At 62.8% G+C, this 101056-nt stretch carries 100 protein-coding genes and 1 pseudogene (1 of these 101 running past the window's edge); 50 read left to right on the top strand and 51 right to left on the bottom strand.

Annotated features, from left to right (window positions below):
• The 3 genes from SAB01S_RS18735 to SAB01S_RS02020 form a co-directional block, all read left to right on the top strand.
• Positions 1-184: hypothetical protein (locus SAB01S_RS18735; RefSeq protein WP_245646383.1), on the top strand; the 184-nt coding region annotated here is incomplete at its 5' end.
• The gene (locus SAB01S_RS18580; RefSeq protein WP_218016138.1) at positions 172-1104 is read left to right on the top strand and encodes a hypothetical protein; all 933 of its coding nucleotides are present in this window, start codon (positions 172-174) and stop codon (positions 1102-1104) included. The genes SAB01S_RS18735 and SAB01S_RS18580, both read left to right, overlap by 13 nt.
• A gap of 84 nt (positions 1105-1188) precedes the next feature.
• Entirely contained in the window at positions 1189-2853 is a 1665-nt protein-coding gene (locus tag SAB01S_RS02020; protein ID WP_157078245.1) for an ATP-binding protein, read from the top strand.
• A 48-nt stretch (positions 2854-2901) separates the two neighbouring features.
• Here the strand turns inward: SAB01S_RS02020 and SAB01S_RS02015 are convergent, their stop codons facing one another.
• The 3 genes from SAB01S_RS02015 to SAB01S_RS18360 all read right to left on the bottom strand — a co-directional run bounded on the left by SAB01S_RS02015 (position 2902) and on the right by SAB01S_RS18360 (position 5082).
• Positions 2902-3582: a hypothetical protein gene (locus SAB01S_RS02015; RefSeq protein WP_062731458.1), complete on the bottom strand. Its 681-nt coding sequence runs from the start codon at positions 3580-3582 to the stop codon at positions 2902-2904.
• 293 nt (positions 3583-3875) lie between these two features.
• The gene (locus SAB01S_RS02010) at positions 3876-4775 is read right to left on the bottom strand and encodes a TIGR02391 family protein (protein ID WP_245646382.1); all 900 of its coding nucleotides are present in this window, start codon (positions 4773-4775) and stop codon (positions 3876-3878) included.
• A gap of 130 nt (positions 4776-4905) precedes the next feature.
• Positions 4906-5082 carry a hypothetical protein gene (locus SAB01S_RS18360; RefSeq protein WP_245646381.1) on the bottom strand — a complete coding sequence of 59 codons (177 nt, stop codon included), beginning with the start codon at positions 5080-5082 and terminating at the stop codon, positions 4906-4908.
• 189 nt (positions 5083-5271) lie between these two features.
• On the opposite strand from SAB01S_RS18360, the gene SAB01S_RS02000 reads away from it, so the two are divergent.
• The 3 genes from SAB01S_RS02000 to SAB01S_RS18355 all read left to right on the top strand — a co-directional run bounded on the left by SAB01S_RS02000 (position 5272) and on the right by SAB01S_RS18355 (position 7074).
• On the top strand, positions 5272-5736 hold the full coding sequence (locus tag SAB01S_RS02000) for a DUF736 domain-containing protein (protein ID WP_062731455.1): 465 nt from the start codon (positions 5272-5274) through the stop codon (positions 5734-5736).
• A gap of 74 nt (positions 5737-5810) precedes the next feature.
• Positions 5811-6833 carry a DUF2493 domain-containing protein gene (locus tag SAB01S_RS01995; protein WP_062731454.1) on the top strand — a complete coding sequence of 341 codons (1023 nt, stop codon included), beginning with the start codon at positions 5811-5813 and terminating at the stop codon, positions 6831-6833.
• Between the two features lie 7 nt (positions 6834-6840).
• A complete protein-coding gene (locus SAB01S_RS18355) occupies positions 6841-7074 on the top strand; it encodes a DUF6117 family protein (RefSeq protein ID WP_218016137.1) in 234 nt (77 codons plus the stop codon).
• Positions 7075-7122: 48 nt separating this feature from the next.
• Here the strand turns inward: SAB01S_RS18355 and SAB01S_RS01990 are convergent, their stop codons facing one another.
• The gene (locus SAB01S_RS01990) at positions 7123-7587 is read right to left on the bottom strand and encodes an SRPBCC domain-containing protein (RefSeq protein WP_062731453.1); all 465 of its coding nucleotides are present in this window, start codon (positions 7585-7587) and stop codon (positions 7123-7125) included.
• Positions 7588-8002: 415 nt separating this feature from the next.
• Here SAB01S_RS01990 and SAB01S_RS01985 point away from each other — a divergent pair, with 415 nt between their 5' ends.
• Positions 8003-8977 (top strand): DUF2493 domain-containing protein, encoded by a 975-nt coding sequence (locus SAB01S_RS01985; protein WP_062731452.1) that lies wholly within the window; start codon positions 8003-8005, stop codon positions 8975-8977.
• A 173-nt stretch (positions 8978-9150) separates the two neighbouring features.
• On the opposite strand, the gene SAB01S_RS17995 is transcribed toward SAB01S_RS01985, so the two are convergent.
• The gene (locus SAB01S_RS17995; protein ID WP_083951083.1) at positions 9151-9411 is read right to left on the bottom strand and encodes a hypothetical protein; all 261 of its coding nucleotides are present in this window, start codon (positions 9409-9411) and stop codon (positions 9151-9153) included.
• Positions 9412-9941: 530 nt separating this feature from the next.
• On the opposite strand from SAB01S_RS17995, the gene SAB01S_RS01980 reads away from it, so the two are divergent.
• The 4 genes from SAB01S_RS01980 to SAB01S_RS01965 are packed head-to-tail and all read left to right on the top strand — an operon-like array spanning position 9942 to position 15709.
• Positions 9942-10244 (top strand): hypothetical protein, encoded by a 303-nt coding sequence (locus SAB01S_RS01980; RefSeq protein ID WP_062731451.1) that lies wholly within the window; start codon positions 9942-9944, stop codon positions 10242-10244.
• A complete protein-coding gene (locus tag SAB01S_RS01975; protein WP_062731450.1) occupies positions 10241-12247 on the top strand; it encodes a type IV secretion system DNA-binding domain-containing protein in 2007 nt (668 codons plus the stop codon). Before SAB01S_RS01980 ends, SAB01S_RS01975 begins: the two co-directional genes overlap by 4 nt.
• Entirely contained in the window at positions 12244-15189 is a 2946-nt protein-coding gene (gene mobF / locus SAB01S_RS01970; protein WP_062731449.1) for a MobF family relaxase, read from the top strand. The genes SAB01S_RS01975 and mobF overlap by 4 nt, the downstream gene beginning before the upstream one ends.
• Entirely contained in the window at positions 15173-15709 is a 537-nt protein-coding gene (locus SAB01S_RS01965) for a lytic transglycosylase domain-containing protein (protein WP_369405236.1), read from the top strand. The genes mobF and SAB01S_RS01965 overlap by 17 nt, the downstream gene beginning before the upstream one ends.
• 132 nt (positions 15710-15841) lie before the next feature.
• Here SAB01S_RS01965 and SAB01S_RS01960 read toward each other — a convergent pair whose 3' ends face one another.
• A complete protein-coding gene (locus SAB01S_RS01960) occupies positions 15842-16486 on the bottom strand; it encodes an IS630 family transposase (protein ID WP_157078242.1) in 645 nt (214 codons plus the stop codon).
• Positions 16487-16535: 49 nt separating this feature from the next.
• Positions 16536-17759: an IS256 family transposase gene (locus tag SAB01S_RS01955; protein ID WP_062731446.1), complete on the bottom strand. Its 1224-nt coding sequence runs from the start codon at positions 17757-17759 to the stop codon at positions 16536-16538.
• Positions 17760-17817: 58 nt separating this feature from the next.
• Between SAB01S_RS01955 and SAB01S_RS01950 the strand changes: the two are divergent.
• The 5 genes and pseudogenes from SAB01S_RS01950 to SAB01S_RS01930 form a co-directional block, all read left to right on the top strand.
• Positions 17818-18015: pseudogene (locus tag SAB01S_RS01950) on the top strand (integrase core domain-containing protein); the annotation flags it as partial.
• Positions 18016-18064: 49 nt separating this feature from the next.
• Positions 18065-18958, top strand: a complete 894-nt coding sequence (locus tag SAB01S_RS18775) for an AraC family transcriptional regulator (protein WP_228227147.1) — start codon at positions 18065-18067, stop codon at positions 18956-18958.
• A gap of 136 nt (positions 18959-19094) precedes the next feature.
• The gene (locus tag SAB01S_RS01940; protein WP_228227148.1) at positions 19095-20240 is read left to right on the top strand and encodes a sulfotransferase family protein; all 1146 of its coding nucleotides are present in this window, start codon (positions 19095-19097) and stop codon (positions 20238-20240) included.
• Entirely contained in the window at positions 20227-21402 is a 1176-nt protein-coding gene (locus SAB01S_RS01935) for a hypothetical protein (protein WP_228227149.1), read from the top strand. The genes SAB01S_RS01940 and SAB01S_RS01935 overlap by 14 nt, the downstream gene beginning before the upstream one ends.
• Positions 21403-21514: 112 nt before the next feature.
• On the top strand, positions 21515-22264 hold the full coding sequence (locus SAB01S_RS01930) for an SDR family NAD(P)-dependent oxidoreductase (protein WP_026149569.1): 750 nt from the start codon (positions 21515-21517) through the stop codon (positions 22262-22264).
• 9 nt (positions 22265-22273) lie between these two features.
• Here SAB01S_RS01930 and SAB01S_RS01925 read toward each other — a convergent pair whose 3' ends face one another.
• The 3 genes from SAB01S_RS01925 to SAB01S_RS01915 all read right to left on the bottom strand — a co-directional run bounded on the left by SAB01S_RS01925 (position 22274) and on the right by SAB01S_RS01915 (position 26387).
• On the bottom strand, positions 22274-23764 hold the full coding sequence (locus SAB01S_RS01925) for an aldehyde dehydrogenase family protein (RefSeq protein ID WP_062731445.1): 1491 nt from the start codon (positions 23762-23764) through the stop codon (positions 22274-22276).
• Positions 23761-25383: a GMC family oxidoreductase gene (locus SAB01S_RS01920; RefSeq protein ID WP_062731444.1), complete on the bottom strand. Its 1623-nt coding sequence runs from the start codon at positions 25381-25383 to the stop codon at positions 23761-23763. Before SAB01S_RS01920 ends, SAB01S_RS01925 begins: the two co-directional genes overlap by 4 nt.
• A gap of 92 nt (positions 25384-25475) precedes the next feature.
• Positions 25476-26387, bottom strand: a complete 912-nt coding sequence (locus SAB01S_RS01915; RefSeq protein ID WP_062731443.1) for an SMP-30/gluconolactonase/LRE family protein — start codon at positions 26385-26387, stop codon at positions 25476-25478.
• A gap of 338 nt (positions 26388-26725) precedes the next feature.
• Between SAB01S_RS01915 and SAB01S_RS01910 the strand changes: the two genes are divergently transcribed.
• From SAB01S_RS01910 to SAB01S_RS01870, 9 genes are all read left to right on the top strand, one after another.
• A complete protein-coding gene (locus SAB01S_RS01910) occupies positions 26726-29098 on the top strand; it encodes a TonB-dependent receptor (protein WP_062731442.1) in 2373 nt (790 codons plus the stop codon).
• 119 nt (positions 29099-29217) lie between these two features.
• Complete coding sequence (locus SAB01S_RS01905) at positions 29218-30612, top strand: phosphotransferase (protein WP_062731441.1); 1395 nt, start codon at positions 29218-29220, stop codon at positions 30610-30612.
• Between the two features lie 296 nt (positions 30613-30908).
• Entirely contained in the window at positions 30909-33341 is a 2433-nt protein-coding gene (locus SAB01S_RS01900) for a TonB-dependent receptor (protein ID WP_062731440.1), read from the top strand.
• Positions 33342-33476: 135 nt separating this feature from the next.
• Positions 33477-33755, top strand: coding sequence for a hypothetical protein (locus SAB01S_RS01895; RefSeq protein WP_439646642.1), 279 nt, complete (start codon positions 33477-33479; stop codon positions 33753-33755).
• A gap of 378 nt (positions 33756-34133) precedes the next feature.
• A complete protein-coding gene (locus SAB01S_RS01890) occupies positions 34134-35417 on the top strand; it encodes a spinster family MFS transporter (protein WP_062731439.1) in 1284 nt (427 codons plus the stop codon).
• Positions 35418-35501: 84 nt separating this feature from the next.
• Positions 35502-36389 carry a helix-turn-helix domain-containing protein gene (locus SAB01S_RS01885; protein WP_062731438.1) on the top strand — a complete coding sequence of 296 codons (888 nt, stop codon included), beginning with the start codon at positions 35502-35504 and terminating at the stop codon, positions 36387-36389.
• Positions 36390-36546: 157 nt separating this feature from the next.
• On the top strand, positions 36547-37962 hold the full coding sequence (locus SAB01S_RS01880) for a long-chain-fatty-acid--protein ligase (RefSeq protein WP_062731437.1): 1416 nt from the start codon (positions 36547-36549) through the stop codon (positions 37960-37962).
• Positions 37963-37970: 8 nt separating this feature from the next.
• The gene (locus SAB01S_RS01875; protein ID WP_062731436.1) at positions 37971-39428 is read left to right on the top strand and encodes an acyl-CoA reductase; all 1458 of its coding nucleotides are present in this window, start codon (positions 37971-37973) and stop codon (positions 39426-39428) included.
• 15 nt (positions 39429-39443) lie between these two features.
• Positions 39444-41156, top strand: coding sequence for an N-acyl-D-amino-acid deacylase family protein (locus SAB01S_RS01870; RefSeq protein WP_062731435.1), 1713 nt, complete (start codon positions 39444-39446; stop codon positions 41154-41156).
• Here the strand turns inward: SAB01S_RS01870 and SAB01S_RS01865 are convergent, their stop codons facing one another.
• From SAB01S_RS01865 to SAB01S_RS01855, 3 genes are read right to left on the bottom strand one after another with little or no spacing between them, the layout of a single operon-like run.
• Positions 41157-42236: an aldo/keto reductase gene (locus SAB01S_RS01865; RefSeq protein ID WP_062731434.1), complete on the bottom strand. Its 1080-nt coding sequence runs from the start codon at positions 42234-42236 to the stop codon at positions 41157-41159.
• Positions 42233-43645, bottom strand: coding sequence for an acyl-CoA reductase (locus SAB01S_RS01860; RefSeq protein WP_062731433.1), 1413 nt, complete (start codon positions 43643-43645; stop codon positions 42233-42235). Before SAB01S_RS01860 ends, SAB01S_RS01865 begins: the two co-directional genes overlap by 4 nt.
• Before the next feature lie 16 nt (positions 43646-43661).
• Positions 43662-45038: a hypothetical protein gene (locus tag SAB01S_RS01855; RefSeq protein WP_062731432.1), complete on the bottom strand. Its 1377-nt coding sequence runs from the start codon at positions 45036-45038 to the stop codon at positions 43662-43664.
• A gap of 219 nt (positions 45039-45257) precedes the next feature.
• On the opposite strand from SAB01S_RS01855, the gene SAB01S_RS01850 reads away from it, so the two are divergent.
• The 5 genes from SAB01S_RS01850 to SAB01S_RS01830 all read left to right on the top strand — a co-directional run bounded on the left by SAB01S_RS01850 (position 45258) and on the right by SAB01S_RS01830 (position 49071).
• A complete protein-coding gene (locus SAB01S_RS01850) occupies positions 45258-45632 on the top strand; it encodes a limonene-1,2-epoxide hydrolase family protein (protein WP_228227151.1) in 375 nt (124 codons plus the stop codon).
• 12 nt (positions 45633-45644) lie between these two features.
• A complete protein-coding gene (locus SAB01S_RS01845) occupies positions 45645-46667 on the top strand; it encodes an LLM class flavin-dependent oxidoreductase (protein WP_037543856.1) in 1023 nt (340 codons plus the stop codon).
• Positions 46660-47712 carry a class I SAM-dependent methyltransferase gene (locus tag SAB01S_RS01840; RefSeq protein ID WP_062731431.1) on the top strand — a complete coding sequence of 351 codons (1053 nt, stop codon included), beginning with the start codon at positions 46660-46662 and terminating at the stop codon, positions 47710-47712. The genes SAB01S_RS01845 and SAB01S_RS01840 overlap by 8 nt, the downstream gene beginning before the upstream one ends.
• Positions 47713-47783: 71 nt before the next feature.
• Positions 47784-48590, top strand: a complete 807-nt coding sequence (locus SAB01S_RS01835) for an SDR family NAD(P)-dependent oxidoreductase (protein WP_062731430.1) — start codon at positions 47784-47786, stop codon at positions 48588-48590.
• Positions 48591-48630: 40 nt separating this feature from the next.
• A complete protein-coding gene (locus tag SAB01S_RS01830; protein ID WP_009823805.1) occupies positions 48631-49071 on the top strand; it encodes a nuclear transport factor 2 family protein in 441 nt (146 codons plus the stop codon).
• Between the two features lie 5 nt (positions 49072-49076).
• Here the strand turns inward: SAB01S_RS01830 and SAB01S_RS01825 are convergent, their stop codons facing one another.
• Genes SAB01S_RS01825 through SAB01S_RS01815 form a run of 3 tightly spaced genes read right to left on the bottom strand, consistent with a single transcriptional unit; the run spans position 49077 to position 50629 of the window.
• Positions 49077-49334: a cytochrome C oxidase subunit IV family protein gene (locus SAB01S_RS01825; RefSeq protein ID WP_017183047.1), complete on the bottom strand. Its 258-nt coding sequence runs from the start codon at positions 49332-49334 to the stop codon at positions 49077-49079.
• A 12-nt stretch (positions 49335-49346) separates the two neighbouring features.
• A complete protein-coding gene (locus SAB01S_RS01820; RefSeq protein ID WP_062731429.1) occupies positions 49347-49928 on the bottom strand; it encodes a cytochrome c oxidase subunit 3 in 582 nt (193 codons plus the stop codon).
• Positions 49928-50629 (bottom strand): hypothetical protein, encoded by a 702-nt coding sequence (locus tag SAB01S_RS01815; protein ID WP_062731428.1) that lies wholly within the window; start codon positions 50627-50629, stop codon positions 49928-49930. Before SAB01S_RS01815 ends, SAB01S_RS01820 begins: the two co-directional genes overlap by 1 nt.
• 161 nt (positions 50630-50790) lie before the next feature.
• On the opposite strand from SAB01S_RS01815, the gene SAB01S_RS01810 reads away from it, so the two are divergent.
• The 4 genes from SAB01S_RS01810 to SAB01S_RS01795 all read left to right on the top strand — a co-directional run bounded on the left by SAB01S_RS01810 (position 50791) and on the right by SAB01S_RS01795 (position 54293).
• On the top strand, positions 50791-51183 hold the full coding sequence (locus SAB01S_RS01810; protein WP_062731427.1) for a nuclear transport factor 2 family protein: 393 nt from the start codon (positions 50791-50793) through the stop codon (positions 51181-51183).
• Complete coding sequence (locus tag SAB01S_RS01805) at positions 51180-52553, top strand: phosphotransferase (RefSeq protein WP_062731426.1); 1374 nt, start codon at positions 51180-51182, stop codon at positions 52551-52553. Before SAB01S_RS01810 ends, SAB01S_RS01805 begins: the two co-directional genes overlap by 4 nt.
• An 80-nt stretch (positions 52554-52633) precedes the next feature.
• Entirely contained in the window at positions 52634-53476 is an 843-nt protein-coding gene (locus tag SAB01S_RS01800; RefSeq protein ID WP_062731425.1) for a dehydrogenase/reductase SDR family member 1, read from the top strand.
• A gap of 34 nt (positions 53477-53510) precedes the next feature.
• Complete coding sequence (locus tag SAB01S_RS01795) at positions 53511-54293, top strand: hypothetical protein (RefSeq protein ID WP_062731424.1); 783 nt, start codon at positions 53511-53513, stop codon at positions 54291-54293.
• Positions 54294-54297: 4 nt separating this feature from the next.
• Here SAB01S_RS01795 and SAB01S_RS01790 read toward each other — a convergent pair whose 3' ends face one another.
• On the bottom strand, positions 54298-54930 hold the full coding sequence (locus tag SAB01S_RS01790; RefSeq protein ID WP_009823797.1) for a glutathione S-transferase family protein: 633 nt from the start codon (positions 54928-54930) through the stop codon (positions 54298-54300).
• Positions 54931-55089: 159 nt separating this feature from the next.
• On the opposite strand from SAB01S_RS01790, the gene SAB01S_RS01785 reads away from it, so the two are divergent.
• Genes SAB01S_RS01785 through SAB01S_RS01775 form a run of 3 tightly spaced genes read left to right on the top strand, consistent with a single transcriptional unit; the run spans position 55090 to position 57185 of the window.
• Positions 55090-55902 carry an SDR family NAD(P)-dependent oxidoreductase gene (locus tag SAB01S_RS01785; RefSeq protein ID WP_228227152.1) on the top strand — a complete coding sequence of 271 codons (813 nt, stop codon included), beginning with the start codon at positions 55090-55092 and terminating at the stop codon, positions 55900-55902.
• Positions 55903-55918: 16 nt separating this feature from the next.
• Positions 55919-56299 (top strand): VOC family protein, encoded by a 381-nt coding sequence (locus tag SAB01S_RS01780; protein ID WP_062731422.1) that lies wholly within the window; start codon positions 55919-55921, stop codon positions 56297-56299.
• 58 nt (positions 56300-56357) lie between these two features.
• Positions 56358-57185, top strand: a complete 828-nt coding sequence (locus SAB01S_RS01775; protein WP_062731421.1) for an SDR family NAD(P)-dependent oxidoreductase — start codon at positions 56358-56360, stop codon at positions 57183-57185.
• Positions 57186-57198: 13 nt separating this feature from the next.
• On the opposite strand, the gene SAB01S_RS01770 is transcribed toward SAB01S_RS01775, so the two are convergent.
• Positions 57199-58293, bottom strand: a complete 1095-nt coding sequence (locus tag SAB01S_RS01770; protein WP_062731420.1) for a phosphotransferase — start codon at positions 58291-58293, stop codon at positions 57199-57201.
• 139 nt (positions 58294-58432) lie between these two features.
• On the opposite strand from SAB01S_RS01770, the gene SAB01S_RS01765 reads away from it, so the two are divergent.
• Positions 58433-59647 carry an aromatic ring-hydroxylating oxygenase subunit alpha gene (locus tag SAB01S_RS01765; protein ID WP_062731419.1) on the top strand — a complete coding sequence of 405 codons (1215 nt, stop codon included), beginning with the start codon at positions 58433-58435 and terminating at the stop codon, positions 59645-59647.
• Between the two features lie 69 nt (positions 59648-59716).
• Here the strand turns inward: SAB01S_RS01765 and SAB01S_RS01760 are convergent, their stop codons facing one another.
• The 5 genes from SAB01S_RS01760 to SAB01S_RS01740 all read right to left on the bottom strand — a co-directional run bounded on the left by SAB01S_RS01760 (position 59717) and on the right by SAB01S_RS01740 (position 65697).
• Complete coding sequence (locus tag SAB01S_RS01760) at positions 59717-60865, bottom strand: protein kinase family protein (protein WP_062731418.1); 1149 nt, start codon at positions 60863-60865, stop codon at positions 59717-59719.
• Between the two features lie 138 nt (positions 60866-61003).
• Positions 61004-62146 (bottom strand): epoxide hydrolase family protein, encoded by a 1143-nt coding sequence (locus SAB01S_RS01755; RefSeq protein WP_062731417.1) that lies wholly within the window; start codon positions 62144-62146, stop codon positions 61004-61006.
• 15 nt (positions 62147-62161) lie between these two features.
• Positions 62162-63256: a phosphotransferase gene (locus SAB01S_RS01750; protein ID WP_062731416.1), complete on the bottom strand. Its 1095-nt coding sequence runs from the start codon at positions 63254-63256 to the stop codon at positions 62162-62164.
• 3 nt (positions 63257-63259) lie between these two features.
• Complete coding sequence (locus tag SAB01S_RS01745; RefSeq protein WP_062731415.1) at positions 63260-64837, bottom strand: phytoene desaturase family protein; 1578 nt, start codon at positions 64835-64837, stop codon at positions 63260-63262.
• A 23-nt stretch (positions 64838-64860) separates the two neighbouring features.
• The gene (locus tag SAB01S_RS01740; protein ID WP_062731414.1) at positions 64861-65697 is read right to left on the bottom strand and encodes an SDR family NAD(P)-dependent oxidoreductase; all 837 of its coding nucleotides are present in this window, start codon (positions 65695-65697) and stop codon (positions 64861-64863) included.
• Between the two features lie 222 nt (positions 65698-65919).
• Between SAB01S_RS01740 and SAB01S_RS01735 the strand changes: the two genes are divergently transcribed.
• From SAB01S_RS01735 to SAB01S_RS01725, 3 genes are read left to right on the top strand one after another with little or no spacing between them, the layout of a single operon-like run.
• Complete coding sequence (locus tag SAB01S_RS01735; protein ID WP_228227154.1) at positions 65920-67170, top strand: acyl-CoA dehydrogenase family protein; 1251 nt, start codon at positions 65920-65922, stop codon at positions 67168-67170.
• Between the two features lie 17 nt (positions 67171-67187).
• Positions 67188-67553: a nuclear transport factor 2 family protein gene (locus tag SAB01S_RS01730; RefSeq protein ID WP_009823784.1), complete on the top strand. Its 366-nt coding sequence runs from the start codon at positions 67188-67190 to the stop codon at positions 67551-67553.
• Positions 67554-67560: 7 nt separating this feature from the next.
• Positions 67561-68268 carry a TetR/AcrR family transcriptional regulator gene (locus SAB01S_RS01725; RefSeq protein WP_062731412.1) on the top strand — a complete coding sequence of 236 codons (708 nt, stop codon included), beginning with the start codon at positions 67561-67563 and terminating at the stop codon, positions 68266-68268.
• 53 nt (positions 68269-68321) lie between these two features.
• Here the strand turns inward: SAB01S_RS01725 and SAB01S_RS01720 are convergent, their stop codons facing one another.
• Complete coding sequence (locus SAB01S_RS01720) at positions 68322-68768, bottom strand: hypothetical protein (protein ID WP_231736686.1); 447 nt, start codon at positions 68766-68768, stop codon at positions 68322-68324.
• Between the two features lie 106 nt (positions 68769-68874).
• Between SAB01S_RS01720 and SAB01S_RS01715 the strand changes: the two genes are divergently transcribed.
• From SAB01S_RS01715 to SAB01S_RS01705, 3 genes are all read left to right on the top strand, one after another.
• Entirely contained in the window at positions 68875-69594 is a 720-nt protein-coding gene (locus SAB01S_RS01715) for a GntR family transcriptional regulator (RefSeq protein WP_228227155.1), read from the top strand.
• Positions 69595-69596: 2 nt separating this feature from the next.
• Positions 69597-70760: an acyl-CoA dehydrogenase family protein gene (locus tag SAB01S_RS01710; RefSeq protein ID WP_009823780.1), complete on the top strand. Its 1164-nt coding sequence runs from the start codon at positions 69597-69599 to the stop codon at positions 70758-70760.
• Between the two features lie 80 nt (positions 70761-70840).
• Positions 70841-72064: a cytochrome P450 gene (locus SAB01S_RS01705; RefSeq protein ID WP_062731410.1), complete on the top strand. Its 1224-nt coding sequence runs from the start codon at positions 70841-70843 to the stop codon at positions 72062-72064.
• A 42-nt stretch (positions 72065-72106) separates the two neighbouring features.
• Here SAB01S_RS01705 and SAB01S_RS01700 read toward each other — a convergent pair whose 3' ends face one another.
• The 9 genes from SAB01S_RS01700 to SAB01S_RS01660 form a co-directional block, all read right to left on the bottom strand.
• Positions 72107-72706, bottom strand: coding sequence for a malonic semialdehyde reductase (locus SAB01S_RS01700; RefSeq protein ID WP_062731409.1), 600 nt, complete (start codon positions 72704-72706; stop codon positions 72107-72109).
• Positions 72707-72716: 10 nt separating this feature from the next.
• Positions 72717-73301 carry a gamma carbonic anhydrase family protein gene (locus SAB01S_RS01695; RefSeq protein WP_062731408.1) on the bottom strand — a complete coding sequence of 195 codons (585 nt, stop codon included), beginning with the start codon at positions 73299-73301 and terminating at the stop codon, positions 72717-72719.
• A 4-nt stretch (positions 73302-73305) separates the two neighbouring features.
• The gene (locus SAB01S_RS01690) at positions 73306-74226 is read right to left on the bottom strand and encodes a quinone oxidoreductase family protein (protein ID WP_062731407.1); all 921 of its coding nucleotides are present in this window, start codon (positions 74224-74226) and stop codon (positions 73306-73308) included.
• 88 nt (positions 74227-74314) lie between these two features.
• Positions 74315-75541 (bottom strand): acyl-CoA dehydrogenase family protein, encoded by a 1227-nt coding sequence (locus SAB01S_RS01685; RefSeq protein WP_228227156.1) that lies wholly within the window; start codon positions 75539-75541, stop codon positions 74315-74317.
• 4 nt (positions 75542-75545) lie between these two features.
• Positions 75546-76178, bottom strand: a complete 633-nt coding sequence (locus SAB01S_RS01680; RefSeq protein ID WP_009823774.1) for a TetR/AcrR family transcriptional regulator — start codon at positions 76176-76178, stop codon at positions 75546-75548.
• A complete protein-coding gene (locus SAB01S_RS01675; RefSeq protein ID WP_009823773.1) occupies positions 76175-76987 on the bottom strand; it encodes an SDR family NAD(P)-dependent oxidoreductase in 813 nt (270 codons plus the stop codon). The genes SAB01S_RS01680 and SAB01S_RS01675 overlap by 4 nt, the downstream gene beginning before the upstream one ends.
• Positions 76984-78153, bottom strand: a complete 1170-nt coding sequence (locus SAB01S_RS01670) for an NAD(P)/FAD-dependent oxidoreductase (protein ID WP_062731405.1) — start codon at positions 78151-78153, stop codon at positions 76984-76986. Before SAB01S_RS01670 ends, SAB01S_RS01675 begins: the two co-directional genes overlap by 4 nt.
• Before the next feature lie 14 nt (positions 78154-78167).
• The gene (locus SAB01S_RS01665; RefSeq protein ID WP_017180899.1) at positions 78168-78743 is read right to left on the bottom strand and encodes an aromatic-ring-hydroxylating dioxygenase subunit beta; all 576 of its coding nucleotides are present in this window, start codon (positions 78741-78743) and stop codon (positions 78168-78170) included.
• A gap of 28 nt (positions 78744-78771) precedes the next feature.
• A complete protein-coding gene (locus SAB01S_RS01660) occupies positions 78772-80157 on the bottom strand; it encodes an aromatic ring-hydroxylating dioxygenase subunit alpha (protein WP_017180900.1) in 1386 nt (461 codons plus the stop codon).
• Positions 80158-80253: 96 nt separating this feature from the next.
• Between SAB01S_RS01660 and SAB01S_RS01655 the strand changes: the two genes are divergently transcribed.
• Both SAB01S_RS01655 and SAB01S_RS01650 read left to right on the top strand, forming a co-directional pair.
• Entirely contained in the window at positions 80254-80460 is a 207-nt protein-coding gene (locus SAB01S_RS01655) for a ferredoxin (RefSeq protein ID WP_062731404.1), read from the top strand.
• 113 nt (positions 80461-80573) lie between these two features.
• On the top strand, positions 80574-81722 hold the full coding sequence (locus SAB01S_RS01650) for an NADH:flavin oxidoreductase (protein ID WP_083951079.1): 1149 nt from the start codon (positions 80574-80576) through the stop codon (positions 81720-81722).
• Between the two features lie 30 nt (positions 81723-81752).
• Here SAB01S_RS01650 and SAB01S_RS01645 read toward each other — a convergent pair whose 3' ends face one another.
• The 5 genes from SAB01S_RS01645 to SAB01S_RS01625 form a co-directional block, all read right to left on the bottom strand.
• Positions 81753-82478, bottom strand: a complete 726-nt coding sequence (locus tag SAB01S_RS01645; protein WP_017180903.1) for an SDR family oxidoreductase — start codon at positions 82476-82478, stop codon at positions 81753-81755.
• Positions 82479-82500: 22 nt separating this feature from the next.
• A complete protein-coding gene (locus SAB01S_RS01640) occupies positions 82501-83502 on the bottom strand; it encodes an NADP-dependent oxidoreductase (protein WP_062731402.1) in 1002 nt (333 codons plus the stop codon).
• Positions 83495-83938 (bottom strand): nuclear transport factor 2 family protein, encoded by a 444-nt coding sequence (locus SAB01S_RS01635; protein WP_174302225.1) that lies wholly within the window; start codon positions 83936-83938, stop codon positions 83495-83497. Before SAB01S_RS01635 ends, SAB01S_RS01640 begins: the two co-directional genes overlap by 8 nt.
• 141 nt (positions 83939-84079) lie before the next feature.
• Positions 84080-86416 (bottom strand): membrane-bound PQQ-dependent dehydrogenase, glucose/quinate/shikimate family, encoded by a 2337-nt coding sequence (locus SAB01S_RS01630; protein ID WP_017180906.1) that lies wholly within the window; start codon positions 86414-86416, stop codon positions 84080-84082.
• Between the two features lie 39 nt (positions 86417-86455).
• On the bottom strand, positions 86456-86911 hold the full coding sequence (locus SAB01S_RS01625) for a nuclear transport factor 2 family protein (protein ID WP_017180907.1): 456 nt from the start codon (positions 86909-86911) through the stop codon (positions 86456-86458).
• Between the two features lie 162 nt (positions 86912-87073).
• Between SAB01S_RS01625 and SAB01S_RS01620 the strand changes: the two genes are divergently transcribed.
• Positions 87074-87598 carry an ester cyclase gene (locus SAB01S_RS01620; protein WP_017180908.1) on the top strand — a complete coding sequence of 175 codons (525 nt, stop codon included), beginning with the start codon at positions 87074-87076 and terminating at the stop codon, positions 87596-87598.
• Between the two features lie 85 nt (positions 87599-87683).
• Positions 87684-88742: an alpha/beta fold hydrolase gene (locus tag SAB01S_RS01615; protein WP_228227157.1), complete on the top strand. Its 1059-nt coding sequence runs from the start codon at positions 87684-87686 to the stop codon at positions 88740-88742.
• 15 nt (positions 88743-88757) lie between these two features.
• Here the strand turns inward: SAB01S_RS01615 and SAB01S_RS01610 are convergent, their stop codons facing one another.
• From SAB01S_RS01610 to SAB01S_RS01560, 11 genes are all read right to left on the bottom strand, one after another.
• Complete coding sequence (locus SAB01S_RS01610) at positions 88758-89513, bottom strand: SDR family NAD(P)-dependent oxidoreductase (RefSeq protein ID WP_062731400.1); 756 nt, start codon at positions 89511-89513, stop codon at positions 88758-88760.
• Entirely contained in the window at positions 89510-90349 is an 840-nt protein-coding gene (locus SAB01S_RS01605; RefSeq protein ID WP_228227158.1) for an alpha/beta fold hydrolase, read from the bottom strand. The genes SAB01S_RS01610 and SAB01S_RS01605 overlap by 4 nt, the downstream gene beginning before the upstream one ends.
• A 14-nt stretch (positions 90350-90363) precedes the next feature.
• Positions 90364-90918, bottom strand: coding sequence for a VOC family protein (locus SAB01S_RS01600; protein WP_228227159.1), 555 nt, complete (start codon positions 90916-90918; stop codon positions 90364-90366).
• Positions 90919-90938: 20 nt separating this feature from the next.
• Entirely contained in the window at positions 90939-91328 is a 390-nt protein-coding gene (locus SAB01S_RS01595) for a MaoC family dehydratase (protein WP_062731398.1), read from the bottom strand.
• On the bottom strand, positions 91325-91783 hold the full coding sequence (locus SAB01S_RS01590) for a hypothetical protein (RefSeq protein WP_062731397.1): 459 nt from the start codon (positions 91781-91783) through the stop codon (positions 91325-91327). The genes SAB01S_RS01595 and SAB01S_RS01590 overlap by 4 nt, the downstream gene beginning before the upstream one ends.
• Before the next feature lie 9 nt (positions 91784-91792).
• Positions 91793-92956, bottom strand: a complete 1164-nt coding sequence (locus SAB01S_RS01585) for an acyl-CoA dehydrogenase family protein (RefSeq protein ID WP_062731512.1) — start codon at positions 92954-92956, stop codon at positions 91793-91795.
• A 62-nt stretch (positions 92957-93018) separates the two neighbouring features.
• The gene (locus tag SAB01S_RS01580; RefSeq protein ID WP_062731396.1) at positions 93019-93573 is read right to left on the bottom strand and encodes an NADPH-dependent FMN reductase; all 555 of its coding nucleotides are present in this window, start codon (positions 93571-93573) and stop codon (positions 93019-93021) included.
• Position 93574: 1 nt separating this feature from the next.
• The gene (locus SAB01S_RS01575; RefSeq protein WP_062731395.1) at positions 93575-94351 is read right to left on the bottom strand and encodes an SDR family oxidoreductase; all 777 of its coding nucleotides are present in this window, start codon (positions 94349-94351) and stop codon (positions 93575-93577) included.
• A complete protein-coding gene (locus SAB01S_RS01570) occupies positions 94348-95088 on the bottom strand; it encodes an alpha/beta fold hydrolase (RefSeq protein ID WP_083951077.1) in 741 nt (246 codons plus the stop codon). Before SAB01S_RS01570 ends, SAB01S_RS01575 begins: the two co-directional genes overlap by 4 nt.
• 5 nt (positions 95089-95093) lie before the next feature.
• The gene (locus SAB01S_RS01565; protein WP_062731394.1) at positions 95094-96050 is read right to left on the bottom strand and encodes a VOC family protein; all 957 of its coding nucleotides are present in this window, start codon (positions 96048-96050) and stop codon (positions 95094-95096) included.
• Positions 96051-96102: 52 nt separating this feature from the next.
• Positions 96103-96954: a fumarylacetoacetate hydrolase family protein gene (locus SAB01S_RS01560; RefSeq protein ID WP_009823750.1), complete on the bottom strand. Its 852-nt coding sequence runs from the start codon at positions 96952-96954 to the stop codon at positions 96103-96105.
• Positions 96955-97082: 128 nt separating this feature from the next.
• Between SAB01S_RS01560 and SAB01S_RS01555 the strand changes: the two genes are divergently transcribed.
• The gene (locus tag SAB01S_RS01555; RefSeq protein ID WP_228227160.1) at positions 97083-97793 is read left to right on the top strand and encodes a GntR family transcriptional regulator; all 711 of its coding nucleotides are present in this window, start codon (positions 97083-97085) and stop codon (positions 97791-97793) included.
• Positions 97794-97800: 7 nt separating this feature from the next.
• On the opposite strand, the gene SAB01S_RS01550 is transcribed toward SAB01S_RS01555, so the two are convergent.
• Positions 97801-98583 (bottom strand): SDR family NAD(P)-dependent oxidoreductase, encoded by a 783-nt coding sequence (locus tag SAB01S_RS01550; protein WP_062731392.1) that lies wholly within the window; start codon positions 98581-98583, stop codon positions 97801-97803.
• A 41-nt stretch (positions 98584-98624) separates the two neighbouring features.
• Positions 98625-100295 (bottom strand): class I adenylate-forming enzyme family protein, encoded by a 1671-nt coding sequence (locus tag SAB01S_RS01545; RefSeq protein ID WP_062731391.1) that lies wholly within the window; start codon positions 100293-100295, stop codon positions 98625-98627.
• A gap of 152 nt (positions 100296-100447) precedes the next feature.
• Here SAB01S_RS01545 and SAB01S_RS01540 point away from each other — a divergent pair, with 152 nt between their 5' ends.
• A protein-coding gene (locus SAB01S_RS01540) for an acetyl-CoA C-acetyltransferase (protein WP_062731390.1) crosses the window boundary here: on the top strand, positions 100448-101056 show its 5' portion. Its footprint extends 594 nt past the window's final position; 609 of the gene's 1203 nt are visible here — the first part of the coding sequence; it begins with the start codon at positions 100448-100450; the stop codon falls past the right edge of the window.

Below are 101056 nucleotides of genomic sequence, written 5' to 3'. Positions count from 1 at the left end.
AACATTGTCACCTTTGCGAGCGCGTCTTGCGTCCTTCGAACATGCCTATCGGCTTGCAACTCGCCTCCGTTGTGCCACGGGCGCGACGCAATATGTCGTCGCCACGGGCGAATTGTTGCAGCCCGTGCGTGTGACGGACACGCCGCCCGGCAAGCCGACATCCGTGCTCGCATGGATCTTGTGATGAAGCGCCAGTCACCTGTTCTCGCAGCCTGGGGCGCTGGTGTCGAACCGACGGCAATGATAATCGAGCTTATCGCCCGAGGTGAGCCACCTGACGCCGTGCTGATGGCTGATACCGGGAGCGAGCGCCCTGAGACGGATCGTTTTGTCCCGATCTTTCGCGCCTGGATGGATGATCACGGCATTGAGAACCATGTGGTGCGCTACGAACCCAAGCGGTTCCGCCATTGGCCGCCTTATTATTCGCTTCTCGAAAATCTGCTGACGAACGGAACACTGCCCTCCATCAGCTTTGGTCGTCATAGTTGTTCCGCGAAATGGAAGATCGCGCCGCAGGATCGCTGGGCGGCAAACTGGCCGCCAGCCCTTGAAACATGGGCGCGAGGCGAGCGGGTGACAAAGCTGATCGGCTATGATTGTTCGCCGGCCGATACGCGGCGCTATGCTGATCGCGAGGGCTATGACGACCCTCGTTTCCATTGCCGCTATCCGCTGCGGGAATGGGGATGGACACGCGCAGATTGTGTCGCGCGCATCGGCCAGGAAGGTCTCCCGGTGCCGGTCAAATCATCCTGTTTCTTCTGCGCCGCGATGAAGCCAGACGAGGTGCGAACGCTTCCACCTGAGCTTCTGCGGCTCATCGTGCTGATCGAAGCGCGGGCGAAGCCACGCCTGCGCAATGTCGATGGTCTCTGGCGTAAGCCCGTTCAAGGCTGCAGGGGCGTTCAGGCACGCCCCGGCGCGATGACTGAGTTCATCCGCGATGAGACCTTGTTGCCCCATGAAGAGATCGAGGCGATCGAGCGGCTCGCTCCGCATGATCTCCTGGCCTTCCAGGATCGGGCTGCCGGCATCGACCTGTACAACCGACCGACGATGCGAAGCTGGCTCGATCGCTTCCATCAATCCCCAGTCGTTTGAACCTGGTGATCGCGCGGTGGGACGAGGAGGGAAGTGGGATGTGTGGAAGCGGCGCGCAGTGCTGCCAAAGAAGGAGATGATCCCATGCCGTTGCCCACCACTATACGCTCCTTAGTGAGCCAGGAAGCGATCACGAAAGTCACGCGCCTCTTCAACGGCACCGTGAAGGACGTCCTCCATGAGCTGTTGCAGAACGCGCGGCGCGCCGGTGCATCGCGAGTCGATATCGACCTTGTCGAACAGGGCGACAGGACGATGCTGAGCATCCGCGACGATGGAAGGGGTATCGCCGACCCTTCGGTGCTTCTGTCGCTCGGTCGGTCGGATTGGACGACGCAAACGCGGCAGAATGAAGATCCTGCCGGCATGGGCGTCTTCAGCCTTGCAGGGCGCTCGGTTGAAATCCGTTCTGCGCCATGCGGTATCCAAAGCTGGCGTGTCGTGGTCCCGGCGGAGGCATGGGAAGACCAGCGGGCACTTCCGATAGAAGCCTGCGACATCCTGCGTGGAACCCAAATTCTGATTGAGGCACCCGAAACATGGGTGACGGCGCTGAATGGCGCGGGGGCGGATTGCGCGCGCTTCTACCCATTGCCGGTCTTCCTTGACGGAGAGCCTCTAGCCCGTGCCGACTTCCTCGCGGACGCTGTCTATTGCGAATATTGGGAAGGCTGTGTCATCGGCGTTTTCCAAGGCGCGCAAGCGCCCATCGGCCGACAAGGACGCCTCAATTTTCACGGGCTGACCGTAGACTGCCATTTGCCGCATATCGGTGACGTGGACAGGGCAGGCGGATGGACCGTCAAGGTCGACATACGCGACACGCCCAATCTGCGCCTTGTGCTTCCCGCGCGGAAGGAGGTGATCGCAGGTCCGGCGCTGGACGCTTTGCTGGATGCGTGCCGGCGCGCCATTTACCGGGTGGTCCTGGGCCAGGACCACCATCGACTTTCCTATGCTTCATGGAGTGAAGCGCGGGCGCTGGGTATCATGCTGCCCGAGCCTCTGCCCTGTCTTGAAGCCTGGACGCCGGAGACTGCCGAACCCTATGCTCGACTGAGGGGATCTGCCGTGCGCGACCAAGCCATGATCATTGTGCCCGACCAGGAACCCGATGTTGCGCAAAGCGCGGCGCCCATCCTCAACGATCACCAGCTCATCGGGGCAACTGCGGTTTGTGCCGAGCGCGGTTTCGAAGGTTATAGCTGGTATGACGCGCTGCCACGACTTGCGAGCCTGCGCTTCGGCTTCAAGCGGGGCGGCGCTCAGACGTGGATCGATGACGCCGAGCTTGCCTCGCCTCGCGAGACAGGCTCGGTCACCGCCCTTCGCCTCGAAATGACGATCGCCGTGGCCGCAGGGTCTGAACCTGCAATCAGCACCCGCGAGGCACCCCTGCGGATGATGGTTCGATCGGTCGATTGCTATGGCATCGACGATGCGACGATCCTTGTCGACGATCAGGCTTCCATCGACCCCGATGAGCTTGCAGAGCTTCTCGAGGCGAGCCTCTTTTCGCCGGATGAAGACCGGGGCGCCGACAGCTGGGAAACCCAGCGCTCCGACTTCCAGATGGAAGCGCGCCACATGGCGAACGCCATCCTGCTGGGCGACGAAGAAGCCCTGAGGGCGCAGCTGGCCGAGGCGATCCGCCGCGATGTCTCCTGGCTCGTCCCGGCCGGCTGCACCATGACGGCGACCGTGACGAGGGGAGCGGTGGAAATCATCATGGCGTCCGCGGCGCCGTGATGCGGTTCCTTGTCTGGCACTGCTGGGTCGCCGCGGTCGCCGCCGTTTTTACAAATAGGTGTAGCCTGATCGTTTGGCCGCGCGCCGTTCCTCTTCCCAGCGCCGGTCCTGTGCACGGGCTCCGTCCGGTCGTATCTCACAATCGAGATCGTACAGTGACGTCTTGGCCATGTTGAAGCCTGCGTTGAGCTTCTCTCGCCCATAGTCGTCCCTATGCGGTTTCACATCGAAGCCGGCATGAATGGCGGCGGCGATTAGGAGGCCATTAGGGACATAGACCGGTCCGAGAGGTTCGCCGTCAGGATATGTGCACTCGTAATCCTCGGCGACGTGCTTGAGCCAATAGCTGTTTGTCGCGGGACGGATCGTTTTCGTCCGCTCTACGCGCGAAACGAAGGCGAGGCTCGCGAGGAACGGCGCAGCGGCATATTCGCTGACGAGGTCGGCGCGATCCTGTGCAAATCGCGCGCGCCGCTCCTGGGGTGTTTCGTCGGATCGCCACTGGCCCATCCCGAAGCCGGCCGCCGTCAGGGTAGGAAATCGCTCGGCGACGCCGATGAGCGCGGCTTGCGCGGCCGCGCGGTAAAGCGTCGATCCCGCCACGTTGAAATCATGCCTGGCAAGATATTGTGCAAAGGCCGTCCCATCTACTGTGGCCGCCTCGGCTCGTCCCGATCGCGCGCGCTCCAGAAATGCAGCATGCGTGCGAAAGCCAAAGCCCCGCGCCATGGCCTCTGCCCGGTGAGACGATTTGACAGCGCCGAGCGCCTTGGTGAGCGCAAGCTTGGTGGCATCGAGAGTCGATTGGGTAACAGGGATCGTAAGCTGGAACAGGTAACACCTCCGATTTGAGCATGCCGTTCGCCGATTACGCAGCAGCCCATCGGGTGGGTTGCGTGATATCCATAAAGAGTATCAGACGTTTGACCCGGCGACAGGTCGGTGGTGTCTAGTCCGAGAACAGGCATATAAATATCGATCGCGCCTGGCAAGGGTGATTGCGTCGGCTCCGTTCACATCACTCAAACGCGCGGCGGCATATGGCTGGCGTCAAGTCGTCGGTGGATCAGCGAAACCAGGGACAGCAGATCCTCGGCATCCGCCTTCGTCATCGGCCAGTGAATGCGGGCTTCATGCGCTGTAGGATTGCGGAACATGCCAAAGGCGCCGCGTACCAGGTTTGCAAAACCACTTTGCTCGCTGCGCTCGCTCGCGCTCACGAGCGCGTTGACGGCCAGCATGGGAGGATTGCCGGACAGCGCGCGATCGACAAGCGCTGCCCCGTCATCCGTAAGACCGGTCCTGTCCCGGATTTTGCTGGCGACGCTTTTGACGGCCTCCAGAACGGCATGGAAATAATTGTCAGTGAGAAGCTCTGCGCGGCAGAAGCGCAGAACATCGGGATGGACGCCGCGGGTCTCCAGATCGCTTCTTAATTCCTGCGCCCTTCGCTGCGCCTCGGGCAGGGTCGTTGCCTGCTCAGCCTTTTGCAGCATGCCTGCTTCCGTCACGACTAGCCCTGCAAAGGCCAGTGCCCGGTTGAGATTGGCGCGCATGGGCTCGAAGCGATGGGGTTCTCGGGCATATCGCACCGGCTTCATCGCATGCCGGATGAAGCCAAGAATCCGCGTCCGATCCTGGAGGCGGTTCTGACATTCGGCGAAGGCCTGGTAGATGCGGTGTCGCTTCGTCATGGCGCCGGGATCGACCATTGCACAGGTTTCGATCAGTCTGCCGATCTCCGGATTGGTAAGACCCTCGGCGGTGTCGCCCAAAGCGCCGGCGATCGCTTCCAGTTCGGCTTGTTGAAAGAGCTGTCCCATAGCTTGTGAGGTGCAGCAGAGATGGGCGGTTTTGCCAAGAGGCGATGCATCTGGCTTTGGCAAGAAGGTTGGCAGGCGGCTGCCCGCTGACGCGGGCACCGCCGCTCTATCTGCGCGGCGCTTGCAGCGCCGCTCCGACCAAGCTCCGGCTGCGCCGGATCTCGGCCCTGCGGGTTACGATCGGCTGCCGAAGGTGCGGTCGCGGGTGACGGTGCGACCGGGATAGGGGTCAGTCCTGGGGACGGAAATCCTGGGGATGGCGTTCGAACTCTTCAGCCGTGGCGTCAAGATCGGCTGCAAGCTGGCGAAGGGCGCGCGCGGCACCCAGCCGCTCCAGGCCGTCGCGGTGAGCGGCAGAGCTTCCGAGCTCTGCGCGGGATCGCGCCAACTGCGCGATGGTTCGCATCGTTTCGGGATCCATGATGGCATTATAGCGCCGATCGGGTTTGCAAGCGAGCGGGGATAAGGGGGGTAGCATTTCGCTTCGCCGCATGCGGCAGCGCCGGCCGATGGGTCGGGACAGAGAGGAGAGAGGGATTTTGGCGAGTGTCGCTTCGGGTGGTCCGAGAGCGATGTACGTCAAAGGAAATGTCCCATGAATATCGGTGAATTCAACGTCCGCAACGATCGTCTCCAGGGCTGGATTGCAACCAACACCATCGACCTGCCGCGGCTGGGGCTGCGTCCGGTCCAGAGCAATCATGAACGCGCCCCCGTCTACGAGATCATCGCGCTCAATGTCGGCAATCGCTGGGTCAAACTCGGCGCCCTGTGGGAAGCAGTGGCCACCCGCACCACCGGCGAAGCCTTCCTTCAGGGTTCGATCGATGATCCGAGCCTGCCTGAGCCGCTCTCCATCGCACTGTTCGGGACGGAGCAGGATGGGTTCCGTGTCGCATGGCGGCGGCCCCAGCGTCGCGACGACTTCGGACCCACGACGCGGCCGGAGCGCAGCGGTTATCCGGCCGACGGCGAGGGTGGCGGCTTTGGCGACAGCACGGCGGGCATGAGTGGCGGGCTCGCGACCGACAATACGCTCGATGAAGAGGTTCCCTTCTGACGGCTTGCCTCTCCTTTGGCCGGGGGCATTCGCGCTCCCGGCCCCTTCATTCTTCTATTCCGAAAGGGCAGGATATGACCCGCACGCGACCCGCAAGCGTCGACCGCTTTGCCGACCTCAAAACCCTCTATGCAGAAGCCATCGCCACCCCGGAATTCCAGGCAGTGTTCGGCGATCCCATGCCGCTCTCGATCATCGAACCGGGCGATGAGCCGGGCGAACATGATATGCCAGAACCCATTGCGGCCCAAGCCGAATGCGGCGGGATCGTCGCTGCCATCTTCGATCTCTTAACCGGTACACGGCTTGAACCCTTCGCGCCGGAAATTGCTTGGGGCATCGTCAATTCCTTCCATTTCGTCGCAGGAAAGATCGAGCGGCGGGAGGATGCCGTTGCCCAGGAACTGGGCGATCTCGCCCGCAGACCGGATCTGAGCGAAGTCTATTCGAACGAGCTTGAGGAAAAGCAGATTCTCTGCCGATCGCTCGCCGAGCAGCGCGATGCGATCGAATGCATGCGTGACTATGCCGCTGAGATGTATCGGGCGCTCTCGGGCTGGCCCTGGTCTCCGGCGAAGGGATCGCGTGCATCGAGCGTCTCCATTGCCAGCCAGATCGCGGTCCAGGATTTCCTGCGCGAGCGGCAACTGGTCGCGCGCGAGCGACACCTCCCGCAAGGGCCTATCGTTATTTTTTCAGGTCCCGCGCAATGGGAGAACTGGCAGCCTATCTGGGACCGGCTCGATCAGATCAAGGCGCGGCTGCCCCACATGACGCTGGTGACGACGGGACAGCGCAAGGGGGGCGACGCAATCGCCGCGGCATGGGCAGCGCGTCCCGGCAATGGCGTGCCGCTCGTGGCCTATGGCCTTTATGGCGTGGGCAAGAAGGTTGCCTTCAACCGTAACCGCAAGCTCGTCGAATTGAAGCCGGTGGAAGCGCTGCTCTGCGAGGGATCGGGGCTTCAGGCCAATCTCTATCAGCTGCTTCGTAAGGCAAGCGTACCCATCCACGCCTTTCGCAAGAGCGAGGCGGGGATACCGGCGGGCGCGCTGCGGCGGCCCGGTGCGGTGCAACCGCTCGCTCAAGCGGCGTGAGGTGGCCATGGCTTTCCCTGGCATTTGCATCCGCAACTATAGCTTGCTTTTGCGTGCCGCGGAGCGCGGCGATCTGGCGCTGATGGAGTGCACCGGTCGGGATACCGGCGCTCCTGTCTATGTCGTCTGCGATATGTGGCGTGAGGGTGCTGTTCAGGGTGTCACGCCGCTGGCGCAGCTCCATCTCGGTAACTCGGCAGACCTCATCTGGCCGCCCGGACCCAGGCCGACAGTCAACTGAAAGCGATAAAGGCGGCCCTCCAATCCGGAGCGGTCGCCTTTTTCTTTTTCATTCGGTAAGCAGCGCCAGGCGCCGCAGCGAAGCCGCGAGCGCATGTTCATGGTCTTTTGCATCGATCGCATCGGGTAGGGACGTCGCGCGCAGCGTCACCTGGGTTCCAGTGGGGGCTGGGCTGATCAGGGTCTCGAACATCATGGTGCCGGCAGTCTGTCCATCCCTACCGATGAAGCGGACCTGCTCGACGACGCGTTCGTCAGGTTGATATTCGACGAAGCGTCCTTCGATCAGGTCCATGCCCGGCGCGGAAATGCCATAGCGCTCATCCCCGTATTGGAGCTTAAGCTGATAGCCGCCGCCGGTCCGCGGCTGGAGCGCCGTGAAGCTGCCAATGACGCCGTCGGGAACCCGCCAAGCCTTCAGCGTCTCGGTGTCGCGGAAGGTTCTGAACAGGATGCGGGGGCTCGCCAGTATGACGCGCGACGCGCTGTCGACCCGTTCTGCCTGCTCACCCATATGCAATGTCCTGTCATTCGTTGTTCGAGCCGTCTTCATGACCCGCGACCTAGTCGGATTGTGACCATCGCACCAGTAGCGCGCCGATCGTCTGTGAGCATGAGGGGTGGTTATCGACGGGTCAGCGCGTGAGGCACCCATTTGCGAATCAGGGGCATCGAGCCCCCGATTCGCAAGCCTCCTCTTCTCTCTCAACTCTTTTAAGTGTGGCACGGGGACAGCGCCGGCCTCAAGGACGGCGGGGCCCCACCATTTTCTTTGGCGGGGCGAAGATGGCGCTTCGCGTTCGGGCCTTGATAGCCGCCAAAGAAAATCGTGACCCCCACCGCCGCGTCGCGGTCGCTACGCGATCCTTGACCCCGTCACTCAGAGCCCGTGCCGAAGAAAAGACCTCTTTCAATTCAAGGAGGTTCCCATGACGACGATCACCACCATCCGCAGCACCGAAGAAATCGCCGACCTCATCGCCGAGGAGTCCGCGAGTCCAGCCTTCGAACAGGCCTTCATGCAGACCATCGACGGGTTCCGGATGAGCCATGCCGACGATGAGATCGACGCCGGGCTTCCGCTCGCCCGTGAGGCGGAATTGGCTACCGAACTCGTGGTGCGCACCTTCTTCGATCTGCTGCGTGATACGAGGCTCGAAGCGATAGCGGACCGGCTCGCCTGGGGGATCGTGCACAGCCTCCACAAGGTCACCGATCAGCTCGATGGCGAGGCGGACAAGGCGGCACGCAAGGTTCGCGATCTGATCCGTGACGCAGACGGCAGCGAAGTGCTGACGGCGCAGCTGGAGGACGCGCAGACGATCTGCCAGTCCCTCGATGAAGCACGCGAGGCGGTCGCTTGCATGCGCGACCATGCAGCCCAGACCTTCGCCGCCGAAACCGGCCGCCCCTGGTCCGCGCCCAGGGGATCGATGGTATCGAACAAACGCACCGCAGCGGTGGTCTCGGCGGCCGACTTCCTTGCCGCACGCCGCCAGCGCCGGATCGACCAGCACGCGCCCAAGGGACCGATCGTCCTGTTCTCCGGTGGCAAGATGTGGGAGGATAGCCAGCTCCTGTGGGACAAGCTCGATACCATCCACACGCGGGTCCCGATGATGGTGCTTGCAACCACCGCGCAGGACAAGGGATGCGACGCGATTGCCGCCGCCTGGGCCGCGAGCCGCAAGGTGCCGGTGATCGCCTTCACCCTCGCCAAATGGCGCCATCTGGGCGACCGCGCCGGGTTCGCGCGCAACGACGCGTTGCTGGCGTTGAACCCCGTCGAGGCGCTGGTCTGCGAAGGGAGCGGGGTTCAGTCGCAACTTGCCCGCGCGATCCGCGGAAAGGGTGTGCCCGCACATTTCTTCCGACTTGCAGATCAACGCAGGGCAGCTTGCTAAACAACATTGCTGGGGTCGGTCCGGAGTTAATCCGGGCCGGCCCTTTTTTTGTTGGCGAGGAGAGGTCGCCCAGTCTCAGGACCCCTAAATGGGGTCCGTCGTCAGGGCGATGCGATGCCTTGTCGGCATCGGCCTCCTGCGCGCGGCTCCGCCGTGCTCGTCGCAGGGACGCCCTACGGGCGCTTGGATGGTTCGGTTTGCTGGAAATGCGGTAGCGGTTTCAGAGCTGCGAGACAGGCTGCGCCGCCGACCCGGATGGCGTGCGTCAAAATGTCCCTGAACTCTTTATCCGACAGTTGTTCGATCTCCAGATCGGAGATGGCCGCAGCATATTTGCCGCGCAAAGCGCGGCGGGCCGCGAGGATATCTTCGGCGAGTTTCTTCTGTCGCGCTTCAAGGTCGGCAAGCCGTTCACGCTCATTCATTTTGGGCATTGATCATCCTTTCAAAGGGATGGTCTGCCCGCCAGTTCAGATATTGGCGCATTCACCGCAGGATGCAAGCGGCGCTCTGCGCAGCGGGTCTAGACTGCCAGGTCGCGGCCCTTCATCTCTTCATTTTCTTGAGCCGATTGGAAAGCAATTGATCATTTGCAGGAAACCCCTTCGGGGTGCCCCGCGCCTTCCGGCACGAGGCAGCGCAGCGCGGGAAAGCGCTGCGAAGAAAGGACGCACGCCGGAGGCGTTTTGTAATGCACCGTACGCACGGGTGCTGCGGGCGCGATTCGCCAGCATTCGCGCGGGTTTCCGGCCGAATACACGTCTTACGCGGATGGCACTGATTGACGCCCCCCGGCACGCTTCGGCTGTCGTTTCGGACGGCCAAGCAGGTAAATCCTTGATCTTCCTTGGCATCGTTTGGCTGCCACTCTGAATACATGTAATCAATTGAGATCGGGCTGAAATCCGGCTATAAGGGCCGCGCTTCATCACGATTGGCCAGGCGACGAACAGGAGTTCGGCGCTTGCCCAGAATTACCATCAGGTTCAAGGACGCGCTCTTCGGGCGTCTTGTTGTCGGCGCTCAGGCAGCTGGCACGACCATACCCGACTATGTCCGGGACATTCTCAACCGCTATGAAGGCATGGACGCGGCGGGCTATCATGGCCGCTTCGACGAAGTGCAGGCGATCCTCATCCAGGTCTTCACCATCCTCGCCGCCTCGGTCAGTGCGCGCCAGCCCGATATTCTCGAGAAGGGCATGGACGATGCGCGCGCCCTGCTGTTGGAAAGAGGCCTTCTCGATCCCGAGGAGGTACTCCAGTGAGCATCTTCAGGAACGACACGCTGGGTTCCTGGACGAGGGGCGGTCAGGCCATCGTCCACAATGTCCGCATGACCACGCAGGTCTTCTTCCAGACCCTGCTGGCGGGGATCGCCATCTGGGTCGGCGGCACCATCTGGTATGTGCTGGAGAAGTCCACCGACTATCAGCGCTTTGTCGCCGTCAAGATCGCCGAGGCGACGCTCAAAAGCGACGTGCCTGGCGGCGCGCCGCTACTCTTTCGGACTCCGTCTGGTCGCCAATATTGGACGACGTCCGATGCCTTGCTGGGCTCCCGCGTCGCCAGAAAGACCATGCAGGCGATGGAGCATCATCTGGTGTACGGCGCGGCACTTGCGGGCGCCTTTGCTCTCCTGATGCTGGCTTGGGCCTGGTTCTATTTCACCCGGACGGGGAAGGGCCTTGGTTCCAATCAGTTCCTGCGCGGTGCGCGCTTTGGCACCGCGCGGCAACTGCGGCGGCAATTGTTGCGCAGCCGGAAGGGCAGCTTTGCGATCGGCGGCGTGCCTGTTCCCGACGCTTTCGAGCCTGAGCATATCCTCATCTGTGGTGCACCCGGCACGGGCAAGACCAACATCATCGTCAAGATGCTGGGTGGCATGCGAAAGCAAGGCAAGCGGGCGATCGTCTATGATACCGCCGGCACCTTCGTCGAGAAATTCTATCGGCCGGGGCACGACATTCTGCTCAATCCACTTGACGACCGTGCCGACTGCTGGTCGCCCTGGGTCGATGTGCCGCGCGACTATCATTATGACCAGATCGCGGAGTCGACGATCCCAGACAAGGGTGGCGATCCCTTCTGGGCGAAGGCCGCCCGCGGCACGCTGGTGGCGGTCCTGCGCAAGCTTGCCCGACATGAGCGGACGCTGGTTTCCGGGCTCCTGGAAACGGTGCTGCGCAGCCCCCTGAAGACGCTGGCAAGCTTTGCCGAAGGCACCGATGCCGCAGCCTTCATCTCGATGGAAGGCGACCGTACGTCGGCCGGTATCCGGGCTGAACTGGCCTCGGTGATGCGCAGCTTCTCCTATCTCGATGACACGGCCGACGGCTTCTCGATCCGGGACTGGGTCGCGAACGAGGAGGATGACAGCTGGCTCTTCATCACCGTGAAGGCGGACCAGCTCCCCTCCCTCCGGCCTCTTGTGACCGTCTGGCTCGACATCGCGATCAGCGCCATCATGAGCCTCCCGCCGGATCGTAAGCGCCGCCTTTACTGCGTCATCGACGAGCTCCCGACGCTGCAGAAACTGCCATCGCTCAGCGACTTTCTCGCCCGCGCGCGCAAATATGGCGGCTGCGGCATTTTGGGGTTTCAGTCCTACCCGCAATTGGAGGCGACTTACGGTATTCAGGATGCCGCGGCGATTACCGGCTATTGCTCGACCTGGGTGGCGCTACGCGCCAACGACACGCCCACCGCCAAGCATGTTTCGGAAAATCTGGGGCAGGTCGAGCAGGTCGAAGCCAATGAGGGCATGTCCTATGGCGTCAATGATATGCGGGATGGCGTCAACCTCTCGCGGATGCAGGTGACCCGACCGCTGGTGATGCATACCGAGGTCACCAATCTTCCCAATCTCGTCGGCTTCCTCCGGTTCGGCCGTAACCTTCCCGTCGTCCGCTTTACCGATAGCTACAAGGTTCTGCCCAGCCCGGAGGCCGCATTCGTCGAGCGGCTGGTGCCGCCCGTTCGTCTCGACCCGGAAGAACAGGGCGCGCGCGCCACCGAGCCCCCGGGATCGCCACCCAGGCGGCGGCGGCCGAAGAAGTCGGAAGCGCCCGAACTTCCCCTCGAAGCGGACGAAGGCAGCCCGCCCGCGAATGACAAGATCCCTCCGGAAAACCCCGCGCTCGATCGCACGGAAGGGGGAATGGGAAACGCCTGCAGTGGACTGCCCAAGCTCCTTGGACCGGCGAGCGGGTTCCGGCTTAGGCAACATGGCCGCGCATCGGGCGACCATAATGATGCGAGGCCGGCATGATGCATCCGCGCCGCTTGAAGGGTTCGGCCGGCAATATCGCGCGCTACTACGCGATTGGGGATTATTATACGAAGGGGGAGGCGGAGCGTTCGTCCTGGGGCGGCGCCCTGGCGAACGAACTCGGGCTCTCCGGCGATATCGACCCCGAAACCTTTCGCACTCTGCTCGCCGGCAAGGTCGTGGGGCAGCAGCTTGGCCGACATCGCGCCGACGGCATCCAGCATCATCCCGGCTGGGATTTTGCGATCAGTGCGCCCAAATCCGTATCAGTGATGGCGCTCGCCTTGGGAGATGAGCGGATCGTCCAGCTCCATGAGCGATCGGTCGATGTCGCGCTCGCCTATCTTGAAGAGCATGCCCAGCTGCGAAAACGGGAGGAGGGTGGCATCGTCCATGAAACCACCGGCCGATTGCTGTGGGCGCGGTTCACCGAACATGCCAGCCGCGAACTTGATCCCCACCTCCACACCCATGTCGTCGTCCTCAACATGACCAACGGGCAATCGGGCGATCCGATGGCGAGCCTCGAAACCCGCGCCATGTATGCCGAGCAGATGACCAGCGGGCAGATCTACCGGAACGAACTCGCCCAGGGCCTGCGCGAGCTTGGCTATGAGATAGACTTCGATCCGCGACGGGGTCTGTTCGAAATCAGAGGTGTTCCCAAGGCGCTCATCGATGAGATGTCGCAGCGGGCCGAGCAGATCAATGAACATGCACAGCAGCATGGTCTGGTCGGTCAGGCGTCGCGCCGCCAATCCTTCTACGCCACCCGCGGCGCCAAGGTGAAGACCGGGATCGATACGCTGCTCATCCAGTGGCGCGGGCGGCTGGGGCCATATGAAAAGCCGCTTGAAGCGGTGAGAAAGGGCGCCGCCCGATCGGGCGAGCATCCCGTCCCGGTCGACCGCGCCGATGCCGCCCGCGCCGCTCTGTTCGGGATAAGGCAATCGGAGGGGAAGGAGGCAGTGAACCCGCTCGGCCGTCTCTATACCGCAGGGCTTGCCTCCCATGTCGGTGAGGTCCGGTTTCAAAATTTACGGCCCCTCATCGATGCGCATGAAGAACGGCGCAAGCTCCTCGTTACCCGTGGCCAGACTGGGGATGAGATACTGACACGGGGCCGGACGACCCGCCGAACAGTGCGGCTCGAGCAGTCGCTCGCCATGCATCTGGCGCTTGCCGTCGGGGACGGTCGGCCCGTGGCGAGTGCCGATCGCCTGCTTCCCATATTGGAGCAAGCGGGGCTTTCTCCGGCGCAGGAACGGGCGCTGGTGGACATGGCGACCTCGCGTGACCGGGTCACCGGCCTTCACGGCGGCGCGGGTGCAGGAAAATCGACCCTCGTCCGCTCGCTGAAGGACGCCGCGCTGCCGGGTAAGACCTTGATCGCCCTGGCGCCGACATCTTCCGCCGCTGCCGAACTGGGGGAGAAGGCGCAGATCGAGTCGCGCACCGTCGCGAGCCTGCTTGCGGGCGGTGGCTATGGGATCAGCGGCAACCATGTGCTGGTTCTCGACGAGGCGGGGCAGCTGGGAAGCCGGCAGGCTTTACGGATGCTGGAGATCAGCCGGGCCACTGGCGCTCGCCTCATTCTCCTTGGCGACAACAAGCAGACGGGCGCGATCGAGCAGGGCAAGGCCTTCTGGCTCATGCAGAAATTGGGCATGGAAACGGCTGAACTGACCGAGTCGCGTCGGCAGGAAACCGAGGCGATGCGACAGGCTGTCGCGCATGCGCGGGCAGGGGATTACGCAGCCTCGATTGGCCGGCTCGACAAGGTGGTGGGCGGTGAGGATGCCGCTACGCTGGCTGCAGGAGTGGTCGCGGAATGGACGCGCCTCAGCCCCAGGAGCCGCGCTGCGACCAACATTCTCGTTCTCGACAATGCGTCGCGCCTCATTGTGAACAGCCATATCAGGGAGGTCCTCCAGCGCGAAGGTGTCGTCGCAACCGAGGAGACCGGGCTTTCGGTCCTGACACCCGGTGGGCTGAGCGATCAGGAAAAGCGCATGGCGCGCTTTTATTCAGGCGGACAGGTGGTGACCTTCGGCCGCGATCAGCCAGGAGCGGGATTGGGGCGGACAAGCGAATATCGCGTCGCTGGGATTGTGCGGGACGGTCGAGGTCGGCAACTGGTCCGGTTGGTCGATGGGCAGGGTAGCGTCCATCTGTGGGATCCGGGCTCGACCAAAGCCTCGCAGGTCAACGTCTTCATGGAAGAGAAGAGAGACCTCAGCGAGGGCGACCGAATCCAGTGGCGCCTGGTCTCGAAGGAGCTTCAGCTCAAAAATGCGGAGCGGGGGACGGTCGAGACGCTCGATGGCTCGCTGGCAACGATCCGCTGGGATCGCGACAAACGGGTTCAGACGATCGATCTTTCCCGGCACAGGACCTGGGATCATGGCTATGCCGAGACCATCTATTCGGCCCAGTCCAAGACCTATGACCGGGTCTATGTCCTTGCGCCTATCGGGTCGCCGCTGGTGAACGCGCAGAATTTCTATACCGCGATCACCCGCGCCCGATATGGGGTAAAGCTCTGGACCCAGAATCCGGAAAAACTGGTCGAGAGGCTCGATGAGCGATCGGGCGAGAAGACGTCAGGCTTGGAAGGCCTCGGGCGCCTGGAGCTCGATCATCGCGACCGAATGGCCTCGCGACGAGGATCGCATCTCCAGCAACTGAAGGACGACCAGGACAGGGAGAGACGCCTGCGCAGTGATCGCCGGCTTGAACGCGAACTTTGGGCTCGACACACAAGACCTCAGGGAGTGGCCGACAAGCTCGCTGGGCGGGCTCAACAGGTTTTTGAGGCGCTCGACCAGCATCTTCAAACTTTGCTGAGCGACCGTCACAGAAATCGGGTCACGCTTGCTCCTGCGCGCGAGCAGCAGACCCGCGAGAATGGAAGGGAGGGCGGCCGTGGTCTGGATCGCTGATCGCCGCTTCTTCTACATCGCCCTGCTGGTGCTGATGGCGGCATCACCGTGCACAGGCGCTGTAGCGGCAATGCCGCCGGAGCCCGAGGTGGCCCGGTGCATCCGGCAGGCGGCACGCGGTCAGTCCTGGCTTGAAAAGACACTTTGGGGATTGCGTGATCAGGAAGCAGGCTGGATTGGTGCGGAGATCCTGAACAGAAACGGAAGCCATGACCTGGGACCGCTTCAGATCAATAGTTGGTGGGTGCCGAGGATCGCCGCGCTGCTGTCGCGGCGCGAGAATGAGGTTCGTCGCTGGCTGCAATTTGATCCCTGCTTCAACGCCGAGGCGGCACGCTGGATCTTTCTCGACGCGCTCAAGATGAGCGGCAGTTACTGGAAGGCGATGGGCATTTATCATAGCCCGAACGGCGCCCGCCAACGCCGCTATGCTGCTCTGGTCGCGATCCATCTGCAAAAGCGGTTCGGGTCCGATGTCTTCGGATCGCGTAGGGACGTTCAGGCGAGGTCGGTTCCCTGACCTTCATACATATTAGCGCGGGCTCGATCGCTAGACGGCGGTGGAGATAGCGGATCATTATTCGTCTAACAATCGTGAGCACGATCAGCTAGTTTTCGAGAAGATATTTGGTGACCGTATTCTAGAGCATTTTCAGCATGAGCGTTGATATCCTGCGGCGAGGAAGAAGTTGGCGCATTCGTCTGGCAGGAAGCGATCGAGCAGCGTGCCGATACGTTCGACGAGCGCGTCGGCGGTGCGCGCCGGTTCCTGCCTTAGGAGCGCCTTGAGTTTGGCGAACGCCATCTCGATCGGGTTCATGTCGGGGCTGTAAGGCGGCAGGTAGAATATCTGAGCCCGACGTTCGGCGATCGCTTCGCGGATGCCGGTGACCTTGTGCGCGGGCAGGTTGTCGAGAACCACTACATCGCCGCGTTTGAGGGTCGGCGCGAGGACGTGCTGGACGTAGATGCGGAAAGCATCGCCATCCATCGCGCGATCGAGCACCCAAGTCGCGGTCATGCCGGTGAGGCGCAACCCGGCGACGAAGGTCATTGTTTTCCAATGTCCAAACGGCACCTTGTCGCGGCAGCGCTCGCCAACGGGCGACCAGCCATAGAGCCGCGCCATCTTGGTGTTCACCCCGGTTTCGTCGAGGAAGACCAGGCTTTCAGGATCAAGGAACGGTTGCGTCGCTCTCCACAGCTTGCGCCGTGCGGCCACGTCGGGCCGGTCCTGCTCGGCCGCGCGCAGGTCTTTTTTAAACGACAGCCCAAGGCGCCTGGCGGCATTCCAGATCGCTCCAGGGGACTGTCAGGAATTTCGTGTGCGGCGAGGCGGTTGACCATCAGGCCGTCATGGCCCTGATGAAACGTTCGCCGAAGAGCACGGCAAATTGCGCTGTTGCCATGTTCCACTCACGCGGCGGCATTTTCCACTCTTTCTCCGATCGGTTCAAGATCAGATAGAGGAGCTTGGTGGCGGCCTCATCATTGGGGAAATGGCCCCGGGCACGAACAGCGCGGCGGAGCTTGGAATTGAGGGCCTCTATTGAATTTGTCGTATAGACGATCCGCCTGACCTCGTCGGGAAAGGCGAAAAACGGGATAACCTCGGGCCATGCCCGGCGCCAGCTCTGGCCGATGGCGGGATAACGCTGCCCCCAGAAGCTGGCTTCGAACGCTGTCAGGGCTTCTTCGGCGGCTGCAGCATCAACGGCCCGATAGATGGTCTTCAAGGCCGTTCCGAGCGCCTTGCGATCTTTCCACGCCACGAAATCCATCGAGTTGCGCAGCAGATGGACAATACAGGTTTGGACCATCGCTTCGGGAAAGACGGCGGTGATGGCGTCGGGGAAGCCCTTGAGGCCGTCGACGACGGCCAGCATGATATCCTCAACGCCGCGGTTGCGCAGTTCGTTCATGACGCGCAACCAGAATTTGGCGCCTTCATTCTGCTCCAGCCACAACCCCAGGACCACCTTGGTGCCGTCGGCCATGACGCCCAGGGCAATATGAATCGCCTTGTTGCGCACCATCCCCTCGTCGCGGATCTTGACCCGGATCGCATCGAAGAAAACCAGCGGATAGGCTGGGTCCAGCGGCCGTTGCTGCCAGGCTGCGACTTCCTCCAGCACCGCGTCGGTGATCGTGCTGATCAGATCGGGCGAGGCGTCGATCCCATACAGGTCGCGCAGATGACCGGTGATCTCCCGCGTACTCATACCCCGAGCATACATTGAGATGATCTTGTCATCAAAGCCGGGGAAACGGCGCTGATATTTGGCGATCAGCTGCGGATCAAAACTGCCCGCTCGATCGCGCGGCACCTCGATCTCGATCCGTCCCCCGTCGGTCGTCACCGTCTTGCGGCCATAGCCGTTCCGGCTGTTGTTCCCTTGCTCCTCCTGGCCAAGATGGTGATCCATCTCAGCGTTGAGTGCCCGTTCGGCGAATGCCTTCTTCAGGGTATCGAGCAGGCCGCCCTGGCCGAGCGCCGCCGCCGCGTCAGTGCCGGCCAGCAACTGGTCGAGAATGTCGTTCGGTATCGAGGGTTCTTTCCGTCGTGACATATTGGGTCTCCTTGTTGCCCTTTATGCCTCGCCGCACACGAAATTCCTGACAGTCCCTGGCGAGATCTTCTACAGCCTCGCGGAGGCCAAGGTGCTGATCGAAACCTGGCGGCGGCATTACAACACCGTGCGCCCGCACAGCAGCTTGGGTTACCGACCGCCGGCGCCAGAAACGGCGACACCGCCATATCCGGCCTCCGGTTCCGCTTCGCTCCACCTCCATCCGGATATGGCGGCGGCGCGAATAATCCACTAACAAAGAAACCGGTCCACTCGGTGGGGGCAGATCAGGAGCAACAGCTGATATGCTTACAAGACCTTATGATTCTGACCGTCATCCTGAGGGTACAAGCCTGGACTTCATATTCCCGCAGGAATTCGAAACGTCTCTCGAAGCGGCGAGGGCTACAGTTGGTGCGCGCTTTGAAGTCCGGCGGTTTTTCTGGCGAGAACGAAACGAGATCGTCTTCACGCCGCCCTGCAGCTATTTCGAATTGACCCGCTTCCCGTCTATGGGCAGATATCTCGCATCTGCTCGCGACTTTTGCGAGCAGGGCGAGGTACGCTTTTATCCGGCCGCGTGTCCGTTCCAAATGCATTGGCAGGAACGCGAGCAAAGATCGCTATTTTGCAGAATAGATATTCCCGCGATCACTGGATTGCCCATGGAACTTTCCAATCAACAATTGCGCGACACCATAGACATGCGCAATCCCCATGTCAGAGCACTGCTTCTAAGGGCCCAGCAGGAACTGGTGGCGCCGGGGCTGTGTTCGCAACTCATTCTGGATTCGATCAGCGTCGGCCTCGCAGCCGAAATGGTGCAGCAATTCGGTCCAGAAAGCCAACCAGAGTTCACCAGTCGCCGGACGTTCGACCAGCGCTATCTGGCTGGCCTTGTTGCACATATCCGGGAGCAGCCCGGCAGGGTCGAGATCGGGCAGTTGGCGGCGGAACGCGGCATCAGCGTCCGTCATTATGAACGCCTGTTCCGCACCGCGACGGGCGAAAGTCCCGCAGCCTTTTGTCGTCGTCATATGCTCGCTCTGGCGAAGGACCTACTGATGGACCGATCGCTTCTGGTCAAGGAGATCGCCTATCGCTGTGGTTTCGCCAATACGGCAAGCTTCAGTGTGGCGTTCCGCCAGATAGAAGGGTGTTCGCCGCGGCAATTCCGTGACCGGCTTTTGATCCACTGAGCGCCCACTGATGTAGCCGCAATTTTCGACATCTGTTTCCGATAGGCGACATCGATGGCACCTGGGCTTTTCATCGGTGTCCGGACCAGTCATCCTGCCCAAAATGGTCGTCAGACCAGTTTGAGAGAGGATGGCAATGACATTTGAATTTCCGGACGCGGACGCGCTGTTGGCGCAGTATCCGCTGCCCGATTATTTACGCGACAATGTGCGGCCGGGGCTGGAGCAACTGCTTGCCTCAATGGCGGAAGACCGGGCACTTAACGCCAATGGCCATGTGCGTGCACTGCATATCATTGCCGATGACTTGTCCCGGCTGAAGGCGATCGCCGACGACCGAGCGCGCTATCCTGACATTGCCGATGTCGAAATCAGGCAGCCGCTTTTCATCCTCGGCCTCCCCCGGTGCGGCACCAGTTTCCTGCACGCCCTGATGGAAGGCGACCCGCAGATCCGCACGCCGCTGATGTGGGAAGTGGCCGAACCATCGCCTCCTCCCGAAGCGGCAACCGCCGACACGGACCCGCGCATCTCCCGGTTCGACGAACATTTGCGCGCGCAATTGGGCGGTGATGCCGACGAATTGCTCAAAGCCCATCCGCTGGGCGCCAAAATCCCGCAGGAATGCGGATCGTTCATGACGACCTCCTTTCAGAGCAGCAATCCGTGCATGTTCCAGCATCTCCCGCGCTTCTACGACTGGTTCAAGGGCATCGACGCGACCTTTCGCTACGAGGTCCACAAGATGTGGCTTCAGCATCTGGGTTGGCGGCATCCCGGCAGGCATTGGGTGCTCAAGATTCAGGAGCATATGTATAAGCTCCCCGCGCTGCGTAGCGTCTATCCCGATGCGATCTTCATTCAGCCCCATCGCGACCCGACCACCGTCATCGCCTCGATCTCCCAACTGATCAGCGTCATTCGTGGACCGTCCTACGACCAACTCGATCTGCATGCGCTGGGCGCCGAGTTCCTGCAACTCTGGTGGGATGGGGTGAAGTTCTGCATGGATTATCGCAGGGCGCATCCGGACCTGCCGATTTACGACATGCGATACAAGGACATCGTCGCCGACCCGGTCTCGACCATCCGGGCCGCCTATGACCATTTCGGCTGGGATTTCACGCCGGAGTCGGAAAAGGGCATGCTGGGCTGGCTGCGGGAGAATCCGGCGGGCAAGCATGGGCCGCGCAGCTATAGTCTGGCCGATTACGGTCTGACCGCCGAACAGGTGAGCGACAGGTTCGCCGAATATATCGAGACCTACCATGCCTATCTCTGAAACGTCCCAGTGGCGCGCCTGGCTGGAGCGGATGGTGGGGGCGGAAGGCATGCTGGACAGGCTGGCCGATCCCGATGATCCACAGGCCCGGGCCGAGGCGCACCGCCTGTTGTTCGCTATCCTCGCCACCGGCTATCAGACGGCCTTCGCCGACCCCGATCATCCCGATTTCGTACCCTCGGTCAGCAGCATCCTCAACACGGTCGGGGTCAATCCCGATTTCATCTATGGCGCGGCGCGGATCGACGGCAGCGGCGTCTACAGGCTGTCGGGCACGCGGGGGGACGGGGTTTTCGTGTTCCTTGATCTGGTCGCGGGCGGTCTGGGACCGATGGAAGATCTCGGGCCTTCGGTGGGCATGATCGATCTGGATGCCTGCACATTGGGACCGGACGGGGCGTTCGACATCGTGTTGGGCGGGGAGCGGCCGGATCATGCGGGCGACTGGTTTCCGCTAGACCCGCGCGCGGTCACGATCGGCTTGCGCCATGCCTATTATGACTGGGGCGTGGGGCGCGATCTACGCATCGCGATCGAACGGGTCGACCGGCGCGTGGGCGGCGGTCCGGTGCCCGCAGCCGAGATCGTCCATCGGCTCGATCGCCTGTCAGCGTTCGTCGAACGCTATGCCGCATTCGCCCTGGGTTATGGCCAGCGGCAGCGGGCGCAGGGCTTCGTCAACAGGCTGGAATATGATGACTGGGCCGGTCGCGGCGGCGTGGCCGGGCAGCATTATTATCAGGGCATCTTCCGGTTGGAGCCGGGGGAGGCGATGATCATCGACACGGCGGTGCCCGATCAGGTGCGTTACTGGAACGTCCAGCTCAACGATCCGCTGTGGAACACGATCGACTGGATGAACCATCAGAGCAGCCTCAACGCGGCGCAGGCGCGTCTGGACGGCGACGGCCGCTTCCGGGCCGTCATCGCACTGGACGATCCGGGCGTGCCCAACTGGCTTGATCCGGCCGGACGCAATGAAGGATCGCTGATGCTGCGCTGGACCGGCGCGAGTTCCGGGCCGGAGCCGACGCTCAGGATCGTGCCGGCTGCGGAACTCCGTTCGCATCTTCCTGCCGACACGCCGCTTGTCACGCCGGAGCAGCGGGATGAGATGATCCGTAACCGTCGGCGCGGCGCGCAATGGCGACGGCGCTGGTGAGGGGATCAACCCCATCCGGGGAAAGGTTGGCCACGCCGTAATCACCCTTATGGCAGACATCAGCGTGGCATTCTAACCCCGCCGACGGCCCGTTTTGGAAGAGGATATGCGGATGGACTTTGCAGGCAAGGTCGTACTGGTCACCGGCGCCGGGTCGGGCCTGGGCTGCGCGGCGAGCCTCGCCTTCGCGCGGGAAGGCGCGGCACTGTGCCTTGTCGGGCGCAGCCGAGCCAAGCTGGAAGAGACCGGGCGGTTGATCCGCGACGCGGGTGGCCGGTGTGTCGAGCTGGCTTGCGATCTTGGCGAGCCGCATGGCTGTAGGGAGGCTATCGAAGGGGCGATGACGGCATTCGGCCGGCTGGATGTGCTGTGCAATATCGCCGCCGATGTCATGTTTCACCGATTGGCGGACATCAAGGAGGAGGAATGGAACCGGACCATTGCCTCCAACCTGTCCGGCCCCTTCTTTCTCATGCAGGCGGCCATGCCGCACCTGATCGAGAGCGGCGGGAATATCATCTGCGTGGCCTCCACCGCCGGTTTCATGGGGCAGGCCTATCTGGCGCCGTATACCGCCTCCAAATTCGGACTGGTCGGTTTGACGTTGTCGCTCGCGATGGAGATGATGGACAGTCCCGTGCGGATCAACATCCTCTCGCCTGGCCCGATGCGGACGGAAATGACACAGGGCATGTCCTTCCCCGATTTCGCCGATCCCCGGCTCCTCGCGCGCTACACCGGCATGCGGCCGCCCTGTCCGCCCGAGGATGTGGCCGAGCCGCTTCTGTTCCTGGCTTCCGATCGGGCGCGTCATGTGCATGGCGCCTGCTGGGCGGTCGACGGCGGCATTACCGCAGGTTAGGCAGCGGCTCTATCCGCCGATAGGATAGAAGACCGACTTTTGATTTTGATATTCGTGCAGCCAGTCGGGACCATATTCCCGGCCCACGCCCGAGCGTTTGTAGCCGCCGATGGGCGCATAGGTCATACGCCCAGTGCCACCATTGAGCATGACGCTGCCCGCACGGATATGCATCGCCATCTCATAGCCTTTGGCAGCGTCTGCGGTTTCGATGCCACCATTCAGGCCATAACGGCTGTCGTTGGCGATGCGGATCGCCTCTTCGTCGGTATCGAAGCCGATGACGCAGCCGACCGGACCGAACACCTCTTCCTGGGCGATCGTCATCTTGTTGTCGACATCGTCGAAGATCGTGATGTCGGTGAAGAAGCCCTTGTCGAGACCGGCCGGACGCCCGCCGCCATGCACGATCCGCGCGCCCTCGTCGCGGCCGATAGTGATCAGTCTTTCGACCTTTTCCCGCTGGGATTCGCGGATCAGCGGCCCCATCGCCACGGTGGGATCGGCAGGATCGCCGATTTTGAACTGGCTGGCGATGGCACAGGCGGTTTCGACGAACGCTTTCCTGATGCTGTTATGGACGACGAGGCGCGTGAGCAGGGCGCAGCCCTGGCCCGCATTGACCGAGAGCACTGCAACCGCCATGCCCGCGGCGCGGGCGATGTCGGCATCCTGGCGGACGATCAGTGCGGACTTTCCACCGAGTTCCAGATGCACGCGCTTCAATGTGGGGGCGGCTTGCGCCATGATAGCGGCGCCTACGCCTTCGGATCCGGTGAAGGTGACGAGATCGACGCGCGGATCGCAGGTCAGGGTCGTGCCAACCTCCGGTCCGCCGGTAACGATGTTCAGCACGCCTTTGGGCAGGCCGATCTCTTCGGCGATCTCCCCGAACAGCAGCGCGGAAAAGGGTGTGAAGGGCGACGGCTTCAGCACCATCGTATTGCCGGCCAGCAGCGCGGGAACGATCTTCGCCAGATTTATGAGAAAGGGGAAATTATAACCGGTGATGGCCGCGACCACGCCCACCGGTTCGCGCACCACGGTCGTCCCGCCTATTTTCTTCGGCCCGTCGGGATTGAAGGGATCGGGGGTGATGTCGATGGGCAGGCGAACGCTGTCGTCGCGCGTCGAATGTTCGACCGCGGCCAGCAGATGGTCGAGCGGATTAGCGACCTGCATGCCTTGGGTGATGCCCTGTGAACAGCCGACTTCCGCGATGATCAGCGCCGCGATCTGCTGCCTGCGCGCATCCAGTGCGGCATGCATCCGGCGCAGACTGGTCGCGCGTTCGGACATGGCCATGCGTGGCCAGATGCCCGTGTCGAACGCATCGCGCGCGGCTGCGATCGCAGCGTCCACGGCGGCGGCGTTACCCACCGGCGCGTGGCCGATCACCGCTTCGGTGGCGGGATTGATGATGGCGTCGCGTTCGCTCCCGCCATCGACCCAGGCGCCATCGATATAAAGCTTGTCGAACGTCGTGAACGGCACGGTCATGGCATGGTTTCCTGTCTGGGCCGCAGGATCATGTCCGCGGCGTTGAGCGCGATGGCCATGGCCGGCGCATTGGTGTTGCCCGATACGATCGTCGGCATGATGGAGGTATCGACGACGCGCAGGCCGGTGACGCCGCGCACGCGAAGCTGGGGGTCGACGACGGAGGTTTCATCCGCGCCCATGCGGCATGTCCCGCAAATGTGAAAGGATGTGCCGCCAAGGGCCATCGCGTTGGCAAGAATGTCCTCGTCCGCCTCTATGTCGACGGTCTTGCCTGTTTCCTCGACGATCCAGTCCTTGAGCGCGGGCTGTTGCGCCAGGCGACGGAGCCAGCGAAACAGGGCAACGAAATGGCTCCTGTCGGCATCGGTCGCCAGATGATTGGCGTCGATGACCGGCGGGACGTCCGGATCGGCCGAACTTATCCTGACATGGCCCTGGCTGTCGGGCCGCATATAATAAGCAATGATGGTCATGCCGGGATAGGGGTCGAGCGCCACCGCGCCCCTGTCGTCCGTGTGGAAGGAGTAGAGGCCCATGCCGACCTGCGCGTCGGGCCGGTCGAGCGTGGCATCGGTCTTGACGAAGCCGCCCACTTCATGCGCTGCATGGGTCAGCGGCCCAGTAGACCCGAAGGCATAGCGCAAAGCTGACAGGATAAGGCCGACACCGGACAGTTTCTGGTTCAGGCTGTTCCCCCGGACCCTGTAGTTGAAACCCAAATAGCGATGTTCGCGAAGGTTGGCGCCGACACCCGGCGCATCAACGACGATCGGGATGCCAAGCGATTCGAGCAAGGCGCGGGGACCGATGCCCGACAATTGCAGCAGCTTGGGGCTCTGCACCGCGCCTGCGGAAAGAATGATCTCCCGCCGGGCGGCGACCTCCTGCACGCCATCCTTGTTGCGCAGCAGGATACCGCCCGCTCGCTGTCCGTCGAACAGGATACGCAGGGCGTCAGTCTGCGGCAAAACATCCAGATTCGGGCGGCCGCGCACGGGCTTCAGAAAGGCGCGGGAGGCGGAGAAGCGCTTGCCGCGATAGGTGGATGTCGGCTGATAGCCCATGCCGCCCTGGGTCACGGCCGGCATGTCGTTCATGTCGTCCACCCGTTGCGTGCCGGCCTGCTCGGCGGCTGTCAGGAAGGCTTCGCACAGCGGGTCGCCGGAAGGGTGGACGCTGACCTTGAGGGGGCCGCCGGCACCGCGCCACGCCTTGGCGCCCAGCGCATGGTCCTCCAGAGAGACGAAATATCGGCCTATATTCTGCCAGCCCCAGCCTGTGCAGCCTGCCGCTTCCCAGCCATCATAATCGGCCGGAGCGCCCCGCACATAGACCATGCCGTTGACCGAACTGGACCCGCCAACCGCGCGGCCCTTCAGCCATATTTCCTGGGGTGCGTTGCCGCCGGGCGATACGGCGTAATCCCACACATGGGGATTGCCCGGCGCCAGCAGTTTGCCGATACCGCGCGGCATGGCGATCAACGGACTGCTGTCGTCCAGTCCCGCCTCCACCAGCAGTACCTTGACGGTCGGGTCTGCCGACAGTCGATTGGCCAGCACGCAGCCGGAAGACCCCGCCCCGACGATGATATAGTCATAACAATCAGCTGACATGGTCGCTCTTTTCCGGGGCATGGCGCGAGAGAACAACAATGGCTGCCTTGCTTGACCTGTCGGCGGGCAGGAGGCGCTATTTAAGAGGAAGGTCAGCCGAATGCGAGAGGCAGGCCGGGGGCGTCCCAGTCGATACATATGACCTTGCCGGAACTGCCCAGCGTGACGAAGGCCACCCGCCCGTCCTTGCCGCCAAAGCAGATATTGGTCGTGAGGAAATCGCCCGTTTCGATTTGCTGAGGCGTTCCGCCCTCGGGAGGAAAGATCAATATGGCGCCTTGGCCGGGCGAGGCGCAGCAGATGTGTCCGGCGCTGTCGACGGCCAAGCTGTCGAGAAATTGACCAGGTCCGGCCCGACCGACGATGCTGTGCCCGTCCGGGGTCGGCGACGCCGTCGTGTCGATTATACCAGGCGCTGACAATCGATAGCGCAGCAGATGCGCTTCATAGGTGAGGGCGACGTAGAGGGTGCGTCCATCTGGCGATAGGCCGACGCCATTCGCCCCATCCAATGGTCCGGCGACCAGTCGGATGTCCGACCCGTCGGCCTTGGCATAATAAAGGCCACCCCGCATTCGCGCCGCGCCGCGATCCCTGCCGAAATCGGTGAACCAAAATCCGCCCGTTTCGTCAAAGACGAGGTCGTTCGGTCCCCAGAAGGGAGTAGCTTCGGTGGATGCGTATAAGGTTTCGAAAGCGCCGCTGGCGGGATCGACGACCTGGATCGCGCCGGGGGGCGTGTCGAGAGGGGCCTCGATCGGCATAAGGCTGCCGTCGGGCAGGATCAGCTTGTCGAAACCGCCATTGTTGCAGACATAGATTCGCCCGTCAGGCCCGATCGCCGCTCCGTTCGGGCCGCCGCCCAGATCGGCTATGGTGGAGCGCACGCCGTCCGGTCCCAAGCGCGACAGTCGTCCGCCCAGTACCTCGACCAATATCAGGCCTCCATCGGGCTGCGCGATCGGCCCTTCGGGCATCAACAGTCCGCTTGCAAAAACGGTCATCTCTTCCTCTCCTATGGGCCGTCAGCCTTTCCCGACCGTACGTCATCCGGTGGATATCGGCATGAACCGCCATCGGACCCTCCTTTCGACAGGTAATTGAAGGCGCGGATTGGCGTCTTATCCGCTGCACACCCGATCCATCGGGGGAATGCGGAGGGGATGGCGACATAGTGCGCAGGCAGACCGGCATATTCAGGCGCCGCGAAAACGCGATCGACGGAAATTGGCATGCGGCGCGGGGCGACGGCCATCCATCCTCGATCCTATGAACAGGAAAGGCCGGCAGCAGACCGGCTCTCAAAGGCAAAGGTCATATCTGGCCATCAGGGAGAAGAAGAATGAAGATATCCGGTTTCATCCTGCCCTTGGGGCTGTTGCTGACGACGTCCCAGGTGGCTTTGGCGCAATCATCCTCCGCCGCGCCGCAAGAGGTGGACAGCAGCGACATCGTGGTGACGGCGCGCCGGACTGCCGAGAATATTCAGGAGACGCCGGTTTCTGTCGTGGCGTTCGGCGCGGATTCGCTGCGGCAGGCCAATATCCGCGATACGCAGGATCTGCTGATCAAGACGCCGGGCGTATTCCTGGCGGGTTCGGGCGGGCGCGAGAACAGCAATTTCTCCATTCGTGGCCAGTCCAAGGCGCTGGCCGGCAACAGCGCCCCGGGCGTCATCAGCTATTTCGCCGAAGTGCCGTCTCCTACGGTCGGGTCCAGCATTCCGACCTATGATCTCTCGTCCGTTCAGGTGCTCAAGGGGCCGCAGGGGACGCTGTTCGGCCGTAACACCACTGGCGGCGCGATCCTCTATTATCCGACGGCGCCGGACTATAAGCTGGGGGGATATGCCAAGGCGTCCTACGGCAATTACGACGCCCGGCTGCTGGAAGCCGCCGTCAATATACCGCTGACGTCCGACACGCTGGCCATCCGCATCGCCGGCCAGATCCAGAAGCGCGATGGCTGGACCAAGAATATCGGCATCGGCGGCGACCCCGACGACCTCAATTCGCAAGCGATCCGCGGGTCTATCCTGTTCGAGCCGAGCGCCGCGTTCCGCAACACGCTCATCGTCGATTATTACCATAATGATGCGGTCGGCGGCGCGTCGGTGTTGACGAATGTGCTGCCCGGTCCCAACGGGCTGACGGCGACGGGCACGGCGGCGGCGGCTCTGGCGCAACTGGCCTTGCAGCGCGCGCGCGGGCCGCGCGTAATCAATTCGGACGTCGACGCGTTCGAAAAGGTCGAGCGTTTCGGTATCACCAACCGGACCGAGTTCGATCTGTCGGACGACTTCACCTTCGTCAATATCTTCGGCTATCGGCGCACCAAGGTCGACTATTATTCCAGCGTGGATGGGCTGCCTACCTTGATCGCCGATGGCAGCGGCGCGATTCCTGCCGGGCTTCCGGTGACAATCGTGGGCGGGCGCCAGACATCCGACGTCCGGCAGATCAGCGACGAAGTGCAGTTGAAGGGGTCGGCGCTCGGCAATCGCCTAGACTGGCTGGTCGGCGCCTTCTATCTGGACAGCAAGCCGCTCGAGCCGTCTGGCACCTACATACCGGTCTTCATCCTGCCCGGCATCACGGATGCACGGTTCAACTACAGCTTCTACAGCGAAAAGAGCCGGGCGCTGTTCGGCAATGTCAATTATGAGATTGCGGACGGGCTGCACGTCAATCTGGGCGTGCGCCATACCTGGGACAAGATCGAGGCCTGTGTCGGCGGCGGCCTGAACAACCAGCCCGTCGTTTCGCCGGAAGAATGCGCGGACGGCGCGGCAACCATCCGCAATTCGAGCGTCAACAAGACCTCGTCCAAGGCGCTGACCTGGCAGGCAGGCATCGACTGGAAGGCGTCGGATGCGATCTTCCTCTATGCGGTGACGCGCCGGGGCTATCGTGCGGGCGGGATTAACAGCCCGACGCTGGCTGGGCGGCTCACGCCCTTCCAGTCATTCGCGCCGGAAAAGGTGACGGATGTGGAGGTCGGTATCCGCTCCGACTTCACCATGGGCGACGTCAAATTGCAGCTCAATGCGTCGCCCTTTGTCGGCTGGTACAATAATGTGCAGGTGCCCATTTCGGGCCTCAATACGCAGGCGAGTTGCAGCACAATCGCACCGGGCGGAACCAATCCGCCGAAATCTCCGGACGGCGATTGCGACGCCAGCAATGATCCGAGCGGCGGGACGCTGCTGGTCAATGCGGGCAAGACCCGGGTCGCGGGTATCGACCTTTCGACCCGCATCCAGCCGACGTCGACATTGTCCTTCGACGCCGGTGCGACCTTCCTCGACCTCAAGTCGCGCTCGCTGACGGTGCCTGCCGATCTCCAATCCTATCTTGCAGCGCTCAAAGTGCCGTTCAATCTGGTCGCGAAGACGACGGTCACGGCCGGCGCGCGCTGGATGCTTCCGGTACCGCCCTCGCTGGCGGAAACCGTGTTTAGCCTGGACTATTATCATTCCAGCAAGGTGCGCTCTTCCGACCAGGTGCTGCCCGCCTATGACCTGGTCAATGGACGGCTGGACCTGAACGGCGTCGGCGGCAGCAAGGCGGATGTCAGCTTCTTCGTACGTAATCTGTTCGACAAGAAATATCTGGCGTCGAGCAATGTCGGATCGGCCGCGCTCGGGATATTCAGTGGATTCTATGGCGCGCCGAGGACCTATGGCGTGGAGGTTCGCTATCGGTTTGGCGATTGAGGGCAGGCACTAAAAAACGGTGCGTCAGCCCGATCTTTCCGCAACGGCCGCCCGGCCCATAAAAGGCGGATGACGCACCGGCCATAATGGACAGAAAAAGACTATGGAGAGGACCGTCGATGGCGCAGACCGAAGCCGATCAGGATCAGGCCGAAAGCCGCGAACAGCTCAGCCGATGGCTCGAGGATGTCCTGGGTTGTTCTGAAGTCGTGCTCGAAAAGCAGCGGCGCTGGCGCCCGGTCTGGCGCGCTAGCGCGCAGCAAAATGGTGTGAAGCGCGACTTTCTGCTCAAGGGCGACCGCACCTGGCCGACCCATCCCTATCCGCTTGCGTATGAAATGCGCATGCAGCGCGCACTGCATGAAAATGGCATTCCCATTCCAGCCATATTGGGCATGTGCGACCAACCCAACACCATCGTGATGGAATGGATAGAAGGCGGCCGGGATCCCGGCCTGGTCCAGGAGGCGATCGAAAGCGCGTCGGTGATGACCGAGGATCGGTGGGCCGCATCGCTACGCTATATGGAGGTATTGGCTGACATCCACAGCCTGCCAAGTCAGGCTTTCATCGAAGGCGGAGCCCATTTGCCGCAGGGTGCGCGCGAGATCGCCCTGCATAATTTCGAACGCTTTCATGCCATGACGGTCGAGCAGGGCATCACAGATCCGCTGCTGGAATTTTGCGCGCGATGGCTGCATCGAAACTATCCCCGACATCGGGAATCCATCTCCTTCGTCACGGGCGATTGCGGCCAGTTCCTTTCGGACGGTACTCAGGTTACCGGCATATTGGATGTGGAAATCGGTCATCTAGGCGATCCCATGCGCGATCTCGCGTGCTTCCGGGGGCGCCACCCGATCGAGAATATGGGCGACGTCGCCGCTCTATTCCGTCACTATGAAACGGCGATCGGCGTACCGCTCGATTTTGACGCGATCGCCTATCACACCGTGTCCTTCCTCGCCGAAGCCATTTACGGTCCCCTGTTCGGGATGCACGAAAAGGGGCGCGGCGGCGATTGGGTCGAGGCAGCGGTACAGGTGTCGATGATCGGACGGCGATGTATGGAGGCGTTGGCCGAGATATTGGGCGTGGCGCTCGACGACATTGCGCTTCCGCCGCCCGCCGCCGTCGACCAGAATGATCTGGCACTTCATAAATTGCAGGCGGAGATCGAACGTCTGCCGGAAAGCGGATCGCTACAGGGCTGGCAACGTAATATCCTTGCCTCGATCCCTCACTATCTGCGGAACCAGCTGCGCTATCGCGATTGGCTGCGGGAAGAGGATGGCAAGGACGTCGAGGCGCTGCTGGGTACGGCCTATGCCGATGCCGCCGCGGGTGAGGCCGCATTGATGCGCTTCATCGAAAAGAGCACGCCTGCCGACCATGCCGCCCTGACGCGCTTCTTTCACCGGCGGATGCTGCGACAATGCCTGGTGATCGCAGGTCCCGATGCGCCTGCCGATCATCTTGTTCTGGTGCCCATGGAGCCCTTGCTACGGGGGTAAGTGCGTGGGCCTCTGGGTCAGGATACCTATCCGACGGTATGTGTCTTCTGCGTATGAAACGATAAAATTCGGAGGGTGGAATAACCGGCGACGGCGAAACAGTAAAGTACTTGATATACTGCCCAATATCGCACTGATCTAGTTTTCAAGATCATATTCGCGGCCTTAGATCGGTGATATAATATAAGTATATAATATTTCTTCTCTTAGTGCCATTAATATAAATGCATAAAAATAAAAATAAATATGGTAATTAAATTCCGTTATTGAATAATATTAATAGTGGAGGGGATGAAATGGTTAAAATATTCCGCGCAATCCTGATGGCCGGCACGGTATTGGGTGTCGGTGGTGCAGGCGTAAGCCACGCGGCAGAAGCGGTCGAGCAAAGTGCGAGCGGTGATGACAATAGCGGCGTGCGCGACATCATCGTGACAGCTCGCCGCACGTCGGAAAATCTTCAGACGGTTCCCGTTGCCGTCACGGCGCTCGATCCGACTGCGCTGCTTGAACGGCAGATTGTCGAAGTGGCGGATGTGGGCCGGGCGGCGCCGGGTTTGTCGGTGCAATCCGGTGGCACCGGCAACGCATCGCTCATATATCTCGCCATCCGTGGCAATGCGCAGAACAGCCCTAACTCATTTTCCGATCCTGCGGTCGGCATCTATGTCGATGGCGTCTATTATGGGCGACCTATCGCCGGGAATCTCGGACTTCTCGATCTGGCTTCGGTCGAGGTCTTGCGCGGAACCCAAGGAACCTTGTTCGGACGCAACACGACGGGTGGCGCCCTCAACATGACAACTGTGCAGCCGGACGGAAATTTCGGCGGCTATGTAACCGGACGTATCGGTAACTATGAAAGCTGGTCCATCGAATCCGCGCTGACCTTGCCGATTTCGGGCGATGAATTGTCCTTGCGCCTGGCTGGCCGCTATGGCGAGAGGGGCAAGGGTTTTGGCGACAATCCGATAAGAGGGGTCGATGCGGCCCGTATCGATCACGATATCGCGGGCCGTGCCACGCTGAACTGGGAGCCGTCCGCGATCCCGATGACTGTGTCCCTGTCGGCCGACTATGCCAATATCAAGGATACATACAATAACGTCGCTCTGCGCGGTATCAACCCGACCGGACCGGCGCTCGCACTATATTCCGGTCAATTCGACATCGCCAGCTTCCTTCAGAGCAAGAGCCGCTTTTACAGAACATATAATGATCCCGACACGGGCAACGCCAACATCGATACGCCATATAATTATAACAAGACGTGGGGTGTCCGTGCGACCATCGAATATGATCTGGGCGACGTTAAGATCAAATCGATAACGGCCTATCGCGAGGCGGATACCGGGGATGGTACCGATCTTGACGGCACGCCCGCCAAGATCGCATCTTATGCGAGCGACTATTCGCAAAAGCAGCGTAGCGAGGAACTGCAATTCTCCGGTAACCTGGGGAAGCTGGAGTTCATTTTCGGCGGTTTCTATTTCAAGGAAACGGGCGATGAGCAGTCCCAGTCGCTCGTCTTCCAGGATACCGACTTCGGTTTCAACCTGGCCCCGGCCAATACCAACCTGGCCACATACAAGTCGGAATCGAAAGCCTTGTTCGCCCAAGTCAACTACAGCCTGACCGAACGGCTGCGCGTGACCGGCGGATTCCGCTATACCTGGGACAAGCGTTCGATCAACCGCATGGGCTATATCGGAGGAATTCCGGGCTTTTCCGGTTCGTTCCTCTCCAACGGCCGACTGATCACGTTGCCCGCTACGGGGCTATGCGCCGTGGGTGCTAATGCAAATCTGGTCGCCCCCGGTTCGGATTGCACGGATCCTGTGACGGCCAAATTTGATTATCCCGCCTGGCTTGCCAGCATCGACTACGAACTGGGAGACGGCAAGCTCATCTATGCAAAGACGGGTGGCGCCGCACTGGCCGGCGGTCTCAATTCGCGTCCGACCCCGCCCGATGCGAGTTCCTTTGCGCCGGAAAAGGTGAAGGATGCCGAGATCGGCTTCAAGGGCGACTTTTTCGATCGGCATCTGCGAACTAATTTTGCTGGATTCTACATTTGGCGCAACGGCGCCCAGAATGTCGTCAATGCCCTGGTTGGCGCTAATCTGACCCAGTTCGTTCAGAATGCAGGCGATGTGAAGGCCTATGGCCTTGAATTTGAAGGTACGCTCATTCCGTGGCAGGGCTTGGAATTGAGCGGCGCCTTGTCCTGGCTTAAGGCGAAATATGCTGCGGGATCATTCACTGCGGCGGGCCTGGGCGGTACGGTAGATCGTAGCGGTGAGGTCGTTCCGCGCGCGCCGCGCTGGACCTGGAACATCGGCGCGACGCAGCGTTTCCCGGTCAAAGGCGGCGAAATTGCGCTGCATGCCGACTATGCCTACACTTCTGCCGTTTACCAGGACTATGCCACTGCGGATTTGACGACACCGGCGCTCAACGATGGTGTGAACGATGCGGCGGAGCGTGCGGCGGCTATCAGCTTCATCGATACGCAGAACAGCTTCAGTCGGCTCAAGGCCTATGGCGTGCTGAACGGAAGCCTGAATTTCAAGCTCGACGGCGGAATGGAGTTCACCCTTTGGGGGCGCAACCTGACGCAGGCAAAATATTATAACGCCATATTCAACGGTTATGGCACCTTCGGCACCGCGATCGGCTTTACCGCAGCGCCGCGCACATGGGGCGCAACGGTTTCCTATCGCTTCTGACATAGGGGCATGGGTGATGTGGCTTCGTCCACTTCACTCATGGATCCGATCCGGCCTGTGTGAACGATCCTATCTTTCGTCAGGAGTTCCATCGCTGATCTGCTGCATAACTGCCCGGTCAAGAAACGAGCAGTTATGCCGTATTTCAAGGTCCAGGGTCGAAAAATGGATATCAGTCAATCGGTGGACAGTGGCGACAAGGCTTTGATCATATTGCAAAGCCTGGTCTGCTATTTGCGTGAAAAGAACATTCTTTCACGATGCGATATCGAAGAATTGTGCGAGCGCGTCGAGGCGCGTGAAAAGGAATTTCCCTGCGAGCAACACCAGGCTGCGGCAGCGGCGAAGGATATGCGCGATCTGGGCGAATATTGCGGGAAGCGATATGGCGGGAAACGGCGTCGCTGCCTGTAAGATGCCGATCGACTGGATCATGATGCGGTCCTGCGTGGCGCGACTTTGCCAAGCGGCGGCCCGCAGATCGACATGGCGGGCGCGCGGACTGCGATCATCGTAAATCCCCCCCCTTTGCCTGTGTTTGTTGCGCAATATCCGGGGAATCGACGGGGAGCCATATAGGAAGGAATATGTCTCCGGCGCGACATCTGTCGTCCCGGCGATAGTCGTGGCGGAGGCATAGGGTGCGGTGTTGGCATAACCTTCATTACAGTCGATAAAGATGAAATAGGATGAGTGATGCGCAATCCGTCAATAGTGGATGCAGGTCCGCAACCGATAGCGGAAAACGCATCGCTTTCCGCCGGCAGGCGATCACTGTTATCGTGGACAATTGTGGCGCTGTTTCTACTCAATTGCCTCAATTATATTGATCGACTGCTCTTCTCGGTCGCCCAGGAAATGATCAAGGTCGATCTCCATCTCAGCGATTTTCAGCTTGGCCTGATTGGCGGACCCGCCTTCGCCATACTCTACACGGTCTTCAGTTTCCCGATCGCGCGCGCGGCTGACCGCGGCCGCCGTGTCGGGATCATCGCCATTTCGCTGACATTGTGGAGTGCAATGACGGCCTTTTGCGGAATTGCGGCCAATTTCGTCCAGATGCTCGTCGGGCGCGCCGCCGTCAGCATTGGCGAAGCGGGATGCACGCCGGCCTCGCATTCTTTGATCTCCGATGCATTCCCCGCGCAACGTCGAACGACCGCCATCGCCATCTTCGCGGTCGCTGGTCCCTTCGGCGCCATCGTCGCAGCGGTGGGCGGGGGCGCTCTGATCGCCGCTTATGAGTGGCGCACGGCTTTCCTCATCTGCGGGATGGCAGGCATCGTCATGGCTCTACTGTTCCGCGCCACCGTACCGGAACCGCTGCGGAGCGAGCCCCGACCGCACCATACTGCGTCTTTCATCGACACCGGCCGCCAGCTGCTGGCCCGGCGCAGCTTCGCCCTGGTGGCCGTCGCGGGGGGCGTCGCCGGGATCGGCAGCTATGCCAATCAACAATATATGGTATCCTTCCTCATGCGCGGACATGGTCTGTCCCTGGCCAATGCTTCGGCACTGATGGGGTTGGTGATCGGTGGCGTCGGCATCGTCTTCACGCTGCTGGGCGGCCCGATGATGGATCTGGGCGCGCGTCGCTACCCGCGAATCAAGGCCTGGTTGCCTTCCTTCGGATTGCTCTGGTGTGGGGCGCTATATGCCTTCGCGTTTCAGATTCCGACGGTTGGCCTTGCGGTGGCGTTGATGGTGCTCGGATCCATGGGGCAGCATTTCTATATGCCTGCCATGTATGCGCACGGACAGGACGTGGCGCCCCCGCATATGCGCGCCATGGCCTCCGCCGTGATTATCGCCACAAGTTCCATATTAGGCTATGGATTGGGTCCGCCGCTGATCGGTCTTGCCAGCGACATATTGGGGGAAAGCGCGCGGGTGTCGGCAGGCATCAGCCTTGCCGAGTGTGCCAAGCGGGCAGTCGCGGCCTGTGAGGCGGCAAGCGCGCAGGGGCTGCGCCTGTCGCTCAGCCTGGGATCCTGCTTCTTCATACTGGCCGCCGGTCTGTTTGCATTGGCGAGCCGATGGGTAGTCTCGGACGTGCACGATCATGATCGGCACTGACTTGCCATTCGCGATCTACAGGGAAATAATGATCCTGCGCTTTAGGATCGAGCCAATATTTGATCGATGGCGAGGAGGTTGAGGATGCGACATGAAGCCGATCTTGGTCTGCCGCTTTGTGCCCCGCACACTGCGTCGCATTTCCATGTGGAACGGCGGTTCCACACGAATGGCATTTTCGCCGATATCCGTCACTTCGGATGGACCCAGAGCAGCCGATCGGTTTTTCAACCTGATTCCTACTATCTGGATTTTTCCATCGGCCCGCGCTGCCCCACTGCTCGTTTCTTCAACAGCGAACGCGAACTGGCAGACCCGCCAGGCGATGTCGTCTTTCTGCCCAAGGGTGGCGCATTTGCGACCCTGAGTGAACCGGGCGAGCACAGCCTGCTGTGCCTGACATTTGAAAACGACCGGGCGATGCAATTATTCGAGGATGACAGCGTCGCCGATCTGGCGGCATGTCAGGATGTTCAGATCGGTCGGGTGCGTCAGGGCCTTGCCCGGCTGGTGGAGGAATTGCGCAATCCGGGCTTTGGACAGGATATATTGCTCGAAAGCATGGCGTTGATGCTCGTCGTCGAACTGTGCCGGCATTTTCGCCAAGCCCAATATGATGACCGCAGCGCACATGGGCAGATGCCCGGCTGGCGCTTGCGTCGCATCAAGGATAAAATAGAGGCCGATCTGGCCGAAATGCTTTCGGTGGCCGATCTGGCCGCCGAAATCCGCACCAGCCCGCGTCACTTGATCCGGACTTTCCGGGCCACCACTGGCATCACTTTGACCGACTATATCGCCAGCCGCCGGATCGCGCGTGCGCAAGACCTGCTTGTCCGCGACGAGGCGATGATCAAGGTAATCGCCGGCAAATGCGGCTTCCAGAGCGCTGCCGCTTTCTCGGCGGCGTTCCGGAAGGCGACCGGCATGACCCCCCGCGAATTTCGCGAAGAGCGTGGCGCATTGCGCTGAACCAGTTCTGCGTTGGATCGCCGATCCGATATGATGTGAAGCATCGCGCTTCATGTCCGCCTGACGATGTTTGGGCGTTCCGGCTGTAGGCATCGGCATTGCGGGGAACGCCTCGCCCCCGCCACAATCCGTCCCATCAAGAAGGACGGATTTTCTTATGAGCAGCTATCTCGATCGACTGATCGCCGATCCCACCAGTTTCCACGATGCGCCCTATGCGCAAGCCTTCACGCTCAGTTGCGAGGAGATCGACCGGCTGCATCTGGACGGCGCTCGCAAGCGCTTTGCCGAATTGCGGCCCGGCCTGTCCGTGCTGGACAAGCTGGCGCGCGAGCAGGGCATCGACGCGATCGAAACGATCGACGATTTGGCGCCGCTTCTGTTTCCGCACACCGTCTACAAATCCTATCCGATCAGCTATCTGGAACGGAGCCGTTTCGACAAGCTGACCAAATGGCTCGCGGGCCTGACGACCAGCGACATTTCCCACGTCGATGCCAGCGGTATCGAGACGATCGACGACTGGATCGACCTGCTCGACGCGGAAACCGACCTGACCGTCCAGCATACGTCCGGCACCACCGGCAAGCTGAGCTTCGTCCCTCGCACCAAGAAACAGTGGCGTGAAACCATCGTCCATTCGGGGGTCATCATCCGCGACTGGTGGCCGGACCGGGGTCCGGACATCGTGAAGGACGGGATGCCGATCATCATTCCGGGCTATCGCTACGGCGCTGCCGCGATGCAGCGCGGCAACGGCATCCAGGTCGATCTCTATGCCAAGGGTGAGGAAAATACCCTGTTCCTCTATCCCGACGCCCGGTTCAGTGCAGACATCGCCTCGCTGGGCGGCCGCCTGCGCGCGGCGGAGGCGCGGGGCGAGGCCGGCATGATCGACATTCCGCCGGTCCTGCTGGAACGGCGGGAGGCGCTGCTGGAACTGGAGCGCCGCCGGCCCGACGACCTCAAGCATTTCTTCAGCGAGGCGCAGCGGCGCTTCGGTGGACGCGACGTCTATGTGACGGCGATGTGGGCCATCCTCTACGACTGGGCGGAGGAGGGGCTGAAACGCGGTCTCAAGAACGTCTTCGGCAAGGGCAGCGTGTTGCTGACCGGCGGCGGCAAGAAGGGCAAGGAACTGCCCGACGACTGGCGCGAGCGCGTGATCGAATTTCTGGGTTTCGACACCATCTATGAAATGTACGCCACATCAGAGCAGATGGGTCTGTCGATGATGTGCGAGCATGGCCATTATCACGTCCCACCCATCCAGATCCCGTTCCTGCTCGATCCGGCGACCGGAAAGCCCCTGCCGCGCAAGGATGGCCTGACCGGCCGCTATGCCTCGTTCGACCTGATGCCCAACACCTATTGGGCTGGGCTGGTGACGGGGGACGAGATCACGCTGGCCGGCTGGGAAAAGCCCTGCGCCTGCGGCCGCGCCGGGCCGTACGTCATTCCGCCGGTGCGCCGCTACAGCGAGCAGGAAGGCGGCGACGACCGCATCGTGTGCGCCGGTGCCCCCGAAGCGCATGACCGCGCCCTCGAATTTCTTGCCGAACTGTCGATGTGAGTAGAGCCATGACCGATCCATTCCGCGTGCCCCTGATCATCCGGGGCCAGATTATCGATGATGCCGAGGTCGACTATGGCGGCCGCCGAGGCGGCGTTAGTTTCTCGGCGCCTGACATTGCCAAACATGTGGCGCGCCTGCCGCTGCGCACCCCTTCGGCCATGGCCGACCTCTATGCGCTGAGCTTTGACGAGATACTCGATTTCCTCGTCGCCCTGGGGCAGCGGCTCGATTTCGGCCAGAACCGGCATTTGCAGGAGGCATTTCGCCTGTCCTGTCAGACCTCCGGCCTGTCCGAGAGTATATTGCGCGTCCATTTCCAGTATATCGGCGCGGCCTTCGATCGCACCGAAATGCGGCGGATGATGGAACGCTCCTGCGGCATCGACTATCTGGAAGGCTGGGTGGATCAGGGGGCTGGCAGATTTCCGGGTCTCACCGCCCGCACGCGCGCCTTCGGTGCGCGGACCGTGCACGTCATTGCCGGCAATGCGCCGATCGTGTCGATCCTGACTGTGATCCGCAATGCGCTGACCCGGTCCGACGCGATCATCAAGCTGCCGTCCAACGATCCGCTGACGGCCGCCGCGTTGGTGCGAACCATGCTCGAGATGGACCCCGACCATCCGCTGTCGAAACATGTCTCCGTCGCCTATTGGAAGGGCGGCGACGATCAGGTGGAATCGGCGATCTACGATCCGCGCGGGGTCGAAAAGATCGTCGCTTGGGGCGGGTTCGATTCGGTCAAGCATATCACCCGCTATCTGCAACCAGGGATCGACCTTATTACTCAGGATCCCAAGCTGTCGGGAACGATCATCGGTCGCGAGGCCTTCGCCGATGACGCGACGCTGGGGCAGGTGGCGCGCCGTCTGGCGCTCGACATCGGCGCGCAGAATCAGGAAGGCTGCGTGTCCGCGCGCGTCATCTATGTCGAATGCGGCACGGACGACGTCGGGCTGGAGCGGGCCAACCGATTGGGGCAGATGACCTTCGACGCGCTCCAGCGCCTGCCCGATCATCTGAGCACGCCGCACAAGGCTTTCGACGGCGCGCTCAAGGCCGAGATCGACGGCATCCGCCTCAATGACGAGGACTATCGCATCTTCGGCGGCCGCACCAACGAAGGCGCGGTCATCGTCAGCCAGGAAGAATATCCGGTCGATTTCTCCCGCACGCTCGCCTGCCGGGTGGGCAATATCGTGCCGATCGACAGCCGGGAAACGGCCGTCAGCGCGGTCAACGCCTATACCCAGACGATTGGCATCTTTCCCGAAAGCCTCAAGGACGAGCTGCGCGACCGCCTCGCCTTCCAAGGCGCGCAGCGGATCGTGTCGCTGGGCGGTGCGGCGACGATGCAGCATAATATGGAACGGCAGGACGCGATCGAGCCGGTGCGCCGCATGCTGAAATGGGTGACCGAAGAACAGGCATCGGGCGAGATGCTGGCCGCGCTCGCAGGCTGAAGGGGAGCCAAGGACATGGTGGAAGCTGATCTGGTGATCCGGGGCGGAACGATCGTCGACGGATGCGGCGGCGATCCGTTCGAGGCGGATATCGCCATCGTGGATGGCCGGATCGCGGCGATCGGTGCCGATGTCGTACGGGGTCGCGAGGAGATCGACGCCCGCGACCTGCTCGTCACGCCCGGCTTCGTCGATGTCCATACCCATTATGACGGGCAGGTCACCTGGTCTGACAGTCTGGTGCCGTCCGCCGACCATGGCGTCACCACTGTCGTCATCGGCAATTGCGGGGTCGGCTTCGCCCCGTGTCGGCCGGAGGACCGCGAGGCGCTGGTCAATGTCATGGAGGGGGTGGAGGACATTCCTGAAGCGGTGATGGCCAAGGGGCTGCCCTGGAACTGGGAAAGCTTCCCGGACTATCTGAAATCCTTGGAAGCGCGCGCTTGGGACGCCGATGTCGGCGCCTATATTCCCCATTCGCCTCTGCGCGTCTATGCAATGGGCCAGCGCGGGCTGGACCGCGAGCCGGCGACCGCGGCAGATGTCGCGCGGATGGCGGATCTAGTGGCGGAAGGGATGGCGGCCGGCGCGCTCGGCTTCGCCACATCACGATCGCTGGTGCATCGGCGCGGCGACGGCGCCTTCATCCCCTCCTTCCAGGCGGACAGCGACGAACTGGTGGCGATCGCCCGATCGGTCGGGGATGCCGGGCGCGGCGTGCTGCAGATGATCCCCAATCTCGATACCGCCGACTGGGCCAGCGATCTTGACCTGATGAAGCGCATGACCAGCGCCTCGGGGCGTCCGCTGACCTATTCGCTGGCCCAATGGTCGACCGATCCGCAGGGCTGGCGGCGGACCATGGATGCGCTGGCCGAACATAATCGCAGCGGTGCGGCGGCGGTGCTGGCGCAGGTTTTCCCCCGGCCTATGGGCGCGATGTGCGGCCTGTCGACATCGGCCAACGCGTTCAGCCATTGTGCGAGCTATCGCGCGATCGCCGACAGGCAGTTGGCGGGAAAGGTCGCCATCATGCGCGATCCCGCTTTCCGCGCGCGACTGATCGCGGAGGAGCCGGACGAGACGCCGACGCCGCTGCACCGCTTGCTGCGCACATGGGACAATATCTATCCTCTCGGTGCCGAGCCGGACTATGAGCCGTCGCCCGAGCAGAGCATCGCCGCGCTGGCCACACAGCGCGGTGTCAGTCCGGTCGAGCTGGTCTATGACCTGATGCTGGAGCAGGACGGGCATGCGCTGATCCTGATGCCCTTTTCCAACTATGCGGAAAAGTCGCTCGATCCCGCCCTTGCCATGATGCGCGATCCCTACAGCATCGTGGGACTGGGTGACGGGGGCGCGCATTATGGCATCATTTGCGATGCAAGCTATCCGACGACGATGCTGGCCTACTGGACCCGCGATCGCGCCGGCGAGCAGCTGACGATCCCGGCCGCGGTGAAGGCGCTGAGCGCCGACAATGCCGACTTCCTGGGACTGCGCGATCGGGGGCGGCTGAAACCGGGGCTGAAGGCCGACATCAACCTGATCGATCATGGTGCGCTGCGCCTGCATGCCCCCCATATCGTGCATGACCTGCCCGGCGGCGGGCGTCGCCTGGCGCAGCCCGCCACCGGCTATCGCGCCACGATGGTCAGCGGGGTCATCACCCGGCGGGACGGCGCCGACACCGGCGCGCGTCCCGGAAGGCTGATCCGCGCCGCCTGATCAGGCGCGCAGCCGGATACTCGTTCCGCCCGTCAGTCCATGGCGGATGAAGGGTGAGGCAAGGAAATCATGCGGAAAGCCGAGCGGCGTGCGGCTCACCGCATCCAGCCGTTCCAGTTGCGCGGGCTCCAGCGTGACGCCAAGCGCCGCGACATTGTCCGTATATTGCCGCATCGTCCGCGCGCCTACCAGCGGCGATATGACCGCTGGATTGGCCAGGGTCCAGGCGATCGCCACTTGCGCCGAGGTGACGCCCATCTCGTCGGCGACGGCCTTAACCGCGTCCGCGATGGTCACAACGCGCGCATCGACGCGGCCCCCCGCTTCGAGCAGGAAGCCGCGACCGCCCGTTTCGCCCACATGCGCGCTGCCGCCCGTCGCATATTTGCCCGACAACATGCCGCTCGCCAGCGGCGACCAGGGCATGACGCCGATACCCAGCGCCTTGGCGGCGGGGATAAGGTCACGCTCGGCCGTGCGCTCCACCAGATTATATTCGGATTGCAAAGCCACCAACTGGCTCCAGCCCCGCAATTCCGCCATGGTCTGCAACCGGGCCATCTGCCAGGCGGGAGTGTCCGACAGGCCAAGATAGAGGATTTTGCCCTGCCTCACCAAGTCGTCGAACGCGCGCAAAATCTCGTCCGCAGGCGTCATATCGTCCCAGACATGCAGGAAGAACAGGTCGATCCGATCCGTCTTCAGCCGCTTGAGGCTCGTTTCCACCGTCTGCACCATGTTTCGGCGGCTGTTACCAGCGGCATTGGGATCGCCGACTGAGCGGGTCAGCGAATATTTGGTGGAAAGAACCAGCCGTTCGCGCTTCGCCTCCGCGAACTTGCCCGTCAATATCTCCGACGCGCCGTCGGCATAATAGCCAGCCGTGTCGATGAAGTTGCCGCCCTGGTCGACATAGCTGTCGAAGATACGGCGGGATTCCTGCTCGTCAGCGCCCCATTCCTCGCCAAAGGTCATGGTTCCGAGCGCCAGCGGAGAAACGCGCAGGCCCGAGCGGCCGAGCAGGCGATAGCTGTCGAGCGACAGCGCCTGAATAGTCGTCTGTGTCATGATCTGGTTCAATCTTTCGCTGCTTCCGTGACGACCCAGTGCATCATCTTGTGCACGGGCCATCCCCCATCGTGCGGCAGGCCGCCGAATTTTCCGGTGTTGATGTTGCCGAGGCCGACGATGCGCTGGGCGCCCGCCGAGGCAAGCCCGTCGCGCACCTCGGCAATGCGGGAGGGGGGATAGACGCCGACCGACTGGGTCGCGACGGTGACATGCTGGATCGCGTCCGCAAGCCGATCGACGGTGACGACATTGACGAGCTTGCCGCCCGGATTGAACGACACCGGTTCGCTGGAGCGGATGACCATGCCCCGGCCGTCGGGCCGCCCGAACAGGCGATAGATGGGCTCCAGATTGCCCAGCATGTTCAGTTCCTTGATCAGCATGGCGGGCGGCAGCGGGCCGTCGGACCCCGCGCCATAGCGGATGTCCTGGCCCATCGCCTCCACCAGCGCTTCGCAATAGCGGTCGACCTGATCGTCCGATCCCTCGATGAACTGGAAGCGGGCGCAACTGCACGCATCCTGGTTGAAGGCGATGATGTCGGCCGCGCTTCTTTCGGCGACGGTCGCGAGGGGGACGCCGTCAAAGGCTTCGCGACCGATCAGCGAGATGGACACCTTCGGATCGAAGGACATGATCTCGAAGCCCGGCGCGGCATATTGCATGGCATGGCGCACCGCCGCCTCGCCGCCCCAGACGGCGAGCTTGTCGAAATATTGCGAGCGCAGGATGTGATTTTCGATGCTGGCATCGCCGCCGCGCCAGTAAGCGGCGGAAAAGGACCGCGTCACCGGATGGTTGGGGCCGACATCCGCCATCGTCCGCAGCAGGGCGGTCGCCGTGAACATGTCGTTGGACGGCATTTTCAGCAGGTGGACGCCCTTGCTGATCGCCCCTCGGACGATCGTGACCGGCGGCACGATCGGGGCGTTGCCGGCCAGAATATGCACCATACGCGGCGGGAAGGCGCGGATGTCGAAGGCCGTGCCCTGAATGTCGCGTCGCGCCCATCCATCCAGCAGGTCAAGCGATCCCAGCGACTGTTCGGCCTCCGCCTCGACCGCGTCGCGGGTGAAGAACCAGGCGATGTCGCGGTAGCAATTCTCGAGAATGCGCGCGCCCAGGCTGTTACAGCGCAGATTATAGGCCGCGGCCTCCTGAAGATGGATATTCCGGTCGAAATCGAGCGCCTTGCCGACCTCGACGAGGAAATCCACGATCTCCGCAAGCTGCGTGTCGAAGGCGGGACCGGGCTGGCTGCGTTGCCAGATCAGCGAGTCCAGATCGATCGACGGGGTCATGACCGTCGAGCCGCTGGCCCGCGAACGATGCTCCACGGCGGCGTCGAGTTGAACCACACCCTTTATCACATGGGGAACGAGCAGCCGATCATTATCAGCGATGATTTCATGCAGCATGTCTGCCTCCTGTCGTTCAGGCCGCGACCGGCTGGGGCGCGGTGATCGATCCGCGCACGTAGGAATCGATCGATCCGGCGCAACTAAGCTTGTCCTCGCCCGCCTCCAGATCGGCGTAGCGGGCGATGGCATGGACAACCGGCGTCTTCACGCCTTCCAGGCCGGAGCCGAATTCCACCTGCACCTTGTCGCCGGAAATGATGCCGCCCCACCGGCCGTCCGCCAATATGTCGAAGAACGCCATGCGGCCTTCCACCCGGCCCGTATCCTTGGTCGTGCCCAGCAGCGTTTCGCCAGGCTTGTCGAGGATGAGGGGGATGATCCATGGCGGCACTGCATAGGATTCGGTCGGCTGGATCTTGGCGCAGAAGCCGCTCATTTCGACCATGGCATAGGAACTGGTGATGCGGTCCGGCGTGACGCCGAAAAAGCCCATAATCTGTTCCTTATAGTCGGCTGGGACCGCTGCCCCCTTGGTGCCTCCGCCAAAGCTCATCAGCGTGTCGGGATGGAAATCGCCATCCTCGATCCCGCGTGCGCGCAGAGCCTGCACGATCTGCCAGGCGACGCCATACATGACGCCGATATAGAGCGGGCGATCCCGGCGGCTGACAAGCAGGTCCATCCAGGCGTCGAACTCGCCGGCGCGCGCCTGCTGACGGGCCTCGATCTCCGCCTCGTAGGCGGCGATCTCACCGGGACCGACCTTGCCGGCCGCCAGCAGGCGGCGCAGCTGCGCGGGGCGCATGGCGTCGAAGGCGCGCATCGGACAGTCGCTCAGGCGATGAAATTCGCCGGGCGCGGCCCAGCGCGGGAAATGGACGTTGCAGAATTCGATCATCTTATGGGTGCCGCGCGGCGGCATCATGGTGAAGACCGAGCGGCCATGATCGGGGGCATAGGCCGGTGTCGACAGGTCGGCCGCGGCCAGACAGGCGGCGAGCGACAGGTCGCGGTCCTGCGTCGACTGATTTAGGAAAGAGGATTTGCCCGACGTCCCGCTCGACGCGAAGACATGGTGGCCCGCCGCCCTGGCGCGATCCAGCCATTCGTCGATGTCGCGCACGTCCGCAACGTCGATATTGTCGGTGGCATGGCTGCTCAGCGTACCGAGCCACATGTTCATATGCTTCCACTGGCCATTGTCGACGAACGCTTCGGGATAGCTCTTATAATTGGTGTGGGCGAACAGGAGCGGGACGAGATCGGCCAGGCTGTCGATCCTGCCGATGCCAGCTTCCTTCGCCCGCTTGTCGAGCACCCTGATCTGCTGGCGGCGCTCAGCGAAGCGCTCGCGCGCCGCTTCCAGTTGCAGGTCGGCCAGATTGTCCGGGGCGTTACGGAACGGATCGGGCGACCGGGCAAGGGCGATCAATTCGTCAACGGCGCTCATCAGTGAAAACTCCTCTCAGCTTTGCCGGGAAGTATAGGCGACGTCCGATATTTGGCCGCTCGATTCACTGTTATGGGGAGGACATACTATTCTCAGCATGACCTTTCCGCCCGATGGCGTGCCGAAGCCTCCATCAAAATCCAATGGCTATCTTTCGGCAGGGCAGAAGGGGGCCGCCTCGCGCCATGATGCCCGCGCAACACAGGAGCAGGGGGTGACATGCCCGGTCCACTGGACGAAGCATTGGCGTTTTTTCGGGAAAGCAGCGGCTCGCGCGACGACATGCTGTCCGCCATGGAGCGCCGGTTTACGGCGGATACGCGTTGGGAAAATGTCGGCGTGGCGACGACTGTCGGGATCGATCAGGCGAGGCAGTTCGTCGCGGGCTTTTTGGGCCGGATTCCTTTCGAACGCTGCGAGGTCGTGGTCCATCATGCGGCGGCCGCTGGCAACGTGGTCCTGACCGAGCGCAGCGATATTTTCTACGGACCGGATGGGCAGGAAATGCTCTCGCTGCGGCTGATGGGTGCGCTGGAAATGGATGGGTCCCATATCGTCGCCTGGCGTGACTATTTCGACACAAGCGGCTTTTAAAGGGGGATGGGGATGACCGATCGCAAGGCTGTCTGGGCGCAGATCGTCCCGATGCCGGGCGCCGATCTGTCGGCGCTGGCACAGAGCTACGAAGCGGCGGGCGTGGAAGGCGTGTGGGCGCCCCAGATGTTCGGCGCGCCCTTTACGACGCTGGCTACCGTCGCCCCGGCTACGCAGCGCATCAAGCTGGGGACCGGCATCGCGCTGGCGTTCGTGCGCAGTCCGCTGGAAACCGCCTGCAGCGCCATCGACCTGGACCTCATCAGCAACGGCCGGGTGGTGCTGGGACTGGGATCCAGCGCGCAGAGCCAGATCGAGGGATCGTTCGGCAGCGCCTATGGCAAGCCGCTCGCCCATATGCGTGAGATCGTGGGCATGATCCGCGCCATCGTCGCACGCGGGCATACGGGCGAACTCACCGAACTGGCGGGCGACTATCATCGTCTCGACCTTTCGCACTTCCGCCTGCTGCACAAGCCGGTGCGCGGCGACATTCCCATCGTTCTGCCGGCGGTGTTTCAGAAGGCCTGCGCACAGGCGGCGGAAATCGCCGACGGGCTGCTCGGGCACCCACTGTGGAACGATGCCTGGATCGAGCGGGAAGTGGCCGCTCAAATCAAGGCCGGGCTGGATCGGGCCAGGCGGGCGCGCAAGGACTTCTCGCTCAACATCTCGATATTCACGGCGATTTCGGATGACAGGCGCGAAGCGATCGAAGATTGTCGGGGGACCGTGGCCTATTACAGCCAGTCACCCCAATATCTGCGCTATTTCGAGGAAATCGGTTTCGGCCGCGAGGCATCGGCGATCCAGGCCGCCTTCGCGCAGGGCGACATGGCGGGTATGGCGGCGGCCTGCTCCGACGAAATGGTGGAGAGCATCGCCGTGGTTGGAACGGTTGATGAGGTGCGCAGCCGGGTTGCCCGGCGCGCCGCCCTGGCCGACGCGATTACGCCGGTGATCCCTCATTATGGCCTGTCGCCCGAAAAAAGCGCGATCTACACGCAGCGCATCGCGGAGACATTTTATGGCTGATCCCGCCGCTGTCGCGGCCATGGCGGGGGACGGGCTCTACAACCGCCATTCGGGTCTGCAACAGGCCAATCTGCAATCCGCGCTTCCCCTGCTGGAGGCAGCGGCGCGGGCCATTGGGGACGGTTCTGTCGGTCCCGTCACCATTGTCGATTATGGCGCGTCGCAAGGACGCAATTCGATGGCGCCGATGGCGACAGCTATCGATCTGGTTCGCGCGCACGACGCGCAGCGGCCGGTGCAGGTCGTGCATACGGATCTGCCCTCGAACGATTTCACCTCGCTGTTCGGCCTGCTGGACCGGGATCCGGCCAGCTATCTGAATGGCCGACAGGGCGTCTTTCCATCCGTGATCGGCCGATCCTATTTCGATGCGATATTGCCGCCCGGCAGCGTCGACCTGGGCTGGTCCTCCAACGCGCTGCACTGGATGAGCCGCAATCCGGTCGATGTCGCGGATCATGGCTGGGCGATCTTCAGTCGGTCCGCGCAGGCGCGTGCCGCCGTCGAGGCCGTGCTGGCGGAGGATTGGCTGGCCTTCCTGAAGGCGCGCGCTGTCGAATTGCGGCCGGGAGGACGCCTGATCTGTCAGTTCATGGGCAGGGGACCCGACAGCCACGGCTTCGAATGGATGGCCGGAAATTTCTGGCAGTCGATCGTCGACATGGAAGGCGAAGGCCTGCTCAACGCCGAGGAGACGCTAAGGATGACGGCGCCCTCCGCGGGGCGTTCGCCCGATCAGATACAAGCGCCTTTCGATGCCGGCCTGGTGCCCGAACTGGAACTGGAGCATCTCGCCGCGATCCCGTCCCCTGATCCCTATTGGGATGCTTATCAGCTATCCGGCGATGCGGCCGAACTGGGGCGGCTGTGGGCAGCCATGATGGGTGCGGCCAACGGCCCCAACTTCCTGACGCGGGTCGATGCGTCCCGCGACCGGGACGCGTTGTTGGCCAGTCTGGTGCAGCGGGTCGCGACCCGTGTCGAGGCCGATCCTCAGCGCAGCCGTGCCTTTATCCTGATCCTGTCGATCCGGAAGACGGTTTGAAGCGCGAAGGGCGCTTATCGAAGCGGCGGGATCGCCAAAGAGCCAATGAATCATAAGGGAGAGGACGCCACATGACCCGCCTTGCCGACAAAATCTGCATCATCACCGGCAGCGGGAGCGGCATCGGACGCGCCAGCGCGCTGATGTTCGCGCGGGAAGGCGCGACGGTGATCGTCGCGGACATTCGCGCCGAAGCCGCCGAGATGACCGCGCAGGCCGTTGTCGACGCCGGCGGATCGGCGCGTGCGATGACCGTCGATGTCGGCGAACAGGCCGATCTGGAGAAGATGGTCAGCCAGACGATCGCCGACTTCGGCCGCATCGACGTGCTGTTCAACAATGCGCTATACGTCAATCAGGACCACGCCATGCGCGACATGGATTTCCTGGCCTTCGATCCCGACATCTTCCTCGCCAATCTGAGAGTGAATGTATTGGGCGCCGTTCTGGCGAGCAAGCTCGCCATTCCGCACATGCTGGAGCGCGGCGCAGGGTCGATCATCTCCACCTCATCGGGCAGTTCCATGGGCGGGGATATCACAGCCTATAGCTATGGATCGTCCAAAGCTGCGCTCAACTGGTTCGTGCAGGCGATCGCCGCCACCTATGGCAAGCGGAGCATCCGCAGCAATGCGATCTTACCCGGTCCAACGCAGACGCCGGCAAAGATGCAATGGTCCACGCCCGAGATGGATCGGCTGTTTCTGGAGGTGCTCAACACGCCATTTATTGGCGAGCCGGAAGACATTGCCGCCATGGCGCTGTTCCTCGCGTCCGACGAATCCCGCTACGTCAACGGCATGTTGTATCCGGTGGATGGCGGTCAGAGCTGCACCGTGCCGTTCATCAGCGTCACGCGGGCCTTGTCCCCCGGATGAACGGCAAAATAAGGCAGGATGAAATCAGAAAAAGGAGAGGATGATGAGCGTGGAACTGGAACGGAAGGTCGGGGAATTTTGCGATGCCTGGGGCGACGGCAGCGATGCCAGCAGGCCCGATGTCGAGAAGATCCTGTCGATGATGGCGGAGGACGCCGAATGGCAGCTCTGGGTTCCCGGCGGTCCCGTGGTGAAGGGCAAGACGGCATTGCGCGCTGAGATCGAGCGGCAAATGGCCTTCGCCACGAACAACAAGTGCAATGAGGTGAACATCCTCTCCAACGACCGGATGGTGATGCAGGAGCGGTCGGATACCGCCATCATCATGGGACGGCCCTGTCCGCACCAGATGGTCGCCATCTATGAGTTTGACGACGCCGGGCTGATTTCGCGTTGGCGCGAATATCTCGATATGGCTGACCTCACGCGCAAGATGGGCATTGACGAAGCCGCGGCAGGCGGGACGGAAGTGCCGGTCTGATCGCGTCAGGTGCGGAACAGGGCGATCAGGACCAGGCAGGTCAGGATCGCCCAGCTCTGGAATCCCCAGAGCAGCCAGCGCGGCGCGTGCCGCAACTCCATGAACTCGCGGCCGACGAGCAGAACTTTCGTGAAGGCGATGACGAGGATCACGGAGCGAAGCAGAAAGGCATTGCCCAACGCCATCGTTTCGAATGACAGAAAGGTTGCGGCGATCAGCATCGCCCAGACCCATGTGATGCGGCTACGCCAGATCATGGCCATGAAACAGCTTTCCTAGAGCAGGTAGAGGAGCGCGAAGAGGATGATCCAGAGCAGGTCCACCAGATGCCAGAAGGCGCCGCTTCCCTCGATCAGGGCGACGCCCCCCTGCCTCCGGCCGGCCCGGTCGAAGCGCGACAAGGTGAAGCACAGCACGCCTAGCCCGATCAGCACATGCACCAGATGGATGCCGGTAAACATATAATAATAAATCGAAAAACTGTTGCTGTTGAGCGTGAAGCCTTGCGCGATCTTGGCCGAATATTCGAACGCCTTGACGATGACGAAGCCGCTGCCGAGCAGGATCGCGCCTAGCAGCAACCGGCGCGCCCTGTCGTCGCCCCGGCGGACCGCCGCGACGGCCTGCGCGACGAACAGGCTGCTGGTCAGCAGCAGCAGCGTGTTGAGCAGGCCAAGGCGCCGGTCGAGCAGCGCCTGCGCACTTTCGAATAGCGCCAGTTCCTGCTGCCGGGCGAGCGCATAGGTGACGAAGAAGACGGCAAAGACGATGAGGTCGCCGCCGATGAACACCCATACGCCTTCCTCGCCCGGCACATGGCCGCGCGGAGACGAGGCAACCGCTTGCGACGCCGCCATTATTCGCCACCCAGCGCGTCGCGCTTGATCGCGCCGAGCATGGCGACAATCATAAGGTTGAACCAGATGCCGAACACGACCGCAGGCAGCCAGAAGGCCAGGGCGCCATTCCACGCGAAGGGACCGGTCTTGAACAGGCCGATCGCAAGTCCGGGCAGCAGCAGCACGCCGGTCCACAGGTTCATATAGCCCAGCCAGCGCGGCAGGATGGGTTGCGCGCGGCGATCGCCCAGAATGACGAAGCCGGTCAGCAGATTCTGTACGAAGGCAGGTACGGCCGGCATGACGAACAGCAGAAAGGCGATATCGCTCAGCGTGCTGACGACGGCGTCCGGCCGGTCGAGCCGATAGGCGGCCGCCGTGAAGATCAACCCGGCGAAGAATAGGGTGACAAAGCCGAAGGCCACGACCATCACGAAGGCCCAGGTCAAGGGCGCAATCGGCCCTTCGATCTTCTTCATGAAGGTGGCGATCGCGGCGAGGAAGGGGAAAAACAGCACGGAAGAAGAGGCGATCAGGATGGCGCCCGCCAATATGCCGATCTGGTGGCTGCGATAATAGGCTGCGACCTCTGCTGCGGGCATGTACGGGTCGAGCGGCGGGAACATGTGCGCGACCGGCCATATGCCAACGAACATCATCGTCCCGGCTATTGCGCCCATATAGGTACATAGCTTCATCGTCATGCTCTTGGTCGTCATGCGCTCTCCCCCTCCACTTTCTTGTACGAGCGAGATTGTGGAGCGATCGCGCCAGGGCCACCCGCCCATGGATAGGGTTCCTGACGGCGGTTGCGCCTGCACAAGGGCAATAGTCCGCCACGACCGTCGGCGAATTCGGCATAGAAGCATCGGAGAGAGTGATGAGCGATATCGAGGCGAACAAGGCAGTGGCCCACCGCTATATGCGGGCCGTGGAAGAGGGCGATGTCGAGACGATCGAAGCGCTTCAGCATCCCGATTGCCAGTGGTGGATATTGGGTCACGGCGACATGAGCCGGGCCGACTTCATCGCCAGCGTGAAGGGCGGACTGCTGAGCGCGCAGAAGCGCACGGCCGAGGTGATCGCGATCACCGCTGAAGGGGATCGGGTGGCTGTGGAAGTCCGGGGCGAGATGGTCTTTCCGGACCGGGTCTATCGCAACGACTATCATAATCTGCTGATCATCCGGGACGGGCAGATCGTATCCGGCAAGGAATATATGGACACCCGCGCCGTGGCCGAGGCCTTTTCCGCCGGGGAGAGCGGGCAGTGACGACTGCCGCGCCGCTCAACAATTATGACGATGCCGGGGTCGGCCGAATCACCGCCTTTGTCGAGCAACTGACCGGCGGCAAGGTCGTCGGGCTTGAACGCCTCGTCCGCTGGCGCCCGTCCTGGTTCATCGACGTCGAAAGGGAAGGGACGGTCCGCCGCCTGCACCTGCGCGGCGACCGGGGCGGCGACGTATCGATCTTCCCCGACCTCAAGCGCGAGGCGGATGTTATCGCCGTGCTGCACGGCCAGGGGCTTCCGGTGCCGGAGATTTACGGCTATCTCGCCGATCCGCCCTGCATCGTGATGGAGGCGATCGAAGGGACGCGCGATTTCTCGGCGCTCGATGCCGCGACGAAAAGCGCTATCGGCCGCGTTTATATGCAGGCCGTCGCCGCGATGCACCGGTTGCCGGTCGAACCCTTTATGGCCGCTGGCGTGCATCGGCCCGAGGGCGCAGAGGCGATCGCGCTGGTCGGTCTGGATGCCTATATGCCGCATTATCGGCGGACGAAGAGTCGACCCGAGCCGTTGCTGGAATTCGTCATGGGCTGGCTGCGCCGCAATGTACCGCGGCACCGCGATCGCGCCAGCTTCATCCAGTTCGATTCGGGCCAATATCTGGTCGATCAGGGGGCGATGACCAAGCTCTACGATTTCGAATTTTCGATGATCGGCGATCCGCTGGTCGACATCGCCACCATGGGGATGCGCAACAGCTATGAGCCGCTGGGTGCGCCGCTGCCGGAACTGGTCCGCTATTATGAGGAAGCGACGGGCGAGCCGGTCGATCATGACGCGGTGGTTTTCCATGTGCTGCAATTCTCACTGCTCGGCACGATGCAGTTCACAGGGACGGTCGGCAAGCCATCCCCCGGCGATCCGCATTCGGTCTATCTGATGTTCGATCTTGCGCTGCGCCGTTCCATCTTGCTGGCGCTCTCGCACCTGACCGGCGATGCGTTGCCCGAACTGCCGCCGCTGGAACAGCGCACGGGCGACAATGCGCCGCTTCTGGCCAAACTGGTCGATACGCTCGGCGCGTTGCCGGTGACGGGGGAGGCGGCGGAGACGCACAAGGCGCAGGTCGCCGAACTGATCGAATGGGTACAGCGCGCCGACGATCATGGGGCGGACATGGTCGCGCGCAACATCGCCGATGTGTCCGCGCTTCTTGGCCGCCGCTTCGACCGCTGGGCTGACGCCGCCGAGGCGCTGGAAGCGTATATCCTCGAAGCGGGACCGGAGGAGGACGCCGCGCTCATCGCGCTGCTCGCGACCATCGAGGGGCGGCGGCTGCAACTGTTCGGACCCACCGCGCTGGGCGAGGCGGCGCGCCATGTCGTCCTGCCGGCGACGCGCTCCGACTGAAGGGCGGTCGCGCCTCTGCCATTGGACAGGTCAGGCCCCGTCCCTCGTGGCCACATCAATATTGAGGAAAGGAGCAGGATATGAGCGAAAAGATAGTGCTGGTGACAGGCGCGACGCGCGGGCTGGGGCGCGGCATGGCGCGGGGTCTGGCTTCGCGCGGTCATGTGGTGGCGATCACCGGACGCGACCAGGCGCAGCTTGACGCGGTGGTGGAAGAAATCGAACGGTCGGGCGGCAAGGGCATCCCGCTGTTGTGCGATCACCGGGATGATGATGCGGTCGAAAGAGCGTTCGCGCAACTCGCCGAGCGGACGGATGGCAGGCTGGACCTGCTCGTCAACAATGCCGCCGCCGTTTACGGCCTCGACCTGGTCGCGCCGGGCGGCTTCTGGGAAAAGCCGCTCAGGTTGGCGGACATGATCACCATCGGCCTGCGCTCCAGCTATGTCGCGGCCTATCATGCGGCGCCGTTGATGGTGGCGGCGGGCAGGGGGCTGATCGCCAGCATTTCCTTCTATGGCGCGGTATCCTATTTCCACGGGCCGGCTTATGGCGCGGCCAAGGCGGGAACGGACAAGATGACCGCCGACATGGCGGTCGATCTTGCGCCGCACGGCGTATCCGTCGTGTCTTTCTGGCCGGGCTTCATCCTGACCGACGCGGTGAAGGCCATGCCGCCCGACATGATCCCCGAAGACCTGCGCGCCGCCATGCCCCATTGGGAAACGCCGGAATTTTCGGGCCTGGTCCTCGATCGCCTGGCGCAGGATCCGGACCTTGCCGCCCTGTCGGGCCAGGCGCTGATCGGCGCGGAACTGGGGGAGCGGTACGGCATCAGGGATACGGACGGGAAGCAGCCCCTGTCCTATCGGGCGACGATGGGGGCGCCGACGCCTTTCGCGCCGCCCGTCCGGCAGGGCTGAGAGAACGGAAATCAGGAGAGGAAAGGCAAAAGCGATGATCGATGCCGTGCTGGTCGTGCTGACCAAAGCCGTTCCGGGCCGGGAGGCCGATATGGAGGATTGGTACAGCAACATCCATATTCGCGATGCGCTGCGTTTCCGGGGATCGGTCACGGCACAGCGTTTCCGGCTTGCCGGGGAGCAACCCTGTCCGCCCGAAGGCTTCGACTGGCAATATCTCGCCCTCTACGACGTATTCGATCCGGTGCGCTTCAGTCGCGAACATCTGGACAATGCGCTGACGTCGCGGATGCAGGTATCGGACGCCATTGATGACAGCCTGCTCTATGACTTTCATTATTATCCGCTGCTCTTTCAGGACAATGATCCGGACGTCGGGCATTCCGGCGGCGTCATCCTGGAGGAACTGAACCCGCCTGCGGACAGCGACGACCATTTCAGACGATTTTATGCGGAAAACTATTTTCGTGAAGCGGCCGTTCGACCCGGCGTCAAATCGGCTGCTTTCCTGACCTTTCGCACCTTTGGCCAGATGATCCCGATGACGCCCGACCATCGCTATGTCGCGATCTACAGGATCAACGATCCGGCGGCGGCCCTGGAAGCGTGGCGAGGCGCCGACACCCTGCTGGCGACCAACGGCCTGCTCCAGCCTGATGGGATACGCATCACTCAATGGGATCCTGCGACACCCCGCCTTACCAAGGACGATGTCCAGCATCCGACCGCCGTTGGCCTGGCGGAGGAGGAGCGTGCCCGTGCGCATATGGGAGATCGGGTACGCACGGGCGGCGCGGAAAAGCTGGCGATGCGCTGATCCGTCAGGTGATCGGGGGATGGTCGACAATGGCGCGCATCCGGCAATAGGCCGGACGCGCCGTCATCCGCCCGACATAGGCCGCGATGTTCTTATGCCCTTCCACGTCGACGGACATGAACAATCGCGTGGTGGTGAATGGAAAGGTCATCATGATGTCGGCCGCCGTGAACCGGTCGCCCGCCATATAGGGGGCATGCGTCAGCCGGTCGTCGACAAGTTTCAGCAGGCGCGCCGAATGAGCCCGACCTGCGACGCGGGAGGGATGATCCTGCGCGATGCCTGCCCGTTCTGCCATGATCTCCGTCACCAGCGCGGGCATCAGGGAGGATTCGGCGAAATGGAACCAGAAAAGATAGTCAGCATAGTCGGAGTCGCCGGGATTGGCGCGGAGCGCACCGTTCCCCTGCGTCGTGGCGAGATAGTCCATGACCGCCCCGCTTTCGGCGATGCGTTGTCCGTCGGCCTCGATCACTGGCGAAGAACCCAGCGGATGCAAAGCCTTGTAGGCCGGCTCCGCCGCGAGCATTTCCAGCCGCGCAAAGAAGCGAATGTCATAGGGGCACTCCACTTCCTCCATCAACCAGACCGCACGTTCAGAGCGGGACCGGTCGAGTTGAAAGATGGTGACGCTCATAAAGGGCTCTCCGCTTGAGGAGCGCCATAGATGCGCGGCTTATCAATTCCGCCAAACCTATCTTTGTCTAGGTATCGCCGGGCACCTGCCGTGGCAGCGTCCCGCTGCGGCGGAAGCCCGATGGTGCCGCGCCCATGACAGACAGGAGAGAAGATGCCCATGACGGATTTATCGGGACGGGTCGCTATCGTCACCGGATCGGGGGCCAATATCGGGGAGGCCTGCGCACGGGCCCTGGCAAGGGCCGGCGCGACGGTGATCCTGGCGGATATTGCGGCTGAACGGGCGCAAGCCGTCGCCCAGTCTATTCGGGCCTCGGGCGGGCAGGCACATGGGATGGCCCTCGATCTCGCACAGGAGGACAGCATCACGGCGCTGGTCGTAGATGTGATGCGGCAGCATCAGCGCATCGACATCCTCCACAACAATGCCGCCGACACGCGGCTGGAGCAGATGGCGGTCGATGGCTCGCTTCTCGATCTCGACGCCGCGACCTGGGATCGCGCCTTTCATGTCAATGCGCGGGGCACGATGCTGATGATCAAGGCGGTCGCGCCGCACATGATTGCGGGCGGCGGCGGCTCCATCATCAACACCTCGACCGGGGTGGCGCTGACCGGCGACATCAACAATCCGTCCTATTCCGCGTCCAAGGCAGCCGTGAACGCGCTGACCCGCAATGCGGCGGTGCAGTTCGGCCGGTTTAACATCCGGGTCAACGCGGTCGCGCCGGGCCTCGTGCTCTCCCCGCTGGCCCGGGAGATGATGACCCCTGAGCAGATCGCCATGATCCAGCGGCATGTCCTGCTCCCGCGCGAGAGCGTGCCGGAAGATATTGCCGGTGCGGTGCTGTTCCTGGCGTCGGATGGCGCGGCCTTCATCACCGGGCAGGTGATCGGCGTGGATGGCGGGATCGTTCATCATACGCCCTATGTCGCCGATATGCTGGAAGGCATGAGCCGGGCGCACTGAGCAGATAGAGGGCGGGATGGGCATCTTCACGCATATCTGCCTTGGCAGCAACGACTTGGAAAGGTCCGCCCGTTTCTTCGATGCGGTGCTTGCGCCGCTGGGGATCGTCAATCTCGGTCCGTTTCTGGATCAGGGCGTCGGCTATGGGCGACGGGTGCCCGAATTGCTGATCCTGCGCCCGCTTCAGGGCCCGGCGACATGCGGCAATGGTGCGACTTTGGGATTGAAGGCGCCGGATCGCCGCGCGGTCGATGATTTTCATCGCGCTGGTCTGGCTGCGGGCGGCGAGGATGCCGGGCCGCCGGGGCCCCGCGGCGCCGTGCCCCACGCCTATGGCGCCTATCTGCTGGACCCCGACGGCAACAAGATCTGCGCCTATTGTTTCGATCCGCCCTAGGCGGTTAGGTATCGCTGGTTGGCGCTCAGCGTTTGTCACGTGGATAGAAGGAAGCGAAATGGTGGGATCCTTGGTTGGTCGCGTAGCGATCGTGACGGGCGCGGCGCAGGGCATCGGCCTGGAGGTGGCGACCGTGCTGGCCGAGAGGGGGGCGACCGTGATCCTTTCCGACATATTGGCGGATCGGGTGGAGGCGGCGGCGGATTCGTTGCGCGCCAAGAATCTCCGTGCCGAAGCGGAGACGTTCGACCTGACCGACGAGGACAGCGTTTCCGCTGCGGTTGCGCGGATCGCGGGCCGGCACGGGCGGATCGACATACTCCAGAATAATGCCGCCTATCAGACGACCGAGCAGCGCCGGCTCGATCGCGATGTCGTCCATCTCGACACCGGCGCCTGGGACAAGGCCTTTGCCGTCAATGCCCGGGGACCGATGCTGCTGTGCAAACATGCGCTGCCGGTTATGATCGCGGGGGGCGGCGGGTCGCTCATCCATTCCGCGTCCGGTTTCGGCCTGCTGGGGGAAATGACGCTCACGGCCTACGGCGCGTCCAAGGCGGCGCTCATCAACCTCAGCCGCTTCCTTGCGACCCAATATGGCAAGCAGGGCATCCGCTCCAATGTCATCGCCATCGGCTTCGTCCTCAGCGAGACGGCCGTCGAAACGACGCCGCAAGCGGTCAAGGATGTATTGCTCGACCATCATCTCAACCCGGAGCTGGGCAGCCCGCGCGACATCGCCCATGTCGTCGCCTTCCTGGCGTCGGACGAGTCCCGCTTCATCAACGGCGCAATGATCCCGGTGGACGGCGGTTTTACCGCGCATCAGCCCACGATGGTCGATTTTCAGCGACTGTTTACCGCATCGGGGAGCAATCAGTTATAGTCGGTCAGCGCCGTTAAAACAGCGCGTCGACAAGCTTTGCGGTTTCGAGATCCTCATAGGCGGTGGTCAGCCGCAGATGGTTCATGACGTTGATCTCCCAGCCATAATTGACGACGGGGGTCGTCAGCCAGCCGATATAGACGCCCCATATCAGGGTTCGCCGATATTCAGCCCAGGCATCGTCGAAGGCAGGAGGGCGTGCGACGCCTTCCCGCCCCAGGCGATCCAGATAATAGCCCAGAAGATCGCGCTCATGCGCCCGCCGGTCCGCAATGGAAAGGCCGGTGGTCACGATATAGTTGACGTCGTGCATCGCGTAGCCGCGCACCATGAGCTGCCAGTCGAGCAGGCCCGCCGTTCCGTCGGGCAGGCGGTAGCTGTTGCCGAGATGGGTGTCGCCATGCAGCAGCGTCTGAGGCAGGGTCGATTGATGTCGTTGCACCCCCTGCACCCCTGCAAGCAGCCTGTCGGGCGTGGTGCGGAGCCGCTGCACCATTTCCCGTTTGAAATTTTCCGTCTCGACCTCATGCGCGATATAGGCGGGCGCGAGTTCATTCATCATCGTTGCGACCGCGCCTTCGACATGGGTTTCGACCCAGGCCAGATCCGCGCCGAAGCGGGGTGATTCCCAGAAGCGCGCGTGCAGCCGGGCCAGCTGATCCAGCAAGGCCCGCACATCGTCCGGCCCGGTCCGCATGGTGGTATTGGGGAAGGTCGCGCCCCGCACGCCCAGATCTTCGAGCAACAGCCCGAAATGCGTGGTGGAGGCATTGAAGTCGCCACCGAAACAGCGCGGCGCCTCGATCGCGAGTTCCGGCCGAATGCCCCGGTAGAAGGCCACTTCATTGGCGTAGAAGGGGGCCATGATCTCATCGACCGCCCGGGTCAGCTTGAGCACCAGGCGGTTGGGCAGGTCAGGGGCCGTGTCATCGCTATAATCGACCTCGATTGCCACGCGCCCCGCCGTCGACACCATCTGCTCGCCATAGGTTTTGGCGTCGATGATGCGCATGTCGGTGACGGTTGCGCCCGTGCCCGCCGTGGCCAGTAGCTGATTGATATAATCGACGGTGATTCCGTCCGTGGATGTAGGATGTTTCAAGGCCATAAGCATACTCATCGGAGCAGAGGGCTATCAGCTTGCCGGGACTATGACAGTGATGACCCTATCCAATTGCAGGTTCCTTGAACCGTGATGTGGCCAGTCTGATTGAAACGGAGCCTGCGGGCTTTTACAGGAGAGAGCTATGCGTGAAGCTGCGTTGGAATTGCTCAACCGGACGATGGAGGAGCAGTTGAAGCGATCCGAGCATCCCAGCGATTTTCCGGCCCTTCCTCCGATTCCAGCCGGCCGCTACACCGACCCGCGTTTCGAAGCGCTGGAAAAAGAAAGGCTTTGGAATCGCACCTGGCTGCTGGCCGGCATTGCATCCGACCTGCCGGCACCCGGTTCCTACCGCCTGTTCCAGCATCTGGACCGCTCGGTCATTCTCTCCCACGGCAAGGACGGTCGAATCCGGGCCTTTCACAATGCCTGCCGGCACCGCGGTTCCCCGCTTCTGCTTGAGCCACAGGGGCGCGCCATGCGCTTCATCTGCCCCTATCACGCCTGGGGCTACGACCTTGAAGGCACCCTCAAATCGGTTCCCAGCCAGCATGATTTCGCTTGTCTCGACAAGGCGGAAAACGGTCTGATCGAAGTGAAGTGCGATACCTATCGCGGCTTCATCTTCATCAATTTCGATGATGACGCTGAGCCGTTGCAGAATTTCCTGGGAGAATTCGTGGCGCTGACGGAAGGATATCCGCTGGAATGCATGGTGGTGAAGGATCATTTCTTCGTCGAAATGGCGTGCAACTGGAAGATTGCCTATCATAATTTCCTTGAGATCTATCATGTCAACACCGTCCATCCCACGACATTAGCGCCGCATCTGGATTCGCGCAGTTTCGTGATCGCGCTTTATGAAGGCGGTCATATGCGGTTCGGAACGCGGAAGAAGGGCGGGGAGTCGCTGTTCAAGACCCCGCCGGTCAAACCGGACGACATCGCGCCGGTTTTCCTCGAAAATACGGTTGCGCTGCCGACCTTTCCCAACACATTTTTCTCGCTCGATCCGGTGGGATTCAACCTGCAATGCTTCTGGCCGATGGGGTCCGACCGGTCTGTCATGGAAGTGCGCCAGATGGGATGGGCGACCGACAGCGAAGAGGACAAGCTCTACTGGCAGGGGATGCGCGCGGCGACCGAACATATTCTGTCCGAGGATCTGTGCCTGTTCGAAAATATCCAGCAATCGCTGCGCAACGGGACGATCCCTTCGATCTGGGCCGGCTATCAGGAGCGCGCGCTTTACTGGTTCGAGGAAGAAATCGATCGGCGCATCGGGCCGGACCATGTACCGACGGACTTGCGCGTTCAGCCGCGCATCGCGTCCTTCATGGCGCCGCGCAGCGGCTGACCGCGCGCCGAAACGCCGCCATTAAATCGATGCCCCTGCCGCGGTTCGAGCGCGGCAGGGGCATGATCGTCATTCGCCCAGCAATTTCCAGCTGTCCAGGTCCTCGCCCGCAGCGAAGAACCGCTCGTTCATCGGCAGGCCGTTCTGGCCCCAATAGTCCATGTTCGCCACCCAGGCCTGGATGCCGTACATCACCCAGCGCGGCACCTGTTCCGTCCAGATGGTGTCGAGATCGATGACATTGGTCGCGCCTTCCCGGATCAGGCAGTCGCGGTAATGGGCGATCAGGTCGCGATGATTTTGGCGACGCTCCTCGATCGTCAGCGATCCGACGGTGAAATAGGTGAGGTCGCGCCATGGGCGCCCGCGCCGGCCCAGTTGCCAGTCGACCCACATGCGCTCGCCATTGGGCAGGATATAGGTGTTGCCCTGGTGGCAGTCGCCCAGGATGATGCAATAGGGCGCGTCGAAGGCGCGCTCGAAGGCGACCAGCCGGTCATAGGCGCGCTCGACCCTGCGCGCGTCGTCCAGATAATGTCTGGGCGCGATGGCGCGGAAATTGGGGTCTTTCAGATTCTCTTCGATCCAGTGCCACATGATGCGGACCTGGTCATAATCGACCGGCACCGCCATGGATGTCGGCAGCCAGGGCGCCGCTTCGGGCGTGATCAACGGGCTTTCCCACAGGCCCGCATGCAGCTTTGCCAGGTCCGCCAGCGCGGTCGCGACCCTGTCGACGCCGGCATGCTGGGTCGAGTGGCCGAACGTGCCGCCTCGATCGATGAGGTCTTCCAGCACGATGACGCCCCGCGCCGAGCCGTCATCGTCCCAGTCGGCATAATAGCATGTGGCTGTATTGGCTGTGAGTTTGTCCGTCAGGAAATGATAGAAGCGCGCTTCAAGCGCATGGATGTCGACATTGTCGAACATGCCCGACCAGTTCGATTTGATGCACAGATTGCGCGGCAAGCCGCCGGCCCGCCCGGCATCATTCCAGTCCACCGCGACGCGCAACTTGGTGGTGTGGCTGTCGAACAACTGCACGACCTCCATCGATTGCGCGACGACGCCCGGATATTTGTTGGCCAACAATGATCCCAGCCATGCGGCGTCCGGCGTGAAGCGGCCGTGGGGCAGGGACGCGGTGCGGGCGGGATAGGGACGGGGGACAAGATGCCGATCGATGACGGCAGGGGGGGCGATGGCAGGCTCGCTCATGCATTATCCTCTCTCTCTTTTAAGCCGCGCCGCCGCTCTGCGTCTGTGCAGTCATCCGGCACGATCCCGATGCGGAGGCAATTTTGATCGACGGAAGACGAGTCGAGCCTGCCGGGTGGTAGGAGATTGCGGCAGGCGCTATCTTCGCATCGCGCCAAAACAGGCCCGCAATTCCGCGACAAACAGCGCCGGCTGCTCGAAGGCGGCGAAATGGCCGCCGACATCCAGCTCATTCCAGTGAATGAGACGCAGGTAGCTGCGTTCGGCCCAGCGCCGTGATGGACGGAAAATCTCCTGCGCGAAGATGCTGACGCCGACCGGCAGGTCCAATTGACGCGCCTGAAACGCATTGGCGCTTTCCCAATAGAGCCGCGCGGACGACGCGCCGCTGTTGGTGAGCCAGTAGATGCTGATCACGTCCAGCATTTCGTCCCGTGTCAGCGCATTCTCCGGCACGCCCTGATTGTCGGTCCACGCCTGGAACTTCTCGTAGATCCAGGCGGCTTGCGCCACGGGCGAGTCCGCCAGCCCATAGCCGATCGTCTGCGGTCGGGTGCCCTGCAGCTTGGCGTAGCCGGAATCATGCTCCTGATAATATTGCATCCGTTCGACCGTTCTGGCCTCGGCCGGTGTCAGGTCGGCAAAGTCGTTTTCCTCCGGGAATACCAGCGGCATGTTGAGATGGACGCCGATACATTCGGGCGGCGCGGCCATGGCGATGGCGGTTGTGATCGCCGCGCCCCAGTCGCCGCCCTGCGCGGCGAAGCGGTCATAACCGAGGCGGCGCATGAGCTGGATCCAGCTTTGCGCGATCCTCTCGACGCCCCAGCCTGCGGCCGTCGGCTTGTCCGAAAAGCCGTAGCCTGGCAGCGAGGGGATGACGACATGGAAGGCTGGCGCGTCCGGCGCGCCATGGGCGGCGGGATCGGTTAGCGGTCCGAGCACCTTCAGAAACTCCAGCACCGATCCCGGCCAGCCATGGGTCAGGATCAGCGGCAGCGCGTCCGGCCGGGGGCTGCGTACATGGATGAAGTGAATGGAAAGGTCATCGATCGAGGTCGTGAACTGTGGCAGGGCGTTGAGCGTACTTTCACACCGCCGCCAGTCATAGCCGTCTGCCCAATAGGCGCACAGATCACGCAGCGCCGCCAGCGGCACGCCCTGACTCCAGTCGCTGACCGTCTCCGCCTCGGGCCAGCGCGTACGGCGCAACCTGAGGCGCAGATCGTCCAGTGCCGCCTCGGGAACATGGGCGCGGAAGGCCGTGACGGCGTCGGTCATCCGATCATCCTTACGTCAAAATTGCACGCCGAGCGCGGCGACCGTGCCCAAATCCTCGCCCGCCACGAAGATGCGCTCGACGATGTGCATGCCCTTCTGGCCCCATTCGTCCATGTTCGCGATCCACGCCTGCATCGCATAGGGCGGCCAGCGGCGATAATATTCCCATAGCGTGTCGTCGTCCGGGACGCCGAGTGCCCCCGTTTCGATCAGGCAGTTCCGATAGTGGCGCAGCAATTCCCGGTCATGCGCGCGCCGCTCCTCGATCGTGAGCGCCCCCAGCACGAAATAGGTGAAGTCGCGGATCGGCCGACCCTTGCGGACCAGTTGCCAGTCGAGCCACACCCGCTCGCCATCGGGGCGGACATAGCTGTTGCCCTGGTGGCTGTCGCCATGGACTAGGCACCACGGCCCCTGTTCCTTGGTCTGCGCGAAATCGATCAGCGCGTTGTAGACGCCATGCAGGCGCGAGAGATCGCCCTTGATCCAGCCCGGCAGGAAGGCCTGATAGTCCGGCTTGGAATGGTTCTGCTCGGCAAAGCCGTACATCATGGTCAGTTGCTGCGTGTCCACCGGCGTCGCCATGGAGACGGGAAGCCAGTCGGCCGCGTGTAGGACCGGGCTGTCCCAGAAGGCGCCATGGATGCGGGCAAGGCTGGCGACCGCGCGGGCCGCTTCCTCCACGCCCATATGGTCGGTGCTGATGCCGAAATGGCCGCCCTCGACGGTGAGATCCTCCATCACGACCAGGCCCTGACCGCTGTCGGGACGTGGATCCCATGCCTCGAAATAGGAGCGCGGGGCAGGAAATGCGACGTGGCGGCGGAAATCCTCGTAGAAGCGCGCTTCGAGGCGGCAAATGCCCTGGCTGTCGAACTGCGCCCAATTGGCCTTAAGGCAGACATTGTCGGGGATGCCCGCCGCCTTGCCGACATCGTTGAGGGTCAGCTTCACCTGATATTTGGTGGTGTGGCTGTTGCGGAGGAAAACCTGCTCCATCCCCTCGACCACGATGCCGGGATAGCGCGGTTGCATGATCTGCGTCAGCCACTGCGCCGTCACATGGTCCAAATGCGCGGGGATGCCGACCGGATTGGGTATGTTCGACATCGCTTATCTGATCTTCTTGAGTTCGCGCAGCGCCCGGTTGGCGGCGATCCGTCCGGCAATGCCGGACACGCCCCCGCCCGGGTGCGCGCCCGCGCCGCCGATCAGGAAGCCGGGGAAGGGCGGCTTGGGACCACCGAAACCGGTGGCCGGCCGATGGACGCCCGAACGCAGCGCGCCGAAATCGATATGGGTCACGCAGCCATTGGTCACGTTGAGCCGCGTCTCGCGTTCCCGCGCGGTTTCGACGAAGCGGCCGACCTCCGTGCCCAAACCTTCATAAAATTCACCCAAATGACTGATGACAGATGTCATGGTCCGGTCCTTGAGTGCGGGCGACCAGCCCTCCCGCGCGTCCACGGCCACCCCCGGCAGATAGACATAGGCGAGCGAGCCGCCCGGAGGCGCCTGCGTCGGATCGGAATTGGACAAGGGGCTGAGCGACATGGCGTGCCGGTCGGGAATATCGCCGCGCCGCGCCATGGCGAAGGACTCGCGCACTTCCTCCGGCGTGCCGATCAGGCCCACCGCCTTGTTGAGATCGGCGTCGTCATGCCGCAGATCCTGATGCTTCTTCAGGCTGAGCGGCCCCGACATGGCGATATTGGCAAGGAAGGGCGCCGCGTTCGAGCGGTTCGCCGGGGCATGTTCGATCCGCTGGGTCAGCGCTCGCGGCACGCCACCGGGCGTCGTGAGGCGCATGGCCGTACGGGGATCGCAGGTTGCGATGACCATCTTCGCGCGGATGACCCGGCCGTCCTCCAGCCGCACCCCTTTTGCCGCGCCGTCATCGACGATGATCTCCGCCACCGGCGCATTGAGTTCGATCCTCGCGCCCGACGCCTCGATGCTGCGCGCGAGCGCGTCGGCGAAGGATTGCAGGCTGCCGATCGGCTTGCCGGTGCCATATTTGTGGGTGACGGCGAAGATCATGTAGGCGGCGGCATTGCCGTCGTCATCGACCGGGCCGGCCCCCGCCGCGATGCCCAGCAGCAGGGCGATCGTCGCCGGATGCTCGAACCGTTCGCAGGCGATCTGGTCCGCCGTCGCCTTCGACATGGCGATCAGCTCGTCCTTCAACCGGACATTGCGGACGGCGCTGCCGATCATCTTCGACAGGTTCTTGACGTCCGGCCGCCCCGGCTCCGCCATCATCAGCGGAAAGCCGATGTCCATCATGACGTTCAGTGTCTTCATGAACTCCAGATAGGCCTTGCCGTCATTGCGGTTGATGCGGGCAATATCCTCCGCCGTGCGGTGATAGTCGTAGAAGAGCGCGATCGAGCTGCCGTCGGGATGGAGATAGGCGTAGGTCGGATCGGGATCGACCGTGCGCAGGCCATATTTGGGCAGGTCGAAATCCTCGATAATGCCGGATTTACGGGCGAACAGCAGTTCGACGGCGCAGGGCGTCACCAGATGGTCGGGGGCTTCGGGGATCATATAGCCCGAACTGGTCATGCCGCCGACTTTGGCCAGACGCTCCACCACGACGACCTTCTTGCCGGCCTTTGCCAGATATCCGGCGGCGGCCATGCCGTTATGTCCTGCGCCGATGACGACGACGTCGACCTGATCCATCATTACCTCTTCCCTTTTTTGCCCGGTCAGCCGTTCGCCGCGGCGGTATAGGCCTTGCCCCATTCGGCCAGCGCGACGAGGCGGGTCTTGCGGTCGGCCTGGATCTGCGGGATTTTCTCCTCGTCCGGACCATCGGGAACGATCACCAACGGTTCCTTGCCCAGGCTGGCAAGGGCGAGCGCGCAGACATCGGCCGGATCATAGGCCATGGAATAATCCATTCCCAGCCCCTCGGTCGCGCGGCGCAGGGTCGGGGTATCCATGATGGGGGCCGCGATACCGACGATATCGACATTCTGTCCTTCCAGCTCGGCCCAGAGCGATTCGACGAAGTTGAGCTCGAACGCCTTGGTCGCGGAATACATGACCAGCCAGGGCTGCCCGCCAAGGCCCGCGCCGGACGACATAATAACGACGCCACCCTTGCCGCGCTTCAGGAAGCGATTGCCAAAGCCATGCACCGCTTCCAGCACATTGGCGGCATTCATGGTCAGCAGCCGCAGCGAGCGATCGACGGGTTCGCCGAAGAAACTGTTGCCTGCGCCGTCCGCACCAGCATTGGATATGTAGAGGCCGATGTCCAGATCGGCGGTCGCCTCTAGCAGTCGGCTTCCGGCGCCCTGTTCGGTGAGGTCGGCGGTGATGGCACGATATTCGATGCCATGCTCGGTTGCCAGCCGCTGACCCAGCGCATCGAGCGCTTCCTGCCGACGCGAGACCAGCACCAGATGGATGCCCATGGCGGCCAGCTGTTCCGCATAGCAGGCGCCGGTCCCTTCGGACGCGCCAGCGATGATGGCCCAAGGCCCATATTTCTCGGCGAAAGCCGCGCGGTCGAAGGGCGGAAGGTCGATTTTACGCATCGGTGCAAGTCCTCTCTTGGAGCCGGCCTTATCGGCGCTGTCGCGATTGCGCGGACCCTAGAAGAGGAGCGTCGGCTTACAGCCTATCGGGAGGCAGGTCGCGTCGAAACGAAAATGCAACGGTCCGCAAGACGGTGGGACGGGTAGGACCGCCCGCACGTGCTTGCCATATAATGACAATAACGTCATTATATCTGGAAACGGCGAGGAGCGATGATTCGGATGCGATCTGAAACGGTAGAAGAACCTCCGGCGCACAAGCGGCCCGTGGCCTTCGTGGCCGACCCCGTAGGCATCGCCGCGTCGCTGCGGCCCTTGCTGGAGAACCATGCCGCCGCGTGCGAACGCGAGCGGCGGATCGTTCCGGCGGTGATGGAGGCGTTGCGCGCATCCGGCCTGTTCCAAATCACGGCGCCCGAACGCGCCGGTGGGCCAGGCCACAGGCTATCCACCCATATCGAGACAGTTGCCGAACTGGCCAAGGGCTGCGTCGGCACTGCTTGGGCCTATGGTCTGCTGTCAGGAATTACCGGAACGGCGTTCGCGCTGCCGCCGGCCATGACGGAGCGGCTGTTCCAGACCGGCGAGGAACTGTTTTGCAGTGCCTCCGCGCCTTCGGGCAAAGCGGTTGCGGTGTCGGGCGGCTATCGCGTGTCGGGGCGCTGGGGTTATGGATCGGGGTGCCTGCACGCCGATTGGGCGCTGAACGGCGTCATGATCGAAACGGATGGGGGTGTTGAACCGGCTCTGGTATTTCTGGATCTGCGCGACCCTGCTTGTTCGATCGAGGACAATTGGCATGTCGCTGGCATGGCCGGTTCCGGCAGCAACATGATCGTCGCGCGGGATCTGCTCGTGCCGGAGGAACTGATCCTCTGGTCATCGCGTACGCCACCGGCCGAGGCGATCCTGGCGATGGAGGGGTTGGAACCGCGCGACCGATGGCCGATGGAGCCGCTATTCCCGCTGGGCGTGCTCGCGCCGATGCTGGGCGCGGCGACGGCATTGCTCGAAGGCGTGGTTCAGGCGATGCCCAGGCGACAGATAGTGGGCTGGACCTATGCCGGGCAGAGCGGTTCAGAGGCTCTGGTCGGCATGACCGGCCGCGCGGCGATGGAGATCGATTCGGCTTGGTTGCATGTGCGCCGTGCCGCCGGGATGTTGGACGAAACCGCGCAGCACCGCGTACTCACCGGCTTCGACAAGGCGCGGATCCAGGCCGATTGCGGCTATGCGATGGAATTGTTGCGCGCGGCGGGCAACCGGTTGATGGATATCGCCGGGCCGGGCGCCTTCGCCCTTTCCAGCCCCTTGCAGCGGATCTGGCGCGACCTGAGCGTCGGCACCCGTCACAATGCGTTGAACGGACAGCTTTCCATCGAGCTATATGGCCGGGCAATTACCGGCCTGCGATCCAATATCGCCCTGCTGCCCGACATCACGCCGGCCCCGATCTGGGCGGAACCGAAATGACAGGAGAAGGACATATCATGACACAACCGACCGCACAGGAAATCGCGACATTCCTGAAGACCCAGGCCGAGATGTTCAGCGAGGGCCGGATCGACGATTTCATGGCGGCCTTCCGCGCAATCGCGCCGGGCGGATTCAAGGTGCAGGACCCGGCCACCGGTCCGGTGCAGGAAGGATGGGACAAGCTGGAGGCCCTGTGCGCGCAATATGTCGGATGGAAACTGTTCGTCGAGGATGTGAAGGTGAGCGGCAACGAAGCCGTCATCTATGTCCGCAACGAAGGTGAATATGACGGGCATCCTGTCTGCGTGCACAGCATCGAACATTATATATTCGGCGAGGATGGCAGCCTGCTTGCGCGCTATTTCCACCCGATGCAATAGGGAAGCGATGTCCGACGCCGCGCCTGCTCCCGCTGATGTCGATCCGCGCACGGCGGCGGCTGCGATCAGGCGCGCCCGGATGCGCGAGCGGCTGCTCGACGCCGTGCTCGACCTGTATCAGCCGGGGCAGGGCAGCGGTAGTCTGGTGATCGAAGACGTGATCCGCGTAGCGGACGTATCGCGCGGCAGCTTCTACAAATATTTCGAGTCCCTCGACGCTGCGGTGAATGAACTGGGCGAGCGGATGACCGCGGACCTGATTGCCGATTTCCGCAGGCTGTTCGACGATGTGACGGACCCGCTGGTCCGGGCGGTCGGCGGCGCGGTGATGGCGATGGCGCGGGCTTGGCATGATCCGCGCTGGGGCGGCTTTACCTGCCGCGTCGACTATGTCGATTATTTCGCGCGGGCGAGCATGTTCGACCTGCTGGTGCGCGATGCGCTGAAGGCCGCGCGGGATGGCGGGCAGATGCAGTTCCGGTCGATCGACGTGGCAGTGGATCTGATCGTCGGCATGACGATCGAGGCGCGGCGGCGCCTGATGCTCCGGTCGGTCGAGCCACGCGCCTATATCGACGAGATGATCGAACGCACCTTCGCCGGTCTGGGAGCGGAACCAGCCGCCATCGCAGCGGCGAGCGTGCTGGCATGGGATATGATGATGCGGGCCGCGCCCGGCCTTGGCTGGTGGCGGAGCGGGGAGGGGCTTGGCTGACCGGCCGACCCGGACTGCAATCGGAGAGCGTCAACTCAGAAAAAGCCGAGGCGCTAGAGCTGGGTCCAGCAGGGCGTCCCGGCCTTGTTCAGCGGACCACAGCTCGCGATGCGGGTCGCGCCGTTGGACGCGATCAGAACCAGCCAGTCGCCGCTATCCTCGCAGCGTAGCGCCCAGGCCGCGTTAGTGCCGATATCTCCCCTGAACAGGGATTTGGACGTGCGCGAGCATGTCTGCCCTGCATCATGCATGAGCTTGGCAAAGGCAGCGCTGCGGCCGCTCGCATTCTGGGTTTCGATGGCGTTACTGTAGCTGTTACGGCTGCTGCCCTGCCGCGTGACTTCGGCATAGCCGATTCGGGCGAGCAACAGGGCCGCGATGATCGATGTGGGTATCAACGTCCACAGCATAGCCCGGCGAACATTGCCGCCAGCATGGCCGCAAGCGCGGCACCACCCGCCATAACCGTTCTGCGGCGTTTTGCATTTCGGGCATTTCATGCAGCGACCCTATAGCGGTTCGCTGTCCCGACACCCTATCCTTGGAGAGGAACGGACCGTTTCACCGTGCTGCATTCTATAGAATATGGAATCGCAGGATACATCCATGGTCTATTGGACATCCGCTCTTGAACGGCTTGACTCGCCCGAGATTTTGCAATCCCCGGCGACGCGGCGCCAGGCCGTGGCGGCGGTGTTGCGATCGAGGATCGTGGCGGGTGTCATTCCGCCCGGCGCGCTGCTGCGGGAAACGGCGCTGGCGCAGGACCTGAATGTCAGCGCGACGCCGGTCAGGGAAGCGCTGGGCACACTGGCGTCCGAAGGGCTGGTCGAAGTCGAAACCCACCGGTTGAAGCGGGCAACGCCGATCGACCCTGACGTGACCCGTGACCTGATCCGCGTGCAGGCCGAACTGTGGCGGCTGGGTTATGCCTGGGGCATGCCCCGCATCGGCGCTGCGGAGATCCGGACGCTGAAACGAGCGATCGCGCGCTATAGCGCGGCATTGGCGAGCGGCGAATATATGGCCGCGATCATGGCCGGGCTCGATTTCCACACGATCTTCATCAAGGCCTCGGAGAGCCGTGAATTGTTGCGGTCGACGCTGGACCGGCGCGGGCTGATCGCCCGCTTCATTTTTCTGCATGGCATCACGACCCTCCGCGAAAGCGGCCTCCGCGAGCATGAGGCGATACTGCAGGCCTTTCTGGCGGGCGATCAGGATGGCGTGCTGGCCTGCCTCGACCGGATGGCGGCGCGCCTGATCGCCCTGTGCGATGCCGAGGCCATGGCGGGCGGCGATCTGGACCAACTCCAAAAGGATTGACAATGGATTTCGAACTGCCCGAAGAATATCGCTCTTTCCGCGACATGGTGCGCCGCTGGGTGAACAGCGAAGTGCCCAAGGACTGGGCGCGCGCGCTGGAAAAGGACGAGCATCATTATCCCTTTGCGCTGTGGGACAAGTTCACCGAAGCGGGTTTCCACGGCGTCGGCATAGCGGAGGATTATGACGGGCAGGGCGGCGACGTCGTCATGCAGATGCTGCTGGCGCGGGAACTGGCCCGGTCGCTGGGCGGACTGGCATGGATATGGGGCATCACCAGCTTTGCAGGGTCCAAATCCATCGGGCTTTACGGGTCGGCCGAACAAAAAGCGAAATATCTCCCGCTGATCGCGACGGGCCAGCTGAAGGCTGCGATCGCCTTCACCGAGCCGGGCGGCGGCACGGACCTCCTCGGCGCGATGGCCACCACGGCTGACCGGGTCGATGGCGGGTGGAGGCTCAATGGCGAGAAGATCTGGTCCTCCTCTGCCCATGTCGCCGATTATCTGCTGGTGATCGCGCGAAGCGACAGGGGCGTCGAGAAGAAGCATCAGGGCCTGACCCTCTTCTGGGTGCCGACGAAGACGCCGGGCGTGACGATCACGCCACTGGCCAAGCTGGGTATGCGGTCGATGGGCAGCTGCTCCGTTCATTTCGAGAATGCGCTCGTCGCGGACGAGCATGTTCTGGGTGAACCCGACAAGGCCTGGTACATGCTGCTGCCCACGCTCAACAACGAGCGCATCATGGTAGGCGCCTTCTGCCTGGGCGTCATCGATGGCGTGCTGGAAGACGCGCTCGACTATATGAAACAGCGCAAGGCCTTTGGCGGGATCATCGGCCGCTTCCAGAGCCTGCAACATTATGTCGCCGACATCGCGACCATGCAGAAGACGACCGAACTGATGCTGCATTATTGCGCGCACAAGCAGAGCCGGGGCGAGAATGTCGGCGTCGAGGCCAATATGCTCAAGCTCATGGCTTCCGAAAACGCCAATGCCGCGGCGGACATGGGCATCCAGATATTGGGTGGCATGGGCTATTCGGCGGAAACCGACATGCAGCGTTACTGGCGCGACAGCCGCCTGTGGCGCATCGGTCCCATCACCAACGAAATGGTGCGCAATGGCATCGCGGAAAGCCTGGGGCTGCCGCGATCCTTCTGAAGGACAGGTGTCTGGCGCGTGGGCGGTGGCTCAATGTCCGCCCGAAATTTCCGGCAAAGACGACAAGGAGAGCAAGTGCGATGATGTTTCCCGAGCAACCGATCCCCGATCATGTGCCGCTCGAACTGGTGAGCCAGGATTTCCCCTTCATCTTCGGCATGACGACGACAGAGGATCCGTTCGACGATCTGGCGATGCAGGTGCATGAGGGGCCTGACATCATCTACGCCACCCACGCCTATCCGGGGGGCACGCCCGCCTGGGTGCCGCGCCGCATGGCGCATCTGCGCGAGATATATCTCGACACCGATCATTTCTCCTCGACCGACTTTTCGCCTTTCTCCAAGCTGGTGGGGGGGAACTGGATCAACTCGCCAGCGGAACTCGACCCGCCTGCCCACGGGCCTTTTCGCCAGATGGTCAACCCGGCCTTCACACCCAAGGCGATGGCGGCGCTGGAAGACAAGATCCGGCTCTATGCGGTGGAATATATCGATGCCTTCGCCCCGCGCGGCCAGTGCGAATTCATGGGCGATTTTGCCTTTGAATTCCCCATCAAGGTGTTCATGGAACTGATGGGCCTGCCGCACGATCGGATGAGCGAGTTCATGGAATGGGAAATGAACCTGCTCCACAATCATGACCTGTCCAAGATCGCGGAGGCGACGCGTAGCGTGCTTGCCTATCTGGGCGGAGAGATCGAGGACAGGCGGGCCAATCCACGCGAAGACCTCATCAGTTTCGGCGTAAAGGGACAGATCAATGGCCGGGCGCTGACCGACGACGAACTGCTGGGCTTCATGTTCAATCTGTTCATTGGCGGTCTGGACACGGTTTCGACCAATATGGGCCTGCATTTCCGGCATCTGGGCAGCCATCCGCAGGATCAGACCTTTCTGCGCGCCAATCCGTCGGAAATCCCGCACGCCATAGATGAGCTGATGCGGGCTTATGGCGCGGTGACCACCTTCAGAACCTGCAAGAAGGAAACCGAAGTGGCCGGCATCCGCTTCATGCCCGGCGACAAGGTGGCGATGTCGACCACGCTCGCCGGCCGTGATCCGGCCGAGTTCGACGCGCCTGCCGAGGTTCGGCTCGACCGGCGGCCACGGCATGTCGGTTTCGGCTTCGGCATCCATACCTGCGTCGGCATGCATCTGGCGCGGCGCGAGCTGCGGATCGCAATGGAGGAGTTTCTCGCCCGCATTCCCGACTTCCGCATCGCGCCCGGCCATCAGGTGGAATGCCATCTCGGGATGATCCAGCCGGTCGCGCTGCCGCTGGTGTGGACGCCCGCAAGCTGAATGGCGGGAGGCGTTCGCCTTGTGGCGGACGCCTGCCCGACATCAGAGGTCGAGACAGGCCTCTTCGAAATCGAGCCGGGGGTTGCGGGGAAAGAGCCCGGTCGGGTCGCCATAGCCGATATTGCACAGGAAATTGCTCTTCCACCGGCCGTCCGGGAAAAATTCCGCATCGGTGCCAGCCTGATCGAAGCCGGACATCGGGCCGCAATCCAGGCCTAGCGCCCGCGCCGCCATGATGAGATAGGCGCCTTGCAGTGTCGAAGAACGCGCCACTGTGTCCGCGATCAGCGCGTCCTTGCCCTCGAACGTGCTGCGCATGTCGTGGGAGGGGAAAAGTTTGTCGTAAAATTCGTAGAACCGGGTATCGCCTGCAATGATCACGGTGCAGGGCGCCTGCATCACCTTGTCCACATTGCCCGCGCTCAGATGGGGTTTGAGGCGCGCCTTCGCGGCCTCCGAGCGGACGAAGACGAAGCGGCCCGGATTGCTGTTTGCCGTCGTAGGCCCCCATTTGGCGAGATCGTACAGGCGTCGGACGGTCTCGTCCGAAAGCGGCCGGGCGCTCCATTGATTATGGGTGCGAGCGTCGCGGAACAGCAGGTCCAGCATGGCGTCTCTGGCAATATCGGGCGTGTCCGGCATGATCGCTCTCTTATCCTGTGGTGGCTTCGCCGATGCCCCGGTCATCCCAGCCTGCAGCTTCGCGTGCAAGAATAGCATCGGCTTCGTCACCCAGCTTCGCCATGTCGGCATGCTCCCAGATGCGATGCGCCCCTGTGGCATAAGCGCGCCCATTGTCCCGATAGAGCAACGCATCGACGATGTTCGCGCGCAGCTTGTCGATGCGGCGGACAACACGGCCGGGCGTGCCCATGACAAGCGAATGGGGTGGAATCACGCTGTCTGGCGGCAGGAAACTGTGTCCGGCGACGATCGAGCCGCGCCCTATGACGCAGCGTTCCATGATGGTCGCGCCGATGCCGATCAGGCAGGCAGGTTCGATGATGCAGCCATGGACCACCGCGCGATGGCCGATGGTGCAATAGTCGCCGATGATCGTGGGATCATCCCAGCCGATATGGACCATCGCATGGTCCTGCACGCTGGCGCAGCGCCCGATCGAAACATAGACCCGTTCGGAACGGACGACGGCATAGGGCCAGAGGCTGCAATCGTCGCCCAGCCGCACATCGCCGAACAGGCGGGCGGTGGGATCGATATAGGCGGGAGTCCTCATGGGATCAGCGGGTGATGACGATCTTGCCATGGGGACTGCCGGCCTGCGCCGCCCAGGCGTCGGCGGCATCGGCAAAGGCATAGCGGCGCGTGTCGACGGTCAGGCCCTGTGTCATCGCCATGGCGATCAGCCGGTCATAGGCGGCGCGGCGCTCGCTGGCCGGCCGTTGTCCGGTGCCGACGCCGATATGGCTGCGGAAGACGAGATCGCGCAGGGACAGCGTGACCGTTGGTCCGGCCTGCACACCGATGCTCGTCATGCGCGCGCCGGGCCGCGTGGCGCGCATTGCCGCTTGCGCGGGTGGACCATAGATGATGTCGAGCACGACGTCATAGCCGCCTTCCGAGACCGCTTTCAGCGCCGCCTCGTCATCGCCCTCGCCCAACAGGGCGATCGCATCGGCATGACCGGCGGCCTGCATGGCCTCCAGCCGTTCGCGGCCGCGCGCCGCCGCCACGACGCGGCCCGCGCCCAGCAGCCGGGCGACCTGCGCGCCGATCTGCCCGACAGGGCCGGTCGCGCCGAGAATGAGGACGGACTCGCCCTTCGCGATCCGCGCCTCTTCCAGAGGGATCAGCGCGCCGGTGCCGGAGATGGCGAGGGCGATCAGCTGGTCGTCGGAAAGGCCGTCGGGAGCAGGCCAGATTTCCTCCTCGGCCACAAGCGTGCGTTCCGCGATCGCGCCGAAGGGCGGCCTGCTATGGCCGAAGTAGACGCGGCTTCCATCATCCAGATGCCCGACACCCTCGCCGCCGGGCACATAGGGCGCATCGACGGGACCGAAAAAGCCCTTCGCGCGCATGAGGTCCGTGGGTCCGATTCCGGCGGCCGCGACGTCGATGACGCGATGGCCGGGCTGCGCGGTCGGTTCGGGATGATCGGCCAGCGCGAAGCCGCCATCGCTGTCGATCAGGGCGGCCCGCATGGCATTCCCCTATGGTAGTGATGGATGCGGCCTAGCCGCGGAAAAGAGAGGGTCGCCCACTGGGAAAGGGGCGACCCTTTTTTCGACCTCAATAGGCGCCCGGCGGAGAGATCGGATCGGCGCCGGTCAGGTTCCGGCCATAGATTTCATAGCCGATGGTCGGGATATTCTGGATGTGCCGCAGCGCCATCGAAATGTCCCGCCAGTAGCGGTTGATCGGCTTGTCCAGTGCGAAGCCCGAAGAACCGGCCTGGAACATCAGCGACTCGCTGGCGCCATGAACCAGTTCGATCATCTGCGCGCCGCCTGCGCGCTGCTTCGCCTTTTCCGCCAGGGTGAATTCTTCGCCCAGACCGACGCGATCCAGCTTGGCAGTCAGGTCGAACAGGATCAGCTTTGCGGTGTCGATCATCGCCGCCGCCTCGCCCAGATCGCGCATATAGGCGCCTGACTTGGTGCGCGGGCCGATAATCGTCGTCAGCACCGGCTTTTTGGGAGCCTCGGCGGTGACGATCTCCAACATGGCCTCGACCGCGCCGATCAACTGAGCAATGCCCGTGGTGCGGACGACCGGGACGGCGGGCAGCAGATCGGAGGGCGCGCCGAAATGGCGCTTGGTCCGGTCGATCTGGCCGGCGCGTTCATCCATCAGCACCATCTGGGCTTCGGGAATGAATACATCCTTGGCGACCGCCGTGTCGGAGCCGGTGCCCTGCATGCCGGAAACGAACCATGTGTCCTGGATGGTCATGCTGTCCATCGGCAGATAGCACATGCTGATGCCCGGAACGACCGGGCCGTCATACCCCTCCAGCACGACGCCCTGTTGCGCCCAGTTCGACTGCCGCGACCCGGACATATAAGGCCATGAGCCGTTGATGATCCAGCCGCCGTCAACCTTGCGGGCCTTGCCGGGCGGGTTGTAGGCGCCACAGACCGGCTGGGGACCGTCGCCGAACACAGCGTCCTGCACGCCGTCGGGCGCAAGGCTGGTGATCCAGCTTGTGCCGTTGATGATCTGGATCACCCAGCTGATCGCCGGATCGCCCTTGGCGATTTCCATCTGCACCCGGCAGAAATCTGTCGGGGAAAGGCCCATGCCGCCCAGCCGTTGCGGCAGCAGCATGCGCAGGAAGCCTTCTTCCTTCAGCATTTTGTCGACAGTGGGCGTGGGGCTGCGCCGCTTTTCGCCCTCGGGCGCTTCGCCCTGCAGGAAAGCGCGCAAGCTGCGCGCCTTTTCCACCATCGCGTCAGCGACAGCCTTTTCGGCAAAACCGCACTGGATCTCATTATCCACCTTGGGGGCAGTAGCCATCAGTTCATCCTTTCTCATGTTCGCTATGGTGTCCGGCGATCTGCAATGCCCAGTCGCACAATCGATCGGGGGCGCTGTTCCAGATGGCCAGCCAATCCGGGGTGGCGGGAATGATGAGCGTGCTCAGTTGCAGGCGGACCATGGTGTCGCAGAAGGCGTCCCGGTTGATCCGCTGGCCGATCAGGCTGTCGAAATGGTCGAAGACGGGCGCTAGCGCACGCTGGACGGCGGCCTTGTGGCGGCCGAAATGACTGCGCAGGAAATTGAGATGGAAGGCAGGTTCGACCTCGAAAATGCCTTCGGGCGAACGCTCGATCGTAAAGCGGCCGTAAAAGCGCATCACCGCGCGAAAGCGCTCGATCGGTTCGGCGATGCCTTCGCCCGATTCCACAATGCCTTTTTCAAAGCTGCTGCAAACATATTCGCTAAAGGCCGCCAGCACTTCTTCCTTGGACGCGAAATAACGGTAGAGCGTGCCGCGCGAAACGCCGCTGCTTTCGCTGATGTCGCTCATCGACAGGCGCCGCGCGCCGATGGAGTTGATCGCGCGCAACGTGCCGTCCATGATCTTCTGGACGCTGCCGGACTGATCCGTCGCGACGATTTCACTCCAGTCGGTGTGCGGCATCAATTTCATGTCTGGGCTTCCATCTCGGCGAGGTTGTGCGGAACGCTGACATAGCCCGGTAGATGCTGACCGCCATCCACATTGATCAGCTCGCCATTGACGAAGCGCGACATCTCGGACGCCAGGAACAGGACGACCGGGCCGATGTCCTTTTCGGGATCGCCCGCGCGTTTGAGCGGGTTGCTGGCTGTCGCCATCTCAAGAAAGCCGGGGACGTTTTCCGCGAGGTCTGCAAACACCTGCCCCATGCCGGTCGGCGCGATGGCGTTGGTGCGGATGTTGAAGCGTCCCCATTCGACCGCGGCGGTCCGGGTAAGCCCCAGGATCGCACCCTTGTTCATATTATAGTCGGCGTGGAGCCAGGCGCCGGTCTGAGCGTCGATCGAATAGAAGTTGATGATTGAACCGCCGCCGCGCGCTTTCATATGCGGGAAGGCGGCGCGCATGGCCCACCAGCTGCCCCAGGTACCGATCTCCAGCGTCCGCTGGAGCATCTCGTCCGTCTTCTGTTCGAGGAGGACGTTGGGCGAAAGCTGCGACGCGTTGTTGACCAATATGTCCAGCCCGCCAAATTCGCTGACGGCGCGCTCGATCATCGCCTCTACTTCGGTCTTGACGCCCATGTCGGCGGACATGCCGACGGAGCGGACGCCGAAGCTTTGCGTGATGTCCGCGGCGACCGTTTCAGCGGCGGCGCCATCCCGGCCGGTGATCAGGAGATGCGCGCCCGCCTGTGCAAGGCAGCGGGAAATCCCGTAACCCAGCCCCTTCGCGCCGCCCGTGACGATTGCGACCTTGTCCTTCACCAATCCCGTCACGCTGCCACTCCTGTCATCTGCTCGCTCAGGGCACGGTCCATGTCCATGCGGTCCTGGCAATAGTCTTTCGTGAAAACATAGCCGCGGATCGTTCCGTCCGCGTCTTTATAATGATATTTCAGCCCGCGTTCGTCATTGGCGACTTCCTGCCATTGCCCGTCCACGCCGACAGGAGCGGGCAGCAGGACGACAGGATAGGCGGTGGTCTTGACCTGGACCGACAGCGGCGGGAAGCGGATGTCCGTCGGCGTGCCCAACGCACTGGGCGCGATGGCGCGGGCCGCCGCCATGATCGGGGTGACATAGGCCGCCAGTCCCTGCGGATATTCGGCGCAATCGCCGATGGCATAGATGGCGGGATCGCTGGTGCGGCCGGTCTGATCGACCTTGATGCCGCGCGCGACCTCCAGCCCGGCCTCCTGCGCAAGCGCGATATGCGGGCGCAACCCGACGGCGGACAGAACAGCCGCAGCCTCAATCACCAGGCCGTCGTCCAGTTCGGCTCTGATCCCCTTTCCGCCCTTGTGGATGGCCAGAACCTTGCGGCCCAGATGCCATTCAACGCCCTTTTCGGACAGGGCGTCGCGGATCATCTGGCCCACCCCCGGCGGCACGAGTTGGGCGAGAGGATGGCCGAGCATGTCGACGACCACCGGCTGATAGCCGCTCGCGGAAAGGTCGTTGGCAAATTCGATGCCGACGAGGCCACCGCCCATCACCAGCACGCGCGCGCCGTCCGGCAATCTTTCGCGAAATTCGCGATAATTGTCGAGATTGTTGACCGCAAGCGCGCGGTGCGCGGCGTCCCCGTCGATCGGCGGGCGAACCGGATCGGCGCCCAGCGCCAGCACCAGCCGATCGTAGAAGATCGGCCCGCCGGTCGTCAGGACGGCCTTGTCCTGCCGGTCGATCGCTTCAACGATACGGCCGGCCCGAAGGTCGAGCTTCAACTGCGCGACCATCTTTTCCGCCGGCGTGGTGATCAGCGTATCGGCGACCTTGCCCTTGGCGAATGCGGTCGACAAAGCGGGCTTGGAGTAGAAATGCCCGTCATCCTGCGTGACCAGCGTCAGCCGGGCGTCCGGCGCGAGCTTACGAAGCTCACGCAGAACGCCATAACCGGCAAGGCCGCTGCCGACGACCACGATATGCGGGGTTCCCGTCACCTAAGCCGCTCCGGTCAAAGGAAGATGGCGAAGTTGGACATGCCCAGCGTCGACTGGTCGACGATGATTTCACGGCTGGCCAGCTTGTAAGCACCGTCGACCAGCCGCCAGATGTCGCGGCGTTCGGCGCTGATCGTCTCGTTATCCGGATTGTCCAGGCGGCTGCGCTCGACATAGAGGTAGCTCACCACCTCGTACTCGCCAGCCGTTTCGCTCTCGGCGACGCGGACATTGGTGACGAAGCGGCGCGTGCGCGATGGTGGATCTTCGGCCCAGGCGCTCTTCGCCAGGCGACCGGTCCGCATCAGGATGGAGCCGTAATTCTCGTCGAAATGCTTCATCGTGCGCACCACGTCGCGGTCCTTGTTCGGGCCGTTGCGGGTGAGGCGAAGGGGCGCGGTATAGCTCAGATCCTGCTCGAGATACGCCACCCAGTCGTCGAACCGGCGTTCGTCGAGCGCGGCGGCTTCGTCATAGAGGGTTTCGAGCAGGCGGTTATAGACTTCCGACCCGAGCGGCACCCGCTTGGTGGAGACAAGACCGCGCAGCACGCTGGTCTTGTCGATGGCGGCGGTCGCGTAGTTCACCATGATATCTGTCCTCTCTCGTCGCGACGGCTCACGCTTCGGCCATCAGATTATAATAGGCCATCCACCAGGCCCACTGCGTGTCGTCCTTGGTGAAGCCGGGATAGAGATCGCCGCCGCCGACCCAGCCTTCGGGACGCTCATGGCCGTGCAACGCCTGATATTTGAGCGTGACGGTCTTGCTCATATGACCACGCGAGTTGCGCATGATCTGCGGCCAGGTGTCGGCATCGTCCTGCTCGATCGTGCCCGATGTGCCGGTCGACCAGATGGCGTTCTGGAGCATGTCGCGCTTCACGTCTTCCGGTGCGTCCTTTTCCGCGAAGATGAAATTCACGAACTCCACCTTGTCCGGCCCCTTGGGCACATAGGTGTGCAGCGACAGGGCGCCCGACGCGCCGCCATCCGTGCGGGGGGCGAAGATGAAGGCGATCAGAATGTTCGGGAACATGCCGCCCACCTGGGGTGGGATGTTGGCCAACTGCTTGACCTGATCCTCCGACAGATTCTTGAACAGCTGCGGGATCAATTCCTTGGTGATGCCCGGCGGCGGCAGCAGGTGGAGCCGCTCCTCGGTCGACTTGCCTTCGAAGCTGACGTCGGCGAACATCTTGAAGGTCTGGGCCGCCTCCAGGCAACGCAGCGTATGGCCCTGCGGCACCGAAAGGTCGACGCCATACATGCCCGGCGCGGTGTCATAGATCGACTCGGCCGTGCCGCCCATGATGCCGCCTTCCATCAGCGAACGATGCAGGGTCAGGGTATGGAAGCCGTCCGATCCGGACTGTTCGCCGGGAATCTTCCAGTTGCACGGCAGCACGAAACGCTGCGGCGGGCCAAGCATCTCAAGGCCGTTGTCCGTACGGCAGAAAAGCTGATCAAGGTAGAATTTGGCGTCGCCCAGATAATCCTCGAACGACAGATCCTTGTTCCAGGTGGCGAAGATCAGGCCGCCATAGAGATGGACGCGGGCCTTCTTCAGTCCCAGTTCGTCCTTGGACCGCTTGTTGCCGTGCATCTGCTCCTTTTCGATCGGCGCGCCGATGAAGCTGCCGTCCGCGCGGAAGGCCCAGCCATGGTAAATGCAGCGATGGGCGTGGGCATTGCCCGCTTCGGCCGTGCAGACCTTCATGCCGCGATGGGGGCAGACGTTCAGCATGACGTGGATTTCGCCACTGCGGTCGCGCGAGACGATCACATTGTCTTCGGCCATGTCGCGCATGACATAGTCGCCGGCCTTGGGAATTTCCGACTCATGGCCAAGGAGCAGCCAGGTGCGGGCGAAAACCCGCTCCATCTCCAGCTCGTACAGCTCCTTGTCATTCATCACCCTTAGCGACACCTCGTTCATGTCGCGGTTGATGAGATCGTCAAGCGTTGTTCCGTCGCTCAGCGTCAGCCCGGCATTGTGCAGCATGTTGCTCTCCTGGAGGATTTCCTTGATTGAGTCGTGTTATACATATTGAACTAAATCTGTTCAAGGTGTAATGTTAGGCCAAGAAGGAGAGGCAGGATGAGCCAGAAACTGAAAGTGGTAATCGATAAGGCGGCATGCTGCGGTTATGGCGTTTGCGCCGAAATTTGCCCCCAAGTGTACAAGCTTGACGCCAATGGCATCGTGTATGTCGACGACGAAATCGTTCCTGAAGGACTAGAGGAGCAGGCCCGGGAAGGCGCGCAGGCCTGTCCGCAGTCCGCCCTTGCCGTCAAAGCCGCCTGAGTCGACCCGAGCATGCTCGGGTATTGGGCGCGGATGTCCTGTCAGAGGATAGGTTTTCGGGGCCCATCCGCGGATGCACGGTCTTTTGACAGGCAGAGGAGAGGATCGCTTTGATGGGGCAGGCCGAGATTTTATACACACCGTTCACGATGGGCTCGCTGCACCTGCGCAACCGGTTCGTGATGGCGCCGATGACGCGCAATTTCTCGCCGGGCGGCATCCCCTCGGACGGCGTGGCGGGCTATTATCGACGACGGGCCGAAGCCGATGTAGGCCTGATCATTACCGAAGGGGTGGGCGTGGATCATCCCGCCGCCGTGGGACGTGAAACCATGGGGGGTGGCGCTTCGCCCGTCCTGCATGGCGACGAAGCGCTCGCGCGCTGGCGCACCATCGTGGACGGCGTGCATGCGGCGGGCGGCCTCATCATCCCTCAGTTGTGGCATCAGGGCGTCATACGCGTGCCGGGCACAGGCTATCATCCCGACGCGCCCTCGGCGCGCCCCTCGGGTATTTGGGGGCCGACCGACAAGGCGATGGTCTCTCCCGACTATCTGGAACAGGTGCGCGTGCCCACCGCCCCGCTGACCGACAGCGAGATCGGCGACCTGATCGCCGCCTTCGCCCGCAGTGCGGCCAACGCGAAGGCGGTGGGTTTCGACGGCGTGGCCCTGCATGGCGCGCATGGCTATCTGATCGACAGTTTCCTGTGGCGCCATACCAATGTGCGGGAAGACCGCTGGGGCGGCGGGATCGCTGAGCGCGCGCGCTTTGCGGTCGAACTGGTGCGGGCGATCCGGGCCGTGACCGCCCCGGACTTTCCGGTCATCTTCCGCTTTTCCCAGTGGAAGCTCCAGGATTATGACGCCCGAAATGCTGAGACGCCTGCGGAACTGGAAGCGATGCTCGCCCCGCTCGTCGAGGCGGGGGTGGATATATTCGACGCCAGCACCCGCATTTTCACGGCGCCGGCCTTCGAGGGTTCCGACATGGGGCTGGCGGGTTGGATCAGGAAGCTGACTGGCAAGCCGACCATCGCGGTCGGCGGCGTGGGCCTCAGCAAGGATCTGCAATCCTCCTTCGCGCAGCCGACCGTCATGACCGACAATCTGGCGCTGGTGGCCGACAGGATGGCGCGCGGCGAATTCGACCTGATTGCGGTCGGCCGCGCCCTCCTGATGGACGCGCAATGGGTGGCGAAAATGCGCGATGGCGGCGCGGTCAATCCGTTCCGGCTGGACGCCTACGCCACGCTTGACTGATGGCAGGACGCTCCGGCACGGGCCGGGGCGTCAATGGCTGTCCGCTGCGGCATAGACCTGAATGCGCGCGATGTTGGTGCGTTCGGACTGTTGCGCAATGACGGCGACGGCTTCGGCAATGTCGCGGGGTTGCATCGGCGGGATGAAGCTGTCCCAGGACGGCTGCCCCCTGGCCTTCATATCCTCGAAAATCTCGGTGCTGGTCGTGCCCGGCGCGACGATCCCTACCTTGACGCCCGATCCGGCAAGCTCGACCCGAAGACAGTCGGTAAAGGCCTCCAGCGCGCGCTTGAGGCCGCCATAGACGCCCACGCCGGGTGCGGTGATGTTCGCCCCGATGCTGGATATGTTGATGATCTGGCCTTTGCCGGCCGCCTTCATTGTCCGCGCGAAAAGGGTGCTGGCGCGCACCACTGCCTCATAGTTGATCGCGATCATGGGGCGGAGCTGGTCGAGGTCGAATGCGTCGATCGGCGCGGCATGCAGCATACCGGCATTGTTGACCAATATGTCGGCCCGGCTGAATCGACCCAAGACGAAATCGTGCAGCCTTTGCGGCGCGTCCGGATCCGCCATATCGGCTGCGTACGCCGTGCTGCCACGGCCCAGTTCATCGGCCAGTGCGGTGAGGCGATCGGCGCGGCGTGCGACCAGCACCAGGGTTGCGCCCGCTTCAGCAAGCGCACGGGCGCTGGCCGCGCCGATGCCCGACGATGCGCCGGTGACGATGGCGATTTGCCCTTCCAGATTCTCCATGACGTGGTGTCCTTTTCCCAGATCAGACGAGACGGACGAGCCGCTTGCCGTCGTTTTCGCCGCGATAAAGACCGGCCAGCGCGGCCGGGCAGGCCTCGATCCCCTCCAATATGTCCTCGCGCCATGTGAGGCGGCCCTGCGAGATCCATGTCCGCAATTGGGCCGTCGCTTCGGCATAACGATCGAGATGGTCGAAGATGACGAAGCCCTCCATGCGGGCGCGCTTGACCAGCAGATGCCGTTCGACGCGCGGCCCCATCGGCCATGGATCCCAGCGGTCGATCGATGCCGTTCCGCACACTATGACGCGCGCGCGTTGGGCCAGATGCGGCAGAACCGAATCGCTGATCGCCCCTGCGACATTGTCGAAATAGATGTCGATGCCCTCCGGCGCGTGCTCGGCGATCGCTGCCTCCACATTCCCGGCATGATAATCGACGGCGTGGTCATAGCCATATTCCTCCACGCAGCGCCGCACCTTGGTCGGCCCGCCCGCGATTCCGATCGTGCGGCAACCCAGGATGCGGGCGATCTGGCCGACGGCCGAACCGACGGCGCCGGCCGCCGTCGATACCGCGATGGTCTCGCCCGCGCGGGGCTGGCCGACGAGTGTGAGCGCGAGATAGGCCGTCATGCCGTTGATGCCCAGAATGCCGAGCGATGCCCGCATCTCGGCCGCGGTGGTGCGCTGCACGACCTGATCGGCTGCGACGCAGGCATAGTCCTGCCAGCCGAACCAGCCGGATACATGCTCACCGACAGTATAGTCGGGATGTGCGGAGGCCACGACCTCGCCCGAGGCGAGGCTGCGCATGACCGACCCGATGGCGACGGGCGCGGCGTAATTGCCTGCATCGGCGATCCAGCCGCGCATGGCGGGTTCGATCGAGAGATAATGATTGCGCACCAGGATCTGGCCCGGCGCGGGCGGTTGGATCGGCGCATGCCCGATCGCGAAATTTTCGGCCTGCGCGATTCCCGCCGGACGCGACGTCAGCAGAACCTGACGGTTGAGTTCAGTCATCCAGCCCTGCCTTGACCATGGTGAATTTCCGACGGGAAATCTTCCAGCCGTCCGATGTGCGGACCAGGCAATCGTCATAATAGCCGGCCGCGCGATGGGTGACGCCGCCTTGGGCCGCCTCCGGCAGGATTGCGTCGACATAGCTGCGCGCGTGCACCTGGTCGTCGCGCTTCTCTATCACGATATTGGTGATGCGGTGCAGCGTCGGCCCCATGTGGCGGTGCGCTTCGGCCATATATTCGGCGATTTCGCGCGGCCCGCGCCAATGTCCGAAGCTGCCGTAATCGGTCTCGCAATCCTGGGCGAAGCAGGTCCGGAAAAGCGGCCAGTCCCGCGTGTCGATGCCGGTGGCGTAACGCAGCAGCACATGTTTGATCGCGCGTTCATCGTCGGCGCCGACAGGCAAGCGTCTCACCAGACTGCCATGTGCAGACATGTTTTTCTCCCCTTGGTTCTCGAAGAAACATAAAGCCCCCTTGGCCAATCTTGCCCGCCAAAGGATAGGATTGGGCGGCATCTACCCGCGACTCGTCGCGTTTGCTTAGCTGGTGCCGGGGCGCCCGTTTCTCGCTCCCCGCTATGGCTTAGGCAGGGCATAGGCGATCAACGCGTCGCTCGCACCTGACAGCATGGCGCCGTGTCCGCCCGCTGCGATGACCACGAACTGTCGCCCGCTGGCATTTGACCAGTAGGTGGTGGGGGAGGCGTTGCCACCCGCCGGCAAGCGCGCCTTCCACAGCAGCCGCCCGGTGGTGGTTTCATAGGCGCGGAACATATGCTCCTGGGTCGCGCCGATGAAGGTGAGGCCGCTCGCGGTCGCGACCGATCCGCCGATATTGGGCACGCCCATGGGGATGGGCACGAAGGTCGGCAGGGCCAGCGGGCCACTGTCGCGGGAGGTGCCGAACAGTCGGCTCCACACCAGCTTCCCTGTTTTCAGGTCGACCGCGTTGATGCGGCCATAGGGGGGCTGCTGGCACGGAATGGCGAGCGGCGAGAGGAACGGCGCGATATGGGCGGCATAGGCGACGCCCATCTGGGCGACGGGGCCGCCGACATCGCTCATATGGGCGGCGGTCATCGGCCTGATGCCCTGCCGGTCCGCAACGGCGCGAGGGATCAGGCGGTTATAATTGCCGACCTGATTGTTGTTGACGATCATCAGGCCGCGCCCGGGATCGACCGATACGCCTCCCCAGTCGATGCCGCCCAGATAGCCGGGCCAGGTGAGGGTTGGATGTTCGGTCGACAGCGGGGTCATGTCCCCGTCGAAACGGGCCTGGCGGAAGCGGATGCGGCACATCGCCTGGTCGATCGGCGTCAGGCCCCACATTCCCTTTTCCGTAGGGCGCGGACCGCCGAAACTGGGCATGCCAACCGAATAGGGCTGGGTTTTGGAAAGGCGTTCGCCCGGAACGGCGCCCTGCGGGACGGGGCGTTCCTCCACCGGCAGAATGGGCTTGCCAGTCGCCCGGTCGAGGAAGAAAATTTCTCCACGCTTGGTCGGCTGGAGCAGGCCGCGCACGCCGCCGGGCAGGTCGACCAGCGTGGGCTGGGCGGGCACGTCATAGTCCCACAGGTCATGATGGGTCGTCTGGAAGGACCAGCGCACCGACCCGTTCTCCGCATCGAGCGCCAGCACGGCGCTGGAATAGCGATCGTCGTTCGCGGTCCGATGTCCGCCGAAATAATCCGGCGTAGCGTTTCCTGTCGGCACATAGACGAGGCCCAGCCTGTCGTCCGAACTCATCGGCGCCCAGCTATTGGGGGTGCCCGGCGTAAAGACGCCGCCGGGCGGCGGCAGGCCGTGATCGTCGGGCCGACCGATGTCGAAGGCCCAGGAAAATTTACCCGTGACGGCATCGAACGCCCGGATCACGCCGGAAGGCTCCCTGATTTTCTGACCGTCCATCACCCAGCCGCCCAGAACCAGGCGGCCGCGAACGAGGGTGGGGGGCGAGGTCACGAAATAATAGCCCTTGTCGACCGTGCCCAGTCCCGCTTTCAGATCGACCTGGCCGCTCTTACCGAAGCTGGGGCATAGCCCGCCGGAGGCGGCGTCGAGCGCGATCAGCCGCGCGTCGAGCGTCGCGGTGTAGATGCGTTCAGCGCAATAGCCATGGGCTTGCGGGACGCGGTAATAGGTGACGCCGCGGCAGACGAGACCATAGACGCCGGCGAGATCGGTCTTGGGTTGGTGCCGCCATAATTGCCGGCCCGTTTCGGGATCGAGCGCGATCACATCATTATTGCCCGCGCACAGGAAAAGGCGGTTGCCCACCTTCAGGGGGTTGACCTGAAAGGCAGTGCCCTGCTTGCCGTCTGTCAGCTTGCCGGTGTGGTAGGTCCATGCCCTTTCGAGATTGCCGACATTCGCGGGCGTGATCTGGGCCAATGGCGAGTAGCGCGACCCGCCCCGGTCGTTGCCATAGGCGACCCAGTCGCCGTCGGCCGGGCTTGCCGGTCCCGCTCCCCAGCGCGCGCTGGCAGCTGGGGACGAACGATCCGCCCAGAAAGCGCTGCCGATCCCACCCATGAAGAGCAGGAGAAGAGCCGGCCACAGGACGCGGCCGCCGGGCAGGGGGCGGCCAAGACCGACATGCTGCCGATAAAAGGGCGTGAGCATGTACAGGCCCATGGCGACGGGCATGGCCAAGCGAGGCGCCAGCGCCCAGCCGTCCAGTCCGACTTCCCAGAGCGACCAACCCAGATTGGCGACGAGAAAGGCCCAATAGAGGGTGATCGAGAGCGGCGAACGGCGCCAGCCGAGAAACGCGGTGACCGTCATGACGAGGCCGGACACGCAATACCAGATCGACCCGCCGAGCAGCGCGAGCTGGCCGCCCAGCCAGAGCAGCGACAGACCTGCGAGTAGCAGAAGCAGAACGAACAGCATGTTCAGAAAGCGGCGCATCGAGCTCCCCCTCGAAATCCGGAAAGGCGTGGCAGGAATTCAGGCGGGCAATTGGGCCGCCAGCCAGTCCGGCACATTCATCCGATAGCATTTCTGTTCGTAGAGGCGGCTGATCTTCCAGCCCTGCGCGGTGCGGACGAAGTCGTGATGATACCAAAGGCCGAAGACCAAAGTATCGGTCGTTTCGCCATTGCTGACCGTCATCGGATTGTAGCAGGCGGTTTTGGTCTGCGCCCGGTCGCCCGCGATTTGATATTGGGTGGTGGACACAGCATGTTGAAAGGCGAGAATTGGCGTCAGACTTGCCGAGAGAAATGCCTTGATGTCCGCAAGGCTTCCGACGACGCCCACCATTTCGGAATAGTCGATCACCGCGTCATCGGTAAAATAGCGGTCCAGCGTGTCCCAGTCGCGCGTATCCACCGCATAGCAATAGCCTACGATCAGGTCCTGAATTTCGAACCGGTCCGACATCTCCTGCAGGGTCAGTGTCATGGCCTCTCCTCCGTCTCACGTCATTCTATAGAATCGCTGCTTGCACAGGGGAGGAGGTTCGCCGCCTTCCATTAGGTAGGTGCCGAGTGCGGTGGCTAAGGGGAAGAAACCACAGCCCTCGGGATCGATCCCGCGGACCGTTTTTTGATCAAGGAGACTATTATGGGCCTCGCCCCCTTCACGGAAGCCGATTTCGTCCTGTCCAAGGAGAAGCGGGCAGACATCACAGCCGGGCTGACCGAGCGGCAGGCGTTCATGGTCAATCACTGGATGGACCTGCATGAGGTCATCAATCGCGGCGATTGGGATGGAATGGACGCATTTTTCAATACCGACACGATGACCTACGACAACCCGAACCGACCCGACCTTGGCACCTATCATGTGTGGAAGACCTCGCCGCAGGGTCTCTACAAGACCTTCCCGCCCAGCATCTATCGCACGCTGAAGGCGTGGGGACGCGGCGAGGACGAGATCTGCGTGCTGTGCCATCATCATGGCAAGCATACCGGCGGCCCCTATATGGGCGTCCAGCCCACCGGGAACGACCTCAACGTCCTGTGGTTCTCGTGGCTGCGTTTCCGGGGCGACAAGATCGATCACATCTATTCGATCTCCGACGTGCTGACGATGCTGAAGGATCTGGAAGTCATCGACGTTCCCCAGCCCGTCGACCCCTATAAGTGATCGACAGGCCGAACCGGCGCGGCGAGGGCGCGCCGGTTCGGCAAAGGAGGACGTCGGTGTTTGGCATGCAAGGATGCGCAAGGGCATGAAGCGCTCGGTCGAACTGAAGATCGATGTCAGCGAGGCGGCAGCCCTGGGCATGAACGCCCATGTGGCGATCACGGTTCATCTTCCGGATATGACGGCACTGGCCAATCCCACGACCGTCTGCTTCGCTTTCCCCGGCGGTGGCTATTGCCGGCGCTATTACAGCTTCGACATGCCGGATGGATCGGGCGGCGGGGAGGCGGGTTTCCATTGCGATCGCGGGTGGATTTTCATCGCCTGCGATCATCTGGGATTTGGCGAGTCCACTATCCCGGAAGGCAATGCCCTCAATCTCGATAATGTGGCGGCGGCCAATGACGCGATGGTGCGCCAGGTCATGGCCCGGCTGGAAGCGGGCACGCTCGTCGATGGACTGGACCCGATCGTCGACGCCACATGCCTTGGCATCGGCCAGTCGATGGGCGGATGCTTCACGGTTGTCGCGCAGGGCAATCACCAGACATTCCACGGCATCGGCGTGCTGGGCTATAGCGGCGTCCATACTGTCGTGCCGACCCGGCCGGGACAGCCGCCCGCCGCGTGGCCCTGGATTTCGCGCCGTTCGTCGCTCGATGCGCCGCATGTGCTGAATGCGGCGGCGCTGGCGCAGGCGCCGGGCGTGACGCTGGGCGACGCCGAAGCGCTCCAGGCGGCGGCAAGGGCAGGCGAGCATCCTTTCCAATGGTCCTTCCATCATGATGACGAGCCTGCGGACATCGTCACGCTCGACATGATGGCGTCGGCAGGGCTGGTCGATCCGCTGCCCGAATGGCGTTCGGCGACCACGCCGCCCTGCGGCGTATATATGGTCGCGCCGGGCGCGGTGGCGCTCGAAGCAGCGGTCGTACGCGTCCCCGTGCTGATCGCGATGGGCGAGCGCGACGTTGTCCCCGATCCCTTGGGCGAACCCCGGGCCTATAAGAGCGCGGAAGACATCCAGCTCTTCATATGCCCCCGCATGGCGCACATGCATAATTTCGCGCCGACCCGCGTCCGCTTCTGGGAGCGCATTCACAATTGGGGTGATGGCGTCGCGGCGCAGCGGCGGCAGGGTTGAGCGCAGCCGCCGATTTCAGAGGCTGAAGCCGCCATCGACGATCAGGGTCTGGCCGGTCATATATTGCGCCTTGGCCGAAGCCAGGAAGGCCACGGCCTCGGCAATATCCTCCCCGCTGCCGAAGCGTTGCAGGGCAATGCGTTTGCGCTGCGTTTCCCAGATTTCCGGCGAATAAAGCGACGTGAGGAACTCGGCGCCAAGCCCGGCGTCGATGATTCCCGGAGCGACCATGTTCGCCCTGATGCCATAACGGCCTTCCTCCTTGGCGATGGCGCGGCCCAACGCCTCCATTCCGGCCTTGGGCACGGAGGACAGGGCGTCGCCGGGGGGGAAGCAGTAATTCGCGACCGAAACGACGGTGACGAAATTGCCGAAGCCCTGGGCGCGGAAATATGGCAGGGTGGCGGACACGATACGGGTGAAGCCGACCAGTTCGATCTCGATGACTTCACGCCATTGCTCCTCGCAGATCTGGCTGACGAAGGGCTGGGCTATATCGACCCCGCTGGCGAAGATCATCGTGCCGATGGCGCCGAATTGCTCGACCGTATCGCGGATGCCGGTCTCTATCGAAGCGCGATCGGAAAGGTCGCAGGGGACGGACAGCGTCTCGCAAGAACCGTTTGGCAGGGACGCTGCGACCGCCGACGCCTTTTCACGGCTGGACCGATAGCCGATGGCGAGTTGATCCCATTCGGTCGACAGGCGTCTGCAGATCGCGCTGCCAAGGCCGCCGGTTCCGCCGACGACGAAGGCCGCGCCTTTCGTCATAGCGGCAGATGAAGTGCGAGGTGGTGGAGCAGGCGATCGGCAAAGGCGTCGTTGCGGTCGCCGGTGAACATATGGCCGACGCCGTGGGCGATCTCGACCTCCAGTTGCGGGGTGAGCGAACGAAATTGCCGGACGCTTTCGTCCGAGACAATCTCGCTCAGTTCAGCTTTCACGAGGACGAGGGGCGATTGCGCGCGGCGCGCTGCGATGATGAGCGCTTCCCCTTCCGAAGGGGGATGCAGAAATTCCGGCGCCGTCGTGCGGGGATCCCAGTGCCAGAACAGGCGTCCATCCGCTTCGCGCATCGATTTGGCGAGACCTGACACGTCAGGCAGGCGGGGCTGGCCAAGATGGGTGTGGAGGACGTCGGCCGCTTCCTCCAGCGATGCAAAACCGGAGTCGCTGGCGCGAAAGAAGCCACGAATGTCATCCACGCCGTCGTCGACCATATAGGGCGCGACGTCGGCGAGCATGATAAGGCGCACCAGATCGGCACGGCGCGACCCACCGACCAGCGCGGATTGGCCACCGCGCGAGGCCCCCACCAGCGCGATCGGCCTGTCGAAGGCCTGGATGATGGACTCGACATCGCGACCATAGGCTTCCAGCAGATAGTCGCCGTCGGCGGCCCATCCGCTGTCGCCGTGGCCGCGCAGATCGAAGGTCAGCCCGTAATAGCCCGCCTGCGCCACCCGCCTGGCAGACCCGGCCCAGGATCGGCGGCTCTGGCCGCCGCCATGGAAGAAGCAGACGGGCGGCGCGGCAGGGTCGCCATAGGCGTCCGCAACCATCTCCAGCCCGTCACCCGGCACGCTTATCCGCGTGGGAACAGTCATGCCGGGCGCCTGCATTACTCAGCGGCGACCGGCGGAACGATTTCCGCGAATGACGGATGCTCGCCGGGACCCTTATAGGCGAATTTGCCGGGTGCATGGTGCCACTTGCCGTCGTTACGGCTCTCATAGGGCGAAGCGACCTCGATCAGCGCGCCGTGCGTGCTCTTGTGGCCGACCCAGCTCCATTTCTGCCAGGTCATGTCCGGATCGTTGAAGGTCTGGCCGCCGCCGGGCAGGTGCAGCCCTTCCGCCTTCAGCTTTTCCATCGCGCCCGGCACGTCGTCGGTCGCGTAGCAGAGGTGATGGACATGCTCGCCCACTTTCTCGAGGCGATCGCCCATGGGGGTGCCAGGGGCCGGTTGAATGAACTGGATTTCCGTGCCGCCATTGTTGACGAAGGTCGCCCACTTCATACCGGCGTCGTCGCCGCTGGAAAATTCATCATATTTGACGAGGCGCTCTTCCAGCGACGCAGGATCGAGCACGCGCAGGATCTTGGTCCAATCCTCGATAGCCTTGTCCAGATCGCGCACGACCATGCACACATGGGCAAAAGGTCCGCTAGGCATTGATATTCTCCTCTGATCTTTTAAATTTCCACCGTCGCCGTGCCCGAATTGACCGTGCCGCGGCCATCGACATCCAGCGAGAATTCGCAGGTCACCGTATCGCCTTCGATCGCCGCGATCCTGCCCGTCACCACCGCTCGGTCGCCGCCATAGACATTGTCCAGAAAGCGCGAATCCATCGATTTGATCCGCCCGCCCGGGAAGGCGCGCATCAGCATGTTCATCATATAGGCGACGTTGATCGGACCCTGGTTGATGACCCGGTCACCCAGACCCTTGGCCTTCACCACCTCGACATCGAGATGGATGGGATTGGGATCGGCGAGGAACCCCGCCCACTGCTTCATGGCTTGCGGGCTAACGCTCTCGATCGTGAAGGGCGGCAGCGTGTCTCCGACGGCATGGCTCATGCGGCGAACTCCTTGCGGGGCAATACCCACACATTATCGGTTTCCAGCACCTGCGTTCCATCAAGCAGGTGCAGGCGGAGGCGATAGGTCAGCACGTCCATGACGCCCAGCTTGCGGCTGCGTTTGCGGACCAAGCTGAGTATCTCCCCTGTTACCTTGTAGCTTTCGCCCACCTTCAGCGGCGCATCGAACCGTACGCCGCTGCTGCCCATCATCGGGCCATCCTCGACATCGAATTCACACGCTTCGCAGACGCCTGCCACCGTCTTGCCCATGGCGACCTGGGTGGCGATATAATAGTAGATGGGATGAGCGCTACCGTCGGTGGCTGGTTCGACGCCGGTCGACCGGCACAGGGCGGCATTCTCTTCCGCCGTGATGGTGAAGACCTTGTCGCCATCGAGCGATGTGCCGGCGGCGTCGGGAGCAGGGGGGAGATCGTCAAGATCGCTCATGGTCTGTCCTTAGAAAGAACGCGGCAGGCCGAGGCTCTCGGCAATTGTGTTGCGCACCATTTCGTTGCTGATCGGCGTCATCCGCAGGATGCGATGGTCGCGCCAGTAACGCTGCATGTCGGTTTCCGCCGAATAGCCCATGCCGCCCAATATCTGGATGCCAAGGTCCGCGGCCTTCACGGCATTCTCCGTGGCGACCATCTTGAGCATATTGGCCTCGGTTCCGCACGGCATGCCGTTGCTCTGCATCCAGGCGACGTTGTAAAGCAACAGCTCGGTCAGCTTCTGCCATGTCGCGATATCTGCGACATAATGCTGCAAAATCTGGAAGCGGCCGATAATGCCGCCGAACGCCTTGCGTTGCAGCATATATTCCAGCGCGTCTTCCAGCACCCCGTCGATCGCGCCCAGACATTGCGCGCCCACCATGATCCGCTCATTATTGAGTGTGGGCAACATCGCATACCAAGCCTGTCCAGGCTCACCCAGTACGTCCTCGTCGGGAACGAAGACATCCTCATAATGAACCTCGCACGATCCCATGGCGCGCATGCCCAGCTTGGGCAGGAGCGAGGCGGTGATGCCGGGCGATTTGGCGTCGACGAAGAACATGGTGAGGCCATGATGCTTCTTCTCGGCATTTTTATCGGTGCGGGCGAGGACGAGCAGCCTGTCGGCCGCCTTTGCCCCCGTGGTCCACATCTTGGCGCCGTTCAGCGTCCAGCCGCCGTCGACCTTTTCGGCATGGGTCTTCATCGCGCCCAGAACGTCGGTGCCGCCGTCGGGTTCGGTCATCGACAGCGAGACGCGCAGCTTGCCCTGCGCCATGGGGCGCAGCCAGCGATTCTTCTGCTCCTCCGTGCCGACCGCGCCGATCGTCTTCGCCCCGCCGAAGGAGGTGAGGCCCCAAACCCACAGCAGGCCGCCGGCCGTCCGTGCGAATTCGCGAGCGAAGATCATCTGCATCATGACGTCGCCGCCCAGGCCGTCATATTCCTCTGGAATGCCGATCCCGAAAAATCCCTGCTCGGCGATCTTGTCCCAAAGCGCGTAGGGATAATTTTCTTCGTCGGCTTCCAGCGCGCGCATCCAGTCCTTGGGGGCTTCGGCATCGACCCAGCGGCGGACAATGTCCCTGAACGCCTGCTGTTCCTCGGTGAGTGAAAAATCCATCGTCATTCCCGTTAGTGGCACTGCGACTAAGCGCCCTGCGGATGCATTGCGAACCTATCCAACTATAGGGCAGGCCGTCGGCAGAAACTGAACAACTGGTCCACCATCATAGCCAACTGGCCGGGAATAGGTGCGTTTTCGATTGGATCGCCTTCGCCGCCGATGGTGTTGATGGCGATGCCCAGCGGTGTCGGCCAGCCCCGCAGCGCGTGGGTAATGACCCGCAGTTGCTGGAGCGTGGCGACCGCGGCCTGCCAGCCGGCCGCTGTTGCCACGCAGCCCACGGGAAGACCATCGAAATAGCAACGCTCGTCCCGGCTCATATCCTCGACATAATCGAGCGCATTTTTCACAAAGCCGGAGATCGCTCCGTGGTAACCCGGTGAGCCGATGATGACGGCATCCGCCGACCGCAGGATGTCGACATAGCGTTTTGCCGCATCTGGACGATCCGGATTTTCGGACGCGTAAGACGGGAAGTCGATGTCCGCGCCGGCAAGCAGCGTCGTGCGTGCGCCGCGTTCCTCTGCGATGGCAAGCGCCTTGCGAAGCGCTCGCTCGGTGGAGGAATAGGCGCGCATTGTGCCGCCAATGGCGACGAAATGAAGTTGGGTCATATCAGATCGACAATCCTCCCTCGACAGGGATCACCGATCCGGTGACATAGGCGCCCGCCCGCGAGGCGAGATAGATGGCTGCGCCCGCCAGATCTTCCGGCGTACCGACGCGGCCGCGGGGCACCATCGATTCCACCATCGTGCGCATCTCGCTGGAGGTGATGACGGTCATCTCGGATTCGAAGAATCCGGGTGCGATGACGTTGACGGTGATGTTGTCGCGGCCCAGCCGCTTGGCGAGGCCTTTCGCCATCCAGTGGATGGCGCTCTTCGACGCCTGATAGGCATAATTTTCCTTGGGGCCGACCTTGAGCGCGCCGACAGACCCGATGTTGATGATCGATGCGGGACGCTCCGCCGTGCCGCCCGCGCGGAGCAGGGGCAGAAATTTCCGAAGCGTGAAGAAAGGGGCCTTCAGGTTCAGGTCGATGACCGGATCCCATTCGTCCTCGCCATAATCGTCGATGGGCGCGTCGGCCATGGTCCCGGCGTTGTTCACCAGGACATGCACGGCCTGTTCTTGGGTGGACACCGCCGCGACCAGAGCCTCGATCCCAGCAAGTGTCGAAAGATCTGCGACCAGGCCGGTACAGCGGCCGCCAGTGGTAGCGGAAATCTCCGCCGCGGCCGCGGTCACCTTGGCCTGCGTGCGGGCACAGATATAGACTGTGGCGTCCGCCGCAGCCAGGCCGGTCGCGATATGACGGCCGATGCCGGTCGACCCGCCGGTAACAACGGCGACGCGGTCCTGTAGCGAGAACAGCTCGGCGGCATTCATGCCGGAGCTCCCGCGCCGGAAATCTTCAGAATGAGGTCGGTCGTTCCCTCTGGATCGCCCACCAGCAGGGCGTGATCGCCCGGATGGTCATGGATGGTCCAGCCCAGCTCGCGCGCCCGGTCGTGCATCGCCGTCATCACCGTGACGGCCGCCGCGATATAGTCGACGGGCCGGTCGATAGCCTCGGCACCTACGGGGATGACGCAGGCGGTCGCCTTCATCGGCTGGTCCGACAAATTGTCTAGCAGCCATTTCTCCCGCGCCGGGTCCATGAGATGGGGATGCTCCTTGGCCGCCGCCCGCTGCATTTCATGCACGCCCGACCCTACCGGGCCTTCGCCTGCTTCGAGCATCGCATCCAGCGCGGCGAGCTGGTCTTCCGGGACATAGCCCATGAGGGATCCGATCCGTTCCCCCGACCGGGGCACGATGGCGTCGAGATAGATGATGGATGCGATGCGGTCGCCCACCTCCGCGATCACGCCGGGCGCGACCGTGCCCGCATAGCTGTGCGCGACCAGCACGACGTCGCGCAGATCCTCATATTTGAAGACATTGACGATGTCGCGCACATGAGTCGCATTGCCCACATCGCGGCCGATCAGATGCTCGCGCTCGCCAAAGCCGGTGAAGGTCGGCGTGTAGACCTTGTGGCCCCCGGCCTCCAGAATTTCGCGGACATATTTCCATGTCCAGCCGCCCATGCCGCCGCCGTGAAGAAGTAGGAATGTGGACATGACGATCAGGCCTCCGCCGGTTCAGTGTTCTGGATGAATTCGGGGAATGGATCGGGTCCCCACAGGAACATGCTGTCCTCTGGCGCATGGTTGGCGGCCGGCCAGTCGACATCATGCGGAATGAAGTCGATATCGGCTGAATATTCGCTGAAACTGCCCCAGGGATCACGCACATAATAGAAATAATTGGCGCCCAGCACATGCTGGCCCACGCCCCAGTTGGGGCCATAGCCCGCCCGGGCCATGGTCGCGCCGCCCAGGCCCACTTCCATCACCGACCCGACGTCCCAGCTATTGTGATGCATGCCTCGCCGATCGGACAGGACGAGGGCCAGCAGGTGATGATCGCTGCCATGGGGGCCGTGCAGGAAGGCGACGGCCGGCTCGCTCTTGTCGGACAGTCGCAGGCCGAGCGTCTTCTCATAGAAGTCGATCGCGGCATTCACGTCGGTCGCGAAGATCGCGAAATGCGAAAGGCGGCGCGGATGAACCTTGGGCGCTTTGCTGTTAGGGATCGCGCCGGATTGGCCCGGCGCCGCGCTGACGAAGGTGAAATGGCTCTTTTCCGATGGCGTTGCCTTGTCTGCGACACGAACGTTGATCGGCAGGCCATCGAAGCCTGCGAACCAGATGCCGTCGGCTTCCGCGCCTTCGGGCGCCTTGATCCGGGTGACGCCGCAGCCGTCGAGATGGGCGGCAAAGGCATCCGCTTCGTCCGGATAGATGCCGAAGCTCAGATAGCGCAGCCGCTTGGCGTCGCCGCCCTGGCTCAGCACGGCCCAGCGATGCGGATTGCCGACCGCATATAATTCCAGCGTGTCATCCCGCTCGCGGACGTCGAGCCCGAAGAGCGTGTAGAATTTCCGCGCGGCTTCCAGATCGGGCACTTCGACCGCGAAATGATCGATGGAATGGACGCCCAAACTATTGGCGCGGCGTCCCGACGGGCTGTTTTGGTTCATCCTTCCCTCCTTGGCTGGCCAGGCACCGACAGAACGGCGCCCGGCCTTTCGATCATGCTGCCTTGATGGGGTTCACCAACAGGCCGATCTTCTCGATTTCCACTTCGCACACATCGCCATCCTTCATGAACAGCGGAGGCTTGCGGGCCAGGCCGATGCCCGACGGGGTTCCCATGACCAGGACGTCGCCCGCTTCCAGCGTGAAGCAGGTGGAGAGGAGGGCGACCGTGTCGACGACATCGAACACCATGTCGGAGGTGTTCGCGCTCTGCACCACCTGGCCGTTGAGGCGGGTTTCGATCTTGAGGCCGGCACCGCCCGCAGGCAGTTCGTCGGCCGTTACCAGCCAGGGACCGAAGGCGCCGGTATCGTCGAAATTCTTGCCGACCGTCCACTGCGGCGTCTTGAGCTGATAGTCGCGGATCGAACCGTCGTTGAACACCGAATAGGCGACGATATGCGAGAGCGCGTCGTCCTTGCTGATATCCTTGCCGCCCTTGCCGACGACCGCGACCATTTCCGCCTCATAATCGAGTTGATCGGAACAGGGCGGTTTGATGATCGGTGCGCCATGGCCGATGAGGCTCGAATTGAAACGGCCGAATATCGTCGGGAATTCGGGCACGGTGAATCCGCCTTCAGCCGCGTGATCCTTGTAGTTGAGACCTAGGCAGAGGATCTTGGGCGCCTTGACGAGGGGCGGCAGGAAAGTGAGGTCTTCAACCTGCACTTCCTCGCCCTCTGCGCTGACTTTCGCGCCGGCATCCGTCAGGGCGCTGCCGCCGCTGGCGATCAACACATCCAGATCATAGAGGGCAGCGTCGCCGAACAGCGCCTTGACGCCCGCGCCCGTGTCCACTGCCAGACCGACCGCGCCGTTCTTCGTTACCTTGGCCAACCGCATATGCAAACCTCCTGAGAATCTGTCCCACCCACTGAACCGAAGGCATGGGATTGAATGAAATATATTTCAAGCCATAAAATACATCTTGTCGAATTGCCATGGGTGGCGAAGCTGATATAGTTGTTGCGATGACCAAAAAGCTGAGCCTGACCGAACGCGCCTACCGGCAATTGCGCGACGATCTCCTGACCTGTCGGCTGGTGCCGGGCGCGAAAATCAACATCAAGGATATTACGGAAACGCAGGGCTTCAGTCTCGGGGCGGTGCGCGAAGCCCTGTCGCGGCTTACGTCCGAGGGCTTCGTGACGCAGGACGATGCGCGGGGATTTCGGGTGACGCCGATATCGATCGGCGATTTGACCGATCTGGTCAGGGTCCGCAGCGATATTGAGGGGCAATGCCTCCGCCGCGCGATCGAGAAGGGAGGCCTGGACTGGGAAGCCTCTATCGTCAGCGCGGCCCATAAGTTGGGCAAGACCCCGACCCGCGACCCGCGAGAGGCGGCCCGTCTGAACGAGGATTATGCCGACGCCCATGCGGCCTTCCATCACGCCCTGGTCGCCGCGTGCGACAGTCCATGGTTGCTCAAGATGCGCGACTGGCTCTATGCCCAGTCGGAACGCTATCGCTATCTCACCGTGCCTTTGGCCCATGGCGACCGGGATCTGGTTCATGAACATGCGCAGATCGTCGACGCGGCGCTCGCGCGGGACGCCGACCGCGCCGAGGCGCTGCTGACGGACCATTTGATGGCGACGGCGCGGCTGCTGATCGACCCGCAGAATGCGCGGGGCGGGACCGATATCGAATGGGCGGCTGGCGCGGATCGGGCCCTCTGATCCCATATCAGCTCTGCCGGTTCTGACCGGTGCCACCGCCGCTGGCGGGCATCAGCATGTTGCTCATACCGCCATCGACCAGCAGGTCGACACCGCTGATGTGGCTTGCATGAGGGCCGATCAGAAACAGGATCGCCTGCGCGACATCCTCGGCCACGCCAAGTTTGCGCAGGGGAATATTGGCTTCCCGCTGGTCGCGCCGCGACGGATCTTCATATCCCGCAGCGGTCATCGGCGTGTAGGTGGGGCCGGGCGACACCGTATTGCATCGGATACCGTCCGGCCCCCATTCGATGCTGAGCTGGCGTATCATCATCAACAAGGCGGCCTTGCTGGAGGAATAAAAGCCAAGCGCGGGCGTAGGCTGGGTGGCCGACATGGACGCGGTCGCGACGAAGGCGCCCTTGCTCTCCTTCAGGTGCGGATGGGCGGCCTTGCCGAGCAGCCAGGACGAGCGGGTGTTGATGGCGAAGATGCGATCGAAATCGCCGATCGGCAGTTCGGCCAATGCACCGCCCATGATGATGCCGGCATTGCTGATGACGGCGTCGATCCCATCCATATGCGCGAGCGCCGCCGCGACAATCCGGTCGCCGCAATCCGGTTCGGCCAGATCGACCACGCAGGTCGCGGCGGCGGGGCCGACCGCATCGGCCACCACCTGCAGATTGGCGGCATCCCGATCCGCGAGCAGCATCCGGTGTTCACCCGGAATCATCGACCCGGCCGCCAGCAGTTCGGCGCAGGCTCTGCCGATGCCGCTTGCAGCACCCGTGATGATCACCCGCATGTCACTCTCCCTACACTTTCATGGCGTCGATGCGCCGTGTTTCAGTCCTTCAGGCCCAGTTCGTCCATCAACGCGCCGCGCAGCTTGAACTTCTGGATTTTCGATGCCGACATCGGCCATTCGTCGATGAAACGGATATGCCGCGGAACCTTGAAGGAAGCGAGGCGCTGCCGGGTATAGGCGATGAGTTCCTCCGCCTCGACCTCCACATCGCCTTCGCGTTCGATGTAGGCGGCGGGGATTTCCGCCAGCCGCTCGTCCGGCAGCCCGACGACCTGCGCGAGACGAACCGCCGGATGGGTGGCCAGCACCGCCTCGACCTCGGCCGCGGCGACATTTTCCCCACCCACTTTCAGCATATCCTTGAACCGGCCGTGGAACATGACGTGGCCATGTTCGTCGATCGAGCCGATATCGGCGCTATGATACCAGCCATCGGCATCGAGCACCTCTGCGGTCTTCTGCGGGTCCTTGTAATAGCCGTCGAACAGATTGTAGCCGCGAATGAGGATTTCGCCGCGTTCGTCCACGCCCTTTTCCGCGCCGGTTTCGGGATCGACGATCTTCATCTCTATGCCCGCAAGGGGGAAACCAAGTTTCTTGAAGCCCATTTCCGGTTCCATCGCATAGCCGCCGGTGGTGACGATGCCGGTCGCCTCGGTCATGCCCATGGTGCCCACTTGGAGCATGTTTGGGGCTTTCTCCCGATAGGCCTGGCCTACGCGATCAGGCATGAAGGCGAAGCAGCTATTTTGCAGGCGCACCGACGACATGTCGGTCTTGGCCCAGTCGGGATGGGTGATCATGGCCTGATGGAAAGTGACGAAGGGCAGGAACATCATCGTCACCCGTTCATCCTCGATCTGCCGCAGACTCTCCCCGGCATCGAAATGCGGCTGGCCGATGAAGGTGCCGCCCACGTCGATCGCGCCCAGCATGCAGAGCATCGCAGCGATATGGAATAAAGGCAGCGGCGACCAGGCGCGCTCGTCGGGCTGGAAGGACCAGCGATAGCGAGCGAGATTCGATGCCTCCCGAGTGACGGCCTCATGGCTGAGCAGGCACCCTTTGGGGTTGGCCGATGTCCCTGACGTATACAGGATCATCGCGGTGTCGCGGACCCTGACGGTCAGACGGGATGCATGTACCTCTACTTCCTCCACTTCCTGCACCGCCGCATCGAAGGTTGCCTGATCTACGAAACCGGGGACCGAACGGCCACCCAGCATCACGATCCGCTTGAGCAGAGGCGCGCCCGCAAGCGTGAGTGAGGAGGAGTCCGCGGCATCGGGCAGGTCGGGGAAAGCCTCAACCAGCCGTTGACCGAAATCGATATGCTCACTGATCATATCATTGGTGATGATCGCCGCCAGATCGGCATTTTGCGCGACATAGGCCATTTCAGGCGCCTTGTACCGTGCGTTCATCAGCACGGAGACAGCGCCGCACATCGCATTGGCGAACAGGGTCTCGACAAATTCGATGCTGGACGGCAACAGGATGCCGACATTGTCGCCGCGCGCGATGCCCAGCGCCTTCAGGCCGCGCGCGCGCTTCAGGACGCTCTGTACGACATCGTCATATGTCTTGCGTTCTCCCGGGAATACCAATGCTTCCTTGTCGGATGCCTTGTCCCACCCTTTGAGAAGCAGATCGCCCAGAGTGGTTGCAGAAATACGGAATGGGGCGCAATCTTCGCCTTGTGTGACCACGGATGTCCGCTCCTAAAATGCCGGTCAGCTATCGATGATGATCAGATTGCAGCCATCGCGTCTGCCTGCGCCTTTCGTTGGATAGGTGCAGCTTTGCCTTCCTGGTCCAAGAGCAAGGGCAGAGATTTTGTATCACTGTGCGGGAATTCACGATGGAAGCCTATGTCTACGATCATGTCCGGACGCCGCGCGGGAAGGGCCGCCCCGATGGCGCGCTGCACGAGATCACCTCTGTCGAAATGGCGACGCAGCTTTTGAAGGCGCTCCAGAGCCGCAATGATCTCGACACTGGACTGCTCGACGATGTGATCATCGGCATGGCCCAGCCCGTCGGTGAACAGGGCGGCGTGCTGGCGCGCGCGGCGGTGTTGCAGGCCGGCTATGCCCAGACGGTCGCGGGCCAGCAGATCCATCGCTTCTGCGCCACCGGGCTGGACGCTGTCAGCCTGATCGCGGCGCAGGTCCATTCGGGCATGATCCAGGCCGGCATCGGCGGTGGCGTCGAGTCGATGAGCCGCACGGTAATGGGTTATGACTCGGGCGCCTGGACGTCCGATCCGTCGGTCGCCTTCAGCAATTATTACGCCCCGCAGGGCATCGGCGCCGACCTGATCGCTACCCTGGACGGCTACACGCGCGAGGATGTCGACAATTTCGCCGTCGAGAGCCAGCGCAAGGCCGCCCATGCCTGGGAAAACGGCTATTTCAAAAAGGCGATCGTGCCGATCAAGGATGTGCTGGGCGACGTGGTGCTAGATCAT

The sequence above is a fragment of the Sphingobium abikonense NBRC 16140 genome (genome assembly GCF_001598335.1).
GTDB lineage: Bacteria > Pseudomonadota > Alphaproteobacteria > Sphingomonadales > Sphingomonadaceae > Sphingobium > Sphingobium abikonense.
This window is presented reverse-complemented; position numbering and strand designations above follow the sequence as displayed.

Excerpts from the sequence above, each read along its gene's own strand:
- SAB01S_RS18580 (WP_218016138.1), top strand. The coding sequence starts at position 172 with ATGGATCTTGTGATGAAGCGCCAGTCACCTGTTCTCGCAGCCTGGGGC.
- SAB01S_RS02020 (WP_157078245.1), top strand. The coding sequence starts at position 1,189 with ATGCCGTTGCCCACCACTATACGCTCCTTAGTGAGCCAGGAAGCGATC.
- SAB01S_RS02015 (WP_062731458.1), bottom strand. The coding sequence starts at position 3,582 with ATGGCGCGGGGCTTTGGCTTTCGCACGCATGCTGCATTTCTGGAGCGC.
- SAB01S_RS18360 (WP_245646381.1), bottom strand. The coding sequence starts at position 5,082 with ATGCGAACCATCGCGCAGTTGGCGCGATCCCGCGCAGAGCTCGGAAGC.
- SAB01S_RS02000 (WP_062731455.1), top strand. The coding sequence starts at position 5,272 with ATGAATATCGGTGAATTCAACGTCCGCAACGATCGTCTCCAGGGCTGG.
- SAB01S_RS01995 (WP_062731454.1), top strand. The coding sequence starts at position 5,811 with ATGACCCGCACGCGACCCGCAAGCGTCGACCGCTTTGCCGACCTCAAA.
- SAB01S_RS18355 (WP_218016137.1), top strand. The coding sequence starts at position 6,841 with ATGGCTTTCCCTGGCATTTGCATCCGCAACTATAGCTTGCTTTTGCGT.
- SAB01S_RS01990 (WP_062731453.1), bottom strand. The coding sequence starts at position 7,587 with ATGGGTGAGCAGGCAGAACGGGTCGACAGCGCGTCGCGCGTCATACTG.
- SAB01S_RS01985 (WP_062731452.1), top strand. The coding sequence starts at position 8,003 with ATGACGACGATCACCACCATCCGCAGCACCGAAGAAATCGCCGACCTC.
- SAB01S_RS17995 (WP_083951083.1), bottom strand. The coding sequence starts at position 9,411 with ATGCCCAAAATGAATGAGCGTGAACGGCTTGCCGACCTTGAAGCGCGA.
- mobF (WP_062731449.1), top strand. The coding sequence starts at position 12,244 with ATGATGCATCCGCGCCGCTTGAAGGGTTCGGCCGGCAATATCGCGCGC.
- SAB01S_RS01955 (WP_062731446.1), bottom strand. The coding sequence starts at position 17,759 with ATGTCACGACGGAAAGAACCCTCGATACCGAACGACATTCTCGACCAG.
- SAB01S_RS18775 (WP_228227147.1), top strand. The coding sequence starts at position 18,065 with ATGCTTACAAGACCTTATGATTCTGACCGTCATCCTGAGGGTACAAGC.
- SAB01S_RS01940 (WP_228227148.1), top strand. The coding sequence starts at position 19,095 with ATGACATTTGAATTTCCGGACGCGGACGCGCTGTTGGCGCAGTATCCG.
- SAB01S_RS01935 (WP_228227149.1), top strand. The coding sequence starts at position 20,227 with ATGCCTATCTCTGAAACGTCCCAGTGGCGCGCCTGGCTGGAGCGGATG.
- SAB01S_RS01930 (WP_026149569.1), top strand. The coding sequence starts at position 21,515 with ATGGACTTTGCAGGCAAGGTCGTACTGGTCACCGGCGCCGGGTCGGGC.
- SAB01S_RS01925 (WP_062731445.1), bottom strand. The coding sequence starts at position 23,764 with ATGACCGTGCCGTTCACGACGTTCGACAAGCTTTATATCGATGGCGCC.
- SAB01S_RS01920 (WP_062731444.1), bottom strand. The coding sequence starts at position 25,383 with ATGTCAGCTGATTGTTATGACTATATCATCGTCGGGGCGGGGTCTTCC.
- SAB01S_RS01915 (WP_062731443.1), bottom strand. The coding sequence starts at position 26,387 with ATGACCGTTTTTGCAAGCGGACTGTTGATGCCCGAAGGGCCGATCGCG.
- SAB01S_RS01910 (WP_062731442.1), top strand. The coding sequence starts at position 26,726 with ATGAAGATATCCGGTTTCATCCTGCCCTTGGGGCTGTTGCTGACGACG.
- SAB01S_RS01905 (WP_062731441.1), top strand. The coding sequence starts at position 29,218 with ATGGCGCAGACCGAAGCCGATCAGGATCAGGCCGAAAGCCGCGAACAG.
- SAB01S_RS01900 (WP_062731440.1), top strand. The coding sequence starts at position 30,909 with ATGGTTAAAATATTCCGCGCAATCCTGATGGCCGGCACGGTATTGGGT.
- SAB01S_RS01895 (WP_439646642.1), top strand. The coding sequence starts at position 33,477 with ATGCCGTATTTCAAGGTCCAGGGTCGAAAAATGGATATCAGTCAATCG.
- SAB01S_RS01885 (WP_062731438.1), top strand. The coding sequence starts at position 35,502 with ATGCGACATGAAGCCGATCTTGGTCTGCCGCTTTGTGCCCCGCACACT.
- SAB01S_RS01880 (WP_062731437.1), top strand. The coding sequence starts at position 36,547 with ATGAGCAGCTATCTCGATCGACTGATCGCCGATCCCACCAGTTTCCAC.
- SAB01S_RS01875 (WP_062731436.1), top strand. The coding sequence starts at position 37,971 with ATGACCGATCCATTCCGCGTGCCCCTGATCATCCGGGGCCAGATTATC.
- SAB01S_RS01870 (WP_062731435.1), top strand. The coding sequence starts at position 39,444 with ATGGTGGAAGCTGATCTGGTGATCCGGGGCGGAACGATCGTCGACGGA.
- SAB01S_RS01860 (WP_062731433.1), bottom strand. The coding sequence starts at position 43,645 with ATGCTGCATGAAATCATCGCTGATAATGATCGGCTGCTCGTTCCCCAT.
- SAB01S_RS01855 (WP_062731432.1), bottom strand. The coding sequence starts at position 45,038 with ATGAGCGCCGTTGACGAATTGATCGCCCTTGCCCGGTCGCCCGATCCG.
- SAB01S_RS01850 (WP_228227151.1), top strand. The coding sequence starts at position 45,258 with ATGCCCGGTCCACTGGACGAAGCATTGGCGTTTTTTCGGGAAAGCAGC.
- SAB01S_RS01845 (WP_037543856.1), top strand. The coding sequence starts at position 45,645 with ATGACCGATCGCAAGGCTGTCTGGGCGCAGATCGTCCCGATGCCGGGC.
- SAB01S_RS01840 (WP_062731431.1), top strand. The coding sequence starts at position 46,660 with ATGGCTGATCCCGCCGCTGTCGCGGCCATGGCGGGGGACGGGCTCTAC.
- SAB01S_RS01835 (WP_062731430.1), top strand. The coding sequence starts at position 47,784 with ATGACCCGCCTTGCCGACAAAATCTGCATCATCACCGGCAGCGGGAGC.
- SAB01S_RS01830 (WP_009823805.1), top strand. The coding sequence starts at position 48,631 with ATGATGAGCGTGGAACTGGAACGGAAGGTCGGGGAATTTTGCGATGCC.
- SAB01S_RS01825 (WP_017183047.1), bottom strand. The coding sequence starts at position 49,334 with ATGGCCATGATCTGGCGTAGCCGCATCACATGGGTCTGGGCGATGCTG.
- SAB01S_RS01820 (WP_062731429.1), bottom strand. The coding sequence starts at position 49,928 with ATGGCGGCGTCGCAAGCGGTTGCCTCGTCTCCGCGCGGCCATGTGCCG.
- SAB01S_RS01815 (WP_062731428.1), bottom strand. The coding sequence starts at position 50,629 with ATGACGACCAAGAGCATGACGATGAAGCTATGTACCTATATGGGCGCA.
- SAB01S_RS01810 (WP_062731427.1), top strand. The coding sequence starts at position 50,791 with ATGAGCGATATCGAGGCGAACAAGGCAGTGGCCCACCGCTATATGCGG.
- SAB01S_RS01800 (WP_062731425.1), top strand. The coding sequence starts at position 52,634 with ATGAGCGAAAAGATAGTGCTGGTGACAGGCGCGACGCGCGGGCTGGGG.
- SAB01S_RS01795 (WP_062731424.1), top strand. The coding sequence starts at position 53,511 with ATGATCGATGCCGTGCTGGTCGTGCTGACCAAAGCCGTTCCGGGCCGG.
- SAB01S_RS01790 (WP_009823797.1), bottom strand. The coding sequence starts at position 54,930 with ATGAGCGTCACCATCTTTCAACTCGACCGGTCCCGCTCTGAACGTGCG.
- SAB01S_RS01785 (WP_228227152.1), top strand. The coding sequence starts at position 55,090 with ATGACGGATTTATCGGGACGGGTCGCTATCGTCACCGGATCGGGGGCC.
- SAB01S_RS01780 (WP_062731422.1), top strand. The coding sequence starts at position 55,919 with ATGGGCATCTTCACGCATATCTGCCTTGGCAGCAACGACTTGGAAAGG.
- SAB01S_RS01775 (WP_062731421.1), top strand. The coding sequence starts at position 56,358 with ATGGTGGGATCCTTGGTTGGTCGCGTAGCGATCGTGACGGGCGCGGCG.
- SAB01S_RS01770 (WP_062731420.1), bottom strand. The coding sequence starts at position 58,293 with ATGGCCTTGAAACATCCTACATCCACGGACGGAATCACCGTCGATTAT.
- SAB01S_RS01765 (WP_062731419.1), top strand. The coding sequence starts at position 58,433 with ATGCGTGAAGCTGCGTTGGAATTGCTCAACCGGACGATGGAGGAGCAG.
- SAB01S_RS01760 (WP_062731418.1), bottom strand. The coding sequence starts at position 60,865 with ATGAGCGAGCCTGCCATCGCCCCCCCTGCCGTCATCGATCGGCATCTT.
- SAB01S_RS01755 (WP_062731417.1), bottom strand. The coding sequence starts at position 62,146 with ATGACCGACGCCGTCACGGCCTTCCGCGCCCATGTTCCCGAGGCGGCA.
- SAB01S_RS01750 (WP_062731416.1), bottom strand. The coding sequence starts at position 63,256 with ATGTCGAACATACCCAATCCGGTCGGCATCCCCGCGCATTTGGACCAT.
- SAB01S_RS01745 (WP_062731415.1), bottom strand. The coding sequence starts at position 64,837 with ATGATGGATCAGGTCGACGTCGTCGTCATCGGCGCAGGACATAACGGC.
- SAB01S_RS01740 (WP_062731414.1), bottom strand. The coding sequence starts at position 65,697 with ATGCGTAAAATCGACCTTCCGCCCTTCGACCGCGCGGCTTTCGCCGAG.
- SAB01S_RS01735 (WP_228227154.1), top strand. The coding sequence starts at position 65,920 with ATGCGATCTGAAACGGTAGAAGAACCTCCGGCGCACAAGCGGCCCGTG.
- SAB01S_RS01730 (WP_009823784.1), top strand. The coding sequence starts at position 67,188 with ATGACACAACCGACCGCACAGGAAATCGCGACATTCCTGAAGACCCAG.
- SAB01S_RS01725 (WP_062731412.1), top strand. The coding sequence starts at position 67,561 with ATGTCCGACGCCGCGCCTGCTCCCGCTGATGTCGATCCGCGCACGGCG.
- SAB01S_RS01720 (WP_231736686.1), bottom strand. The coding sequence starts at position 68,768 with ATGAAATGCCCGAAATGCAAAACGCCGCAGAACGGTTATGGCGGGTGG.
- SAB01S_RS01715 (WP_228227155.1), top strand. The coding sequence starts at position 68,875 with ATGGTCTATTGGACATCCGCTCTTGAACGGCTTGACTCGCCCGAGATT.
- SAB01S_RS01710 (WP_009823780.1), top strand. The coding sequence starts at position 69,597 with ATGGATTTCGAACTGCCCGAAGAATATCGCTCTTTCCGCGACATGGTG.
- SAB01S_RS01705 (WP_062731410.1), top strand. The coding sequence starts at position 70,841 with ATGATGTTTCCCGAGCAACCGATCCCCGATCATGTGCCGCTCGAACTG.
- SAB01S_RS01700 (WP_062731409.1), bottom strand. The coding sequence starts at position 72,706 with ATGCCGGACACGCCCGATATTGCCAGAGACGCCATGCTGGACCTGCTG.
- SAB01S_RS01695 (WP_062731408.1), bottom strand. The coding sequence starts at position 73,301 with ATGAGGACTCCCGCCTATATCGATCCCACCGCCCGCCTGTTCGGCGAT.
- SAB01S_RS01690 (WP_062731407.1), bottom strand. The coding sequence starts at position 74,226 with ATGCGGGCCGCCCTGATCGACAGCGATGGCGGCTTCGCGCTGGCCGAT.
- SAB01S_RS01685 (WP_228227156.1), bottom strand. The coding sequence starts at position 75,541 with ATGGCTACTGCCCCCAAGGTGGATAATGAGATCCAGTGCGGTTTTGCC.
- SAB01S_RS01680 (WP_009823774.1), bottom strand. The coding sequence starts at position 76,178 with ATGAAATTGATGCCGCACACCGACTGGAGTGAAATCGTCGCGACGGAT.
- SAB01S_RS01665 (WP_017180899.1), bottom strand. The coding sequence starts at position 78,743 with ATGGTGAACTACGCGACCGCCGCCATCGACAAGACCAGCGTGCTGCGC.
- SAB01S_RS01660 (WP_017180900.1), bottom strand. The coding sequence starts at position 80,157 with ATGCTGCACAATGCCGGGCTGACGCTGAGCGACGGAACAACGCTTGAC.
- SAB01S_RS01655 (WP_062731404.1), top strand. The coding sequence starts at position 80,254 with ATGAGCCAGAAACTGAAAGTGGTAATCGATAAGGCGGCATGCTGCGGT.
- SAB01S_RS01650 (WP_083951079.1), top strand. The coding sequence starts at position 80,574 with ATGGGGCAGGCCGAGATTTTATACACACCGTTCACGATGGGCTCGCTG.
- SAB01S_RS01645 (WP_017180903.1), bottom strand. The coding sequence starts at position 82,478 with ATGGAGAATCTGGAAGGGCAAATCGCCATCGTCACCGGCGCATCGTCG.
- SAB01S_RS01640 (WP_062731402.1), bottom strand. The coding sequence starts at position 83,502 with ATGACTGAACTCAACCGTCAGGTTCTGCTGACGTCGCGTCCGGCGGGA.
- SAB01S_RS01635 (WP_174302225.1), bottom strand. The coding sequence starts at position 83,938 with ATGTCTGCACATGGCAGTCTGGTGAGACGCTTGCCTGTCGGCGCCGAC.
- SAB01S_RS01630 (WP_017180906.1), bottom strand. The coding sequence starts at position 86,416 with ATGCGCCGCTTTCTGAACATGCTGTTCGTTCTGCTTCTGCTACTCGCA.
- SAB01S_RS01625 (WP_017180907.1), bottom strand. The coding sequence starts at position 86,911 with ATGACACTGACCCTGCAGGAGATGTCGGACCGGTTCGAAATTCAGGAC.
- SAB01S_RS01620 (WP_017180908.1), top strand. The coding sequence starts at position 87,074 with ATGGGCCTCGCCCCCTTCACGGAAGCCGATTTCGTCCTGTCCAAGGAG.
- SAB01S_RS01615 (WP_228227157.1), top strand. The coding sequence starts at position 87,684 with ATGAAGCGCTCGGTCGAACTGAAGATCGATGTCAGCGAGGCGGCAGCC.
- SAB01S_RS01610 (WP_062731400.1), bottom strand. The coding sequence starts at position 89,513 with ATGACGAAAGGCGCGGCCTTCGTCGTCGGCGGAACCGGCGGCCTTGGC.
- SAB01S_RS01605 (WP_228227158.1), bottom strand. The coding sequence starts at position 90,349 with ATGACTGTTCCCACGCGGATAAGCGTGCCGGGTGACGGGCTGGAGATG.
- SAB01S_RS01600 (WP_228227159.1), bottom strand. The coding sequence starts at position 90,918 with ATGCCTAGCGGACCTTTTGCCCATGTGTGCATGGTCGTGCGCGATCTG.
- SAB01S_RS01595 (WP_062731398.1), bottom strand. The coding sequence starts at position 91,328 with ATGAGCCATGCCGTCGGAGACACGCTGCCGCCCTTCACGATCGAGAGC.
- SAB01S_RS01590 (WP_062731397.1), bottom strand. The coding sequence starts at position 91,783 with ATGAGCGATCTTGACGATCTCCCCCCTGCTCCCGACGCCGCCGGCACA.
- SAB01S_RS01585 (WP_062731512.1), bottom strand. The coding sequence starts at position 92,956 with ATGGATTTTTCACTCACCGAGGAACAGCAGGCGTTCAGGGACATTGTC.
- SAB01S_RS01580 (WP_062731396.1), bottom strand. The coding sequence starts at position 93,573 with ATGACCCAACTTCATTTCGTCGCCATTGGCGGCACAATGCGCGCCTAT.
- SAB01S_RS01575 (WP_062731395.1), bottom strand. The coding sequence starts at position 94,351 with ATGAATGCCGCCGAGCTGTTCTCGCTACAGGACCGCGTCGCCGTTGTT.
- SAB01S_RS01570 (WP_083951077.1), bottom strand. The coding sequence starts at position 95,088 with ATGTCCACATTCCTACTTCTTCACGGCGGCGGCATGGGCGGCTGGACA.
- SAB01S_RS01565 (WP_062731394.1), bottom strand. The coding sequence starts at position 96,050 with ATGAACCAAAACAGCCCGTCGGGACGCCGCGCCAATAGTTTGGGCGTC.
- SAB01S_RS01560 (WP_009823750.1), bottom strand. The coding sequence starts at position 96,954 with ATGCGGTTGGCCAAGGTAACGAAGAACGGCGCGGTCGGTCTGGCAGTG.
- SAB01S_RS01555 (WP_228227160.1), top strand. The coding sequence starts at position 97,083 with ATGACCAAAAAGCTGAGCCTGACCGAACGCGCCTACCGGCAATTGCGC.
- SAB01S_RS01550 (WP_062731392.1), bottom strand. The coding sequence starts at position 98,583 with ATGCGGGTGATCATCACGGGTGCTGCAAGCGGCATCGGCAGAGCCTGC.